Origin of the sequence: Nonomuraea sp. PA05 (genome assembly GCF_008086045.1) — a bacterium.
Lineage (GTDB): Bacteria > Actinomycetota > Actinomycetes > Streptosporangiales > Streptosporangiaceae > Nonomuraea > Nonomuraea monospora.
Map to the genome: position 1 here is coordinate 53633 of NZ_VSEY01000007.1, position 112696 is coordinate 166328.

Here is a 112696-nt window from a genome sequence, read left to right on the forward strand (position 1 = left end):
CGGCTCCTTGGCCGCCGCCGTGATCGTGATGCTGCCGGCCTGCGTCGCCAGCCCCGGCCGGTTCCCGAACCCCTCGAACACGGCGAGTTGCCCACCGCTCAGCGGACGGCGCTCGGTGCCCACGGTGCCGCGCCCGGACAGCGCGTACGCCAGCGCGTTGAAGTCCTGGCGCCACGGCATGACCAGCCGTGCCCCCGGCGACACGGTGGCGTGCAGCAGCGTGATCGGCGTCTGCGTGCTGCCGGGGCCGACGTGCCCGGCCAGGTCGCCGGCGATCAGCCGTACCAGCGCGCCGCCGTCGTGGCTGCTCAGCAGCACGACGCTGGAGCCGCCGATGTCCTGGTACTGGGGCGCGATCATCTTCTTGGCCCCAGGCAGGTTCACCCAGAGCTGGATGCCGTGGAACAGCCCGCCCTGCTGCACCAGCCACTCCGGCGGCGCCTCCTTGTGCAGGATCCCGGCCCCGGCGGTCATCCACTGCGTGTCGCCGTTGGTGATCGTGCCGCCCCCGCCGTTGGAGTCGAGGTGCTCCATCACACCGTCGATCATGTACGTGACGGTCTCGAAGCCCCGATGCGGGTGCCACGGCGTGCCCTTGGGCTCGCCGGCCGCGTAGTCCACCTCGCCCATCTGATCCATCATCACGAACGGGTCCAGGTACTCGGGCTTGATCGCGGCCAGGGCCCGGCGGACGGGGAAGCCCTCTCCCTCGAAGCCGCTGGGCGCGGTCTCGACGGCGAGCACCTTGCGGCCCGGCGTCCCGGCCTGCGCCTCGGGCAGGCGGGGGAGGGTGAGCGGGTTCTCTACGGTCACGGCGGGCATCGGGTGCTCCTTCCAGCGGGTCTGCCGGGCTCAACCAAGTTTAGTTTTCAACTATTCCGGGTCGCGTCGAACACCTTGGGCAGGTTCAGGCCGGGGCCGGCCGTCAGCCGAAGACGGCGGGCGGCGGGACGGGCGCGATGACCGCGTCGCCGTCCTTGATGGGCGCGGCTCCGGCGATGAAGTTGGTCAGCGCCTCGCCGTACACGCAACGCGCCTGCGTGAGGCCGCCCGCCGCCCTTCTGGACAGCAGCTCCACCGGCAGCTCGGCGCGTGAGGCGGCGACGATCAGGTTGCCGAAGCGGCGGCCCCGCATGATGCCGGGCTCGGCCATCAGCGCCACGTGCCTGAACGTGCCGGTGACCGTGGCGAGCAGGCGCTTGGCGAAGGCCAGGCCCTTGCCGTCGGCCATGTTGACCAGGAGGGTGCCGTCGGGGCGGAGGATCCTGGCCAGGTCGCCCATGTACTCGGCGGTCGCCAGCTCCACCGGCATCGTCGCGCCCGTGAACGCGTCGAGGACCACCAGGTCGGCCGTCTCGTCCCAGACCTTGGCCGTGCCCTCCCTGCCGCCGGCGACGATGACCTTCAGCCGGGGCACCGAGCGCAGGTCGAGCTGCTCGCGCACCAGGTTGACCAGCAGGCCGTCGGGCTCGATGACGATGTGCCTGGAGCCCGCGCGGGTGGCGGAGACGTAGCGGGGGATCGAGCAGGCGCCGCCGCCCACGTGGACGCAACTCAACGGCCCTTCTGACAAAAGGTCGATCACATCCGCCATGAGTCGTACATACTCGAATTCCAGAAATGTCGGGTCTTGAAGATCTACATAAGACTGAGGTACGCCATCCTTGGACAGCACCCAGCCGTCCTGCCTGTCCAGATCCCGGAGAAGCTCGACCTCGCCGAACGTCACCGGGTACAGACCGGGCATCGGTTCACGCTGTCCACGGGCCACGTCTGATCCCCTCCCTGGGAGTACCGTATGGCACGGCGAAGGCTGATTGTGCTCGTTATCGCGCTTGTCGCGATAGCCGGGGCGGGCGCCTTCGCCGTCGTGGCGTCGAACCGGGTCAAGGGCAGCGCCGCGCAGACGGCCGCCGCGTACTTCGACGCCTGGCGGCGGGGGAACGTCTCGGCGATGGAGCGGCTGGTGTTCCAGCCTCCGGCCGACTTCTCCGTACGGCACCGCAAGCTCAGCGACGAGCTGGGCGTCGTGTCCCTGCAGCTCACCCCCGGCCAGTTGCGGAGCACGGGGGAGCAGGCGGCCGAGGTGCCGTTCTCGGGGGTGCGCAAGCTGAGCGAGCTGGGGGACTGGCCGTTCGACAGCGTCCTGCGGATGGCCGTGCGGGACCGCGCGTGGAAGGTGTTATGGGCGCCGGAGACGCTGCACCCGCTGCTCAAGGACGGCGGCACGCTGGCGCTGGAGGAGGTGGAGACGTCGGCGGCCGAGCTGGTCACCAGCGAGGGCGACAACATCCCGAACGACAGCTACGCCGACGCCTACCTGGAGCCGCTCAAGCCCGAGTTCGAGCAGGTCAACTACGGCTGGACGCTGGTGTCGAAGCTGCCCGGCCGACCGGCCACGACGCTGCTGCGCCGCGACCCCGAGGCGAAGGTCGAGCGCACCACCCTGTCCCGATCCGTCCAGGCGGCCGCCGCGCGGGCGCTCGACGGCACCGAGGACTCCACGTTGATCGTCATCCGGCCGAGCACCGGGGAGATCCTCGCGCTGGCCGACCGGCTGGGGGAGAACTACAGCGCCGTGCGCGACGTGTTCCCGCCGGGCTCCGTGTTCAAGACGATCACCGCGGCGGCGCTGATCCAGGGCGGGCTCGGCCCGGCGGACCAGGTCGGCTGCCCCGGCACGTACACGATCCCCTTCCACCGGCCCTTCGACAACGACGGTGAGGTGGACCGCGGCGTCGTCACGTTCACCGACGCGTTCGCCTTCTCCTGCAACACCACGTTCGTCGAGCAGGCGACCACCAGGCTCACGGGGCAGGACCTGACCAGGACGGCGAACGAGTGGGGGTTCGGCCGGCCGATCGCGACCGGCATCGGCGGGACCTGCGGCACCGTGCCCGAGACCGACGACCTCGACATGCTGGGCGCCGACGCGATCGGGCAGGGCGAGGTCGTCTCCACCCCGCTCTGCATGGCCGCGCTCGCCGCCGCCGTCCAGAGCGGCACCTGGCGCTCGCCCCGGCTGCTGTCGGAGGAGCAGGTGCGCAGGATCGACGGCACGCCGCATCCGGACGTGCGGATGGACGAGGGCGTCGTGACCGCGCTCAGGGACATGATGACGGCCGCCGTGGACTACGGGACGGCCAGCGAGGCGGGGTTACCCGAAGGGGCCGCGGGCAAGACGGGGACGGCCGAGGTGGAGGGTGAGGAGTCACACGCCTGGTTCATCGGATACCGCGATGACCTGGCGTTCTGTGTTTTCGTCAGGCACGGGGGGTCTGGAAGGTCCGCGGCTGTTCCTATTGCCGCCCGTTTCTTCAATGGGTTGTAACCTACGGTACCGTAGGTTACATGACGACCATCACCGTGAAGCCGCGGCTGCGCGGCTGGTTGCACACTGGAGCGCTGCCCGTCACCCTGATCGCCGGCTTCGTGCTCGTGGCGCTGGGCCCCACCTTGCAGGCCCGGCTGGCCTCGACGATCTACGCCATCACGTCGGCCCTGCTGTTCGGCATCTCCGCCACCTACCACCGCAGCGAGCTGGGCCCGAAGCTGGCGGAGTTCCTGCGCAGGATCGACCACGCCAACATCTACTTGATCATCGCCGGGACCTACACCCCGTTCGCCCTGCTGGCGCTGGACGGCGCGGCCCGGGTGGCGGTGTTGTCGGTGATCTGGGGCGGCGCGCTGGCAGGCGTGCTGTTCCGGGTGTTGTGGATGAACGCGCCGCGCTGGCTCTACACGGTCCTCTACCTCGGCCTCGGCTGGACCGCGATCTTCGTGATGCCGCAACTGCTGGAGGGCGCGGGGGTCGCGGCCGTGGTGCTGGTGGCGGTGGGCGGCGTCTTCTACTCGGCCGGCGCCATCGTGTACGGCCTGCGCCGCCCCGACCCGTCACCCCGCTGGTTCGGCTTCCACGAGGTCTTCCACGCGTTCACGATCGCCGCCTACCTGGTGCAGTACATCGCGGTGTCGATCGTCGTCTACTCGCAGGGCTGAGCCGCCGGGCGGCCCTGGCGGTCAGGGGGTCGAGACCGCCAGGTCGCCCGAGTCGCTGGTCAGCTCGATCGAGCGCGGCGCCGAGGCGTCGCTGTCGGTGGTGATCGCCTTGCCGCCCGAGTCCGTCTTGGCCACCACGTTGTACGGCCCCCGCGGCACGTGAATCTGGGTGCTCCCCGAGTCGGTGGTGGTCGTGACCTTGTCGGGCTGCCCGGTGAAGGTCAGCGTCATGTCGCCCGAGTCCGTCCGCGCGACGAGCCGCTTGCCGGTCAGCCCGCCCGCCACGATGGCGCCCGAGTCGCTCGTGGCCTCGATTTCGCCCGACAGGTCCGTCAGGGTGAGGTCGCCGGAGTCGGTGCCCGCCTTGACGCGCAGCCCCTTGGGCACCTCCACCCGGTAGCTCACGTCGCACGACACCCCGGCGGCCCCGAGCCCCCAGCTCGTGGGGCAGGTGAACGACAGCTCCAGCGTGTCGCCGCGTACCGCGTGGGTGGTCTTGGGCTTCTCCTTGCGCCAGGTGAGCCGCTCGCTGACGTGGATGCCCTCGCGATCGGACTCGATGACCTCGACGGTGCCGGAGTCGGCCTCGACGCGCAGGCCCGCCACCTTGTCCGTGACGTCGTACGTCACGGTGTCCTGGTTGTGCTCACCCAGCCCGCAGCCGGTCAGCACCGCGGCGAGCCCGAGCAGGCCCGCGATCAGCGTCGTTCTCCTCATGGCACAAACCCTAAAGGCGGCCGGTCGGGCCCGGCATTGCCGCCGTCACCCGGAAGCCCGGTAGGGCCAGCCCTACCACCCCCTTCCCCCGCCTTCAAAAAAGTGATATCACTTTGCTAGCAAGATGAAGTCACACTAGCAAGGGGAGGGAAGACGATGACGGACACATCGAGTGAGGGCGTCCTCGACGGCGGCGTGGTGGACATGCCCGAACCTCACACCCACGAGCGCCCGGTCAAGGCCGCCAACGGGTTCGTGATGCTGAGCGTGGCGACGCTGCTGGAGCTGGCCGGCCTGGCGCTGATCGTCCTGGGCATCGTCATGCTGGCCACGGGCTCCCCGGCGGCCGGGCTCGGGGCGCTGATCGCGGGAGTCCTGGTGGCCGTCGTCGCGTTCATCATGTTCTTCGGCCTCACGGCGGTCGCCCCCGGCGAGGCCAGGGTGGTGCAGCTCCTCGGCCGGTACGTCGGCACCCTGCGCACCCCCGGCTTCCAGTGGGTCAACCCGATCACCGGCCGCCGCCGGGTCTCCACCAGGATCCGCAACCACGAGACGGACGTCACCAAGGTCAACGACGCCGACGGCAACCCCATCCAGATCGCGACCGTGGTCGTCTGGCAGGTGCAGGACACCGCGCAGGCCGTGTTCGAGGTGGACGACTTCGTGGAGTTCGTGGCCATCCAGGCCGAGACGGCGGTGCGGCACATCGCGGGCACGTACCCGTACGACTCGCACGGCGAGCCGCGGCTGTCGCTGCGCGACAACGCCGAGGAGATCAACGACCAGCTCTCCACGGAGATCGCCGCCAGGGTCGCCTCCGCCGGGGTCAAGGTCATCGAGTCGCGCATCATCCACCTGGCGTACGCGCCGGAGATCGCGCACGCGATGCTGCGCCGCCAGCAGGCCGGCGCGGTGGTGGCCGCCAGGCAGCGGATCGTCGAGGGCGCCGTCGGCATGGTGGAGATGGCGCTGGAGAAGCTCGCCGAGCACGACGTGGTGGAGCTGGACGAGGAGCGCAAGGCGGCCATGGTCAGCAACCTGCTCGTGGTGCTGGTGGGTGATCGCGACACCCAGCCCGTGGTCAACACGGGCACGCTGTACCAGTGATGATCGAGCGCAAGAAACTCCTGCTGCGGCTCGACCCGGTGGTCCACGACGCGCTGGCCAGATGGGCGTCCGACGAGCTGCGCAGCACGAACTCCCAGATCGAGTTCCTGCTGCGCAGGGCGCTGTCAGAGGCCGGGCGGCTGCCCGAGGGGGTCGGGCGGATGCGACCGCGGGGCCGGCCGCGCAGGGAGTCGGAAGAAGAGGAAGAAGGGGAGCAAGCGGATGGAGACGCCGGTGAAGCAGGATGAGACGCTGACCCGCTCGGCCTTCCTGCTGGCCTTCGACCTGCGCAAGGAGCGGCTGACGAACCGCGGCGAGCTGGGCTACGTGCTGCGCGCCGCGGCCCTGGCCGAGCTGCTGCTGGAGGGCAGCCTCGCCGACGAGTCGGGCAGGGCGCGGGCCGTGACGGAGCCCGCCGACGCGGGGACGGGAACGCTGCGGGCCATCGTCTGGGAGCAGATCTCCGGTTCGCCGCCGCGCTCGTGGCGGCGATGGGTCACCAAGGACTGCGCGAAGGCGGTCCGCGTGGTGCGCGACGAACTGGCCGCCGACCGGCTGATCAGGGTGGAGCGGCATCGGGTGCTGTTCTTCCCGGTGGAGCGGATCGTCCCGCGCAGGGCGTACCTGTCACGCAGGCTCGCCGAGCGCGTCGGGCGGGCCATCCGCGGGGGCCAGCCGGTCGGGCGGGTGGACCAGGACGTCCGCGTCCTGGCGGCGCTGGCCGCCGCGGCCGGCACCAAGGCGGTTCTGGGCCGGGGCGAGGCGCGCCGGTACCGGCACCGGATCGAGCAACTCGCCGCACCTGTCGAGCCCGTCGCCACCGCGCTGCGCAAGAGCTTGGAGTCGCGCAGGCAGTCGGGCGCGGCGGGAGGTTGACGCCGATGCTGGTAGGAAGGTGACGAATGACCACGTCCATTGAGGCGCCGGCCCCGCCGCGCGCCGCCGAAGGGCGAGCCCTCGCCCCCGATCTGGCGCGCGGCGCGATGCTGCTGGCCATCGCGTTCGCGCACGCGCCGCTGTTCGTGACCGACGTCCATCGCGGCCCCGCCGTGCTCAACGCGATCACCGACGTCTTCCACTTCCTCTTCGTCGGCAACCACGCGCGGCCGATGTTCTCCTTCCTGTTCGGGTACGCGCTGGTGCAGCTCCTCAACCGGCAGCTCGACCGCTCGGGCGGCGACTGGGTCGGCGCCCGCAAGCTGCTGCGCCGGCGCGGCTGGTGGCTGATGGCCATCGGGCTCACGCACGTGGTGCTGCTCGTCCCGATCGACATTCTCGCCCCCTACGGCCTGGCCGCCGTCCTGCTGACCGGCCTGCTGCGGCGCGGCGACCGGGCCCTGCTGTGGACGGCCGGGCTCACGCTCGTCCCCGCCACCGCGTTCGTCGCCGCAGGCATGTGGTTCCCGCTGTCGAACGGCATCTCCACCTTCACCAAGGGCAGCGCCGCCGCCGGCGACCAGGGCTTCTGGGCCCTGCTCACCGAACGGCTCACGGTCTGGCCGATCAGCCTGGCGGCAGGCACTCTCATCGTCGTCCCCGGCGTGGTGCTGGGCATGTGGGCGGCGCGCCGCCGCTACCTGGACGAGCCCGCACGGCACCGCCGCCTCCTGGCCCGCGTCGCCGTGATCACCACCGCCGTGTCCGTCGCCGGCTCCCTGCCCGTCGCCCTCGTGCAGGTCGGCGCGTGGGCGGAGCCGTCAGCGGCTGCTCTGTGGGCCGCCGCGGCGGCGCAACCCCTCGCCGGGTACGCCGGCGGCATCGGCATGGCGGCCGTCGTCGCCCTCGTCGCGATCCGCGCGGGGCGACGGCGCGACCGGCTCACCACGATGGTCGAGTCTCTCGGCCGGCGCTCGATGAGCCTGTACCTCTTCCAGTCCATCGCGTTCGTCGTCCTGTTCTACCCGTACGGGCTCGGCTTGCAGGACGACCTCGGCCTGTTCGGCGCCACGCTGCTGGGGGCGGGCACGTGGCTGGTCTCGCTGCTGCTCGCCGACCTCATGCGCCGTGTCGGCTACCGCGGCCCGGCCGAGATCCTGCTCCGCCGGCTCGCCTACCGCTGAGGCGGCTCGGCCGCGACCTGCTGCGGCGGCTCGGGCCCCAGGTAGGCCAGGACCGCCGCCACCCGCCGGTGCACGTCGCCGCTGTTCTCCAGGCCGAGCTTGGTGAAGATGGCGTTCACGTTCTTCTCCACCGACGAGATCGACAGGTGCAGGGCGCGGGCGATGGCGGAGTTCGTCCGGCCGTGTGCCATCTCACGCAGCACGTCCCGCTCGCGGGCGGTCAGCGCCTCCTGCTGGCCCCGCACATCGCGCCTGGCCAGCAGGCCCTCGACCACCTTCGGGTCGATGACCGAGCCGCCCGCGGCCACCGCCCTGATCGCCCCGAGCAGCTCGTCGAGGTCGCCGACCCGGTCCTTGAGCAGGTACGCGTAACCCTCGGTGCCGTGCTTGAACAGCTCGAACGCGAACAGCGCGTCCGAGAACTGCGACAGCACCACCACCCCGACGCCCGGATGCGCGGAGCGGATGCGGTGGGCGGCGTCGATGCCCTCGAAGCCCTGCCGCCACTCGCCGCCCGGCATCCGGATGTCGGTGATCACCACGTCGGGGCCGAGCCTGCGCACGGCGTCGAGCAGCTCGTCGGCGTCGCCCACCGCGCCCACGACCGCCACCTCGCCCGACATCTCGAGCAACTGACGGGTGCCCTCACGCACCAGGTAGTGGTCGTCCGCCACCACCGTACGGATCAGCTCACCCATCGACCGGCACCCATGCCTCCACCCGTGTCCCCTTCCCCGGCTCGCTTTCCACTGCCAGGCTGCCGCCGAGCGCGTCGAGCCGGTCCTCCAGCGTGGCCAGCCCCCGGCGGGCGGGCGTGGCCGGGTCGAAGCCCTTGCCGTCGTCGGTCACGGTGGCGCGCAGCCGGCCGCCGTCCAGCGTCAGGCCCACCTCGATGGTGGCCGCGCTCGCGTGCTTGAGCGCGTTCGCCACGGCCTCGCTCACCGTGAAGTACATCGCGCCCTCGATCTCGTCGGCGAAGCGCCTGGCCCGCAGCGGCGGGGGAGAGGTCACCGTCGTCCGTACGGGCAGGCGCGAGCAGCGCTCCTCCACCGCCTCCACCAGGCCGCCCTGGCTGAGCGCGGACGGGTGGATGCCGGCGGCCAGCTCGCGCAGGTCGGTGAGGGTCTGGCGGGCCTGCTCGCGCAGGTTCGCGAGCATGTCGGGGCCCGCGCCGGTCGCCCTGGCCAGCTCCAGGCCGGCGATGAGCGCGACGAGTTGCTGCTGCACGCCGTCGTGGATGTTGCGCTCGATGCGGCGGCGCTCGGCCTCCTGGGCGTTGACCAGCCTGGTGACCAGGCCGGCGCTCTGGATGGCCAGCCCGGCGGGCACGGCCAGCGCCTCCAGGAGTCTCCTGTCCACCCGGGTCAGCGGGCCCGCCTGCCGGGGGCCGCACTCGATGCGCCCGCCGCGCACCGGCAGCTCCAGCACCGCGGCGCCCTCCTGGTGGCCGGCGACCACGCGGGTGCCGTCCGGCAGGGTGACCGCCGCCCACCGCAGGTCCAGCCCGGTGCGCACCGCCGCCGCCAGCCGGCCGAGCTGCTCCACCGGCTCGGGCGTCTCGCGCAGCGCCGTGCCGAGGTCGGACAGCACCTCGTCCACCGTGGGCCGCAGGTCGAAGACCAGGTGCAGGCGCGAGCCGCGCAGCCCGACGCGGACGTCGAGCAGCCGGTGCCGCACCACCGCCACCGCGATGGCGGCCGGCAGCGACCCCACCACGGCCATGAGCCCGACCAGCCCGGCGACCCCGTAGCCCGGTCCGGCGAAGTGGAACAGCGACAGCAGCACCGCTCCCGCGGCGGTCATGGTCATGCCGCCGACCATCCAGGCGTACTGCCCGCGCTCGGCTCGCCCGCTGCGCCGCCACCGGACGACCAGGCCGCAGAACACGATCACCGACATGACCCAGGTGACGAGCTGACCGGCCGACGACGCCCAGACACCGGCCCACTGCGTGGCCGACAGCGCCCCGCTGGGCGGATGGTACGGGTCGTAGCCGAAGGCCATGTTGCCCACGGTGTGCAGGGCGATCGCGCCGCCCGAGATCCACGCCACGGCCCGCCACCGGCGTGAGGGCAGCCGCCCGTCGGGGAACAGCAGCGGCACGAAGATCCAGGTGAGCCCGTAGAAGACGGCGTTGAGCGAGCCGAGGGCGGTGAGGAGCGCGTGCCCGTCACCACGGGCCGACAGGCCGATGCCGAGCACGCCGAGCCCGAGCGCCAGGGCGGCGGCCAGCAGCAACCAGCCGTAACGCAGCTCAGGACGCCTGGCGGCCAGCAGCCAGCCCAGCGCGGGCAGCGGCAGGGAGAGCACGATGAACGCCCACTGCTGTGGCGGGGCGGGCAGGCCACTCTCCAGGAGCGGGCCGGCCACCACCCCGCCGGCGGCGATCAACGCCAGCGGCGCGGCCACCGACCTGGAACTCATAGGGCCCCATCGTGACGAGCGTTCGGGGGGAACGTCTATGAGGTTATCCGCATATTTCCTGCGGCCATCCGCACCGGCGGGAACGGTGGCCCGCACGGTGGTGACGGGCCCGCCCGCCGCGATGTGCTGGGGCGACGAAGCCGAGCCGTCGAAGGGAATCTTCACTCATGCACACTCCGTCGAAGCCCGTCCGGATCCTCGCGGCGGCCGTGGCGGCGATCGCCATGACGGCCTGCGCCGGCCAGCCCGTCACAGCCGAGGCCACCAGCACGGCCGTGAGCACGGCTGTGCCTGGCACCCCGGCGGGCCGGCAGCTCGCCTGGCTGCTCGACGCGTCCACGCGCGCGCCCATCGCGGAGGACGAGCTGGCCGCCCACTTCGCCGCCGACTTCCTCAAGGCCATTCCCCCCGCCCAGCTCAACCAGGTCCTGGCCACGTTCCGGGACCTCAAGCTGGAGAGCGTGCGGACCTCGCAGGACCGCAGTCTGGTGGCCAGGGTCCTGGTCGGCGCGTCGGCGTTCGACGTCGCCCTCAGCGTGGACGCCGCAGGCCTGATGACCGGCCTGCGCTTCACGGCCCCCACCCCCGGCACCTGGGGCGAGGTGGACGAGCGGCTCGCCGGGCTCTCCCCGCGCACCGGCTTCCTGGCCGCCGAGCTGACCAAGGACGGCACGTGCCGTCCCGTGCACGGCGTCGCCGCCGGCGAGCGAGGACCGCTGGGGTCCATGCTGAAGCTGTACGTGCTGGGCGCGGTGGCCGAGCGCGTCAGGAGCGGCGCGTTCGGCTGGGACACCGAGCTGACGATCACGCCGGAGCTCAAGAGCCTGCCGTCCGGCGAGCTGCAGAACCGGCCCGGCGGCAGCCGGGTCACCGTGCTGGAGGCCGCCAAGCTGATGATCTCCATCAGCGACAACACGGCCACCGACCTGCTGATCCACAAGGTGGGCCGCAAGGCGGTCGAGCGCACGATGTGCGCCTGGGGCGTGCGCGACAAGCGCAACGTGCCGTTCCTGACGACACGCGACCTGTTCGTGCTCAAGGGCGTCGACTACCCGCGCCACGCCAAGCGGTACCTGTCGCTGAACGACGCCGGGCAGCGGGCCTACCTGGAGAAGGTGGTGGCGAAGGTGCCGCTGTCGGAGGTCGCGACGTGGACCGCGCCGCGCGAGCTGGACACGGTGGAGTGGTTCGCCTCGCCGGCCGAGATCTGCCGGGCGTACGCGGGGCTGGTGAAGCTGGGCGACCGGCGGATCGGCGAGGTCATGTCGATCAACGACGGCGGCCTCGGGCTGGACAAGGCGCAGTGGCCGGCCGTGTGGTTCAAGGGCGGGTCGGAGCCGGGGGTCTCCGACACGAGCTTCCTGGCACGTACGGCGCAGGGCAGGACGTACGTCGTGACCACGATGGCGATCGACAGGAAGGCGCCGATCGGCGCGCAGGTGGTGCTGGACCAGGTGGCGGTGACGCGCGGCGTCTTCGCCCTCGCCCTCGTCAAGGCATCCTGATCGCGTTGCCATACTCGGAGATGTGAACCTCGGCGCAGAGCAGTACCTCTCGGTGACGACCTACCGCAAGGACGGCACTCCGGTCGCCACCCCCGTCTGGGTGGTCCAGGACGGTGACGCGGTCGCGATCTGGACCACGGCGGGCTCCGGCAAGGTCAAGCGGATCAGGAACAACCCCGACGTCAGAGTGGCCGGCTGCGACGTGCGCGGCAAGGTCTCGACTGAGCCGGTCAGGGGCAGGGCCGAGATCCTCGATGCTGCGGAGACCGCGCGCGTGCGCGGTCTCCTGCGCCGCAAGTACGGCGTGATGGGCCGCCTCGTGCTGCTGGGCAGCCGGCTCCGCAGGGGCGACGCCGGCACAGTGGCCGTCCGGATCACCGCCGTGTGACCCGCCGCTGAACTGTTCCGGGGCGGATCACCGCCGCGTTGATCCGCTTTCGGGCGGACCGCCGCCGCGTGACCCGCCGCTGATCCGCTTTCGGGCGGATCACCGACATTTGACCCGCTGCTGGTCTGTTCTCGGTGAGATGCCGGAAAGCAGACCAGCATGGGGGAAATCTCTCGTTCATGGTGGCTGCTGCTCGTCAGAGGGCTGGCGGCGATCGTCTTCGGCATTCTGGCGCTCATCTGGCCGGGCATCACCCTGCTCGTCCTGGTGATCTTCTTCGGTGCGTACGCCCTCGTCAGCGGCGTCTTCGCGCTGTTCGCCGGGTTCCGGCACGGCGTCCGGTCGCGGACCTGGCTGATCGTCTCCGGCGTCATCGGCATCCTCGCCGGCATCGTGGCGTTCGTCTGGCCGGGCATCACCTCGCTGGCCCTGCTCTACGTCGTGGCCTTCTGGGCGATCTTCACGGGCGTCTCCGAGATCGCGGCCGGGATCCACCTGCGCAAGCTCATCGACAACGAGTGGATGTTCATCGTCGGCGGCGCGCTGTCGGTGATCTTCGGTGTGCTGCTGCTCATCTGGCCGGGCGCGGGCATGCTCAGCCTCGTCTGGCTGATCGGCGTCTTCGCGATCCTGTACGGAATCGCCATGATTGCGCTGTCTCTGCGCGTTAAGAACTTCACGCCAAGGGCTGACGTGCCGTAAATTTTGTATATATAGCTGTGTTCCTCAAGAGGAATGACAGGCTCCGCCCCATCGTGGAGGTGCCATGGACGTACACACCCGCCTTGCCCGCCACCTGCTCGTCGACGGTTACCGGCTCGTGCTCGACCTGGAGCTCAGCCACGGCTCCTGGCTGGTCGACGCCCGCGACGGCCGCCGCTACCTGGACTTCTACACCTTCTTCGCCTCCGCCCCCCTCGGCGTGAACCCGCCCTTCGACCCCGACCACGTCCGGCTGCTCGGCCAGGTGGCCCGCAACAAGCCGGCCAACCCCGACATCTACACCGAGCACTTGGCCGACTTCGTCGACACCTTCGCCCGCGTGCTCGGCGACCCCGGCCTGCCGCACCTGTTCTTCGTCGAGGGCGGCGCACTCGCCGTCGAGAACGCGCTCAAGACCGCCTTCGACTGGAAGAGCCGCCACAACGAGGCCGCGGGCCGCTCCCGCGACCTGGGCACCAAGGTCCTGCACCTGACCAAGGCCTTCCACGGCCGCAGCGGCTACACGCTCAGCCTCACCAACACCGAGCCGGGCAAGACCGACCGCTTCCCCATGTTCGACTGGCCGCGCATCGACGTGCCCGCCATCCACTTCGGCGACGTCGAGGCCGCCGAGGAGCGGGCGCTGGCGCAGGCGCGGGCGGCGTTCGAGCGGCACCCGTACGACATCGCCTGCTTCATCGCCGAGCCCATCCAGGGCGAGGGCGGCGACAACCACATGCGGCCCGAGTTCCTCCAGGCCATGCAGCACCTGTGCCACCAGAACGACGCGCTGTTCGTCCTCGACGAGGTGCAGACCGGCGGCGGAACGACCGGCACGCCGTGGGCGTACCAGCAGTTGGGGCTGGAGCCCGACGTGGTGGCGTTCGCGAAGAAGGTGCAGGTCGGCGGGATCATGGCGGGGCGCAGGGTGGACCAGGTGCCCGACAACGTGTTCCAGCGGAGCGGCCGGATCAACTCCACGTGGGGCGGCGGCCTGGTGGACATGGTGCGCAGCCGCGGCATCCTGGAGATCATCGAACGCGACGGCCTGATCAACCGCGCCGCCACCGTGGGCAACGTGCTGCTCGAACGACTGTCGAAGCTGGAGGCCGAGCACCCGCGGGCGATGTCGAACGTGCGGGGCCGCGGCATGATGTGCGCCTTCGACCTGCCCGACCAGGCCGCCAGAGACTCCCTGGTGACCCGGCTGCGCGAGGAGCACGGCGTGCTGGTGCTGCCCTGCGGCCCCAGGTCCGTACGCCTGCGCCCCGCGCTGAACATCCCCGAGCCCGACATCGACCACGGCCTGGCCGCGCTGTCGGCGGCCCTGTAGATCACTGGGTGACGCTGGCCCTGCTGCGGTGCGGGCCGGCGTACCGCCAGAAGAAGTTGAGCAGCACGCTGAGCCGGTTGCGCCCGCCCAGCAGGTACGCCACGTGGATGAAGATCCACACCAGCCAGGCGGGCAGCCCGCGCATCGTCAGCCCGTTCTCCAACTGCAGCACCGCCTCCGCCTTCCCGACCGTCGCCATGATCCCGGGATCCCGGTACGAGAACGGCTTCGCCTGCCCGCCCTTGGCCATCGCGGCGATCTGCCTGCCCACGTGCTTGCCCATCTGGATCGCCGGCTGCGCGAGCTGCGGCAGCGGATGCGGCGGCCCGGCCAGGTCGCCGATCACGAAGATCTCGGGGCGCCCCGGGACGTTCAACGCCTCCGTCACCGTGATCCGGCCGCCCTTGCCCTGCTCCAGCCCCCACGCACCGGCCTCGGGCGGCGCCGTGACGCCCAGCGCCCACACGGTCACGTCGCTGTCCAGCCGCGTCCCGTCCTCCAGCAGCACCGCGTCCGGCTCCACCCCGGAGACGGTCGCGCCCAGCCGCAGCCGTACGCCGCGCTTGCGCAGCGCCTTCGCCGCCGAGTCCCGCAACCGCGGCTTGTACGGCGCCAGCACGTACTCGAAGCGCTCCACCAGCGTCACGCTCGTCTGGTCCGGCCGCACCTCGGGATGCGTCAGCGGCAACGTGTTGCGCCGCAACTCGGCCAGCGTGCCCGCCATCTCCACACCCGTCGCCCCGGCCCCGACCACCACGACGTGCGTGCTCTCGCGCCGGCCCGCCGCGGTGTCCTCCAGGTAGTGCTGCAGCCGCCGCCGCAGGATCGCCGCGTCGGCCAGCGAGTAGATCGGCAACGCGTTCTCCCTGGCGCCCGGCACGTTCAGCCAGTTGGTGGTCACGCCGGTGCCGAGCACGAGGTAGTCGTAGTCGAGCGAGCCGCCGTCGTCGAGCTCCACCCGCCGCTCCTCCGGCACGATCTTGCTCAACGCCGCCCGGCGCGCCCGCACATTCGGCCACTTCGCCGCGTACGTCCTGGTGGGGTAGGACACGTCCGCCGTACCCATGCCGGCTGTGGCCACCTGGTAGAGGAGGGGCTGGAAGGTCGCGTACGGGTTGCGGTCGACCAGCGTCACCAGGGCTCCGCTTCCGGCCAGCTCCCGTGTCGCCGCCAATCCGGCGAAACCGGCACCCACGACGACGACACGCGCTCTCTGCACCATGATCTCTCCTTCCCCCTCAACGGGCTCATGGATGTCAATGGCACCGCCAGCTTCTCTTAAACCCGTTGGCGGGCGCGGGATGCCATAAGCGGCCCCCCCACGCCTTGTGGCGTCGGCGTCCACGTCGCGCGTGAGCCGCCGTCTGCGCGGGCCGCCTTGTGCGTGCGGCGCCGTCGTGCGCCGGGTGTCCGTGCGCCGGCCATGCCCCGCGGCCCCGCGCCCCGCGTCGTGGCCGCGCCTGTGCGCCTGCTTCGTGCGAGCGCCAACGTGCCACTGACGTTCCCGACGGCGTGTGCGCAGTCCGGCACCCACCGTCGGGCAGGCGTTGCCCAGCAGGCGTTGTCGGGCGTGCCGCCGCGGCGGGCGTGCGGGCGTGCGGGCGTGCAGGCGTGCAGGCGTGCGGGCATGTGGGCGTGGGGCGTGCGGGGTGGGTGCCGTTGCACGGCGCGATCACCCTGTGCGGCCCTCGACCCGCCTCAAGGCCCGGTGAGAGCCGCCACCGATCGCTACTGCCGCCGCGACCGCCACAGCCCGATGGCCGTGACCCTGGAGTCCACGCCGAGCTTGGCATAGATCCGGTTGACGTGGTTCTTGACGGTCTTCTCGCTGAGAAACAGCCGCTGCGCGATCTGCCCGTTGGACTGACCGGTGGCGATCAGATCCATGACCTCGGCTTCTCGCTTGCTCAAGGACGTGAACACGCTATCGAAAGCTGCGTCGTCGACTCTCATCCGGCCTCCGGGGGCGCGCAGACGGTCAAGATCGCCGATGGCCCCCGTGCTGCCGGCGTTAGCGTTAGACAGCGAGCATAACCCGCATTGTCATGATTTGGGGTCGTTGCCCAGAAGAACCAGAAGAAAACGCGAACGGCCGGTCCTCAAGGACCGGCCGTTCGCCGTGGGGTGAGTGAAGGGACTTGAACCCTCGACATCCAGGACCACAACCTGGCGCTCTGCCAACTGAGCTACACCCACCACGGCCGCCCGCTGTGTGGCGGCACAGGAAAAGTGTAGCGGGATTCGGGAGTCTTTACGCCACTCGATTAACCGCTGACGCGCTCAGCCAGGGCTCTCGCCGTGGATGAGTCGGGCCCGGGCTGGCCGACGAAGATGGCCGCGCGGTAGTACCGCAGCTCCCTGATGCTCTCCGTGATGTCCGCCAGAGCACGGTGTCCGCCCTGCTTCTCGGGTGCGGCGAAGTAGACCCGTGGATACCAGCGGCGTACCAGCTCCTTGATGGACGAGACGTCCACCATCCGATAGTGCAAATACGCATCCACCCCGGGCATGTCGCGCGCGATGAACGTGCGGTCGGTGCCGATCGAGTTGCCGCACAGCGGGGCCTTCTTCGGCTCGGGCACGTGGCGGCGGATGTAGTCGAGCACGAGCGACTCCGCCTCGGACAGCGTCACGCCGCCCGCCAGCTCGGGCAGCAGCCCCGAGGCGGTGTGCATCTCGCGTACGACCTGCGACATCTGCTCCAGCGACTCGGGCGGCGGCTTGATGACCACGTCGACGCCCTCGTCCAGCTGATTGAGCTCGCTGTCGGTGATGACGCACGCCACCTCGACGAGCGCGTCTCGGCTCAGGTCGAGCCCGGTCATCTCGCAGTCGATCCAGACCAGCAAGTCACTCATACGATCTCCTCGCCCAGCGGCTCGGAGCAATCCGCCCGCTTGTTACACCACCAGCCTAGTGCCACCGGTCAGGCGGGCTTGAGCGAGCTGAGAACCTTGCTCACCACGTCGGTGCCGAGATTGTCGGGAACCGACACGTAGATGATCGCCGGGCTCTGGCCCTCGCCGCGGTCCATCAGCACGATGGCCCCGTTCTCCTTCTTCCACTTGTAGCCGTTCTCCTCCGAGATCTTCGTGAAGTCCAGCTCGAACTGCAGCACGTACGCGTCACGGTCGCCGATCTTCATGGCCTTGTCGGCCACGACCTTGCTCTCGTGCGCGAGCTGGTAGTACTGCGTGGAGAAGTGCACGAAGACGGCCTTGGCCGTGTCGCCCATGCCCGAGACGCCGGTGTACGGATAGAGCTCGTTCAGCACGCCCGTGTAGACGTTGCCGATCCAGTCTCCGTCGCCCTCGTAGTTCTCGTGCGAGACGGCCTTCACTCCGGCGCTGAACTGCTGGTCCGTGGGGTTGCCGCTGTTGACGTCGGCGGGGGCGGCGACGTCCCAGTCGTCCGGCACCTGGAAGGAGACGCCGGCGCGCGGGTCGGTGACGACCCCGTCGACCGGCTGCGGGAACTCGGCGCCCTGGCTGGGCAGCGGCTGCTGCTGGGTGGGCGGCTCGTTCGTGGGCGGCTGCTGCGGCTCGAACGTGTCGGTCTGCCTGGGCTGCGCCGTGTTGTCCCTGTCGCCGCTGTTGATGAAGAAGATCCCGGCGACCACGATCAACGCGATCACCAGCAGCGCCGCCAGCCCGCCGAACACCCAGGGTAGCGGGTTGCTCTGCTTGGGCGGGGGCCCGAAGCCGGGGCCTGGCAGCGGCGCGCCGCCCCACTGCGGCTGCTGTTGCTGCTGGGTGGGGGCGGTGGGCGCGCCGTAGGCTCCCTGCCCGTAGGTCGGCTGGCCGAACTGTGCCGTGGGGTTCGCCGGCGTCACGGACCAGCCGGGACCCGGCTGCGACTGCGGCTGCGACGGCGGCTGGGACCCGAACTGGGGCTGAGCCTGCGGCTGGGAGTGCGGCTGGGAGTGCGGCTGCGACGGGGGCTGGGGCTGGGGCCCGGAGGACGGCTGCGGCTGCGCCGGACCCTGCTCCTGCGCATGGGTGGCGTCCGTCCACTGGTTGCCGTCCCACCAGCGGAGCTGGGGCTCTCCGTAGGGGTCCGGGTACCAGCCCGCGGGGGTCTGCGTGGTCATGTTCGCCAGATTAGTAAGAACCGCTTTGAGATGCATGGGCGAGATGCATCGGCGGGCGAGTGATCAACACTTGTACGTGAAGCTCGCCTTGTCCGTGATCACCGGTCCAGGGGTGAGAACCCGCAGTGTCGCGGTGGCCTTGACGCTGCTCTTGCCGCTCAACGTCCACCTCAGCGGCACCGTGTACGACGTCTGGTCGGCCTTGGTGCGCAGGGTTCCCTTGACGACTTCCTTGTCCAGATTCTTACGCCATTCATAGGTGATCTCCCCGGGGGCGCCGTTCGTGACGACGGTGGCGGTGATCATGACGGCGCTGTCGCAGCCCTGCGTCTTCTTCGGCGCCACCACATTGATCGACTTCACCGCCAGGTCCGGGGTGTTGCCCAGCGTGAACCAGGCCAGGGTCGCGCCCGCCATGATCACCGCGAAGACGGCCGTGGCCAGGACCGTCCGGCGGCGTCTCGCTCGCGACGCCTTGGCCGCCCGGCCGCCGGGGCGGTGCACGGTGGCCGCCTCGCCGCGGCCCTCCCGCCAGATCCGCTGGGCGGGCGTCTCGCCTCCCTGCGGCTGCGTGCTCACGCCGGGCCCGAACTGGACCGGACCCGACGGCCCCTGCGGCTGAGTGCCGACACCCGGAACACCCGAAGTGACAGACCCGCCCGCCCCGCCGAAGCCGCCCGCCGCGCCTGCCGGCAGTGGTCCTGCCGACTGTCCAGGCACGCGCAGGAGCGTGACGATGTCCCCCTCGTCCTGCGGCGTCCGGACCGGAGGCCGCGCGTACGACGGAGCCTGCGCGAACGCCGACCGCCCGCGCGCCGCCCTGGCCAGGCCGTCCCGGCTGATCCGGCCCCCCGGCAACCGTCCCCGCTCGTTGACCAGCAGGTCACGCGCGGTGCCCAGGCCCAGCGTCTGTGCGGTGGCCGCGGCGCGTTCGAACAGCTCGGCGGGCTCGGGAGCGCCGCGCCCGACGGCGGCGGCCAGCCCGCGGGCCAGCGAGGCCCAACCGGCCGCGTCGCGCTCGCGCGGCGACACCTGGGCGCGGATGGCGTCGTACAGGCCGCGCTCCGACAGCAGCGAGACGCCTTCCGCCGTGATCACCACCGTGCCGGGGTGCACCGAGCCGTGCGTGGTCCTGGCGGCGTGCAGCGCGAGCAGCGTCTGGGCGGTCTCCACCAGCACGGACGCCGCGCCGTTCGGATCGATGGGCGCGACGGCGAGCAGGTCGGCCAAGGTGGGGGAGACCGCCTGCGCGGTGAGCAGCCAGACCTGGTCGCCCGCCGCGACCACGTCGGCCACCGGGATCAGCCCGGTGAGCCCGGCCAGCACCAGCCGCTGATCGGTCATGACCGCCTGGACGACGCGGTCGCGCACGCCGGGCAGCCCGATGAGCTTGGGATCGAACAGCAGGGCCCCCGCCCTGCGCCCGTCAGGTGAGATGGCGTCGATCCAGTTGCCGAGCTCGGTCATCCACGTGTGCTCGGTGAGCCGGAACCCGGCGATACCGTTTCCAGGGTTGTCCATCGCCGTTGCCCCCCGGCCGCGTCTAGCGCTTCCTTCTGTGGCGTCCCGCCATCCGGCGCCTCACCGCAAGTGTGACCGGTAGTGCGCCCGTAGTCACCAGGGCGAGCGCCAGCAGTGCGGCGGCGGACTCCCTGCGCGGCTCCTCGGGCGTGACCGTGGGCTCCTCACCGCCGCCCCCGGGCTCCCCGTTGTCGTCGCCCGTGGGAGTCTCCCTGGGGGTCTCCGAAGGCGCGGGGCGGGTCGTGGCGGTCGCCGGAGGCTGGGTCGGGGCGGCGGTCGGGCTCGCCGAGGTGGGGGCGGCGGTGGCGGGCACGCTGTCCTCCACCTCGCCGCTCATCTGCGGGTCGGGGGTCGGCGTGGGAGTGGGCGCCGGGGTGGGCTTCTTCGTCTTGGGCGGCGTCTTCACCGGGGTGGGGGTGGCCGTCTTGGTGGGCTTGACGGGCTTGGTCGCGGTCGGCTGGACGACCGGCGGCGCGGCGGTGGCCGAGTCCGTCGGGGTGGGGTCGGGAGTGGTCTCGTCGAGGGTCGGCTCGGCGGTCTCCTCGGGGACGGTCTCCGCCGGCTCCGGTGTGGCCGCCTCCGCGGTGGTGGGCGTGACCGTGCTGGTCCCCGCCTGGAGCACCGGCTCGGCCGACCCGGAGGTGAGGATGACCACCGCCGCGGCGATCAGCACGCCTGCGCCCACCGCGCCGATGGCGATCTTGGCGGGTAGTTTGCTCAGCAGCCGCGTCGGCTCGGCGAAGCGGGTCTCGGCGAGCGAGGTCTGCGTCTCGGCGGGCTCGTCCAGCGCGCTGGGGAAGAGCAGCACGAGCAGGCCCGCCAGGGCGGCCAGGCGGCGTCGCCCGCGCTCCTCCCAGTCGGGTCCGTACGCCTCGGCCGCCACGGCCTCCAGCTCCGTCAGGAACGCCTCCGCCGACGGCGGGCGCTCGGCCGGGTCCTTGGCCAGGCCGCGCTCGACCAGCCCCTGCAGCGGCCCCGGCACCTCCTCCACCGGCGGCGGCGCGCTCTGGTGCTGGCGGGCCAGCGCCGCCATGTTGGGCGCGCGGAAGGGCCGCATGCCGGTCAGGCACTCGAAGAACACGACGGTGGCCGCGTACACGTCGGTCGAGGGACCGGCCGGCGCGCCCGCCCACTGCTCGGGCGCCATGTACGGCGGCGTGCCCGCTGCGCCGGCCTCCTCACCGGCCCGGACGGCGATGCCGAAGTCCACGAGCTTGCTGGTGCCGTCGCCGCGCACCATGACGTTCTCGGGCTTGAAGTCGCGGTGCACGACACCGATCGCGTGCGCGGAGGCCAGGCCGAGCAGCGAGCCCTTGAGCACGGTGAGCGCCGCCTCGGCGCCTGTGGGCCCCTCGGACCTGAGGAGCTCGCGCAGCGACACGCCGTTGACCAGCTCCATGACGATGGCCGCGCCCTGCCCCGCCTCGACGTAGTCGATCAGCCGGGCGTGGTACTGGCTCTGCAGCGTGGCCAATAAGCGGGCCTCGTGCCGGAACCTCGCGACGAACCCGACGTCGGATCTCAGCTCGTCGCTGAGGTACTTGATGGCGACTTCAGCGCCGTCGTAGTCACGCGTGGCCAGGACCACCCGACCGGCCGCGCCTGAGCCGAGCTCACGCACCTCGGTGTAGCCGGGGACCCCCCATGGCCCATCACCGTACATAACGGACTCCTCTGGAGTTCTGTGGGCCCCCACCCTCATCAAACGGTCCGTAGCTTAACCAGAGGGAACCGCTTTCCCGCTACCGATATACGACAACTGGATAAATATCACTCAATGGTGCCGGGGGAGTCGGGGTTCGGCTCCTTGGTCGCTTCCCCCGTGGGCTCCTTCGTGGGTTCGTTCGTGGGCTCCTTGGTCGGTTCCTTGGTCGGTTCCTTCGTGGGCTCTTCCTCGGGGCACTTCGGCGTGCTGCCGCTGCGGGTGGCCGTGCCGTTGGCCGCCGCGGGCGTCGTGGCGGCCGTCACCGACCAGCTCGTGCCGCAGGGCAGCCGCACCTCGTAGGCGAAGGTCCGGCTGTAGGAGGTGTCGCCCGACAGGGTGACCGTCCGGGTGTGCGTGGACTCGCCGGCCCTGAACCTGACCGTGAGCCGTACCGGCTGGGTGCTGCCCGCCGTGACGCTGACCGGCGCGCTCAGCCCGCCCTTGGTGCCGACCTCGCCGATCGAGACCTGCCGCACGCGCGGCGGGCAGGGCACCGAGACGCGCGCCGTGTCGGTCCTGTCGCCCGCGCTGACCTGCACCGACAGTGTCGAGCCGCAGGGACGGGTGCGGAAGACGTGCCTGAACGTCTCGCTGTACGAGGTGCGCCCCGACAGCGTCGCCGACCGGGTGGCGACCGGGTCGCCGTTGACCGCGAACCGGGCGGTGACCGGGATCTCGCCGGTGCCGCTCGCGGTGACCCGCACCCGCGCGGCGGCGGCGCGGGCGGGGGCGGCGGGCAGGTTGAGCGTGACGTTCAGCGCGGTCACCTTGGTCGGGCAGGCCGGGAGGGTCACGGACGCCGAGCGCGGGCCGCCCGTGGGGGCGGGGAGGGTGGTGACGGTCAGAGTGACCGTCTTGCCGCACGTGCGCTCGCCCAGCGACCAGGTCAGGCGCTGGGTGTAGGTGCTGGCGCCGTTGAGGTTCACGCGCTCGGTGCGGCCGTCCTCGCCGGGCGCCGACCAGGTGGCGATGGCGGTGACGGCGCCGGTGCCGCTGGTGCGCAGGCCGATCGTGCTGGTGGCGACGCCGTTCTCGCCGATCGTGATCTCACCCACGGTCACGCCGAGCACCGAGGTGTCCGGGGGCGGCTCCTCGGTGGTGGGAGGCGTCGTGGTCGGGGTCGTGGGAGGAGTAGTGGTCGGCGTGGTCGGAGGCGTTGTGGCCGGGGTGGTGGGCGGAGTCGTGGCCGGGGTGGTGGGAGGGGTGGTGGAAGGGGTGGTGGGCGCGGTGGTGGTGGGCCCGTTCGTCACGACAGGCGGATCCTCCTCGGCGGGGTCCTCCTCGGGCGGATCCTGCTCAGCGGGGTCCTCGTCGGACGGATCCGGCTCGGGCGGGTCCGCCTCCGGCGACGTCTGCGGCACCACCTGCGGCGTGATCCCAGGCGGCGTCTCAGGCCCAGTTTCAGGCCCAGTCTCAGGCGCTGATTCCGGCGTTTCCGGCGAAGTGGACGCCTCCGTGCTCGGCGGCCACGCCACGGGCGCAGTGGCGATCCGGCTCGGCGGCACGGCCAGCGCCGCCCCGACCGGCTGCTCGGGCGGCTGCCGGTTGACCAGCACGGCCACCACCGCCGCGGCCGCGACGGCGCTCACCGCGCCGCCCATCGCCAGCCGCCGCCCGTTCGTCTGCGCGATGCGCCGCGTGCTCCGGCCGACCCTCCCGCGCACGCGGTCGAACACGGTTGTGGCCAGCGACGTCGCAGTCTCGGGCGGCGCGGCCAGGGGCATGGGCCACAGCAGGGCCAGCAGGCCCACGAGCGCGGCCAGCCGCCGCCTGCCCCGCTCCTCCCAGTCCTCCCCGTACGCGGCCGCGGCCACGGTCTCCAGTTCCGTCACGAACGTCAGCGCCCCGTCGGGCCGCCCCGCCGGCTCCTTGGCCAGCCCGCGCCTGATCAGGTCACGGACGGGCTCGGGCGCGTCGTGGAAGGGCACCGGCGCGTGCACGTGCTGGTACCCCAGGACGCTGGGCTCGCTGGACCGGTACGGCCGGTGCCCGGTGAGGCACTCGAAGAAGACGGCGGTGGCCGCGTACACGTCGGTCGCGGGCGAGGCGGGGCGGCCCTCCCACAGCTCCGGCGCCATGTACGCGGGCGTGCCCTCGGGCTGGGCGGCGGTGCCCTGGCGTACCGCGATGCCGAAGTCGACGAGCTTGCTGGCGCCGTCGTCCCGGACGAGCACGTTCTCGGGTTTGTAGTCCTTGTGCACGAGGCCCATGGCGTGCGCCCTGGCCAGGCCCAGGAGCGAGCCCTTCAGCACGACGAGCGCGGCCTCCGGCTCGGTCGTCCCGCTCTCGCGTAACAGTGCGCGCAGGGAGACGCCGTTGACCAGCTCCATCACGATGGCGGCGCCGCCGTCGTCCTGGATGTACTCCCACATCGTGGCGATGTGGGGGTCGCGCAGCGTGGTCAGCAGCCGGGCCTCCGACTGGAACCTGGCCAGGGCGGAGGGATCCCGCAGCAGTTCGCCGGACAGGTACTTGATCGCGACCTGGACGCGGGTCTCGTCGTGCACGGCGAGCACGACGCGTCCGCTGGCGCCCGTCCCGAGCTGCCTTATCTCTGTATAACCGGGAGCGCTCCACTCCATTTTGCCTCTCCCATCAGGAGCCGGCCCACCTGATGAGACGTGCGATCAAGAGCTCAGGTTTTCCAGGTGGCCCGGATTTATGGAACTACTCCCGATGGAGGATGTGAACGGGTGCCTCGATACCTTCTGGGAGTACCGAATCGGGTTCGGGCGCTCCCCATGACGTGACCAGGGGCAGCACGCCGGCCCACACCGGAAGGTCGTAGTCCTCCTCCTCGTCCACCGGCCCGCCGCGCCTGATCTTGACCGACGCCTCCTCCAGCGACAGCGCCAGCACGGCGGTCGCGGCCAGTTCCTTGCGCGAGGGCCGGCGCACGTAGTCCCACTGGCCGGGCGCGAGCTGCTCGGCCAGGGCGCGCAGCCCCTGCTCCCGCTCGTCGTCGTCCGTCACCAGGCGGGCCGTGCCGTAGATCATCGCCGAGCGGTAGTTGACGGAGTGGTGGAAGATCGAGCGGGCCAGCACGAGGCCGTCCAGGTGGGTGACCGTGACGCACACGTCGGTGCCGGTGCCGGTGCCGGTGCGCAGCGAGCGGGCGCCGGTGGAGCCGTGCAGGTAGAGGGTGTCGCCGACGCGGCCGTAACCGGTGGGCACGACCATGGGGTGGCCGTCCACGACCACGCCCAGGTGGCAGATCAGGCCGGTGTCGAGCACCTCGTACAGGTCGTCCCTGTCAGTGCTGCCGCGTTCCTTCGAGCGGCCCAGTGTGGTGCGCGGTGTGGTGGAGAGCATGATTCGACGGTAACGACGAAGTGGACCTATCCTGTAGGGCCACTACCAGCACCTTTCAAGAGACCACTTTCATGCGTTCCCATGTTGACCTGCCGGTCTCCCTCTCCCGTGACTCGGCCGAGCCCCTCACCACGCAGCTCGTCGGCTGGCTGCGCGGCGCCATGCTGGACGGCACGATGGCCTCCGGCGAGCGGCTGCCGTCCACCCGGGCCCTGGCCGCCCAGCTCGGTGTCAGCAGGACGGTGGTGACGGAGGCGTACCAGCAGCTCTACGCCGAGGGCTGGCTGGACGGGCGGCACGGCTCCGGCACGTTCGTGGCCGCCATGGAGCACCCGCCGAGGCCGCCCGAGGAGAGCGCGTACGTGCCCGCGCCGCCGCCCCCGGCCGGCCTGATCAACCTCACCAGCGGCTCCCCCTGGGTGCGCGACTACGACGAGGCGGCGTGGAAGCGCGCCTGGCGCAGGGCCGCCGACCTGCCGCCCGGCGACGAGCCCGACAGCCACGGCCTGCCGCGCCTGCGCGAGCTGCTCGCCGACCACCTCAGGCGCGCCAGAGGCATGGCCGTCGGCCCGGAGAACATCCTGGTCACCCGCGGCACCGGCAACGGCCTCGACCTGTGCGCGATGGCCCTGCTCGGCCCCGGGGCCAGGGCGGGGGTGGAGGATCCGGGCTACCGGGTGGCGCGCACGGTGTTCAAGGCCAGGGGCGCCGAGGTGGTGCCGTGCCCGGTGGACGAGGACGGCGTGATCGTGGACGGCCTGCCCGGCGACCTGCGCGTCCTCTACACCACGCCCGCCCACCAGTTCCCGCTGGGCGGCCGGCTGCCGATCCCGCGCAGGGAGCGGCTGCTGGCCTGGGCGCGCGCCACCGGCGCGACGATCGTGGAGGACGACTACGACGCCGAGTTCCGCTACGACGTCGCCCCGCTGCCCGCGCTCTACGGCCTCGACCCGTCCCGGGTGGTGCTGCTCGGCACGCTGTCCAAGATCCTCGCCCCGGACGTGGGCGTGGGCTGGCTGGTCGGCGAGCCGGAGCTGGTGAGCAGGATCGCCGGCCTGCGCTGGGAGGTGGCCGACCGCACCAGCGGGCCCGTCCAGCAGGCCGTGGCCACCCTGCTGGAGCGCGGAGACCTCGACCGGCACCTGCGCAGGATGCGCCTGGAGTACGCGCGCCGCCGCGCCGCCGTCGTCGAGCTGCTCGGCCCCGCCTGCCGCCTGCGCGGCGACACGGCCGGGCTGCACGTGCTGGCCGAGCTGCCCGGGGTGCTGGTGCCGGGTGTGATCGAGCGGGCCAGGGAGCGCGGGGTGCTGCTCGACTCGACCGAGCGCCACCACCACGGCCCCGCCCAGTTGCACGGCCTGGTGATCGGGTACGGCTCCGCCTCGCTGCCCGACGTCCGCCGGGGCTGCGAGATCGTCGCCGACCTCATCCGCGAGGCCCGGCGGTAGGGCTACCCGGGTGGCCCGGCGGCCGGGGGCTCCAGCCGTCGCAGGACGGGCAGCGAGCGGGCGGTGTACATCGGGTCGACCGGCAGCACGTGCGCGGCCCACCAGCGGGCCGGGGCAGGGTCGGCGGCGTGCTCGGTGAAGCCGGGGGCGTAGTCGTCGTAGGCGGGGTCGTACAGGTACCCCGTGGAGACCCCGTTCCGCTCCAGCTCCTCGATGGCCGCGTCCCTGTCGCGGACCAGCAGCGGCACCCGGAACAGCGGCCGGGTCAGGTCGTCGAGCACGGCGGGCGCCACCGTCGGCAGCTCGGCCAGCCGCTGCACGCCGGACAGCCGGCGCGCCCGGTCGCGCGGCACCCCGGCCACGCGCCGCTCCTGGTACCAGCGGACCAGCCGGCCCCGGCGGGCCCGGTAGTGGTGCAGGTCGGCGCGCACCCAGGCGTCGAAGGGCGGCAGCGCGGGCACCTGCTTGAGCGCCAGCTTCAGCTCCTCGGCGCGCACCGCGATGCGGTGGCCCTCGCGGACCTCCTGCATGCCGAGGCGGCGCTGGAGCTTGAGCGCGGGGCGTACCAGGTCGAGCTTGAGCGCCGCCTGGCGGGCCATGGAGGTGGCCACGCTCCACACGTCGGCGCGCAGGGAGCCGCGGGTCAGCAGCTCGTCGCGGGCGCGGGTCAGGGCGAGCAGGTCGGACTCGTCCTCGACGGCGAGCACGCCGCCGGAGCCCGCGCTCGGGTGCTTGGACAGGCTGAAGACCGACGCGTGCCCGAACGTGCCGAGCGGCCGGCCGCCGAGGTCGCTCTCCATGGCGTGCGCCACGTCCTCGATGAGGATCTTGCCGGCGAAGGCGGGGGCGTCGTCGGGCAGGCCGTACAGGTTGGTGGTGAGGACCGCGTCCACCGTGTCGAGGTCCACGCGGGCGACGTCGATGTTGCCGTCGCGCGGGGACAGCGGCGCGATGACCGGGCGCAGCCCGGCCGCCAGCACGAGGAAGAGGATCTCGTCGGCGGAGACGGGGGACATCAGCAGCCGCTGCCCGGGCAGGCACCAATGGCGTAAGGCCAGATAGAGCCCCAGCCGGTTGGACGGTAGCGACAGACAGTGACGGCCTGTACGCTCTGCGATGTGTTTCACCGTTGTAGGACGGTACGCAGTCTTCCGTAGGTTTTCAAGGTTTTGTCCGCTGTTTTGAGCAGGAGCGGATTGGCCATCACGGTGGCGCGCGTCTTGCGCACCGGCACCCGCATCATCCAGTGGACGCCGGCGGCGGGCCCGATCCTCGCCACGCGGCCCTCGGCCACCTGCAGTTCGCCGTTCTTCAGCTTGTCCTTGTACTCCTTCTGCCCGCGCCCCATGTCGACGACCTCGATGCCGGCCCCGGCGGCGCGCTCGGCCATCGCCAGGTGGTGGATGAGGCCGGGGGAGTACTTGGCGAAGTGGGTGTCGTAGGCGGGGAACCAGCCGGCCAGGGTCGTGCGCGTACGCAGCCCGAAGTGCCCGGCCATCGGCCGGTCGTCCACGTACACCATGTCGAGCACCCCGGCGAAGCTGTCGGACTGGGTGGCCAGCAGCCGCTCGACCAGCTCCACGATCCACGGGTGCGAGAACCGGTCGGCGCGGCCGGTGCGGCGGTACTGGTCGGTCTTCCAGCCCAGCAGCGTGCGCAGGGGCTCCAGGTCGGTGGTGGCGTAGTCGTGCCGCAGCGGGCCCGCGTCGCGCTGCAGCTTGCGCGACTTGGCCAGGGTGCTCTTGTACGTCTTGCCGGAGTTCTTGAGCAGTGACGCGGTGTAGTTGTCCCAGCCGTCGCGAAGGTCGATGATCGGCGACGGGTGACGCTCGTGGCGGGCGAGCAGCAGCGGCTGCCCGGAGACGAGGTGGTCGAACTCGTACACCGCCAGCCCGCACTCCTTCAGCAGCCACAGCGGGTGGATCTGGGCGTCCTTGACGTGCACGAGCCCCTGCGCGTCGGTCAGCCCGGCGGCGACCGGCTTGCCGATGCCGAGGGGATGTCGCTCGAACGGGAAGAACCCCACGATCTCCGGACCGTCGTGGATGACGGCGACACGTACGACATCACGGAGTTCGCCCACCGCGAGGGTGAATTCTGGGGACAAGAAGGGATTGTCGAAGGCGGTGTCCGCCTCCTGCAGGGCGCGCCAGCGGCTCACTTCGGATTCGCCCAGTTCACGGGGGTGGGCAAGGGTGACGTGCATGGGCTCCTACTGTCAGCACACACTCTCTGGGCAAGCTGAGGGCCAGGGTGTACTGCCACATTAAAGGATCTCGCCGGATGCCATAGCCGCAGCTCCGGAACGTTACACAACTCCCAGTATGTCTTCAGGACCGAGTGACGTTCTAATGTGTGACCATGACCGTACCTGGCATCGACCACCCCCAGCTGGTCGCCTGGATGGGCCGGAACGCGCCCGACGCCGGCGAGCCCCTGTCCGTCTCGCTGATCTCCGGCGGACGGTCGAACCTCACCTACCTGGTCGAGGGCAGGGAACGCTCGCTCGTGCTGCGCCGGCCGCCCCTCGGCCACGTGTTGCCCACCGCGCACGACATGCGGCGCGAGTGGCGGGTCATCTCGGCGCTCGCGCCCACGCCCGTGCCGGTGCCCGAGCCGGTCGCGTTCTGCGCCGACGAGGACGTGATCGGCGCGCCGTTCTACCTCATGGGGTACGTCGAGGGGGAGGCCGTACGGAGCCGGGAGCAGCTCGGCGACCGGACGCCCGAGCAGACGCGGCGCCTGTCGGAGCGGCTGGCCGAGGTGCTGGCAGGCATCCACGCCGTCGACTACCGCGAGGTGGGGCTGGGCGACTTCGGGCGGCCGGAGGGGTACATGGCCAGGCAGCTCGACCGGTGGTGCCAGCAGTGGGAGCGGTCGAAGACCGCCGACCTGCCCGACTACGACCGGCTCGTGGCGCGGCTGCGGGAGCGGCTGCCCGCCGAGGCGACCGGCACGCTGGTGCACGGCGACTACCGGCTGGACAACACGCTGCTGCGGACCGGCGACCTGGAGATCGCGGCCGTGGTCGACTGGGAGATGTCCACGCTCGGCGACCCGCTGGCCGACCTCGGGCTGACGCTGACGTACTGGCACGATCGCGGGGACGAGGAACGCGCGCGCATCCCGGTGGCGGGCGACGTGACGGTGGCGCCCGGGTTCATGAACGCCGCGGAGTTCGCCGCCCACTACACCAAGGTGTCCGGACGGGACATCTCGGACCTCGGGTTCTACGTGGCCTTCGGCAACTTCAAGCTGGCCGTCATCGTGGAGGGTATCCACGCCCGCTTCCGTCAGGGTAAGACCGTGGGAGAGGGGTTCGACCGCATCGGCGCGGCCGTGCCCACCCTGATCTCCCGCGCGCACCGGATGCTCGACCAGCACTGAGCAACCTTCCATCCCCCGCAAGGAGCGTCATGAGCACTGTTGCACTGATCACCGGAGCCGCGAGCGGCATCGGCGCCGCCGTGGCCCGGCGGCTGTCGACGGGCGGCGTCAAGTGCGTCCTCCTCGACATGGACGGCGAGGGGGTCGAGCGGCTGGCCAAGGAGCTCGACGGCGCGTGGCTGGCCGCCGACGTCAGCACCGAGGAGGCCTCGCTGGAGGCCGTCGCACTGGCCGAGCAGCGGTACGGGCGGCTCGACCTGGTCCACCTCAACGCCGGCATCACCGGCCGGGTCGACCTGGCCGACTTCGACCTCGCCCGCTACCGCCAGGTCGTCGGCGTCAACATGGACGGCGTCGTCTTCGGCGTGCGCGCCAGCATGCCGCTGCTCCTGCGCTCCGGCGGCGGCGCGATCGTCGTCACCTCGTCGCTGGCCGGGCTCACCGCCTTCGCCGGCGACCCCGTCTACACGATGACCAAGCACGCCGTCGTCGGCCTCGTCAGGGCGCTGGCCGAGCCGCTCGCCGCGCAGAACGTACGCATCGGCGCCGTCTGCCCCGGCTTCACCGACACGCCCCTCGTGGCCGAGGCGCGGGACATGTTCGTCAACGCGGGCTTCCCGCTCCTCACCGCCGAGGACGTGGCCGCCGCCGTCGAGTCCGCGTTCTACTCCGAGACCCCCGGCACGCTCCTCATCGTGCAACCGGGCAGGCAGCCCGTGCCCTACCGTTATGCCGGGGTTCCAGGACCGGTGGGAGGGCAGCGGCCGCCGCGCCAAGATTGACCGCAAGCGGCTTGCAAGCGGGACGATTAGCGTAAACAGGGCTGGACTGCTGTCCAGCCCTTGTACGTTCCCGGACCTTGTAGGTTCGTGGTTCCCCCCGACGTCTCGCGAGGATGAGGAGCCTTCAGTGATTCCGACCGACGGCAAGCACGCGCGCCGACGATCGCCATGGCCGATCGCTCTAGGAGCCGGCGTTCTCGCGATCGTCCTGGTGGCGGGCATCATGGTGTACGCCGCGATGCGGACGAAGGAACGCAGCGTGTTCAAGGGCAGCGAGGTGGCCACCAAGGCGCCCACCGAGCCCGCGCCGCAGCTCTCCGAGCCCCCCGCGCTCGACAACTGGCCGCGCTGGGGCATCACCCACACCCAGTACAGCGCGGACAACGAGCCGCAGGACGTCGTCGACCAGGCCAGAGGCGTGCTCGGCCGGGTCCCCATGCTGCAGAACCAGCACATCATGGGCTGGGGCGTCGGCAACCCCGAGCCCAGCCCCGGGCAGTTCAACTTCGTCGACCTGGACCGGCGGCTGACCTTCATGGCCTCCTCCAGGGCCGTGCCGGTGATCACGCTCTGCTGCGCGCCCGACTGGATGAAGGGCGGGCAGGCCGGGCGTACGGACTGGAGCAAGAACCACACCGTCGCCCCGGAGCGGGAACACTTCGACGACTTCGCCAAGCTGGCGGCGCGGGTGGCCAAGCAGTACCCGACGGTCAAGCACTACATGGTGTGGAACGAGTTCAAGGGCTTCTGGGACCCGGCCACCAACCGGTGGGACGCCGAGGCGTACACCGAGATGTACAACAAGGTCTACACGGCGCTGAAGAAGGTCAACAAGGACATCCAGGTCGGCGGCCCGTACGTGTCGATCAGCAGCAGCACGCGCACCGAAGGCCCGCCCTCCGAGCTGACCGGCCCCTGGGGCACCGTCGACCAGCGGGCGCTGGACGCCGTCAAGTACTGGATCCAGCACAAGAAGGGCGCCGACTTCATCGTCGTGGACGGCGCCTCCATGACCAACGACAAGGGCAACGTGCCCAACGACTTCGCGGCCCAGGGCAAGTTCAGCGCCATCACCACGTGGCTGCGCGAGGAGAGCGACGACCTGCCGGTGTGGTGGGCCGAATGGTACGTCGAGCCCGAGAACGCTCAGTGGAGCGAGGAGAAGCGCACCGCCGTCCAGGCCGCCGCGCTCATGGAGTTCGCCAAGAGCGGGGTCACGACCGCCCTCTACTGGAACCCGCAGCAGAAGGGGGAGGGTGAGTGCCCCGGGTGCCTCTGGTCGCCCAAGATGGGTGGAGAGCTGCCCATGGCGGGGCTGCTCAGCGGGTTCACCAAGTGGTTCCCGAACGGGGTCGAGGTGCGGGAGGTGGAGACCTCCGATCCGAAGGTCAAGGCGATGGGGCAGGCCAGCCAGGTCGTGATGGTGAACACCTCCGATCAGGACGTCAGCGCGACCGTGGACGGGCGGCCGGTCACGTTGAAGCCCTACGAGATCAAGTGGTCGGGGCGCGGGGGCGCGTGAAGCAGCTCGGAAGGGCGGATGGCCAGGATGCCGCCGCCCTTCCCGTAGACGATCAGCAGGCCTCCCAGCCAGGCGCACTTCCGGACGGCGTCGTGGACGGGGACGGTGAGCAGGCAGGTGCCGGCGGCCGGGTCCCAGACGCGCACGGTGGCGTCAGCGCTTCCGCTGGCCAGGAGGACCCGGCCGCCGAGCGTCAGGGCGCAGACCGCGGACACCACATCGGAGTGCCCGGTGAGCACCGAGCCGAAGGCCCGGCTGGTCGCGGGGTCCCACATGCGAACGGTTCGATCCCAGCTCGCGCTGGCCAGAAGGACCTGCCTCTTCAGAACGAAGGCGCACACGTCGCGCGCCCCGGCGCCGTGGCCGAGGAGCGGACGACCGGCCGGACGGCCGGTGGTCGCATCCCACAACCGCACCTCGCCATGATGGTGGGCGGTGGCGATCAGCGGTTTCCCGTTCACGGTGCAGACGCACAACGCCGCCACGTCGCCCAGCGGGCGGGCGAAGCGGGAAGGGCGAAGAAGGCGCCGCTTGCCGGTCTCCCGGTCGACCACTTGCCCGATCTCGTCCGCGACGACGGCGAGCGAGCGTGCGTCTATCGGCTCGACAGCCTGTGGGGTCAGGGGAATCAAGGCAGTGGCCGGTTCGCCGGTCGCCGGATCCCAGACGCGGAAGCCGAGAGGCTCCGTGATGATCAGCAGGGCATGGGCGAAGGTTTGCAGGGACAGCGGATGGCCTGCGGCGAATCTGGCAGTACGGCCACCGGCTGGATCCCGCAGTCGCACCTTTCCCGGGTCGCCGATATCCGCGAGAAGGACACGCTCGTGCAGCAGAAGGGCGCATGAGCCGTGCACGGGGTCGTGGAGGGGAAGCTCCCGCTGGAGGGGATCCCACAGTCTGATGCTGCCGTCGGCACTGGCCGTGGCGAGCAGGGTGCGGTCCTCCAGGGTGAAGACGCAGATGTCGGTGATGAGGTCGGTGTGGCCGGAAAGATGCCCATCCCGGAGATGGAGTCTGCCGGACAGGTCGCCGACGGCGAGCAGGACAGGATCATCCAGGCTGAAGGCGCAGATGGCATTGGCCTGGTGCACACCGTCGAGGGTGTGGAGAAGCCGTTTCGTGCCCGCATCCCAGATGTCGATCCGGCTGTCGTAGGTGGCAGTGACGAGCCAGTCATGGCGAGCCAGGTAAGACAGGCCGCGGATGTCCTCGCGAAGGTGGCTGGAAGAACCGACTGGCTGGCCGGTCACGAGATCCCACACCGTGAGGTCGCCGGAGTGACCGGCCACGGCGACCAGGTCATCGTCGCCCTGGGGCAGCGTGCACAGGTACTCACCGCCCTCCTGCACGCGGGTGAGCGCGCAATCGACGGGCTGGCCCGTCGCGGGGTCCCACAGCCGGAAGTCGTGCCTGAAGTCGATCGCGGCGAGCAGAACACGCCCCTTCAAGGTCACGGCGGACATGGCGAGCATGGAGCCGACGGGCGTCCTGATCGGCGCGTGCACGGGCAGACCGGTTGCCGGGTCCCACAGCCGGATGGTGCCGTCGACCCCGCTGCTGGCCAGCAGCGTGCGCCCGGCCATGACGAAGGAGGTGACGGCGGTCACCCTCCCCCCGTGACCGAGAAGAACGGCTTCGTCGAACCTCGGCCTGACTTCCGCCCATTCCGCCCGGTAGGGCGCGTCCCGGCTCGCCAGCGCCCTCATCCTCGGCAGATCCGCGACCACGGCGGTCAGGTCGAACATGGCCGCACGCTCGGCGGGCCCAGCCGCGGCGGCCATCGGCGTCAGCCGGATCAGCCGCAGGCAGGCACGAACAGCCGGTGAAGAATCCACGGAGGCCGCCACGATCACCCGGGCCAGGTCCGCGTGCAGGACGAACGGCGTCCGGCAGAGCAACTCCTTCAGCACCCCGCCCCGAGCCGCGTGCCCCGCCAGCGACCGCGCCAGATAAGGCGGCACCGGCTCGACGAACCCCATGAACGCCCTGGTCAGAGCCCGATGGTCGGTCCGCAGATCACTCCGCTCACCCAGCAGCGTGTCGTCGAGCGCCTGGTGGAACAGCCTGAAGACCTCGTGCCGATCATCCGACTCCACCAGGAAGTTCGCCGCGGACGAGTGCGCGAAGGCGAGCAGTTCCCCGGCCGTGACCTCGGCCCCGGCCAGCGTCCTGATCGCCAGCGCCCACAACTCCACGTCGAACCCGGGAGCCTCGGCGAAGGCCAGCGCGGTCAGCGCAGCCGCCGCGGGCAGCCCGCCGATGCCCGGCAGCCGCGAGGTGTAGGCGTCCAGCGCGTGCTTGACCTCGGGCGGGAAGGTGAGTGCGGCCGGATCCACCGGCTCCGCGTCGTGCAGCGCGTGCGTACGCGCGATGAGCCCCGCGATCAGGAAGCTGTGCGCCGACCGCCGCGCGATGGCGGCGGCGACCGGCCCGGCCACCGCCCCGTCGGCGTACGGGTTGCCCGGACGCGGATCCCCCAGCAGTTGCAGCGTCGCCTTGGCGTACTCGACCACGTCCCGCTCGGCGTAGAACTCGGGCGAGTCCAGGTTCACGACGTGCGCGGCGCTGCCGAAGAGCGGGATGAGCTCGCCCTCGTCGTCCCCGCGCCGCGTCGCCAGCACCACCTGCGCGCCCAGCCCCGCACACCCGTTCACCAGTGGCAGCACGACCCTGGCGACGATGCCGCGGGCCTCGGCCGGGGACGTGGCCTCGTCCAGGGCGTCGATGACCACGTTGAACCGGGCCCGGGGCGTTCCTGGCCGTTCGGTGAGTGCGGCGCGCAGGTCGGGCTCGAAGTCGGCGAGCGTGTCGGGCAGCGCGGCGGAGGCGGCGCGGGCTATCTCGGTGGCCACGTCCAGCGCGGTCTTGCCCTTGGCGTGCACGGCGCAGGCCACAGACCCCGGCGTGGCCTTCCACGCCTCGTCGTCCGCGGGCAGGGCGGCGCGGATGCCGGGGTCGGCGGAGGTGACGACGCGGCCCAGCACCGCCGACTTGCCCACGCCCGGCGACCCGGTGACCACCAGCACCCGCTGGTCGGGCTCGTCGCGGTCGAGCCAGGCGGTGATCGCCTTGAGCGCCGCCGCGCGGCCCCTGAACCGGTGGCCGCGCTCGGTGTCGACGCTGACGCCGCGCGCCCTGGGCCGCCAGTGCCGCCTGCCCTCGGGGTCGGTGCGGAGCGTCCAGCCCCAGGACGCGAGCGCGAGCTGGCCGGCCTGCTCCGTGGACCAGGAGTCGGCCAGGCGGCGCAGCCGCTGCCCGGGAAAGCATCGGTCCGCCTCGAACAGGGTGATCGCCCGCCCGCCGCCGCTGACGGCACGGGAGTCGCTCACCACGGCGACCACGGCCTCGTAGTCGGGCGACCACAACCCGCCCCCGCTGAAGCCGGACGCCAGGGGCGAGGCCGACTCGGTGGCCAGCCGGATCGAGCCGTAGCCGAGCGTCTCGTCCACCTTGCCGCCCGCGGAGTCGCCCCACTGCTGCCTGTCCGGGAAGCCGAACGCCCACCAGCGGCGGTTCACCAGCCGGGTCGCGGACGGGCAGAGCAGGCGCGCCGGCCACACCCCGGCAGGCACGTCGCCGGCCAGCACCAGCAGGGCCAGGTCCACGTCCTCGACGTGTTCGGCGAGCACCAAGGACTCGACGCGGCACCGCTGGTACACGGGCGGATGCGCCTTCGGGAAGGCCACCCACAGCTCCTCGGCCACCGCGCCCCTGTGCAGCACCACGTGGGCGGCCGTCAGCGCCCTGCGGGTGTCGATGATCACGGCCGCGCCCAGCGGCTCCTTGTCGCCCGCCGTACGGTGTACCGAGGCGACCCAGGAGTCGTTGGCGGGCCCGGCCGTCATGGCTGCCGGCCGTCCGGGGGCCGCCAGGTGAGCGTGACCTCGAAGTTCCCCTCGGTGGCCGCCTTGGCGACCAGCCAGTCCATGGTCCCGGTGACCTTGATGCCGAACTTGACCTGGATCTCGTCAGGCGTCGCCCTGCGTGCCTGGTCGAGGACCAGCGCGGCGGCGTTCAGCGCGGGGCCGATGGCCTTCCTGACCCTGCCGACGATCTCGTCGGCGCCGCCGGCCGGCTGGTAGCCGGGCGTCGGCTCGATCTCGAACCTCACCTCCGTGGCATCGTCGAGCTCGTAGGTGACCACCTGTGAAGGCAACGTGCCCAGCTCCTCCCGGACAAGGCGCGGGCCCCCGCCCCGGCGTGCTCTGGGCGGAGCTTAACATCGCTCGGCCCGGCGTCCGGGTCGCTGCTCGTACCCGCGGAAGGCCGCCCAGCAGGCCACCAGCGCCACGCAGAACGCGGGCGACCAGGCGAGCCTGGCCAGCACCCAGCCGGGTGAGCCGGGGGCGGTGTGCAGGCCGGGCAGGGCGTGGCCGGCGAGCGTACCCAGGGCGGTCACGGCGATCATGGCGGTCTGGTGCCAGAGGAAGATCGTGATCGCGGACAGGTTCACCAGGGCCACGGCGGCCCAGGCCGGCGGGCGCCGCAGGGCGCGGCGCAGGGGCGGGAGCAGGAGCAGGGCCGCTCCGCACTGCGCCAGGCCGAACGTGACGGCGGCGAGGGCAGGCGGGTCCAGATTGGACGTCTCCGCGCCCGGCACGCCCACCATGGCCGCCGGGTAACCCGCCCACACGACCAGCCCCGCGGTGGCGGCACCACCACCGGCCAGCAACGCCCACCCGGCCCACCGCCCCGGCAGCTCATCCTTGCGTGCCCACGACGCGCCGAGGCTGTAGGGCACCAGCCAGCCCGCCACCACGTTCACCCAGCCGAGCCAGGCGGGCCCGTCCAGCCCGTACCGGACGAGATCCACCAGGGCGACGGCGGCGAGCGGCCACGCCGGGTGCAGCCTGGCGGCCAGCGGGGTGGCGGCCGTCAGCACGGCGAACACCAGCAGGAACCACAGCGGCGACCACACCAGCTTGGCCAGCGACAGCACGGTCCCCAGCCGCACCCCGGCGGCGAGCGTCGCGACCGCGATCACCACCCACACCAGCACCACGGCGGCGACGGGCCGGAACAGCCGCGCCATCCGCCGCCCGAGCCACACCCGGTAGGGGAGACGGGAGCCCGCCTGGCTCCGGGCCGCCACCATCCCGCCCACCAGGAAGAACACCGCGAGCGTCTGGAACAGCCAGGACACGGGCGCGAGCTGCGGCATCTCCCGCAGCGGGCTGGCGACCCGCACCGCCCCGCTGTCGACCACCAGCGCCGTCACCAGCCAGTGCCCGGCCACCACCCCGAGGATGGCCGCCGCCCGCAGCCCGTCCACCCCGCGATCACGGTCCGCAGGGGTCGCCGTCTCGACCCGTTCGAGCAGGTCACGCATCCGGGGCCGCCCCCGACACGATGCCGGCCACGTTGCGCAGGAAGAGCGAGCCTGGCCGCAGGTAGTCGCTGTGCCCGCCGTCGCCGGCCGCGAAGACCCGGGCTCCGGACGACGGCGAGACGGGGTCCAGGCCGAGCCCCAGGGTGAGGAAGGGCAGCCGCAGTCGCACGTGCGGCACCTGGGCGATCCAGTCGGCCCGGCCGCGGGCGGCCCAGACGGGGGCGGACGTGCGGAGCGGCACGTCCGTCCCGGTGCCAGGGGCGCCGTACAGGACGATGCCGGCCACCGCGCCCAGCCCGGCCGCCGCCCGGCCGCAGACGACGGCGCCGTAGGAGTGGCACAGGAGGGACACCCGGGCGGCGCCCAGTTCGCGGACGAACGCCTGGAGGTGGGGGACGGCCTCGTCGGCGCGCCCGGTGGTGAGAAGGGCGGCGTCCAGCGTGCCCGGCGTCCGGTACCCCAGCCAGGCGACGACCGCGACCTGCTCACCCAGCTGCCGGTGGAGGGCGAGCGCGTCCGCGTACAGCCGCCCGTACGTGTCGAGACCGGTGTCCGAGCCGGGCACCACCACCGCGACCCGCTCTGCCCCCGCCAGATCGCCGAAGACCTCGGCAGCCCGCCCCCCGTCACGCCCGTCGAAGAAGAGGAACCGCCGCCCGGGGGACGCCATCCCCCGGAGCGCCTCCGCCCGGTGCGCCTGCTCGTGCTCGGCGGCCGTCCGCCCGGCCGCGAGGATGCCCTCACGGACGGCGGCGTACCGCCCCTCAGCCGAACCCCAGGACGCCCGGACAGGAGCCGGAGCCGGGACCTCAGAGCCCGACAGAGGCACCGCCACGGACGCGGCCAGCGCGGCGGCGAACAACGTCCTGCGCATCCAGGGCAGGCGGACAACGGCGGATCGGCGCAAACGGGTGAACATGCGGCGAACCTATGGATCACGCCCCGTCGTCCGCGTCCCGCCTGGGAGTGGATCTGTGACGTACCCCTGAGGTACTACGCGGTCTCCAGGCCGAAGTGCGGCAGGCAGGCCTCCAGCCCGTGCGTCTCCACCGGCACCGGGCAGGTGAAGTCCTCGCGGTCGAGCCGGAGCCGCTGCTGGGTGGCCCGCCGCCCCCGCAACGCCTGGACCTGCAGCCCGTCGTCCCGGTAGCCGAGCTTGCGCGAGACGCCGAGCGAGGCAGGGTTGTCGAGGAAGGCGCTGGAGACGGCCGATCGGGCACCGAGCCCGGCGAAGGCCAGGTGCAGGACGGCGGCGCGCATCTCGGTGCCGACCCCCTTGCCCTGGTAGGCGCGGCCCAGCCACGAGCCGGTGTGCACCTCACGGGTGATCGCGAAGTCCACGCCCTTCACGTCCTGGGTGCCGATCACCCGGCCCTCGTGCACGACGACGAAGTTGCAGGTCCACGACTCCGGCCGCCACCGGGACAGCACCCCGAGGTGGTAGAGCACGACCGCGGCGGGCAGCTCGGCGGGGGGCGCGTCGGTCCACGGCACGCCGAACGGCATCCTGCCGGGGTCGTGCACGCCTTCCACGGCGCGGTCGGCCAGCTCGTCGAGGTCGTCCAGGGTGGGCAGCCGCAGCGTGAGGCGGGGCGTGGTCAGTCTCAGGTCGTGTACGGGCCAGTTACGCATACTCCCTCATTGTTCCCGGCCACGCCGCCCGCCTCAGGTGATTTATCGCGGCGCGGACGGCTTGCGCCAGTACGTCAGGAAGCGCAGCAGCCACTCCACCGGCCCGTACCGGTGCCCCTTGAGGTACCAGCGGCTGTAGATCACCTGGAGCGCGAAGATGCCGACCGCGATCACCACCTCCAGCGGCGGGCTGACCCGATCGACGAGCGCCAGGCCGTACCCGGTGAAGATGAGCGAGCAGATCAGCGACTGCGCCAGGTAGTTGGACAGCGCCATCCTGCCGGGCGCCGCCAGCGCCCGCGCCAGCCGCGGCACGTGCGGCAGCACCCGCAGGAACGTGGCCGCGTACGCCGCCGCCAGCAGCGGCGCCGTCACCAGGTCGACCGCCTCGCCCCAGAACTTGTGCACGGACCCGTTCCAGGCCGCCATCGTGTAGAAGAGCGCGCCGCCCAGCCCGACGGTGAACCCGGCCCACTGCAGCCTGCGCAGCGTCCCGGTGTACGCGGACACGTCGCGCAACACGCCCAGCTTGCCGACGGCCAGCCCGATCAGGCACGCGGCCAGCACCGCGGGGCCCTGGAAGAAGACCCGCGCCACGATGATCAGTGACAGCTTCCTGAGGTGCTCGGAGACGATCTGCCAGAACACCCCGCCGAGGGCGCTGTTGGAGGCGGCGGCCTGCGCAGAGCCGTCGGCGACGCGGCCCGACATGTCCAGGCCCGCCGTGGCCAGCAGCGCCAGCAGCACGAACGCGAGCGCCAGCAGCAGCGTGAGCGCGATGGCCAGGGCCACCGCCGTCTTCGGCCTGACCCGGCGGAAGATCAGCAGGGCCAGCCCCACGGCCGCGTACGTCGTCAGGATGTCGCCGGGGAACAGCAGCACCGCGTGCGCCAGCCCGAGCAGGAACAGCCCGCCCAGCCGGCGCAGGAACATCGGCACGAACGGCCGCCCCCGCCGCCTGGCCGAGTCGACCTGGAGCGTGAAGCTGTACCCGAACAGGAACGAGAACAGGAGATAGAACTTGTTCTCCAGGAACAGCGTCACGAACCAGCGCACGCCCCAGTCGAGGGACGAGTCGAACGCCGGCTCCGCCATCCCGGCCATCCGGTATCCGGAGGCCAGGAAGGCGATGTTCACGACGAGGATGCCGAGCAGCGAGAAACCCCGTAAGGCGTCGACGGAGGCGATCCTCGCTGCGGCGAGGCGTACGTCCGGCTTTGCGGGATGTGTCTCCTGTGTCCTCATCGGAGGACATCATCCCGCACAAGCTGAGTGTTTCCTGTGAATTCAGTTATTTTGTGCGATATAGATGAACCGCTCGATGATCACTGCTAGGGCGACCGCGAACGCCGGAACCGCCAGGAACAGCAGGCGTTTGCGAGCCCTCGGCGCCCGGTTCGGGCCGTTCAACCGGATGATCTCGTACCCGAAGAGTGCGACCCACGTCACAGCCAGCGCGCCGATGCCCACCGGCGTCCACGGCGAGGTGGGGTCGCCGCGCCCCTTGTAGGGGTTCGGCTCGGGGATCTCGGTGCCGCGGACGAACGTCTTCCAGGTGTAGAGCGCCGCGTCGTCGTTGGAGAAGACCCGCTTCAGATCAGCCGACTTGTCCAGCGCCGCGCGGAACCGCTCGCCCCAGTCCTTCGGATAACCCTCGTTGAGCTGCAGGTAGCTGACCTGGCCGCGGCTCACCATCAGGTACGAGTTCCGCGACGCCTCCTTCAGCGCCTGCACGGCGTCGGTGACCTTCGACGGATCCTTGTGCACCAGCGCCTGGAGGTTGAAGCTGACCTTCTCCACGTCCCGCTCGCCCCACGGCAGCGTCGGCGTGACCTCCGGCCCGACCTTGGGCACCAGGTAGAGCACCCGAGCGCTGGGCTCGTCGTGGTCGTAGATGTAGTGCAGGGCCGCGACCTCGCCGGTGGTGACCCGCTCGAACTTCTCGTTGCCGTACCTGGCCAGCAGGAACGCGAACGCGAACATGACCGCGAAGCACGCCGCCAGCACGATCGAGATCTTCTTGGTCAGCTCCGGGTTGAAGCGCACGTTCCGCTTGCGCAGCGGCACGGTCTCCTCGCGCACGTCCGCGCTGTCGGCCGGCATGTTCGGGAAGAACGCGTACGCGGCCAGCAGACAGGCGCCCGGCAGCGCGAACATGTAGATCCGCAGCCCGATCTCGCCGCCGTAGCTCTGCAGGCCCAGCGCCAGCACCGGCACGCACAGCAGGATCAGCGCCGAGCGGTCGAACACCCCGCGCCGGATCCGCCGGAAGATGCCCACCGCCGCGCAGGCCAGGATCACCGCGAGGATGCCCAGGCGGGCCTGCAACACCATCGCGTGCGCGGGATCGGCGCCCTCGATGCGGTCGCCGGTGTTGCTCTGCAGGTTCTGCAGGATGTTGCCCAGGCCGCCGAAGATCGTGTCGATCTGGCTGGCCCAGAAGCCGACCGTCATGTAACTGATCCAGGCCAGCACGATCAGGCCCAGGAAGAACGGCAGCGCCCAGGTGAGCGTCGTCCGCTTGAAGATCAGGAACGCCGTCACCACGCCGAGCATCATGAACGGCGTGATCTGGTGCGAGGCCACCGACGCCACGAACAGCGCCACCAGCATCATCAGCATGAGCAGCTTGTCGGCCCTGAACGTGCCCGTGTTGGCCAGCTCGCCCGGCGTCATCGCGTCCAGCTTGCCGATCAGCTTGCGCAGCCCCTTGGGCGGGATCGGCTTCGTGCGCGGCTCCACCCGTCCGAACCATCTCAGCAGGATCGCCACGAACGCCAGATACAGCGCGAACGTGAAGCCCTGTGGCGAGAAGTAGTCCTGCCCGATCCACTGCACCAGCACGAACAGCAGCGCCGCGAACCAGCGCGCCTTCGTGGTCGCCACCACCTGGCGCAGGATCAGCACGAACGGGAGCAGGTAGAGCAGGTTCGACAGCAGCGGCGTCCACTGCAGGATCGGCGTCAGGTCCGTGATGCCCGCGGCCTTCGTCACGAACGCGAACAACGCGAAGAAGCCCGGCCACCCCATACGGGCGTCGATGTTGATCGCCGTCTCGCCGGTCCTGCCGATGAACTCCACGAAACCGGCATGAATGTACGCCGTCGGGAAGCGCGGCTCCTCCGCCACCAGCGCGCCTGCGCCGTGCAGCGCGAACGTGATCGCGGCGATCTGGAACAGCAGCAGGAACTTGCGGTCGCTGCTCTGGGTGACCGTGATGAAGAACGACACGATCATGATGAGGATCGCGATGAACGCCGTGGTCGGCAGCGCCGAGATCAGGCCCAGGCCGTCGATGTCGGCCGGGTTCACGCCGCGCAGCGGGCCCGGGGGGACCTTGAGGGCGAGGACGTACATGATCAGGCCCTCGATGACCAGCAGCGCGGGCAGCCACTTGGGGGCGCTCGCCACGAGAGCCCCGATCCCGCCTGCCTTACGGGGCTTGGCGGGGGGCTGCTGTTGCTGTTGCGGCCTGGGCGGGGCCTGCTGTGGCGGGGCCTGCTGGAACGCGGCCTGCTGCGGTGGTGGCGTCGGTACGGGCTGCGGTCCCGACGGGCCCTGGGGGGCGACGCCGGGGGCGGGCTGCACCAGGTCGGCCAGGCCCTTCGAACCGGTGGCCGGGCGCGGCCCAGCACCGGTCGCGGGCCTGGAGCCGGGGGCGGTCGCGGGCTTGGGGGTGGGGTGCGCGCTCATAGGCTGCGTTCCCGCACCGGCCCCTCCAGCAGGCTGCGGCCCACTGGCAGGCTGCGGCTTGCCGGGCGCGGCAGGCTGAGGCCCGCTCGTAGGCTGCGGGCCGCGCGCGGGCTGGCCGCCCGCCGTCGGCTTCGCGCCGGCGGCACCGGGCTGCGGCTTGCCAGGCGCGGCGGGCTGAGGCCCGCCGGCAGGTTGCGGCTTGCCGGGTGTGGCGGGCTGAGGCCCGCCGGCAGGCTGCGGCTTCCCCGGCGTGGCGGGCTGCGGCCCACTGGCGGGCTGAGTACTCGGGCCGGGCTTGGCGCCTGCGGCGGGCTTGGCCTCTGCGGTGGGCTTGGCACCCGGAGCGGGCTTGGCCTCGGAAGCGGGCTTGGCGGCCGGAGCGGGCTGAGCGCTGGAGGGAAGCCGCAGGTTGGGCGAGGTGTCGCCCTCCTCGGACTCCTCCTCACCCACAGCCTCCCTACCCTCGGCCTCCTTACCCGCAGGCTGCACAGGCATGGAAACCGTGCCGGCCGTCGAAGGATCGGCGGCCTCCTCGGCGGTGGGCGGATGCCCGATGTGCACGGGCCCGGGCAGCCGGACGGCCGTGGTCGCCTCCGCGTCCGGCACGGCCTTCCCCTCGCCGCCGGAGGACTCAGCGGAGGAGTCCTCGCCCGGCGGCGGGAACGTCAGCTTGGGGATGACTCCCGTAGCTTCCGGATCGAAGGGCACGTCTGACTCCTCCTTGTCCCCACGCACGTCCGAGGAGCCCGTGATCCCCGTTTGCATGCCATCGCCGTCCCGTTGCCTCACGTTGACCATCATGAAGCCCCGGACGACCCCTGGGTGACAGTCGACCTACCGCTTTCATCGATTTTGAGAATTTTACGTAGATTTCCGAAGATCAAAAGTGCGACAAGTACCTCGCTGAAGAGCAATCCGTACCCCACGGCGTTCACCCCGAAGTGAGGGAACAGTGCCACCGTGGACACCAGCACGAGCACCGCCAGCCCGATCTGGACGATCGCCAGCGTCCGCGCCTTGCTCTGCGCCCGCAGCGCGCTCAGGTACACCTCGATCAGCACCCGCGGCAGCACCGCCAGCGCCATCAGCCGCAGCAGCGTCGTGCCCTCCTCGGCGAACTCCGAGCCGAAGATGCGCAGGATCAGCGGCGCCCCGAGGATCGCCACCGCGATGATCGGGGTGACGATCATGAAGGCTCTTCGCAGCGCCCGGCGGCAGTTCAGCGCCAGGGCGGTGCGGTCGAAGGAGCCCTCGACGGTGAGCGACACCGCCATGTTCATGGCGAGCAACTCGATCATGCTGGCCAGGGTGTGCGCCATCGAGAAGCGGCCGAACGTGGCCTCGCCGACCTGCGTGGCGATCACCACGGGCACCAGGTAGACGATCGCCAGGATCGACAGCGTCCCGGGGAAGTCGCCCGCCAGGAAGCGGCCGACCTCGCGCAGCCGGGGCGGGTCCTGGTTGGGGTCGGCCTGCTTGACGTGCCTGGGCACGACGACGCCGAAGATCAGCCAGTTGACCGGGATGAGGGCCAGCGCGGTCGGGATCACCCAGGAGACGAAGATGCCGCCGGACGGCAGCGCCCCCGCCATCGCGACCAGGAGCCCCATCTTGACCACGCCGAAGACCAGGTTGTTCAGCGGCACGAACGTGGCCCGGCGCAAACCGGTCAGCACCACGTCCTGCAGCGTGAACACGGCCCACACCACCACGGACGCCAGGAAGAACAGGCCGGGCCCGAAGCCGCCCAGCACCGAGTACGTCTTGCCCCACATGGGCAGCGTCAGCAGGAACCCGATGGCCGCGACCCCGCCCGTGGCGGCGGCCAGGCCGTACCCGCGCAGGATCAGCTCGGGCGTGCGGCGGCCCGCCACCGGCAGGAAACGCGCCAGCGCGCCCACGAAGCCGAGCGCGGTCAGCGACGCGAACAGCCGCATGGCGGTGATCACGGCCTGCCCGCGGCCGAACTCCTCGGGCGAGTAGAAGTGCGCCGCCAGCAGCCAGTAGCCCATGCCGAGGACGCCGGTGATCACGGTGTTCGCCATCAGCGCGTAACCCTGGAGGAACAGCGGGTTACGGAGGTCGCGAAGGATCTTCCCCCAGAGGCTAGACATTTCCGCGCACCCGCTGCAATCCGTACCTCGTCCTGCGCACCACCGCGTATCCCTTGGTGAGGATGCGCTCGCGCATGTAGATGAGAGGTACGGCATTGCCTTCGACGGCGCGCTTGAACATGTTGATGGTCGTGCTCTTGCCGACCGTCAACCGGGGGATGGCGAGCATGTCATGACGATCGGCGGCGATCGTGTTACTCACGGCGCAAGCGGCGAAGTATCCGGCCTTGCGCACTTCTCGGCGGACTCGGGCGCTGGAGTACCCGTACGGGTAGGCCATGGTGGCGACCGGCATGCCGATCTTCTCCTCCAGCAGCCCCTTGTTCCTGCGCAGCTCCTGCCGCAAATCCTCGGTGCGGAGCTGGTCGAGCTGGGGGTGGCTGTGGCTGTGGCCGCCGATCTCGACGCCGGTCTGGGCGGCCTCGCGGGCCTGCCCCCACGACAGCATGTCGTCGAGGGGACGGCCCGCGGCGTCCTTGCCCGCGTCGGAGACCCAGCCGCTGGTCAGGAAGACCGTGGCGGGGAAGTTGTGTCGTTCCAGCAGCGGCAGCGCGTGACTGTGGAAGTCGGCGTAGCCGTCGTCGAACGTCACCACGATCGGCTTGGCCGGCAGCGACAGCCCGTTGTTCTTGTTGAACCTGGCCACCAGGTCGCCCAGCGTGAGCGGCGTGAAGCCGCTCTCCGCCAGGTAGGCGAGCTGGTCGGCCAGGTCGGACGGCCGCACCGCGTGCGGCTTGGTCTCGTCGTTGGGCGAGTCGGTGACCGAGTGGTACATCAGGATCGGTACGCGGATCATGACCGTGCCACCTTCAGCCGTACGGAACCCACGACGTAACCCCAGGTCGTCCAGGCCAGCCCGACGACGATCGCGGCGGCCCTGCCGAGCCCGCCCACGTCGCCGCGCACGGCCTCGCCGACCCCGCGCAGCGCGCCGAGCGGCAGCGTCTTGATCGCGTGCGCGCGCTCGCTGGACAGCCCGTCCTGGGTGCCGACCTCACGCGTCACCAGGGCCTTCGACAGCCCTTCCGCGTAGCACCTGGACCTGAAGTAGGCGAACCGCTCGCGCTGCTTGGACACCTTGTGCCCGATCACCGCGCGCGGCTCGAACAGCATGACCGAGCCCGGCTTGCGCTGGCTCAGCCTGATGCAGAACTCGGTCTCCTCACACCCGAGCGGGCGCGACTTGCGTCCCTGCACGCTGCGGCCGATGCCGCTGTGGAAGCCGCCCACCTCGGAGACGGCGTCACGCAGGAAGGCGGCGTTGCCGCCCATGACGTTGCGGATCGGCGCCCTGACCGCGGGCATGCCGCGGTAGGTGCAGCCGACCGTCCAGTCGAACTCGTACGGGAACCAGCCGGGCCGCCGCCCCGACGCCCAGATGGGGTCGGTACGGCCGCCCACGCCGACGACACCGGTTTCCTGGAAGCCCTCCTCCAAAGCCTCCAGCCACCCGGGATCGGCGACCGCGTCGTCGTCGAGAAAGGCGACGATCTCACCGTTGGCCGTGGCCACACCGGTGTTCTTGCCGCCGGACAACCCCTGCTCGTGCGTGTTCTCCACCACGATGGCCTGCGGGTACTCGTGCTTCAGCTTGAGGTGCAGGTCGGGGTTGTGGTCGACCACCAGGATCAGCTCGTGTGCCGGGCGTGTCTGGTTCTCGACCGACTCGACTGCCTGCCTGATGTCCTCCCACCGTTCGTCGGTGTAGACGCAGATGACAACAGACGTGTTCACAACGATCCCTTTTTTATGCGACGCCTCGGTCAGCGGCAGGAGTGGCGGCGGGCTCAGGCTGAGGGGGAGTGGGCTGGCGACGCCACTCCTTCAGGATGGTCTTGAGCACGCGGAAGCCATCTCGTACGACGTGCAGGTTGCTTTCGCCGTGGATGCGGTTGCGCTCGTGGCTGGGCACCTCGTGCACCTTCAGCCCGGCCTTGGCCGCGCGCACGTTCATCAGCGTCTCCACCTCGAAGCCGTCGCAGTCGAGGTCGAGCGTGTCAAGGTGGCGGGCCCAGAAGGCGTTGTAGCCGTAGCAGAGGTCGGTGTACTGGGTGCGATACATGACGTTCACGATGCCGGTCAGCACCTTGTTGCCAAGACGCCGGTTGAGCGTCAGGTCGTCACTGCCGCCCCCTGCGGCGTAGCGCGAGCCCTTGACGAAGTCGGCACCGGTCACCAGCGCGCCCACAAAGTTGATGATCTCGCGGCCGTCGGTCGAGCCGTCGGCGTCGATCATCACGATGATGTCGCTGGTGCAAGCGGCGAAACCGGCGGACAGGGCGTCACCCTTGCCCTTGCCCGTCTGGGTCACCACTTTGACGTTCGGCCGCAGCCGCTTGGCCACGGCCACCGTGTCGTCGACGGAGTTGCCGTCGACGAGCACGATCTCATCAACCCACTGCGGGATCGTGGCAAAGACGTGCGGCAGGTTCTCCGCCTCGTTCATCGCCGGCACGACCACGCTGACCGTCGGGGAGATGGCCAGGTGCGGGGTGACCGGCGTGAAGCTCGAAGGCGGCGGCATCGAACGGAGGGGCGAGGAGTGAACCTTGCCGTTGTGCTTGGTTATCTCGGGACTCATGGCGAGGGAAATCCTTCCGGGACCCCGCGTCGCGGACCGGACGGAACCACCCCCGGGTGCTGCGGGAACGGCGAAGCCGGCAAACGGTGCATCGAAGGGTCCTGTGGAGTGTGAGGGTGTTGGTGCTGGTGCCGGGGGGTGTTGCCGGGGTCGCTCAGCGCGCTCCCGTTGGTTCCTGACTTACTGCGTTGGATGGCTCCTGACGTTGCATCGAGGTGCGCACCCGACCGAAGCCCTTCAGGACACGGTCGGCCGCTCTATAGAGAGACGGTCGATCCATGACAATTGTTCGGGCTTTGTTGAAAGGAGTTCGGCCCATCCAGTGAACGGCCGCCGAGGCGGACGGACGCGAGACCCGGCCTTCCGCGACGTACAGGACCCCGCTTTTGAGCCAGTCCTTGTACTCCTTGCCGCCCTTGCCCATGTCCACCATGTGCAGACCCGCGTTCGCGGCGGCCTCGGCCATCTGCAGGTGGTGGACGATGCCCGGCGAGTAGCGGGCGTACTCGGTGTCGTAGGCGGGGAACCACCCTACAAGCGTGGTCGCCGTACGGAGGCCGAAATGGCCCGCCACCGGGACGTCTCCGGCATAGAGCATGGTCAGGACGCCCGCGAAGTCCGATGAGTTCTCGGCATGCATCATGTCCGTCAATTCGACGATCCACGGCTGCGCGAACCTGTCCACCCGGCCAGTCCTCTGGTACTGGTCGGACTTCCAGGCGAGCAGGGTGCGCAGCACCTCCGGGTCGGGCGAGGACCACTCCAGGCGCAGCTCGCCCTGCTCACGGCCCATCTTGCGTTCCTTGTAGCGGACGGTCTTCAGGTTCTTCGGCGAGTTGGCCTTGACCTGCTCGACCCAGGCCTCGAAGCCCGAGGTGAAGTCCATGACCGGCGCGGGCCGGACGTCGGCCTCGTACGGCGCGAACGTCGGCTGCCCCGCCACCAGGTGGTCGAAGTCGAAGACGCTCAGCTTGCAGGCCCGCAGCAGCGCCTTGGCGTCGAGCTGCAGGTCGGGGACGGAGATCAGACCGTGGCAGGTGGTGAGGAAGCCGCCGAGCGGCTTGCCGATGCCGAAGCTGTGCCGCTCGTAGGGGAAGAACCCCTTGATGCCGCTCCCGTCGGAGATGACCGCCACCCTCACGTAGTCGCGCAAGCGGTCCATCGCCACGGCGAACTCGACGGACAGGAACGGGTTGTCCAGACTGCGGTCGGCCTTCTGCAGCTCCCGCCATCGGGCGCGCTCGGAGTCCCCGAGCTCTCCCGGCCGAACTACCTGGATGTTCACCTTGCCCTGGCCCCCTGTTCGGTCTGCATGCTCTTCCCCCGGTACAACACCCGAAGCACGTACATGAACCCTCCGAGCACGGCGACCGTCGCGACTCCCGCTCGGGGCGACCACGCGTTGAAGAGCAGCATGGCCTCGGCGAGGAGCACGTTGAGTACGAGACTCGCCGCGGCTCCTACGGATAGGGCGGCGAGGGGGTCACGATCACGCAACAGTCCCACCACTGCCGCCCCTGGCACGACCAGAAGGAACAAGGAGATCAGGAACGGGCGCAGCGGTGTCTCGATATCGAACAGCGCGATGACCGCTCCCGCGATGCAGGCGAGCGCGACCAGCCAGGCCAGCGCTCTGCGGTGCTGCTTGAGCATCTCCTGTCTCTCTCCTGCCTTGCTGGTTGAAGCACGATTGATCGCAGTTCATGGGACCAATCCACGCTATGACACGTCAATGCCGACGCTTGGTGACACGCTCCGGTTTACAGGCATGCCGAGGTTTCTCGTGTGACCTTCGGCACACGGTCAAGTGATCGGCATGCTTTGGTGCGATCCCCAAGCACACCAGAATGCCCTATGTAGCCTAGGCTTCACGAGTCAGGGTCCGATTTATATACGTTTGTCGTGTTAAATCTATGGAGTTACTGTGAGTCGGCGGTCGACTCCTCCACGGAACCCTGCCCGGACGTGGTAGCGACGCCCGCGCTCGGAGACTCGGTCGGCTCCTCGGTCGCCGGCGGGTCGTCGCTCGGCGGCGCGGGAACGTCGTCGCCCTGCCACGACAGGGAGCACGTCGCGGTGCCGCCGTTGGAGGTGAAGGTCACCCGGCCGCTGCCGGGGGCGTTCGGATCGACGACCGTCACGACGACGGCGGCCGACGTGCCCGCCCTGACCGAGCCGCTCGCCGGGTGCACGTCCAGGCCCTGCGAGGCCGTCGCCACCCAGGAGACGGCGGAGTTGCGGGCGCTCAGCCCGATCGTGGCCACGCCGGTGATCGTCCGCGGGCACGAGGTGCGCAGCCGGGCGGCGGGCACGGGCCTGCGCCGGGAGGCCGTGGGCGCGGCGGCCTGCCTGCTGCTCCTGCGCGGCGCCGCGGCCGGCGGCGTGATCCGGGGCGACGGGGCGGGGCTCGGGGTCGCGCTCGGCGTCGGCGACGGGCTGGGCTCGTCCTCCTCGAACACCGGCGCAGGCGTGGGGCTCTCCTCCAGGGAGGTCTCGGGCGAGGGGATCGGCCGCAGCGTGGTCGTACCGGCCGTGCCGCCCGCGTTCATCACCACCACCGCGCCCGTCGCGGCCAGCAGGCACGCGCCCGCCAGCACCAGCGGCGCCAGCCGGCGGGGCCGGCGCCTGCGCGAGCGGCGGTCGGCCGGCACCGGGAACCCCGACCGGTCGAAGCTGTCGCCCCGGTCGGTGATCAGGACGCGCGTCTCGTCCAGTTCGGGCTTGACGCACGTGTCGATCACCCGTCGGCGCAGCGAGATGGCCGGGTACGCGACCGGCAGCATGTCCAGCAGCTTCGCCGCCGCGATCTGCCGGTGCCTGCCCTCGGTGCACACCTCGCACCCGCCGATGTGCCCCGACAGCCGCCGCCGCAGCAGCGGGGTGAGCGGCCCCTCCCAGGAGTCCAGCATCGCCGACAGGTCGGGGCAGTGCGCCCGGCCGGTCCTGGCCAGCACCACGGCCGCGGCGGCGTTCTCCAGATGGTCGCGGGCCCTGCCCAGCCGGACGGCCGACTGCCGGGAGGTCAGCCCGAGCACCCCGCCGACCTCCGCCGGGGTCAGGCCGTGGCGCACCGACAGCATCAGCACCTCGCGCTGCCCCTTGCTCAGCTCGCCCAGCGCCTCGTGGACCAGGTCGGCCAGCTCCTGGTCGTCGTGCTCCGGCAGGCCGGGCAGCGGCATGCCGCCCGACGGGGTGCCGGAGCGGCGCGCCATCCTGGCCCGCACCTGGAACCTGGTCAGCGCGTACAGCCAGGCGCGCAGCCGGCCGGGCTCCCTGAGCCTGGCCACGCAGCCCTGCGCCGTGACCAGCGCGTCGTGCACCGAGTCGGCGGCCACGTCGCCCTGGCCGGACAGGGTGAAGGCGTAGTCGTGCAGTCGTTCGGCGTAGGAGTCGTAGAGCGTGGCGGGAGCGGCGCTCTCCGCGCGCCGCAGAGCTTCGACCAGCTCCTGATCGCGCGCACGATCGACGGTCGGCCATCCAGGCACGGATTTCCCTCCCCGCAGGTAGGACGCTCACTCAAGCCCCACGCGGAGAGGACGCCGCCTCGATCGGCCAGGTTCGCCCGCCATGCCGAACGAGCATGGCGGGCGCGCTAGCGGCTCAGCCGTCGCAGTTCGGCATGCACAGGCGGCGCTCCATGCCCTGGAGGAAGAACTCGCGCACCTGGAGGATGTTCTCGGCGATGTAAGCTTCGCCGCCCGTCGCCTTGGCCACGGCCTCCATCTGCGCCTTGCCCTTCTTGGCGTCCGGGCCGAACGCGATGAGCAGGATGGTGAGCGGCCGCTTCGGGTTGTAGGTCTTCTTCAGGAACTGCAGGAGCTCGGCGTTCTTGACGCCGCCGTCCGGGTCGTCGTTGCCCGCGCCGTCCGTGAGGATCAGCAGGGTGTTGACCTTGTCCTCCTGGAACGTCTCGGTCAGCTCCGTGTAGGCGGCCTTGATCGTGTCGTTCAGCCCGGTGTCTCCGGTGGACTTGGCCTGGAGCTGGGCGAACGTCCTGACCAGTTGCTCCTTGCGGGTCGCCCCGTCGACCGTCTCGCTGAGCGGGCCGACCGAGACGAGCTCCTTGTAGTCCTTGCCCTGCCCGTCCAGGTGGGTGGAGAACGACCACAGCCCCATCTCGGACCCGGCGGGGAAGAGGCCGAGCCCCTCCGTGGCGATCCGGTTGATGGCCTGCATGCGGGTCATGTTGGTGCCGGGCACCTGCAGCGCCATCGTGCCGGAGACGTCGAGCAGGGTGAGCAGGCGGGTGCCGAGGTTCAGCCGGGTCCAGGTCTGCACCATGCGCGCCACGGTGGCGCCGTCCGGCGGGTCCAGCGCGGCGGGGGTCTCGGCGGTGAAGCCCTTGTCCTCCGTCAGCGCGTCGCCCGCCTTGCCGTCGGTGCCGCGGAAGCCCGCGTCACGCAGGATCTTCTTGGCGGACTCGCCGGTCAGCGCCTGCTTGAAGTCCGCGGCGGCCTTCAGCGTGGCGGGGTCCTTGGTCAGGATCGTGACCGGGTAGTCGAGGCTGAGCGTGCCCTCCTTGGGATAGAGGGCGACCACCGGAGACTCGGGCTTCTTGACGTTGTGGGCGTAGATGGCCTGCTCGGAGGTGACGCCCACCGGCACCCTGCTGCCCGACTTGACGGTGAGGCTGGCCAGCAGCGCGGTCGAGTCGGACGCGAGCTGGCCCGACAGCTCCTTCAGCGCGCCCACCAGCGCCTGGTCCTGCTTGGCCGCCTTGGCCGTGCCCGCCGCGGCGAGCAGGGCCGCCAGGCCGGCGGAGTTCTTCTGCGGGTCGAGGGCGAGCACCCGCACCTTCCTGCCGGGGCCGTCCACGTTGGCCACGTTCGCGGCCGAGATCATCGAGACCCAGCTCGGCTGGAGCGCGCCGGACAGCTTCGCGGCGGCCGACCTGGCCGCCGCCAGCACCACGGGGGAGGTCGCGATCGACCCCTCCACCTGCGGCAGCGCGTCGCCGTTGCCGGTGGCGCGGATGCTCTCCATGAGCAGGCTCGAGTCGGCCACCCAGAAGTCGGCGGTGGCCTTGCCCGCGGCCAGCGCGTTGGCCGTCCTGGCCGCCGCCTCCTTGGCCACCGTCACCTCGACGCATTTGCTGTCGATCGAGTGCAGCGCCTTGTTGTAGTTGCCCGCGATCTTGTTGAGCGCCGGCTGGATGTCGGGGGTGGCGACCACGCGCAGCGGCAGCTTGCCGCCCGAGCAGTCATGGTCGCGATTGAAGATGACGAACGCGGCGACACCGAGGAGCACGGCCAGGGCGACGGCTCCCGCCAGCGGGACGAGCACCCTGCCGCGACCGCGTCTGGCTCTTCTGCGCGGTGGTGGTGGTTCGCTGGCCCTGTATCCGCCGTCGAGATCGTCTGTGCGGTGTCGCCCCACGATGTCCTCTTAGGTGTTCTCGTGACCTTCCGGAGACCCTAGCGGGAGATGCTCCGCAATACTTCGGGAACGATACTCGGTGCGGTCTCTGTGGCAAAACAGCCCTTTTGGTGCGACGATTACCTATTGTGATGGTCATCGATGGAGAGCGTGACCATGAACTCCTGTCAATGGCAACACGTGCGGCCGTGCCATGCGCGCCCACCCTCCCGTACGGCGACGGCCGCCAGCACCACCGCCACCAGCGGATCCACCCACCACCAGCCCACCGTGTTGAGCCACAGCCCGGCCAGCACCCCGGCCGCCATGGCCGCGCAGATGAGATTCTGCGTGCCCTCGCCCGAGGTGGCCGCCGACGCCAGCCGCGACCCGAGCCGCCGCTTGGCCATCCCCAGCACCGGCATGCTGATCAGGCTGACCGTCGTCACCACGATCCCCAGCACGCTCGGCGCCGCCCGATGCCCGGCATCCAGATCGTGCGCCACGTGCAGGACGAGATACGGCGCCAGCAGCCAGAAGCTCAGCGCCACGGCCTTCCTGGCGGTGCTCTCCGCGCTCGGCGACAACGTGCGCGCGCCGGTGAACCGCCACACCACGATCAGGCTCGCCGCCGCCTCCACGAACGCCGACAGCCCCCACCCGATGAGCGCCACCGAATGCGCGGCCAGGCCCGCGGCCAGGCCGAGCGTGCTTTCCACGCCCAGCCAGGCCAGCGTCGCCACGGAGAGCGAACGAGCGGCGCGCGCGGCGCGCAACCATTCGGCTGACGCGGCCGGATGCTCCTGAATCCGCTGATCAGGCACCATGAACCCCCGAACTCCCGGCTATCCGGCCGTCGACAGCGTTACGTACCGTACCCACTACTGTCCGTGACGTTGTAGTACGCCCGTAAAGCAAGGTCAAGTTTCGGCCCGCATAATGATCACCGAGGGGTCATCGACGAGGGGGAGAGCCGCCGTGCCGTTCACGCCGAGCCATGTCGCCGCCGTGCTGCCGATGATCGGCTCGGCGCGGCTGCGCAGGTATCTCGACCCGTGGGCGCTCGCGCTCGGCGCCATGGTGCCCGACCTGCCGGTCTTCCTGCCGTTCATGCCCGACTACACCGACACGCACTCCTGGGTGGGAGTCGTTACGATCGACCCGCTCGCCGTGCTGATCCTCCTGCCGCTCTTCCACGTCGTCCTGCGCGACCCTCTGATCGCCCTGCTCCCGCCCGGCCTGGCCGGTCGCGCCGCGCTCCTCGTCCCCGACCGGCCACGGCTGCTCCCGATGGCGGCCGGCGCCGTCGTCGGCGCCGCCACCCACGTCCTGTGGGACTCCTTCACCCACTCCACCGGCCCCGTCGAGTGGGGCGCGTGGCTGTCGGTCTCCGTCCTCGGCGTGATCAGGCTCTTCCGCCTCCTCCAGTACGTCTCCTCCGCGATCGGCCTGGCCGTGGTCGTGTGGTGGGGGTGGCGCGGCCTGTCCCGCATGCCGGCGGCGCCCGTACCGGACCGGCTGCGCCTGCGGCCCCGCACCCGCTGGATCGTCCTGGGCGCCGCGGCCGCCGGCATCCTGGCGGGCGGCCTCCTCTGGCCCCTGATCGACGAGCCGAACCCGGCCTTCGGCGTCGCCGCCGTGATCACCAAGACGGGCGCAGGCACCGTGATCGGCCTGGCCGCCGTCCTCCTCTGCTACTGCGTGGTCTGGCAGGTCAGGCGGCGCGTGGCAGTATCGGAAGGTGCTTGAGTACGTCACCGACGCCGACGACCCCCGCCTGTCCGACTACACCCGGCTCAGGGACGTCGAACTGCGCAAGAGCCTCGAAGCCGAACGCGGCCTCTTCCTCGCCGAGGGCGAGAAGGTCATCAGGCGGGCCATCGGCGCCGGCTTCCCCGTCCGCTCCGTCCTGACCACCCGCCGCTGGCTCACCTCCCTGGAGGACGTCCTCGGCGAGGCCACCGTGTACGTCGTGAGCGACGAGATCATGTCCGGCATCGCCGGCTTCCAGGTGCACAGGGGAGCGCTGGCCTCGATGCGGCGCCTGCCCCTGCCCGCCGTGGAAACCCTGCTGAAGGACGGCGCCGGCCGCCTGCTCGTCCTGGAGGACCTGGTCGACCACAGCAACGTGGGGGCGATCTTCCGGTCGGCGGCGGCGCTGGGGGTGGACGCGATCGTCCTGTCGCCCCGCTGCGCCGACCCGCTGTACCGGCGGGCGGTGAAGGTGTCCATGGGGGCGGTCTTCTCCATCCCGTACGCGCGGATGGACGACTGGTTCGAAGGGCTGGCCCAGCTGCGCGGGGCGGGCTTCCAGACCCTCGCCCTGACCCCGGCCCAGGACGCCGTTCCCATCGACGAGGTGACGATGGCCGATCGGGTCGCCCTGTTGCTGGGCGCGGAGGGCGACGGGCTCTCGTCCCACTGGCTGGCCGAGGCCGATCAGGCCGTCTGCATCCCCATGAGCGCGGCGGCTATGGCCGCGGGCGTGGACTCGCTGAACGTGGTCGCGGCGGCCGCGATCGCCTGCCACGGACTGATGCGGGCGGGTCAGGGATAGGTCTTGCTGGCAGAACGGTTCCGTTGCCGCGGTCGTAGCGCGGGGAAGCATTAAGCCAAGCGCCCGCGTCGAGAGGCGGCGACCGCATGAGGAATGCCTCCAGGCAGGCCGGCGGATGGGTTCTGGTCGTTCTCGCCGTGGCTCTGGCGGGCTTGGCCGCCGTGTCGCAGGTGCCGGTAGGCGTGGCCGGTGCCGTGGTGGCGGCGGTCGCCGTGGCGAACGGGGTCCTGGCCGCCGTCGGCACGAAGCGGATCGAGCAGCGTGCCGATGGCATGCGAACGAGAAGGGAGTTGCTCCGGGCAGGCAGACGCGGTCGGCTCCCTCTCGTCCGGCACCTGGGGGATCCGGTGACCTTCGGGGTGCACCCGGCAGCCCCCGCGTCCGACGGGAAACGGTCGTTGCCCGGCTATGTCAGGCGCGACGTCGACGAGCGGGTCGAGCACGCGCTCACTCATGATCGGTACGTCCTCCTGGTGGGAGAGTCGACCGCGGGCAAGTCCCGGCTCGCCCTCGAGGTCATCCGCCGCGTGCTGCCCCGGTGCCGCTTGGTCCAGCCGACGGGCCCCGCTGGTGCGCGCGTGGCGGTCGACACGGCGGTAGCGGTCTCCGGCAGCGTGCTCTGGCTCGACGATCTGGAGCGCTTCCTCGGCCAGGGCGGGCTGACCGGGCAGGACGTGCAGCGCATGCTGGAGGCCCCCGGCAGGCCCCGATACATCGTTGCCACGATGCGGTCGGAGGAATACCGCAAGTTCTTCTCGGCGGGCAGCGACGTGGTCGCCGCCGACACGGCCCGCCAGGGCAGGGACGTGCTCCGGCTGGCCACGCGGGTCGACGTGAGCCGGCTGTGGTCGCAGCAGGAGCTGGACAGGGTACGTGAACACGCGGCCGATTCCCGGCTGGCGGCGGCCGTCGCGCAGGGGGAAAGGTTCGGTGTCGCGGAGTTCCTGGCGGCGGGGCCGCAGTTACTGAGTCAGTGGCACGACGCCTGGGCTCCCGGCGCGAACCCGCGCGGGGCGGCGCTGGTCCTGGCAGCCGTGGACGCCCGGCGGGCGGGAGTGCACCGAGGCGTGCCCGCAGCCGTTCTCGTCGCGATGCACGAGGCGTACCTGAACAGGCGCGGCGGGCTCCTGTTGCGACCAGAGAGCCTCGACACGGCCTTCGCCTGGGCGGGCACGCCCCTCCACGCCACCAGCAGCCTGCTTCTTCCGGAAGCCGGCGGTGAGTGTCACCTGGCGTTCGACTACCTGATCGATGCGGTCCCGAAGGATCCGATCCCGGGTGAGGCGTTGCGGGCTCTGCTCTCTGTGGCGAGCCCGCAGGAGGCTGTGGCCTTGGGCGAAGCGGCGCGAAGCTGGCAGAAGCATCCCATAGCGAGAGACGCCTATCTCAAGGCACTCGACGCCGGAGAGATCAGCGCGCTCGGGCCGGCCACTCATCAGCTCGACGGTAAGGCGGCGGCGGAAGAGTTGTCCAGGACAGTGGTGCGACGTGTCGCTCGTGGATCGGCTGATTGGTACGAAGCCCGCAGGATCATCGCATGGCAGAAGGGCGGAAGTGATGCCGCCGGAGCCTGTGCCGCGTTAGATCGACTCGCCGACCAGGCAAGACACTCATTGGGCGCCGACCACAAAACGACGGTGCGCATCATGATCGATGCCGTGTGGTGGATCTTTTACCGTGGCGATGCCGCAGCCGCAGCCAGCCGGGGAGCCGCGTTGGCGAAGGAGCTGGATCTGATCCTGGGGGAGGACGACGAACGAACGATCGATGCTCACGAAGCAGTGGCCACAATCACGTCGCACTATGCCGCAGCCGCCGGCGCGGAGGCGGCCATCGCACTACTCGACCGGGTGTCCGCGCTTCGGGGAGCGGCCGATCCCGTCACCTCGCGACTCAGATGGCAGTGCGCCTGGCTCATGGGAAAGGCCGGACGCCACGGCGAGGCCCTCGCCTTCTGGTCACAGAGCGTCGCGGCATCCACAGCGATGGACGGGCCGCTGCACATCAGAACACTCAACGCCCGGCGTGGTCGTGCGGACGCCCTGGGCCACTTGGGGCGACACGCGGACGCGGTCAAGGAATACCAGGAGGTCGCCGACCACCTGGCCGGTCTCGCCGGACCGGAACTCTTCACCATGGATCAGGTGGTCACAGCCAGAGGGCTCGCCTCATGGACAGGCTGCGCGGGGGATCCCGAGGCTGCGGTCGCCATGCTCGAGGAACTCGCGGCGAAGACCGCATCCAGCCTGGAGGAGCGAGACGTCTACAGGATCGGCATCTTGGCGCGCCTCGCGCACTGGATCGGCGAAGCAGGCGCGCCCGACGAGGCGGTACGGCGGTTGGCCTCGCTCGCTGAGACCCCGTTTCCCGACCCGTTCTTGTCGAGGCGTATCCGCGACGGCCTGACGCACTGGAGAGACCGAGCCGCCGGGTTGGACGCGAGCGTGGAGTCGCCGCTACGAAGTGCGTAGACGGCAATCGCCGGGGCGAGAGGTGTCAAGCGCCCAGCACAGGGCACGGGCAAACACCACGCCACGGTAAGGAGAAAGCCATGCAACCCGTAGAGAAAGCCACGTCACTGGGAATGGGCCTGCTGGGCGGCGTGCTGGCGTCCGCCCTGTTCAAGCGGGCCTGGAAGCTCGCCTCCGGTCAGGACGACGCCCCGGACGCCGACGACCTCGAACGCGGCTGGACGGAGATCCTCGTCGCCGCGGCCCTGCAAGGAGCGATCTTCGGCCTGGTCAAGGCCGCCGTGCACCGCGCCGGCGCGCAGACCTTCCAGAAACGCGGTCACTGAGGCGGGGCGCCCTCACGACTGGCCGTCCGTCAGCCAGTCGGGATAGCTGTCGAAGTCGTGGTTCACCGGCCGGCAGTCGATGGGGGCGCCGCCGCCGGAGCTCATGATGTGCCGCTCCAGAGTGGGGACCTGCTCGTCCGTCGCGATGAGCGTGAGCTGCCAGACGGGCTCATCGCGGTGGATCGGCTGGTCCGGAGCTTCCGCGATGTCGATCGACGTTGCCAGGCCCGCCAGGAGGATGCCGTGCGCGAGCTCGGCCGCCCTCTCGTGACTCTCGATCGCCATGCGGACCTCGAAGTATTCCGCCATGAGGTGTCCTTATTCGGAGAGGTGTGCACCTCACCCTACCTGCGGAAACGAAAGAGAGGCCGGATTTCACGGGGATTTCCCGGTTAGTTCGTGTCGCGGCCGCGGTCGCGCAGGTCAGGGGGCAGGGGGAGGGGCGGTGGAGGTGCGGACGATCAGCTCGTACGGGAACAGCAGCCTCTCGGGCCCGGCCGTGCCGCCGGACAGGAGCAGCCGGCCCGCCGCCGCGCCCATCTCCTGCTTGGCCTGGCGGATCGTGGTGAGACCCGCCTCCTCGGCCGCGCTGTCGGAGAAGCCCACCACCGACAGCTCCTCCGGCACCTTCAGCCCCAGATCGGCGGCGGCGTCGAGGATGCCGAGCGCCAGCACGTCGGTGTTGGTGAGCACCGCGGTCGGCCGCGGGTCGCGGCTGAGCAGGGCGTGGCCCGCCCGCCGCCCCGCCTCGCGCGAGTTGCGCGCCACTTCGTAGAACGGGACTCCTGCCCAGTCGAGGCCCGCCTCCTCGCAGGCCTGCTGGTAGCCCCCGCGTCGCGCCCGCATCGCCGCGAACGGCGCCGCCCGCTGCCGCTCCGGATCGGCCCAGCCGGTGTGGCCGTCCTCGTGCAGCCCGACCATGGCCACCCCCAGGCGGCGGTGGCCCAGCTCCAGCACGTGCCGCGCCGCCGCGGCGCCCGCCGCCGGCTCGTCGATGCCGAGGAACGGATGCCCCGGCACGTACGGCTCGTCCACCACCACGACCGGCAGTTTCCTGGCCAGCACCTCGGTCAGCGCCGGATGCCCGTCGGGCAGGGACATCACGCAGAACGCGTCCACGACCGCGTCCCTGACCGTCTCGCTGCGCCGGTCGCCGTGCGGCAGCGGCAGGATCAGCAGGCCGACGCCCGCGTCCTCGGCCGCGGTGGCCAGGCCCTGGAAGAAGCCGATCGCGTACGGGTCGGCGAACGCGTACGCCAGCGTCTCGCTGAAGATCAGCCCGAGCGCGCCCGCGCGGCCGAGGCGCAGGGAGCGGGCGGTCGGGTTGGGGCCGGCGTAGCCGAGTTCGTCGGCCACCTCCAGGATGCGCCGCCGCAGGCCGTCGCTGAGCTGGTCGGGGCGGGAGAAGGCGTACGACACGGTGGCCCGCGACACGCCGAGGCGGTCGGCGATCGTCTGCAGCGTGACCTTGGCCATGGAGCCACCGTATCGGAGACCTTGCAGGAGCCTTCTTAATTGATTAAGCTCTTAATTGATTAAGGAGGATCTGATGGATGCCATGCAAGTCCTCGCCCACCAGAGCGTGATGGGTCATCGGGGGTCGCTCGGAGCCGCCCTGCCGGGCGCGCCCAGGCAGCCGGAGCGGCCTGGGGCGAAGGTGCGGATGCGGCTGGCGTACTCGCTGCGGTGGACGGCCGACCGGCTGGATCCGGCGTGCCGGGCCGTCTGATGCTGCACAATGTGAGCGATCGGTTACAGAATCGCGTGCGGTAGCGGGGGCTCGATGAGCGTGGTCTGGATCGTCGCGATGGCCGTCGGGGCGGGGCCGTGGGCGGCGGGGGCGAGCGGGGCAGGGGTCGGTGCGGCAGGACCGTGGGCGGCAGGGGCCAGTGCGGCAGGGCCGCGTGCGGTGGCGGACGTCGCGTTGAGCTGTGCCGTCGCCACGCCCGCCGCCCGGCCGCTGGTGTTCGAGCCCAAGGTCGGTCTCGCGCCACGGCGGGTCGAGGCGCGCGGGCACCTGGAGCTCACCGGCTGCACCTCGCCCGACGGGACGGCCACGCTCCTGCGCTCGGGGTGGGGCAGTGTGAAGGCCTCCGCCCAGGCGTCGTGCACCAGCGCCCGTGACGTGCGGGGCAGCGCCGTGATCACCTGGTTCGGGGTGAACGGGCGCCCTGTCGGCACCTCCCGGCTACGCGTCAGGGCCGATCGGCTCGTGGCCCAGCGCCCGGCCGACACGCTGCTGACCGGCACGGTGGCGGCGGGGTGGCTGGCCAAGGAGCGCGTCAGGGGCGGCATCACGCCCGCCACGGCCCTGCTCGGCTGCGCCACCCGGGGCATGGCCGCCCTTCCCGGGAGCGGCCGCATCGTGTTCGGCTGACCGCGCCCGCCGGCCGGGCTCAAGACACACCAGCCCGACACGCCAGTCCGACACGCCAGCCCGACACGCCAGCCCGACATGCCAGGCCGCTCCGCTACGTCGGCCCGATACGGCGAGACGGTGCGCTGGCCGTCAGCAGGTCGGGTGGCGGGCCGGCGCGGCCAGTGATCGAGCCGGTCAGCGGCCAATGAGCGAGCGGGGCAGCTGGCCAGTGAGCGGCCAATGAGCGAGCGGGACAGCTGACCAGTGAGCGGCCAATGAGCGAGCGGGGCAGCTGGCCAGTGAGCGGCCGGTGAGCGGGCGGGGCAGCGGGCCGGTGAGCGAGCGGCCCAACTCGCGGCCAAGCGAGCGGGTCGGCAAGTGGGCCGGTCGGCGAGATAAGGGCAAGCGGGGCGGGTGGCGTCAGCCGAGGGAGATCTGCTCGCCCGCGTAGTCCAGCAGCTTCTCCGCCGTTGAGAAGCGCCGCTCGTTCCCGTCCCCGAGCAGCACGCCCACCACCTGGAGCCCGTTGCGCTCACCGGCGAACAACAAGCAGTACCCGGCCGCGTTCGTGTACCCGGTCTTCACCCCCAGCACCCCATCGGTCCTGGTCAGCAGCTTGTTCAGGTTCCGCCACGTGTGCGCCCTGTGCACCGCCGTCTTGGCCACCTTGTGCGTCCTGGTGCCCACGACGGTCGTGAACGCGGTGCTCCGCAGCGCCGCCTGGGCCAGCCGGGCCTGGTCGACGGCCGTGGAGTAGCCGCCGTTGGCAGGGGTGGGCATGCCGTCGGCGTTGGTGTAGCGGGTGTCGGCGAGGCCGAGCTCGCGGGCCGCCCGGTTCATCTTGGCCACGAAGGCCGTCTTGCCCGGCCCGTAGTGGCGGGCCAGGGCGTTGGCCGCGTCGGCGCCCGAGGGCAGCATGAGCGCGTACAGCAGGTCCCTGGTGGTGAAACGCTCGCCCTTGCGCAGCCCCGCCGTGGCGGCGCCGTTCTTGGCGGCGTACTTGACGTCGGTCGAGGTGATCGTGACGGTGTCGCTCAGACTGCCTTCGCGGAGCACGACGTACGCCGTCATGATCTTGACCAGGCTGGCCACCGGCACCCGCTTCGTCTCCCGCTTGCCGAGGTGGACCGTTCCTGCCGAGTCGATGACGTACGCCGCCTTGGCCCCCACGGTCGGCTCGTCCGCGGCCAGGGCGGGGGAGGAGACCCCCACGACCAAGGCGACCACGACAGAGCCCATCAAACGCCCAATACGCATGCCCATCATGTTGACAGAGACGGACGCGCCGTTTGCCTGACTCGCCCACGTGGCGGCATCAGATGGGGGTAAATCATTGATAGATCCGATATGGCGGGGGGCGGCGGCCATGGCAGGAAGATTCATCATCAGTGAGGACGGTCAGGGTGGCTACCGTTTCGCGTTGGTCGCGAATAATGGGCAGACGCTGGCGGTCGGTGAGGGGTTTCCGAACAAGGTGGCCTGTGTGAACGGCATCGAGACCGTGCGCAGGAACGCCGCCGACGCCCCCATCGACGACCAGAGCGGCGCGGGGGCCATCGTGGAGACGGGCTGAGGGCGCCAGGGTCAGAGGCCGGGCGCGTCCAGTAAAGGGGCTGAGCGCGAACTGGTCGGGGGCTGGGTGTGAACCGGTCAGGAATCGAGAAGCGCTCACTACCGCGCCCCGCCTAACCTGCGGATATGCCGTCAATCCGACGGCGCACACCGGGTCGGACGACCCATGAACCGCAGGAGAAGACCATGGCGGACTCTGCCACCCAGGGCATCAAGACCGTGCTGCACCCCGTGTCCGACATCACGGCGGCCAAGGCGGTGTACACCGCCCTCCTCGGCTTCCCGCCCCAGACCGATGAGTCCTACTATGTCGGATTCGAGGCTGAGGGTCAGCACATCGGGCTGGTCCCGGGCGGCGCGGACCAGGGCATGACGGGGCCGGTGGCGTACTGGCAGGTGGAGGACATCGAGGCGAAGCTGGCCGAGGTCACCGCCGCCGGCGGCACGGTCAAGGACAAGCCGCGGAACGTGGGCGGTGGCCGCCTGGTGGCCACCTTCACCGACCCCGACGGCAACGTCCTCGGCGTGCTCCAGGACAGCTGAGCACCGACGGAGACCGTGAAGGCGGCCCCGCCCCACAGGCGGGCCTGACGGATGGAGAGACGATGAGCACGGATACGACCACGAACACCCAGCCGGCCGAGCCGCACGTTGCCGACAGCCACGGCTTGATCCGCGTGCACGGCGCGCGCGAGAACAACCTCAAGGACGTCAGCATCGAGATCCCGAAGCGCAGGCTGACCGTGTTCACCGGCGTGTCCGGCTCGGGCAAGAGCTCGCTGGTGTTCAACACGATCGCCGCAGAGTCGCAGCGGATGATCAACGAGACCTACAGCGCCTTCGTGCAGGGCTTCATGCCGACGCTGGCCAGGCCCGACGTGGACGTGCTCGACGGGCTGACCACCGCGATCATCGTCGACCAGCAGCGGATGGGCTCCGACCCCCGCTCCACGGTCGGCACCGCCACCGACGCCAACGCGATGCTGCGCATCCTCTTCAGCCGGCTCGGGCAGCCGCACATCGGCTCGCCCAACGCGTTCTCCTTCAACGTCCCCACCGTGCGGGCGAGCGGCGCGATCACCGTCGAGCGCGGCGCCAACAAGAAGGCGGAGCGGGCCACGTTCAGCCGCCTGGGCGGCATGTGCCCGCGCTGCGAGGGCCGCGGCACGGTCTCCGACATCGACCTCACCCAGCTCTACGACGACTCCAAGTCGATCGCGGACGGCGCGTTCACCATCCCCGGCTGGAAGTCGGACAGCTGGTGGACGGTGCGCACGTACGCCGCCTCCGGCTTCCTCGACCCGAACAAGCCCATCCGTGACTTCACCAAGCAGGAGATGCAGGATTTCCTGTACCGGGAGCCCACGAAGGTGAAGGTCGAGGGATCCACGCTCACCTACGAGGGGCTGATCCCGAGGATCCAGAAGTCGTTCCTGTCCAAGGACCGCGAGGCGATGCAGCCGCACATCAGGGAGTTCGTGGACCGGGCGGTCACGTTCACCACCTGCCCCGAGTGCGAGGGCACCCGGCTCAGCGAGGCGGCCAGGTCGTCGCGGATCGCCGGGGTCAACATCGCCGACGCCTGCGCGATGCAGATCACCGACCTGGTCGGGTGGATCCGCGGGCTCGACGAGCCGTCGGTGAAGCCGCTGCTCACCGCGCTGCTGCGGACGCTGGAGTCGTTCGTGGAGATCGGGCTCGGCTACCTGTCGCTCGACCGCCCGGCCGGCACGCTGTCGGGCGGCGAGGCGCAGCGCACCAAGATGATCAGGCACCTGGGCTCCTCGCTCACCGATGTCACCTACGTCTTCGACGAGCCCACCGCGGGCCTGCACCCCCACGACATCGAGCGGATGAACAACCTGCTGCTGCGGCTGCGCGACAAGGGCAACACGGTGCTCGTCGTGGAGCACAAGCCGGAGGTCATCGCGATCGCCGACCACGTCGTGGACCTCGGCCCGGGCGCAGGCACGGGCGGCGGCACCGTCTGCTTCGAGGGCACCGTGGAGGACCTGCGGGCCGCCGGCACCATCACCGGCCGCCACCTCGACGACCGGGCCGCGCTCAAGCAGGCGGTGCGCGAGCCCAAGGGGAAGCTGGAGATCCGCGGCGCGACCACGCACAACCTGCGCGACGTGGACGTGGACATCCCGCTCGGGGTGCTCGCCGTCATCACGGGCGTCGCGGGCTCCGGCAAGAGCTCGCTCGTGCACGGGTCCATCCCGGCCCGCGCGGGCGTGGTGTCGGTGGACCAGAGCCCGATCCGCGGCTCCCGGCGCAGCAACCCGGCGACGTACACGGGGCTGCTCGAGCCGATCCGCAAGGCGTTCGCGAAGGCGAACGGCGTCAAGCCGGCGCTGTTCAGCGCGAACTCCGAGGGCGCCTGCCCGGCCTGCAACGGCGCCGGCGTCGTCTACACCGACCTGGGGATCATGGCCAGCGTGTCGAGCACCTGCGAGGAGTGCGAGGGCAAGCGCTTCCAGGCCTCGGTGCTGGACTACCGGCTCGGCGGGCGGGACATCAGCGAGGTGCTGGCCATGTCGGTGACCGAGGCCGAGGAGTTCTTCGGCGCGGGCGAGGCGCGCACGCCGGCCGCGCACGCCGTCCTCGAACGGCTCGCCGACGTCGGGCTCGGCTACCTCACGATCGGGCAGCCGCTCACCACGCTGTCGGGCGGCGAGCGGCAGCGGCTCAAGCTGGCCACCCACATGGCGGACAAGGGCGGCGTGTACGTCCTGGACGAGCCGACGAACGGGCTGCACCTGGCCGACGTCGAGCAGCTGCTCGGGCTGCTCGACCGGCTCGTGGACGCGGGCAAGTCGGTGATCGTCATCGAGCACCACCAGGCGGTCATGGCGCACGCCGACTGGATCATCGACCTGGGGCCCGGCGCCGGCCACGACGGCGGGCAGGTGGTCTTCGAGGGCACCCCGGCCGATCTCGTCGCCGCCCGCTCCACCCTCACGGGGGAGCACCTGGCGGACTACGTCGGAGCCTGACCGGGTAGAAGGCGCGCCGTCAGGAGGCCAGGGCCTGGTCCTCGGCGGCGCGCCGCCGCTTCTGCCTGCGCCGGTAGATGAACCAGGCGGCGCCGCCGACCACCACCACGGCCACGATCGCCGCCGTGACGGGCGACCGCCTGGCCAGCTCCATCCAGCCGAACACGGCCGCCGTGCCGCCGAACCACCACAGCGGCGCCCACGTCAGGCAGCCGAGCGCGCTGGCGACCACGTACCAGGGGTAGGACACGCGCAGCGCCCCCGCCACCCACGGCAGCGTGTGCCGCAGCATGGGCACCCAGAAGCAGCCGTAGACGGCCAGCGCGCCCCACCGCTCGACGACGTGCTCGATCTTCTGGATGCGCTCGCGGCCGACCTTGACGCCGATGCGGGAGTCGTACAGCTTCTCGCCGAGTTTGCGGCCGACCCAGTAGTAGACCTGGAACGCTCCGAACAGCGCCAGGATCAGGACGGCTCCGACGAGCCAGTACGGCAGCCCCAGCCAGAACGGCTCGCTCGGCGCGGGGACGGCGCTGACCACGTGCCTCATGTCCGGCCCACCACCCCTCCACAGACCTTAGGCCAGGCTTACCTTACCCTTCGAGTGCAGGCGAAAGCCACACCGGAGCGTGCAAGCGAAGCCCGCATCCGGCCTGCAAGCCCGCCGCAAAAGGTGCAACCGGCCGACAACCAGCACTCAACCACCCGCCCTCACTCTAGGGGTGAGCCAAAGGGGTGTTGAAGATGTCGACGAAGAGCGCAGCCGTCCTGACCAGCGGGACCGCGAACGCCGCCAGACTGTTCGTGGCGGCCCTCGCCTTCACCAGCGCGTACGTCGGCTTCTCCGCCTACAGTAACGCCAGCTCGGCGACGGAGCCCGCAGCCCAGGTCATCCTGTCGGCCCGCGAGTTGCCCGTCACCGCCCCCGCCGAGGAGATCGCCACGGCGGGCAAGGTGACCGTGGCCGTGCTGACCGACGGCGGCCCCGGCTGCACCAAGTCCTACGTCGCCCGCAGCCGCGTGGTCAGCCCCGACCCGTCAGGCGCCGCCTTCTACAGCTGGAGACTGCTCCGCTGGAGCCCGTCGGCCAAGGTGTGGCGCACGTACCTGGCCGAGCACGACGGCTTCGCCGCCCCCGAGCGGACGGTCGAGTGGCGCCCCCAGGTCACCGGCAACCCGGGATGGTACCGGGTCGAGCTGGAGGTCGAGGGCGCCGAGACGGTCAGGAGCGACCGTTTCCAAGCGAGCTGCTGACCGACTGGCGCGCCGCCTCCACCCAGCGCGGCACGCCCACCCGCTCGGCCACCTCCAGCGCCTTCTCGTAGTGCTCGCGCGCCGCCTCCGGCTGCCCGAGGCGGATGGCCAGGTCGCCGAGCGTCAGCGCCACCGGCCACAACGCCACCACGCCGGTGCCCGCGCCCGCCACCCGGTCGGAGAACGGCTTGAGCTTGTCGTAGCAGTCGACCATCCGCTCCCGGTCGTCGAGCAGCATCCCGGCCAGCGCCCGCCAGGTCATCGCCAGCTCGTACAGGAAGTCCGGCCGCACCGGCGGCCGGGTCGCGGCCACCGCCTTGGCGTCCTTCTGGTGCCCGGCCGAGGCCAGGGCCAGCGCGTACGCGTCGAGCGTCCACTTGGCGCCCCGCGAGTGCGCGTCGGCCAGCAGGTCGACCATCTCGGCCGCCCGCCCGGCCACCAGGTGCAGGCAGAACCTGGTGATCAGCGGCAGATCCTGGCGGCCCTCCAGCATGCCGACCCGCGCGGTCATCCTGGCCGCGTCGGCGTAGGCCCGCTCCGCGCCCTCGTAGTCGCCGGCGATCATCAGCCGCTGGCCGGAGTACCAGACGACGACCGCGGCGGGCGCCGACAGGTCGTACTGCTTGGCGAGGCGGTCGGCCGCCGCCGCGTGCTCGTCGGCCGCACTGAACTCGCCGCGCGCCGCCGCGCACTCCATCAGCACCAGGTGGGCCAGCGCCTGCGTGGCCATCTGCCCGGAGAGCTGGGCGACCTCCAGCAGCTCCCTGCCGATGCTCTCGCGGGTGTCGACGGCCGGGATGTCGTACGACTGCCGCAGCCGCCCGCTCAGCGCCGTCGCGATCAGCGCGGCGTCACCGCTCTGCCGGGCCAGCTCCAGCGCCTCCAGCGACGCCTGCCTGCCCCGCTCGGGCGAGGAGGAGCCCTCCAGCTCCAGCGCCAGCGTGGTGAGCAGGCTGGCCCGCAGCCGCTGCTCGCCCGCCGGCAGCTCCATGAGCGCCTTCTCGGTGACGTCCACGATCTCCCACGCGGTGCGGGTGAAGTCGCGCGCCATGCCCTTGTGCGGCACGGCCAGCGACGCCGCCACCTTCGCGGTGATCTCCAGGTCGCCCAGCGGCAGCGCGGCGTCCATCGCCTGGCGCCGCAGCAGCCGGGCCGCGTGCATGTCGCCGCACAGGGCCAGCGCCCTGATCTGGCGCAGCATGAGCCGCAGCCGCTCCTTGGCCCGCTCGGGCCGCTGCTCGCCGCTCTGGTCGTCGCCGCGCGAGCGGTCGAACGCGGCGATGGCCTGCTCCCACAGCGTGGCCGCCTCGCGGTGCGCGAAGCGCCGCTCGGCCTGCTCGGCCGCCAGGCCCGCGTAGTGGACGGCCTTCTCGGCGGCGTCGGCCAGGTAGTAGTGGTGGGCCAGCGCCGCCACGTCGGACGGCGCACGCTGCTCGATGACCGAGGCCACGGCGGCGTGCAGCCGGGTGCGGCGCAGCCGGGAGGCGTCGGAGTAGATGGTGTCGCGCACCAGGTCGTGGTCGAAGCGCAGCAGCCCGGGGCCGGGCTCGGTGACCAGGCCCGCCAGCAGCGCCGCCTCGACGGCCTCGATCACCGACTCCTCGTCGACGGCCACCGCGACCAGCACGTCGAGGTCGACGTCGCGGCCGATCACCGCGGCCTGCAGCAGGATCTGCTGCGCGCCCGCGGGCAGCCGCGAGATGCGCCGCCGCAGCACGTCGCGCACCCCTGAGGGCACCTGGGAGAGCACCTCGGTGGCGCTGGCCCGGTCGGCCGCGCCCTCGGCGTCGAGCAGGCGCACGGTCTCGCGGACGAAGAACGGGTTGCCGCCCGTGCGCTCGACGATCGACTCGACCGCGTCGTCGTCGATGTCGCGTACGCAGGTGGCCTTGACCAGCTCGGCCACGGCCTTCGGGTCGAGCCCCGACAGGCCCACCCGCACAGGGCCCAGCCTGGCCAGGGAGGCCAGCACGTCGGACTGGCGGTCGTCGAGCTCGCTCTCCCTGCACGTGACCACGAGCAGCACCCGGCTGGTCGCCAGCAGGCTGGGCAGCGCGCGCAGCAGGGCGAGCGTCTGGTCGTCGGCCCAGTGCAGGTCTTCCAGGGTCAGCAGGACGGGGCCGCGCCGCGCCACGCCCGCCAGGTAGCCGCCGACGGCGCGGTGCAGCCGGAAGCCGCCGGACGCCTCGTCCTCGTCGGGGTCGGGGGCGGCGTCGTCCAGCAGCGGCGCGAGGAGCTGAGCGTACTCGCCCGCGCCCGTCATGCCGATGAGCGTGCGCAGGATCTCCACCCAGGCCCAGCCGGGCGGGGTGGCGCTGGAGTCGGGGCAGGCGCCTGAGGCGGTGGTCCAGCCGTCGGCGCCCAGCCTGCTTTCGAGCTGGCGCAGCAGCGTGGTCTTGCCCGCGCCCGCGACGCCGGTCACGACTGCGACCTGGAACCGGCCGGTGCGCGACGCGGACGTGGTGAGCCTGGTCAGCTCGGCGTCGCGGCCGACGAACGGCTCGGGCTCCAGCGGCGGCGGCTCGATGGGCGCGGCGGGGCGCGGCGGCCAGGTGTCGCTGACCGGCGCGGGGGAGCGCTGCGCCCGCGCGGGCGGGGGCGCCAGCTCCAGCTCGGGCGCCTGGGCCAGGATGTCGGACTCCAGCTTGCGCAGCGCGGGGCCGGGGTCGATGCCGAGCTCGTCGGCCAGGATGTTCCTGGCGCGGCGCAGCGCGGCCAGCGCGTCGCCCTGCCGGCCGCAGCGGTAGAGGCCCAGCGCCAGCAGCCGCCAGCCCTCCTCGCGCAGCGGGTGCTCGGTGGTGAGCGCCTCCAGGTCGGGCACGGTCTCGGCGTGCAGGCCGAGCCGCAGCCCCGTGTCCGCGTGCCGCTCGCGGGACACCAGGCGCAGCTCGGTCAGCCGGTTGACCTCGGCCTCGGCCCACGCCTGGTCGGCGAAGTCGGAGTAGGGGGTGCCGCGCCACAGCCCGAGCGCCTTCTCCAGGCGGTCGCGGGCGGACTGCGGGTCGCCCTCTTCGAGGTGCTCGCCCGCCGCGCGGACGAGCTGCTCGAAGCGCAGCGCGTCGACCTGGTCGGGGGCCACGCGCAGGGCGTAGCCGGACGCGACCGTCACCAGCAGCCTGTTGGGCCCGCCGCGTGGGCGGCCGGGCTCCAGCACCCGGCGCAGCCGCGAGATGTAGACCTGGAGCCCCGACTGCGCGCCCTTGGCCGCGTCGTCGTCCCACAGATCGTAAAGAAGGGTGTCAACCGGAACGACCTGACCTCTGGCCACGAGAAGTCGGGCGAGGACGGCCCGCTGCCGCAACCCGCCGAGGTCGAGTTCGTCGTCGTGTTCGTACGCCTCGACTGGCCCCAGAACTCGGAACGCCACCATGTCAGCCGCCACGCTATGCGGGCCTGCGAATCACGCACAAGGCCCGTGGTCGATTAGCACGCGATGGGTTTGGGATTGTCACTGGGTGGCCTTCGAGATCGCGGACGGGGGCTCCGCGCCGGCGTTCCGGCCGTTGCGCCTGCGCAGCAGCGCCCATGCGCCCAGTGCCAGGCCGCCGAACGGGATCTCGATAGTGTAAGTCCAGAAGCCGAAGAGCAGTGCGGTCGCGGTGGCCGGAGCGACCGGCACGCCGAAGGCGGAGGTCAGCAGGAGCACCACGCCGCCCTCCATGATCCCCGCCCCGCTGGGCGTGATCAGGGCGCTGGTGAGCACCCGCGACAGGGCGAAGACGGCGATCGACTGGGCCAGTCCGGGCCACGCGCCGGTGACCTGCATGCAGACCGCCATGATCGCCCACTGGAAGCCGAGGAAGAAGATCATGCCGAGCGACAGCCCGGGCCAGCGGGTGCGCACCACGTCCGCGGTGTCGGCGCGCAGGCGGTGGAAGGCCTCGGAGGCGTGGAACTTCAGCCGCAGCAGCCGGGTCACCCCGTCGATGCCCTTGCCGAGCCAGAGGGCCGCGCGCTCCCAGTAGAGCGCGACCGCGACGACCACGCAGAGCACGATGATCGAGATCGCGCCCGTCCAGCCCGCCTTGGCGACGGTCGGGTTGGGCGCCTGCCCCGCGACCAGCAGCGCGATGATCCCGATGGCGGGCAGGATGAACCTGAACAACGTGTTCCACACGCCGCTGACCAGCGTCATGACGACGAAGGCCCGGTTGGTGAAGCCCCAGCCCTTGGTCATCGCCCACGACAGCGCCACGCCGACCGCGCCGCCGAACGGGAGCAGGTTGCTGACCGCGCTGCCCGCCGCGTTGAGCGTCAGGCCCTGGAGGTTGTTCAGGCCGGGCAAGGAGTTGGTCAGCACGAACGTGTAGGCCAGCAGGCTGAGCAGCCACAGCGCGGCCATCAGCGCGATCTCGCCCGCGTCGAGCGCGCCGAACACCCGGCCGATCTCGGCCCAGGAGACCGGCTTGCCGGTGAGCGCCTGCACGATCTGGGGGAGGTAGAGCACGAGCAGCACGGCCAGGCCGAGCGACAGCACGGACAGGGCGATCTGTAGCCACTTGTTCTTCATCGGGAACCAGTCTGCCGGTTCGCGGCGGGCGGCCTCGTCGTTCTGGAGTACTAGTTGGGCCACCGGTCGAAGGGATGAGCGAGCCGGGCGCCGGGGGGCAGGTCGCGGCGGACGTACCACTCGGTGCCGAAGACGAAGCGGTAGAGCGGGCGGGGGACCTTGAGCATCACGGCGAGCGTGCGGTCGCTGTCGCCGCCGCTGGCCTGGGAGGCGTGCGCGGCCATGGAGCCCCGCTTCTGTTTCGTATATTTCCGGACGTTGACGCGGTGGGTGATGGCCTCGCCCGGCGAGTACGCGCTCTCGAACGTCCGCACGTCGAACTCCGGCGGGAACTTGTAGAACCGGCCCGCCACCCGCAGCAGCCACAGCAGCGGATCGCGGTTGACCGTCGCCTCCAGGACGATCTCCGTGCCCGCGATCCCGGCCGCCCGCTTGCCGACCCGGTGCACCTGCACGTGGTCGGGGTGCCCGTAGCCACCCGCCGGGTCGTAGATGGCCAGCAGGTCGGCCTGCTCCTCCTGGAGGATCGCGGCCAGCGCCTTGGCCGCCTCCTCGGTGTCGGCGTCGATGAAGGCGTTGTCGGGACGCTCCTCGGCGCTGCCGCCCGCGGGGCTCAGCCCGGAGTCTCCGTAGCCCAGGCACTCGACGCGGGCGCAGCCGAGCAGCGCGGCCGACTCGTACAGCTCCTTGAGCCTGGTCTCGCCCAGCGCCTCGCCCGGCTCCATCTCGGCCAGCCCGCGCTCGCCCGCCGTGGCCACCACGAGCACCACGCGGTGGCCCTCGGCCGCGAGCATCGCCATGGTGCCGGCCGTCAGCAGGGCCTCGTCGTCAGGGTGAGCGTGGAAGAACACAGCGGTACGTGGAGGCACACGCCCAGATTAGTCTGGGAGGGGTGCGGATCTTTCACGTGAGTGACTGTTACCTGCCGCGACTCGGAGGGATCGAGGTTCAGGTCGCCGATCTCGTGCGGACGCAGCGGGAGGCGGGACACGAGGTGTCGGTGGCCACCGCGACCAGGGGCGAGCCGCTGCCCGGGGTGCACAGGATCGTCGCGAAGATGCCGTTCGACCTGCCCGTGCACCCGTTCGGGGTGGGGCATCTCACACGCCGCATCGCCTCGGCGCGTCCCGACGTGGTGCACGTGCACACGGGCGCGGTATCGCCGTTCGCGTGGATGGGGGTGCGGGCCGCGTTCCGCACGGGGGTGCCGTGCGTGGTGACCGTCCACAGCATGTGGGATCCGGTGACGCGGGGGATCTACCGGCTGCTGCGCCTGGCGTACGGGTGGGAGCGCTGGCGGCTGGTGGCCACCACGGTCAGCAACGCCGCGGCGGCTCCGATCAGGGCGGTGGCGGGGCCGCGGGTGCCGGTGCGGGTGGTCTCCAACGGGCTCGACCTGTCGGGCTGGGCGCCGCCCGCGGACCGCGTTCGCAGCCCGCGCGACGAGGTGCACATCGTGGCGGTGGGCCGGCTGGCGCCGCGCAAGCAGCCCGTGCGGCTGCTGAAGCTGCTTCAGGCGGCTCGCGCGCGGGTGCCCGCCTCGATCCCCATGCGGGCCACGATCGTCGGCGACGGGCCCGCTCGGGGCCAGATGGCGCGCTTTCTGGCCAGGCACGGCATGAGCGGATGGGTCTCACTGCCGGGCCGGCACACCCGCGAGCAGATCGCCAAGGTGCTGGAGTCGGCCGACGTGTTCGTGGCGCCCGCGCCGCGCGAGTCGTTCGGCATCGCGGCGCTGGAGGCGCGGGCCGCGGGGCTGCCGGTGGTGGCCAGGGCGCAGAGCGGGGTGGCCGACTTCGTCAAGGACGGCGTCGAGGGGCTGCTCGGCCGCACCCTCGGCGATCTGGCGGCGGCGGTGGCGCGGCTGTGCGCCGACGCGTCGCTGCGGGAGTCGATCGCCGCGTACAACCGCGCGACGCCGCCCGCCGCCGGGGCGTGGCCCACGGTGCTGGAAGGGTTCGAGCGGGCTTACGAGCAGGCGCGCGGCATGAAAGCGGAAGGCCACCGCGGCGACTGACGCGCACGCGGTGGCCGTGGGCCCGTGAGGCCCGAGGCGGGTGAGTGGCGCTCCCCCGAGCGCGGCCCGCCCCCGTGACAGATGAGTGGCGCGCCCCCCGAGCACGACCGTCTCACCCGTCACGTCGCGGCCGCCGCTCCGCGCTGCCCCCCACAGGCGGTGGCGCGACGGCCGCGAGCCGATCAGCCGCAGGCCGCGACGGCCTTGGCCTGGATCTGGGGCAGCTTGCCCATCGCCTCGGTGGCGCCGGCCATGTCGTCGACCTTGATGCTCGCGAAGACGTCCGCCATGTCGTTCACCGCGCCCGCGAGATCTCCGTCGTACTTGCTCGCGAGGGTCTTGAGCTTGTCGGAGGCGTCCTGGCTCGCCTTCTCGATGGCCTTGGGGTCGGTGGCGGCGCTGCTCAGGGAGCTGCTGTACTCGTTGGTGATCTTGGTGATCTCCTGGCTGACCTGAGTGCAGTCAACAGCCTGGCCGATCGCACCACAGGCGGTGGTGAAAGCGGCGATCGACAGCGTCGCGACCGCAACGGCGAGGCGACGACGAGGGGGAGTCATGTTCCGTGCCCTTCGTAGGTTTAGCGAACGAAGGGAACATTATGGGCCCGAACTTGACCGCCGCTTGCACCCCACTAACACCACGGGTATCAAGCGGACGTAAAGCCGTGCAGCAGGACCTGCACGATCTCCTCCGGATCGGGCAGCGGAAGATCCAGGAGCCCCCGGTAGGAGACGAAGCCGGTGAACAGGTCGGTGAGCATCCACAGGTCGGCGTTCGGCGGCAGCTCACCGCGCTCGATCGCGCGTTCGTAGACCACCCATGACCGCTCCATCCGGCTGCGCATGGAGGTGCGGATGAGCTCGGCCACCGCCGGGTCGCGGCCCGCCTCGCCGTACACCTGCTTGGCCATGCGGGCGACGCCCGGCTGGTGCCACAGGCCGAGCGTGTCGGTGATCACCACGCGCAGGTCGCCCTCGAGCGATCCGGTGTCGGGGATGGAGACGTGCGCGTTCATCAGGCCGGTGAGCGTTTCGAGCAGCATGTCGCGCTTGGAGGCGTAGCGGCGGAACACGCTCGCCCTGCCCACGCCTGCCGCCGCGGCCACGTCGTCCATGGTGAAGTCGAGACCGTGGGAGAGCACCAGCCCGGCCGCGGCCTGCCTGATGCGGTGATCGACCGTGGGGTCGGGCTTGCGGCCGCGCACAGACATTGTGATACTCCTAGTATCTGATATCCAGGGTCTCAGTAATGGGAGACGTTATGAGGGTAATCGTCATCGGCGCGGGCGTCGCGGGGCTCGCCCTGGCCCGCGGCCTGCTGAACGCGGGGCACGACGCCGAGGTGTACGAGGAGGCCCCCGAGCCGCGCACGGCCGGCGGCTCCGTCTCGCTCTGGCCCGGCAGCACCGCCATCCTGGAGGAGCTGAAGGCCGACCTCACAGGCGTCGGCCGGCGGCTGGAGACCCTGGAGTCGTGGGCCGCCGACGGGCGGCGGCTGCTCACCGTCGATCTCACCGTGCCCGAGCGCCGCTACGGCCACCCCGTCGTGCACGTGGCCCGCAGCGAGCTGGTCGAGCTGCTCGCCGACGGCGTGCCGGTGACGTACGGGGCGCGCGCCGAGCACGTGGTGCCCGGGCGGGCCGAGGTGCGGCTGTCGGACGGCCGCACCGTGCGCGGCGACGTGCTGGTGGGCGCCGACGGCCGCCGTTCGGTGGTGCGCGAGGCCCTGATCGGGGACGACCGGGCGAAGCTGAGCGGCTGGGTCACCTGGCAGGGGTTCACCACCATGCCGACCGCGCTGACCGAGGGCCACCGGGCGGTGATGATCGCGGGCAGGCAGGGTTTGTGCGGGCTGATCCCGGCCGGACGGGGGCGGCTGCTGTGGTGGTTCGACGTGCGCTCCGCTCCCGGGCGCCCCTTCTGGGCCGGCGACCCGCACGTGGTGGAGCGGCTGCGGGAGCGGTTCCGTGGCTGGACGGACCCGGTGCCCGGCATCCTCGCCACGATGACGGAACCCGACTTCTTCCCGCACCACAAGCAGCCGATCCCCGGCGTGTGGGGCAGGGGCCCTGTCACGCTGGCCGGCGACGCAGCGCACACCATGCCGCCCACCATGGCGCAGGGCGCCAACCAGGCGCTGGAGGACGCCTGGCTGCTCGCCCGCTCGCTGGGGGACCTGCGCGCGTACGAGCGGGCCAGGTCGAAGGTGGTGCGCAGGCCCGCCAGGATGGCGGGCACCGAGCTGACCGACAGGCAGGGGCCGATCGTGCGCCTGATCCCCGACCGGCTCGCGACGAAGGCCTACACCGCGATGCTCCGCCACTACAGCAGCTACCTCTTGACAGCCTTCTGAGGCCGTCTGACGATGTCGCATATAGAGCAACTCGCTGCGTAATACGCAACAAGGGGTGTCGGTTGACCACCACGTCGAGCTTGATCTCCACGCTTCCCGGCCGCGCCTACACCGACCCCGAGATCTTCGCCGACGAGCAGGCCAAGATCTTCGAAAGCCTCTGGTTCTGCGCCGTCCGATCGGGCGACCTGCCTGCGCCGGGCGCGTTCAGGACCGTCCAGGTCGGCCGCGAGAACGTGCTCGTGGTGCGCGGGCGCGACGGCCTGCTGCGCGCGTTCCTCAACGTCTGCAGGCATCGCGGCGCCCGGCTGTGCCCGGAGGAGTCGGGCGAGGTCAGGCGGACGATCAGGTGCGCCTATCACGCCTGGTCCTACGACCTCGACGGCCGGCTGGCCGCCGCGCCGAACCTGGCGAAGATGCCCGACATCGACCGCGTCGAGTACGGGCTGGTGCCCGTGCACCTGCGCGAATGGCTCGGGTACGCCTGGGTGTGCCTGGCCGCCGAGCCGCCGTCCTTCGAGCAGAGCGTGACGTACGCGGCCACCGAGCGGCTCGGCGACCCCGCCGCCATCGAGCACTACCAGGTGGATCGGCTCGCGCTCGGCCGCCGCATCGTCTACGACGTCAAGGCCAACTGGAAGCTCCTGGTCGAGAACTTCATGGAGTGCTACCACTGCGCCACCATCCACCCGGAGCTGACCGCCGTGCTGCCCGAGTTCGCCGGCGGCTACGCGGCGCAGTACTACGTGGGCCACGGCGCGGAGTTCGCCGAGCGGGCCGAGGGGTTCACCGTGGACGGCAGCGCCGGGTTCGGCAGGCTGCCCGAGGTGTCCGAGGAGCAGGACCGCCGCTACTACGCGATCACCGTCAAGCCCCAGGTGTTCGTGAACCTGGTGCCCGACCACGTGATCCTGCACCGGATGTTCCCCATGGCCGCCGACCGCACCGTGGTCGAGTGCGACTGGCTCTACCACCCCGACGTCGTCGCCTCGGGAGCCGACCTGACGCTGTCGGTCGAGCTGTTCCACCGGGTCAACGAGCAGGACTTCGACGCCTGCGAGCGCACGCAGCCCGGCATGTCGTCACGGGCGTACCGGGAGGGCGGGGTGCTCGTGCCGAGCGAGCACCACATCGCCCTGTTCCATCAGTGGGTGAACCAGCGCTTGCGCGGATAGCGCACGGTCAGGCCGCCGTACTTGGCCCTGCCGGTGATCACCACGCAGAGCACGCCGGGGCGGGGCCTGCTCGGCACCTTGGACGACGGATGGCCCCAGTCGGCCTGGAATCCGTCCACGTTCGCCACCGCGCCCTCAGGAAGGATGATCTTGGCGGATCCGTAGGTGAGGTCCAGCTCGACGTCCACGACCTGGTGGGGAATGACGGCCTCGGTGAAGTCCAGCTCCACGCTGCCGTACTTGGAGGACACGCGCAGCCGGCGCGGGACCGCCCAGTCGCCGGAACGCTTGACGTTGCCGTTCTTGGACCCCAGCTCGACCACGCCGTCGGCCTGCGGCTGGGCTGCCGGCAGATCGGTGATCAGTTCGAGCAGGTCACCGTAGGTCTTCGCGGACAGTGCCGCCCCGAGCCGCTCCTCAAGCTCGGACCGGTTCAGCCGGCCCTCCGAGAACGCCTGCTGGAGCTGCTGGGTGGTGCGCTCCCGGTCCTCGTCGGAGACCCGCATCTGCATTTCCGACATGTCCCGAGCATAGGCGCGCGGGGATCAGAACGGGAGGCGTCGCCCGGATGGGGTGCGAAGGTCGAGGGGGGACGGGCGGCGCTCGGGACGGGGGCGGCGGATGAGCTGGACTCTCTTCACAACTCAATAGGTACCCAACGGATTGCCGTGAACTCCTCAACGTTAGGTAGCGTAGTGCTGATGTGGGCGGAACCGTTCGTACATCCGGCGCTCTTCTACCGGGGCGGCGGCGAGTACGTGTCTGCGACGACGGCGTTCATCCGCGAGGGGCTCGCGGCCGGTGAGCCCGTCGCGGTGGCCGTGCCGCCCTGGAACCTGGCCTTGATCGAGGCGGAGCTCGGCGCGCAGGCGAGCGACGTGCTCCTGCTCGACATGACCCAGGCCGGGCGCAACCCCGGGCGGATCATCCCCGGCGTGCTGCGCGCCTTCGCCGACCGGCATCTCGACCGGCACGTCCGGATCATCGGCGAGCCCATCTGGGCCGGTCGCACCGCCACGGAGTACCCGGCCTGCGCCCAGCACGAGGCGCTGATCAATCTGGCGTTCACCGGGCGCAGGGTGACGATCCTGTGCCCGTACGACCTGGCGGGGCTGACCGACGAGGTCATCCGCGAGGCGGCCCGCACCCACCCCGTGCTGCGTGACGCGACGAGCGAGTGGGCCAGCGACGACTACGCGCCCGAGCTGGTCGTCGAGGGGCACAACCGGCCGCTCGACGAGCCGGGGAAGTTCGCCTCGCTGAGCTTCGACCACACGAACCTGTCGGCCGTACGGACGCTGGCCGCCCAGGAGGCCACCGCGCTGGGCTTCCACGGAGACCGGCTGGACGACATCAGGCTCGCGGTGGCCGAGCTGGGCGCCAACAGCCTCGACCACGGCGGCGGCTCCGGCGTGCTGCGGGTGTGGGCCGAGGACGACCGGCTGGTGTGCGAGGTCAGCGACGCGGGGCACATCACCGACCCGCTGGTGGGCCGCAGGCCGGTCGATCCGCGTGACGCGGGCTCTCGCGGCCTGCTCATCGTCAACCTCCTCAGCGACCTGGTGCGCGTGCACACCCGCGCGGGCGCCACCGCGATCCGCGCCTACTTCGTGCTTCCCTAACGCTCGACCTCGTTCATGCTGGGGTAGCGGGTGCCGCGCACGGCGTCCGCGGGCACGGCCGTGGCCAGCGCGTCGAGCTGAGCGGGCGTGAGCGTGAGGTCCGCGGCGGCGGCGTTCTCCTCCAGGTACTTCAGCCGCTTGGTGCCGGGGATCGGCACGACGTCCTCGCCCTGGGCGAGCAGCCAGGCCAGGGAGAGCTGGGCGGCCGTCATCCCGCCCGCGTCGGCGATCTTCTTGACCTCCGCCGCCAGGGCCCGGTTGTGCTCGGCGTTCTCGCCGGTGTTGCGCGGCAGGTGGCGGCGGAAGTCGTCGGCGGGCAGCTCGGCGGCGCTGGGCAGCGCCGCCGACAGCAGGCCGCGGCTGATCGGCGAGTACGCCACCAGCCCGACCCCCAGCTCCCTGGCCGCCGGCAGGATCTCCGCCTCCAGGCCCCTGGTGAACAGCGAGTACTCGCTCTGCAGGGCCGCGATCGGGTGCACGGCGTTCGCCTTGCGCAGCGTGTCGGCGCTCACCTCCGACAGGCCGAGGTGGCGGACCTTGCCCTGGCGCACCAGGTCGGCCATGGCGCCGACCGACTCCTCGATGGGCACGTCGGGGTTGCGGCGGTGCATGTAGTACAGGTCGATGTGGTCGATGCCGAGCCGCTGGAGCGAGGCGTCGCAGGCGGCCCTGATGTACTCGGGGCTGTTCTCGACGGTGCGGGTGGTGCCGTCGCGCTTGATGCCGAACTTGGTGGCCACCACGGCGTCGTCGCGCCGGTCCCGGATGGCCCGGCCGACCAGCTCCTCGTTGGCGCCGCTGCCGTACATGTCGGCGGTGTCCAGAAAATTCATGCCAAGGTCGAGAGCGCGGTGAATGACGGCGATCGACTCCTCCTCGTCGCCCTGGCCGTAGAACTCGGACATGCCCATGCAGCCGAGCCCGAGGGCCGAGACCTGGAGGCCGTCCCTGCCGAGAGTGCGCTTGTTCATGTCTGCCGCCCCCTGCGGTAATTGTCGATCTTGTAGTCCAGGACCTCCAGGTCCTGGCTGAGCTGGGCGATCCTGGAGCTGACGCGGTCACGGTGCAGCTCCAGCATCCGCCTGCGCTCGCCGGCCGTCTCCGGCCCCATGCGGCGCAGCTCCGCGTACCGGCACATGTCGGCGATCGGCATGCCCGTCGTGCGCAGCCTGGTGAGGAACTCCAGCCACCGGAGGTCCTCCTCCGCGTAGTCGCGGTGGCCGCTGCTGTTGCGGCCCACGGAGTGGATCAGCCCGATGCGCTCGTAGTAGCGCAGCGTGTGAGCGCTCAGGCCGGACCGCTGCGCGGCCTCCTGGATCGTCATGCGTCCAGCGTGGACCTTAGAGTGCGCTCCAAGTCAAATCGCCTTCAGGGCAACCCTCATCACCCTGAGGGGGTTTCCCCTACCGGGGGTCAAGGAAGGGCAGGTCAACGGCCTCGCCTAGGGGGCGGTCGAACCAAGGTCTTAAGGGGGACTTCAGGGCCGCTTCGGGACCATCTCCGATGTTCGCAAAGCCCGCATTCCACGAGCTTAAGGGCATGAAGGGATTGCTTTTCACTGGTTTCGCGGCCATCGGCGCGGGGAGCGGCGCGATGCTCACCCTGCACGCCGGATCCGACCTGGATCCGTTCCACAGCGTGATCAGCGAGTACGTGTGGCAGTCGGCCGGATGGCTGCTGCCCGCCTCGCTGACCCTCTTCGCCGCGGGTGCCGCGCTGATCGCCGAGGCGACGCGGCGGGCCGGCATGAGCCGCTGGATCGTCGCGCTGCTGGTGGTGTGGGGGGCGAGCATGTTCCTGATCGGGGCCTTCCCGACCGACCGGCCCGGCGTGGCGCTGTCGCTGTCGGGCGGCATCCACCGCTACGCCGCGTTCGCCGCGTTCCTGGTGATGCCGGCCGCCGGGTTGCTGCTGGTGAAGGCCAAGATCCGGTACGCCGGGGCGACGCGGCTGCTCAGCATGCTGGCCATCGGCGCGCTGGTGCTGGTCGTGATCCCGTACGTGGTGCGCATGTTCGGCATTCCGCTGAGCAACGACGACATCCCGGCCGGGCTGGTGCAGCGGATCGTGGTCGTGACCGAGCTGGGCGTGCTGGCTCTGGCGGGGCTGTCGCTGCTCAGGCCGTCCGCCCGGCGCGCTGTGTCGCCGGTGATGGCGTGAGGCTTGAACCGCGTCGCCTGGGAAAGAGGGGGATCCCGATCCTCGTTTCCAGGAGTGGTTGAGATGACGATTTTGATCGCATATGACGGGTCCGACGACTCCAAGGCCGCCATCGCCTTCGCAGCCCAGCTGTTCCGCGGCCAGCACGCGGTGGTGCTGACGGTGTGGGAGCGGCTGGCGATGACCTCCGCCAGGACGTCCGCCGGGCTCATGGTGGCCGTCGACCAGTCGGGCGTGGAGGACGAGGCCATCGGCCAGGCGATGAGCGAGCTGGCCAAGCAGGGCGCCGAGCTGGCCCAGCAGGCGGGCCTGGACGCGACGCCGCGGTGCGACGTGGACTCCGTGGCCGTGTGGTCGACCATCGTGGACGTGGCCGACGAGCTGGACGCTCAGCTCATCGTGACCGGCACCAGGGGGCTGGGCGGGGTGCGCTCCCTGCTGCTGGGCAGCACGTCGGACCGGGTGCTGCACCACGCGCACCGGCCCGTGCTGGTGGTGCCGGGCCCGAACGGCAAGGGCGGCTGACCCCCGTCTTGCGGCGTTCACCTGGGCGTTGGTGCGGAGAGCCGGTCCGTTGCGGCAGAGTGAGAGCCTCCTGAGGAGGCGGACATTGCCGGACGAACTCGCCAGACGGCTGGGCACCACCGACGCGGTCGTCGTGGGCCTGAGCGCGATGATCGGCGCGGGCGTGTTCGCCGCCTTCGCGCCCGCCGCCGCGGCCGCCGGGCACTGGCTGCTCGCCTCGCTCGCGCTGGCCGCCGTCGTCGCGTACTGCAACGCCACCTCCTCGGCCCGCCTGGCCGCCCTGTATCCCGAGTCCGGCGGCACCTACGTCTACGGCAGGCGTCGCCTCGGGCCCCTGTGGGGCTACCTGGCGGGCTGGGGCTTCACCATCGGCAAGACCGCGTCCTGCGCGGCCATGGCGCTCACGTTCGGCGGCTACGCCCTGCCCGGCCTGGAACGGCCGCTCGCGATCGTCGCGGTGGCCGTGCTGACCGTGCTCAACCTGTTCGGGGTGCAGCGGTCGGCGGGGGTGGCGCGGATCATCGTGGCGTTCGTGCTGGCCGTGCTGATCATGGTGATCGCGGTCGGGCTGCTGGGCGAGGACTCGGCCGCCTTCGGCTGGTTCGCCTACGCGCCCGCGCCGGAGGCGTTCCTGAGCAACGCGGCCGGCGCGTACCCCGCCGACGTGTGGGGGGTCATGCAGGGGGCCGGGCTGCTGTTCTTCGCCTTCGCCGGGTACGCCAGGATCGCCACCCTCGGCGAGGAGGTGCGCGATCCCGCCCGCACCATCCCCAGGGCCGTCGGCATCGCGCTGGGCATCACGCTGGTCGTCTACGCGCTGGTCGCCGTGGCCGCGCTGCGCACGCTCCAGCCCGAGCTGCTGGCCACGTCCGGCGCGCCGCTGGCCGACCTGGTGCGGGAGGCCGGATACGGCGGGCTCGCGCCGGTGGTCAGGGCCGGGGCGGCGGTGGCGGCGCTGGGAGCGCTGCTGGCGCTGCTGCTGGGGGTCTCGCGCACGGTGCTGGCCATGGCGCGCGAGCGCGACCTGCCCGGCGTGCTGAGCGCCGTGGATCCGGCCCGGCAGGTGCCGCGGCGGGCCGAGCTGGCCGTCGGGGGCGCGGTGATCGTGCTGCTGCTGGTGGCCGATCTGCGGGGGGCGATCGGGTTCTCCTCGTTCGGCGTGCTGGTCTACTACGCGGTCGCCAACGCCTGCGCGCTCACGCTCGGGCGGGACGAGGGGGCGCCGCCGCGCGTCGTTCCCGTGGCCGGGCTGGTGCTGTGCCTGGCGCTGGCGGCCACGCTGCCGGTCGCGTCGGTGGTGGCGGGGGCGGCGGTGTTCGCGGCCGGGCTGGTGATCTACGCGGTACGGCGGACACGCGGTGGGCCTGTTGACGGAGGTCGTCCGAAAGCCTAGGTTGGCGGCCACACCGACCAGCCGGTATGGAGGCGTGCATGCCCACCGTCGAAACCCTGCGCGGCCCCGTGGACGTCGACGAGCTTGGGCAGACCCTGATGCACGAACACGTCTTCGTGGTCGCCACCGAACACGTGGACAACTACGGCAAGGGCGCCTGGTGGGATGAGGAGTTCCGGGTGGCGGACGCCGTCACCAAGCTCAACGCGGCGGCGGCCAAGGGCGTGCGCACCATCGTGGACCCGACGGTCTGGGGCCTGGGCCGCTACATCCCGCGCGTCCAGCGGATCGCCGAGCAGGTCCCCGGCCTGCACATCGTCGCCGCCACCGGCATCTACTCCTTCGAGGAGCTGCCCCACCAGTACGAGCACCGCGGCCCAGGCCTGTTCATCGACTGCCCGGACCCGATGATCGACGACTTCGTCCGCGACCTCACCGTGGGCATCGCCGACACCGGCGTCAAGGCGGCCTTCCTCAAGTGCGTGGTCGAGGCCAAGGGCCTCACGCCCGGCGTCGAGCGCATCGGCCGGGCCGTCGCGCAGGCGCACGTGCGAACGGGCGCGCCGATCACCGTCCACACGAACGCGTTCACGCAGAGCGGCCTGATCGCGCTCGACCTGTTCGCCAAGGAGGGCGTGAACCTGGAGAAGGTCGTCGTCGGGCACGCCGGCGACAGCAACGACCTCGATTACCTCATGCGGCTGGCCGACACGGGCGCAATCCTCGGGATGGACCGATTCGGTCTGGACGCCTTCAATCCCACGTCCCAGCGCGTGGCCACGATCGCGGCCCTCTGCCAGCGCGGATACGCCGATCGCATGGTTCTCAGCCACGACACCGCCTGCTTCATGGACTACTTCGGCGGGTCCTGGGACGAGGCCCGTCGTACGCTGGCGCCGAACTGGCGCTACGATCACATTCACGACGACGTCTTGGCCGCACTGCTGGACTCGGGTGTGACCGATGACCAGATTGAGCAGATGCTGGTGTTCAACCCGAAGCGCTACTTCTCGTAAAGTGGGTGGATCGGGAGAGCGACGCGGGTAGGTGGAGCTGGGTGACTTCGGAGCAGGCCTTGTCGATCAGCCTCGGGCTCCAGGGACCCTGCGTCATCGCGCGGTTGACGGGGGATTTCGACTTCGGGTCCGCGGCTGAGGTGCGCGACCGCGTCACCAAGGCGCTCGATCTCACGCAGCCCCCGATGCTGGTCATCGACATGCAGGCGGTCAGCGTCTGTGACTCCTCGGGGCTGTCGGTGCTGGTCTACCTGCACAAGGCGGTCACGGCCTCCGGCGGGCGGCTGCTGCTGTCGGGGCTGAACGGCCGGTGCAAGCATCTGTTCGCGATCACCGCGCTGGACAAGTTCTTCGATATCCGCAGTACGGCGGAGCTGGCCATCGCCGAACTGAACGAAGAGGGGCATTCGCCGCCGTTTACCGGGTAGTCCCCGAACATGTCGGCCGAAGAGCCCGATCTGCTCGGTACGTACCTCGAGCAGATCGGAAAGACCCCCTTGCTCTCCGCCGCGGACGAAGTGGAGCTCGCCCGGCGGATCGAGGCAGGCCTGTACGCGGGCCATCTGATCGAGCGTGGCAAGGGCACGCCAGAAATCGAACTCGTCGCGCTCGATGGCAAGCGCGCCAAGGACCTGCTCATCAGGTCCAACCTCCGGCTCGTGGTGTCCGCCGCCAGGCGGTACTCCTTCCGGGGGCTCCCGTTGCTTGACATCATCCAGGAGGGCAATCTCGGGCTGATCAGAGCGGTGGAGAAGTTCGACTACACGCGGGGATACAAATTCTCCACGTATGGGATGTGGTGGATCCGCCAGGCCATCGAGCGCGGGATCCACGACAAGAGCCGTACCGTGCGGCTGCCGATCCACGTCGCGGAGGAGCTGTCGCGGCTGATCAGGGTGGAGCGGCAGCTCGCCGCCGAGCTGGGCAGGGAGCCTACGGACGCGGAGCTGGCGCGGGTGGCCGAGCGGTCGTCCGCCCAGGTCGCGGCGTTACGCAGGCTCGGCCAGGACATGGTCAGCCTGGACGTCCCGGTGGGCGAGCACGGCGAGGGCCGGATCGGCGACATGATCGCCGACGAGGACGGGCTGCAGGTGCAGGAGCTGACCGAGCGCCGCGCGCTCAGCGCCGAGCTGCGCCAGGTGGTCACGACGCTGCCGCCGAGGGAGGCGTTCGTGATCAGGCTCCGGTACGGGCTGACCGGGGAGGAGGTCCGCACCTACACGGAGATCGCCCAGCATCTGGGGCTCACCAGGGAACGCATCAGGCAGCTGGAGAAGCAGGCGTTGAGACGGCTCAGGCAAGGGGGGCCGTTGCTGGCGTGGGCGTCCTGACCCCGTCAGGTTGCGGGCGGATAAGCCCGAGATAAAGGGATAACCGTTTCGTATCGGATCATCCCCGGCGAACCCGAGAAAGTGGGCTGCCTGGTAGTAGTCGGACATGTACGTGTCGCTGCCACAGGGGGGAGCGACTGTCTCGACTATGGGGGCGAAATGTTCAAACGCCTTGCCGCCACGGCGTTAGTGGCCGCTGCCGCGACCACGCTGATGGCCGTGCCCGCCGAAGCCACCACCACGAGCGCCCAGCTCATCCGCACGAAGTCCTCCTGGGGCAAGTGCGAGGACACCTGCCGCATCAAGGTGCGGATCACGAACATCTCGCGCAAGAACCTCTTCAACGTCAAGCTCAACGTGACCCTCAAGGTCAACGGGCGCAAGGTCGGCTCCTGCTACGACAACGTCGGTCGCATCGCGGCGCGCAAGGTGCGCTACGCGGGCTGCACCGTCCGCACCGCGCGGCTGTCGGAGGCGTGGAACGACTACATCGACGGATACGGGAACTTCCGCACCTACGCCAAGACGTCCGTGGCGTACCGGTACTACCGCTGACGTGGCTGAAAGGGGCCGGTCCGACCGGCCCCTCGGGGCTCACGCGGTGACGAGGAGCGCGACTCCGATCAGCACCACGACCGGCACGAGCCACATCACGACCTCGCCCGCGAACTCCTTGTACATCGCGTAAGTCTCCTTAGGTCAGGGGTGGGGGCAAACGCCAGAACGCAGCATAGCCGCCCCCACCCGCTGCTCGATCCTCAGGTGGTGACGGCTCCGTCCGACGCGGACCCGACCGTCGCGACGTACTTGGTCAGCACACCCCGCTCGACCTCCCGCTCAGGCCGCACCCACGCGGCCCGCCGCTCGGCCAGCTCCGCCTCGGGCACCAGCAGGTCGAGCGTCCCGGCGGCGCTGTCGATTACCACCGTGTCGCCGTCGCGCACCAGCGCGATCGGCCCGCCGCGGTAGGCCTCGGGCGCCACGTGCCCGATCACCAGCCCGTGCGAGACCCCGCTGAACCGGCCGTCGGTGACCAGCGCCACCGACGAGCCCAGGCCGCGGCCGACCAGCGGGCCGGTGATGGAGAGCATCTCGCGCATGCCGGGCCCGCCCGCCGGGCCCTCGTAGCGGACCACGATGACGTCCCCGGCCACGATCCGCCCCTCCTGGATGGCGGTGTAGCAGTCGCTCTCCGAGTCGAACACCCTGGCCGGGCCCTCGTGGCGGAAGTCGTCCTTGCCGCCGAGCTTGAGCACGCAGCCGTCGGGAGCCAGCGAGCCGCGCAGGATGGCCAGCGCGCCGCGCCGCTTGAACGGCTGCTCCGCGCTCGCCACCACCTCCTGTCCCGGCGTCTCCCGCGCCTGCGCGGCCACGTCGGCCAGCGTGCGGCCGTCCACCAGCGTGACGTTCTCGCGCAGCAGGCCCGCCTCCAGCAGGCGGCGCACCACCAGCGAGGTGCCGCCGGCCCGCCACAGGTCCAGCGCGGTGGCGTCGCCGCCGCTCGGCTTGAGCCCGGTGATGATCGGCACCTGGCGGCAGACCTCGCCGATCCGGTCGATCTCCAGCGGCAGCCCGGCCTCGCGGGCGATGGCCAGCAGGTGCAGCACGGCGTTCGTGGAGCCGCCCATGGCCGCCACCGACACGATCGCGTTGTGCAGGGCGTCCTCGGTGAGGACGCGCGAGGGGCGGGCGTCGCGCGCCAGCGCGTCCATGGCGAGCTCGCCGATCCGGCGGGCCGCGGCGCCCTTCTCCTCGGCCACCGCCGGGATGTCGCCGATGCCGAACGGGGCCAGGCCCAGGAACTCGGCGACCGTGCCCATGGTGTTGGCGGTGTACTGGGCGGCGCAGGTGCCCGCCCCCGGGCAGGCGTGCCGGGCCAGGTCGTCGAGGTCGTCCTGACTCATCCGGCCGACCTCGCGCTCGCCGAGCGCCTCCCACATGTCCTGGATGGTGACGTCGCGCCCGCGCCAGCGGCCGGGCACCATGCTGCCGCTGTAGAGGATCACCGACGGCACGTCCAGCCTGGCCAGCGCCATGATGCCCGCAGGGACGGTCTTGTCGCAGCCGACGATCGCCACCAGCGCGTCGAACTGGTGGGCCAGGCCCATCAGCTCGATCGAGTCGGCGATGACCTCCCGGCTGACGAGCGACGTGCGCATGCCGGGGGTGTGCATGGTGAGGTTGTCGGAGACCGCGATGGTGTTGAACTCCATCGGCAGCCCGCCCGCCGCCCGCACGCCCTCGGCCACCTCGGCGGCCAGCTCGCGGTGGTTCAGGTTGCACGGCATGGTGCCGGTCCAGGTGGAGGCGATGCCGACCACGGGGCGGCGCATCTCCTCCTCCGACAGGCCCATGGCGTACAGGTGGGAGCGGGCCGGTGCGCGGTCGGGATCGTCGGCGATGCTCACGAGGGTTCCTCCGATGTACGGGTTGCGGCACCACAATGATCCAATGTCCGGATCCGGCGGCGGCCCCCGGCCCCCTCACTGCTCGCGCATGCCCCAGGGGGAGCCGTACTCGACCAGCAGGTCCAGGAACGGCCGGGGCTCGAACGCCTCCGGCCCCAGCACGCCCGCGCCCCGCCAGACGCCGGTGGCCAGCAGCTCCAGGGCGATCACCGGGTTGACCGCGGTCTGCCAGACGACGGCCTGCGAGCCGTACTCGCGCATCGACCACTGGTTGTCCACCACGTGGTACAGATACACCTCGCGGGCCCGGCCGTCCTTGACGCCCTTCACCCAGGTGCCGGCGCACGTCTTGCCGTGCATGCGCGCGCCCAGCTCGGCCGGGTCGGGCAGCACGGCGGCGACCACGTCGCGCGGCGACACCCTGGCGGTGCCCTGGTCGGTCCTGACCGCGACCGGCTCGGTGCGGTCCACGCCCAGCGCGTGCAGGGTCTTGAGGGTGCCGATGAACTCCTCGCCCAGGCCGTACTTGAACGTCACCCGCTGGGCCGGGATCCACCTGGGCACCAGCACGACCTCCTCGTGCTCGACGTTCACGCACTCCACGGGGCCGATGCCGTCGGGGAAGTCGAAGATCTCCGGCTCGCTGAACGGCTCGGTGGTGTACCAGCCGCGGCTCTTCTCGTAGATCAGCGGCGGGTTGAGGCACTCCTCGATGGTGGTCCAGATGGAGAAGGAGGGGGCGAAGTCGTAGCCGTCCACGGTGAGGTTCGCGCCGTCCCTGATGCCGATCTCCTCGATCTCGTCGAAGAGCTCGTCAGCGGCGTGGCGGGCGAAGACGTCGGCCAGACCGGGCTCGACACCCATGCCGACCAGCGCCAATCTGCCCCGCTCGGCCCACTCGGGCGCGCGGGCGAACTGCTCGTCGCCCAGCTTGACGCCCACCTCCTGGTACGGGCGGACGGGGTGCGGCTTGGACATCGACATGGCCATGTCCAGGTAGTCGACGCCCGCGGCGAGGGCGACGTCGAACAGCGGCAGCACGAATCGGGGGTCGGTGGCGTTGAGCAGGACGTCGCAGCGGTGCTCGGCCAGCAGCGCGGCGACCGCGCCCGCGTCGGCGGCGTCGATCCTGGCGGGGGTGAACCTGGCGGCCTCGTCGCCGAGCGCGGCGACGGCCGCCTTGGCGCGGGGCAGGTCGTAGTCGGCGACCACCATGTGGTCGAAGAACGGGCGGCGGGCGGCGATCCGGGTGATGGCGGTTCCCACGCCGCCGGCTCCCACAAGAAGGATACGCATGACGATAGATCCCCTTTTATGGCTTTTTTGGGGGGTGTGTCCTACATCAAACGCTCGTAGGGTTATCAACGTCAATGGCGTTGGCATAAGGGAGGCGTTCCATGGCCAAGCGGGTGGTGCCGGAAGCGGCACGCCGGCGGCGGCGGCCCACCAAACAGGGGCAGGTGCTCAGCCACGCGCTCATCGTCGAGACCGCGCTGCGCATGCTGCGCGAGCACGGGCCCGCCGGGCTCACCGCCCGCCGCCTCGGCCTCGCCCTCGGCGCCGACGCCAGCACCGTCTACCGGTACTTCCGCGGCATGGACGACCTGATCCTGGCCATCGCCGACGAGCTGTTCGGCCGCGCCATGACGTCCTTCAGCCCCAGCGGCGACTGGCGGGCCGACCTGCGCGAGCTCGGCAACCGCATCCACAACGCCTACCTCGCGCACCCGCAGGCCGCCGTACTGACCGCCAGCCGCGTCACCGGGCGGCCCAACGAGGTGGCCGGCGACGAGACCATCCTCGGGATCCTGCGGGGGGCCGGGTTCGCGGACGCGGACGCCGTACGGATCTATCACGCCTTCATCGACCAGAGCCTGGCCTTCGCCATCCTCGACGCCGCCACCCTCGCCCTGCCCAAGGCGGCGCGGGAGGCCGATGAGGAGGTGTGGCGCGACACGTACGCGCGACTGCCCGCCGCCACCCACCCCAACATCGCGGCCACCGCGCCGCTGCTGGTCGCCCGGATGAACAACAGCGCCTACCCGACGGCCCTCGACCTGCTGCTCACCAGCGCGGCGGCCCAGCTCGCGGGGTAGGCCTCGTGGATGCCCTCCGCGCTGGCGGGGTAAGCCCCGGGCATGCCCGAAGGACACCTCATCCACCGTCACGCCCGCGAACAGCACGCGGACCTGGCCGGCCACGTCGTGCACGCCTCCAGCCCCCAGGGCCGCTTCGAGGCGCAGCCCTACGACGGACGGCGGCTGCGCTCGGTGGAGGCAGTGGGCAAGCACCTCCTCTACCACTTCGACGACGCCCCCGCCGTCCACGTGCACCTCGGCATGCGCGGGCTCTTCCTCCGCTACGACGACCCGGCGGTCGAGCCTCGCGGCGGCACCCGGCTCCGACTGGCCACCGGCGAGGTCGCCTACGACCTCATCGCCCCCTCCCGCTGCGAACCCCTCGACGCGACCGGCGTCGGCGCGCTGTTCGCCTCCCTCGGACCCGACCCGCTGCGCGACGACGCCTGCGCGCAGGAGGCGGTACGGCGGCTGACCGCGTTCCGGGGGCCGGTGGGGGCCGCCGTGCTCGACCAGAAGGTGTGGGCGGGCGTCGGCAACGCCTGGCGGGCGGAGCTGCTCTTCCTGACCGGCCTGCACCCGGACACCCGCGCCCTCGACGAACCCGCCGCCGGGCGGCTGTGGGAGGCCGCGTCCTCGTACATGGCGCTGGGGCGTGACGTTGGGCAGGTGGTCAGCGATCCGGCGGCGCCCGACGAGCGGTGGGTCTACAAACGCGAGCACTGCCGTCGCTGCGGCACACCCGTCACGACCTGGCAGCTCGCCTCCAGGACCGCCTACGCCTGCCCACTCGACCAGCGCGCGTAGCCGCATCCCCATACGCCCGCCCCACCCGCCTGCCCCATTTGCCCGCCTCCTCCGCGCTCGCCTCCTCCGCGCTCGCCTCCTCCGCGCTCGCCTCCTCCGCGCTCGCCTCCTCCGCGCGCCCGCCTGCCCCGTCCGCCCGCCTATCTCCGCCCGTCTAGCCCGTCCGCTCGCCCATCTCCGCCCGCCTGCCCCCGCTCGACCCCCGGCGCGGGCAGCCCCGCACCCCCGTACACCACCCCACTTGACCTGCACGGGTAGCCTGGAAGTGACATGACCACCACGATCCGTAACCCGCTGCTGGACATCCGGCGCATCTACCTCGAACCCGCCGCCGCCGAGCTGCCACGAGGCCGGGAGATCCTGGCCCGCTTCCCGGACGCCGAACGCGTCGAGGTCGAGAGCCACCACCGCATCCCGGAGCTCTACGGCGACGAGGCGAACGTGGCCCGCTGGGTCCGCATCAAGACCGAGGCCCTCGTCCTGGGCGTCAAGAAGTCACTCACCGCCCGCCCCAACGGCCGCTCCGCCGACTTCATCGCCCCGTCCACCGCGAACGGCTGCGCGATGGCGTGCGCCTACTGCTACGTGCCGCGCCGCAAGGGCTACAGCAACCCGATCACGGTCTTCGCCAACATCGAGAAGATCCTCGGCTACATCGAACGCCACGCGGGCCGTCAGGGCACCAAGCCGGAGCCCAACCAGGTGGACCCGCACGCCTGGGTCTACGACATCGGCGAGAACTCCGACTGCTCCCTCGACGCCACGGTGTCAGACAACGTGCGCGACCTGGTCGACCTGTTCGCCCGCCTCCCCAACGCCAAGGCCAGCTTCGCCACCAAGTACGTCAACCGCGACCTGCTCGACTGGGACCCGCGCGGCGGCACCCGGGTGCGCTTCAGCCTCATGCCGGCGGCCGACTCCAAGCTCCTCGACATCCGCACCTCACCCATCGCGGCCCGCATCGAAGCGATCAACGACTTCGTGGCGGCCGGCTACGAGGTGCACGTCAACTTCAGCCCGGTCGTGGTACGTGACGGCTGGCTGGAGGACTGGGCCGAACTCCTCGACCACCTCGACTCCGCCCTGAACGAGGAATCCCGCCGCCAACTCGCCGCCGAAGTCATCTTCCTGACCCACAACGACCGGCTGCACCAGGTCAACCTCGGCTGGCACCCCAAGGCGGAGGAAGTACTGTGGCGCCCGGAACTCCAGCAGGCCAAACGCTCGGAGACGGGCGGCTGGAACGTCCGCTACCGCAACGGCCACAAGGGCCGCTACGTCACGGCCCTGACCGACCTGATCGAAACCCGCCTCCCGTACTGCCGCATCCGGTACGCCTTCTAGCCCACCCGTTGCCCGATGGGGTGGTTGCCCATCTGATGCCCGCCCCGAAAGGGCTTCGCGAGTGGGCGCTGCGCGCCTCGAAGCTCAGGCGCATCTAATCGGGCGCCTCGCGGCGCACCCCCGCGCCTGCGGCGCTCTCGCACCCCCGCGCCTGCGGCGCTCTCGCACCCCCGCGCCTGCGGCGCTCTCGCACCCCCGCGCCTGCGGCGCTCTCGCACCCCCGCGCCTGCGGCGCTCTCGCACCCCCGCGCCTACGGCGCATTCGCCCGCCTGTACCCCGGTTACCAACGGCCCGAAAACCAGCCCAGCAAACCATCAAACCCTCAGCGGCCATAAGCGCTGAGCTCAATCGGATTGCCATCCGGATCGATCACATAACCACTGAGCATCACCCCATCGCCCCGCCACGCTCCACCGTCCCCTCCACGATCTTCACGTCATCACCGCACAAGGACCCTCAGTCCTCCTGCGGAGGCATGGCAGCAGCCTGGGCCAGGCGTTTGTTCAGAGAAGCCAGCGAGTCGTCAGCCATGAGGGCGGCCAGCCAGGGCGCTTCCTCATCGATCCGGCGCAGCACCGCAGGCTGATCACCGTTGTGCCGGGCCCAGGCCCGCACCACCTCGGGCATCGCCGCGATCGCCTCGTCGCTGAGAATCGCCTCCCTGGGCAGCCACTGCGTCAGAAACTGCGACACCCTCGCCGGGCTCCACCACAACGGCCGGTCACCCACGAACTCGGCCAGTTTCCCGAAGGCCTCCCCGGCACCAGGCAGATCGGGCAACGCGTCGAACCCGGTCACCGAGGTGTCGGCGCGGCCGAGAGCCTCATCCTGGCGGGGCACGGAGCGGGCACGGGCGATCGCGAACGACCTCACACCGGGCAGCGTGTCGGCCACCTGCGCACCCATCACGCGGTCGGTCAGCTCGAAGGCGTCCAGGATCATGCCCGCGACCACCTGCGGCTCCGCTTCCCGCAGCTCCAACTCGTCGAGGAACTTCGCCTCCTCGACCAGCGCGTCCACGGCCAGCCCGCCGCTGGGCTGGTCGATGCCGACAACGAGGACGTGCGGCTCCTTCCCGTTCTCGTAACGGAAGCTCAGCACCGCCAGCACCTGCTCCCCATAGACGTCGGCCTTGCCGTACCAGGCGTTCTCGCAGCTCACTTGACCCATCCGCCGCGCCCACCCGGGCAGGCTCTCCGCCACACCGGACCCGGCCGCGGTGTACGGCTGATTCGGCGCATCTACCTCGGCCAAGTCGTTCACCACGCCCAGAAGCGCGTCTGTCTCGGCCGGGTCGTTCACCGCGCCCGGAGGTGCGTCTGTCTCGGCCGGGTCGTTCACCGCGCCCGGAGGTGCGTCTGTCTCGGCCGGGTCGTTGACGGCGATCAAGGGCGTGCTCGTTTCGACGGGACCGTTGACAGCGGCCAAGGCGGCGAGGCCGAGACGAGCCTCCTGACCGCCGTCCTTGGCTGACCGCCGCAGGAACTCCTCCACCTGCCCGGACGCCTCCAACTCGGCCGTGAGCCGTGCCGCCCACAGCTCCGTCCGCAGCGGGGAACGCCATCGGAGCAGGTCGCGGGCCTGCCTGATCGCCGTGTCGAACGTCGTCGTGCTCACCTCTGCACCGTATCGCCGCGCCAGCGGCCCCGGGCTCCGCTACGCGCTCAGCCGAAGACTGTCTTTTCAGTCACCCTCGGGCGCGAGCCCGCTGCGTCTGGCCAGCACCTTCGTCCCCGGCCCGTAGGCGGCGCCGGGGCCGGGCAGCGCCGTCACGCCGGCGGCGGTCACCGGGTTCCCGCACGCCGAGCAGCAGACCTGCGGCGTGAAGTGCGTGCCGCATTCGTTGTGCACCAGGCGCACCGGCGGGCCACCCGCCGGTGTCACCCACTTGTCACCCCACGCCATGAGCGCCATCAGCACCGGGACGAGTTCGCGCCCAGCCTCGGTGAGGTGGTACTCGTGCCGCAGCGGCCGCTCCTGGTACGCCCGGCGCTCCACGATGCCGTCGTTCACCAGCGTCTCCAGTCGGCGGGTGAGCAGGTTGCGGGCGATGCCGAGGTCTTCGGCGATGTCGTCGAAACGGTGCAGGCCGAGGTAGAGGTCCCGCACGATCAGCGGCGTCCACCATTCGCCCACGCGTTCCAGGGACTGTCCGATCGAGCAGTGCATCTCAGCGAAGCTGGTCCGTTGCATGACCCTCAGTTTAGAGGGTTGATTCATTAAACCCACAGTCGTACAGTACGGCCAAGAGGGTTTAATGAAAGGACTGACTGATGCCGTTCGTGGAACTGTTCGTCCCTAAGGGCTCGCTCGACCCGGAGCACCGCGAGAAGATCGGCGGGCGACTGGTGTCGGAGGTGATGATCGCCGAGGGCGCCCCCGACAACGAGGCGGCCAGGTCCATCTCGTGGCTGCTGGTCAACGAGATCGACGCCTGGTTCGTCGGCGGCCGGCAACTGCCCGCCGGGGAGAAGCCCAAATACGTGGTGCGAGTAGGGGTTCCCGCCGGTTCGATGACCGACGACAAACGCCAGGACATCGTGCGGCGCGTCACGCGGGTTCTCGCGGACGCCGACAGCGACCCCGCCCGCTTCAACCAGCCCACCAGCGCATGGGTGCACATCAACGAGATACCGGAAGGCAACTGGGGCGCGGGTGGGGAGATCGTACGCATAGAAGACATCGCTGCCTTCGTGATCAGCGGTTGAGCGGCGCGCGTGCGCCGGACCCGCGCAGCCGCCTGACCGGCCCCAGCTCGGGAACACGAGGGAAGGCACGGGGCCCGAACGGGTGGCGCGTTCCCTCGCAGGGGCCCTTGGGATCAGAGCACGTTTTCGGGTGAGCCCAGCCAGATGCGGGTGCCGTCCTTCTCGACGGTGACGCCGAAGTCGCTCCAGTGCGGTTCCCCCAACTGCACCCAACGGGTGTACGCATGCAGCACCTCGTCCCACACCGGCCGATCGCCGGCCTGATGGACAGCGTGCCTGGTCTGGCCCGGACGCCACACGGCGGTGGCCCACTGGCCCGCGTCGCCGGGGTCCGACACCCACATGCGCAGCCGTTCCCCGTCGCCTTCCGGGTAGGACTGGGTGTGCGAGTGCAGCCCGGTCAGCGCGGAGATGGCCAGGTCCGCGCCTGCGGACAGGGCGTCCAGCGCGCGTGGGTCGAGCGCGCTCCAGTAGTGGCGCCGGTCCTCCTCCCGCTCGGGCTCGCGATCCGGGCGCAGCCGCTGTGAACGCATCATCATGTACGCGGCGCCGCCGACGACCCGCCCCTGCGCGGTACCGTCCGCCTGCACCTCCAGCCGAAGCGCGTGGCTGGCACCGAACCCGGGATGCCACGGCAGGACGATGACCGCCCCCGGCCGGCACTGCTCGACCCATGCGTACGGGATGTCTCGGATGCCGCAGGTGACGTGAACGCGGTCGTACGGCCCGAGGGCGGGGTAGCCGGCCGCGCCGTCACCGACGACCAGGTGGGGGCGAAGGCCCGCGGCGGCAAGGTTCTTGGCAGCCTGGTCGGACACGGCCTGGTCCACCTCGATCGAGACGACGTTCTCCTGCCCTGCCAGGTGGGACAGCAGCCCGGCCGTCCACCCGGTGCCAGTGCCGACGTCCAGCACCCGCATGCCCGGCTCCGGAGCGAGGTGGTTAAGCAGGTCGGCAACGGTGGCCGGTGAGGATGACGACGACGAGCTGTTGTAGCTCGGCAGGACGGTCAGGGGGGTCCTGCCGTCATCGAGTTGGGTGACGATGGGCTCGACGGAGCCGACGGCATCCCACCAGGCGCTCGGATCGGCACTGCGGTCGATCAGGTACGGCTCGCGTCCGTACGGATCGATCAGGCCCACGTCCGGCACGAAGAGGTGGCGGGGCACCGCGCGGACGGCGTCCTTGACGAACCCGCTGATGTCCCTCGCGTTCTCCGGATCCAGGGCCGCGAGAAGCCGGTCCAGGTAGTCAGGGGGAGTCCCCACTACTTCTTCTCACCCTTGCCGTCGCTGTGTGCGCCGCTGGGGCTCTGGCCCTCGTGATCATTGGTGCTGGCCGACTTGCCGTTGTGGGGCCGATCGGTCGGGTCCTTGCCGCCGTGCTTACCACCCACAAGATCCTCCACACCTTGCGATTGCTCAGCGTAACCGTACGGGCACTGATCGGTCGCTGCAAGGGACGTGGGAAGCCGACGACCGTGACTCCTGGGTGCGGGGATCGCGCCGCCTCGCGCGGTTGAATTCGTGGTCGAGCCTGGCGAAGGAGTCAGGCAAGGCCCGGGTGGTCTCCGCAGTCCGGTGTTGCGAAACCTTGGGGAGGAAGGGGCGACACCGCGCTGAGCAGGTGTGTACCGTCATGGTGGCGCACAGCGGGGAGGCCGGTGAACCTCATCGCATCGACAACGCGTACGGCGAAGGCTTCGGTCGCCAGCGATCGCACTTCATCGGCGGTGACCCATCGGGCGGCTCGGGTCTCATCGGTCGCCGTCAGGCGTCCGGCGACGATGTGGCAGCGGAAGACGAGCGCGACGATGGCCCGGGTCATGTTCTTGTATACGCCGGTAAGGGCAACGGGCTCGACTTCGAGGCCGGTCTCCTCGCGTATCTCGCGGGTCAAGCCGGTCAGAATGTCCTCGTCCCGTTCAAGGACACCTCCAGGAGCCTCCCAGTGGTGGTTGTCTCGTCGCTGGGTGAGTAGCGCTCTGCCATGGCCGTCGAGAATCACGCCCGCGACGCTGACCGAGTGGCGGTTGTTGTGATCCACGAACTCCTCCGCCTGAGCCGACCTGGTTAGACTCCACGCTACATGTATGTACGAGTTGAGGAGTTGATGGTGGGAGATCTGGCGCTGCCCTCGATCGACCCAGCCAGCGACCGGGCCGTGTTCAAGCAAATCTCTGACCACCTCAGGCACGCCATCGAGACCGGGAGCCTGGCGCCGGGCGACAAGGTGCCTTCAGAGAGCCGGCTCATCGCTCACTACGGGGTTGCTCGTATGACGATTCGTCAGGCGCTTCGTGAGCTCCAGAGCGAAGGATTGACTGTTGCCGAGCATGGAAGAGGTGTCTTTGTTCGGTCAAGACCGCCCGTACGCCGGCTGGCGTCCGATCGCTTCGCCAGGCGGCATCGTGATCAGGGTAAGGCTGCCTTTATCGCTGAGGTCGAGGGGACGGGAGGGAAGCCTTCCGTCGACTCGATCAAGGTCGAGGAGGCTGAAGCCCCTGAGTTCGTTCGGACACGGCTTGGCCTGGCGGCGGGTGAACGCGTCATCGTGCGTTCACGGCGATACTTGATCGACGGGCATCCGGTTGAGACGGCTGTTTCCTTCGTCCCCGCGGAGATCGCGCGGGAGTCTCCCATCGTCATGGTCGACAGCGGTCCTGGCGGCATCTATGCCCGGCTTGAGGAGATGGGCTATCGGCTGGACCACTTTGATGAGGAGATCCGGTCACGCATGCCTGTACGGGATGAAGTGCGAGCGCTGAAGCTGCCACCAGGCGTGCCGGTCTTTCATCTTGTGCGTACAGCTTTTGCCGCAGGAGGCCGGGCGGTCGAGGTGTGTGACACGGTGTTGTCCAGCGACGCTTATGTTCTGTCCTACCAACTCCCAGCCCGATAGGCAGATCATCACCCCGCCCCATCTATCCAGGGTCCCCTTGACTCGTCTAGAGGAGTGTGTCATACCTAGGAAGATACTCCTCTAGTCGAGTAGATCAGTCGAGCGGGGTTCAGCGGTCGGACGCCGCGAGTCAACTCCGCAAAAAAAGGTGGTGTTTGAGTGGCCGGCATCATTCAACGCTCGAACGTACAGTTGCTCAATTCAGACCAACGCGGCTCACGGGCGGTCTCCGGCATGCTCGTGGACGCGATGATCAACCTGCACCCCGGTGGCCTGACTTGGCGGCGCGTCTACCCCGGCACATTGGACCAGGTACCCCACGCCCGACACCTCGCTGGCCTGCTACTGGCCGACAGCCCCTGCCGGGAGGACGCTGAATTGATCATCACTGAGCTCGCGGCGAATGCGGTGCTGCACGCGTCCAGCAGTCGCCGCGCCGGAACCTTCATCGTCGAGATCACGCGAACCAGCCAGGAGATCGGACTGGCCGTCTACGACTGCGGCTGGGGTCATCGCCCTCCACTCCGGAAGCCCTGTGCGGCCGACGCCGAGCATGGACGGGGCTTGATCGTCGTCGAGACCCTCGCCGACACCATGGGCTACGAGGGCGACGACGAAATCGGGCACAAGGTCTGGGCGACACTCCGTACGTCCCGCACCTAGCTCTGCTCGCCGCACCTTCGCGTTGCTGCGAATCCAATCGTTGAGCACATCTCAGGTGAAGGGGAACGACATGGGTCGACACAAGGGCGAGCCCACGGACCGGCCGTATGACAAGAAGAAGGACGGAGGGAAGGCAGGCAGCACCGGGGACGGGCTGCCGCAGTCGCCTGGCGGCGCACACGGCAAGAGCAAGGACCAGGACCAGGACAAGAAGTAGTGGACATCGCCACGCACCTGGACCGGCTGATCGCCACGCTCGACCTGGACGGTCAAGACGCGATCAGCCAAGCCATCAGTGCCGCTGTACGCGCTGTACCCCGCCATCTCTTCATCCCGGACGTCGGTCTCATCGAGCCCAGAGCCGGCAGCCGGCGCCTGATCGACCGCCAGGCCGACCCCGACGCCTGGTTCGAGGTGGTCTACGGCAACCACTACGTGGTCACGCAATTGGACGATGGCCGCACGCCGTTGACCGCCCTGGAAGGCGACTACACGTCGTCGGCATCGCAGCCGGGCACCGTCGCCACGTTGCTCAAGCACCTGGCGGCCGAGCCGGGATGCCGCGTGCTGGAGATCGGCACCGGCACGGGATACACCGCCGCGCTCCTGTCCCACATGGTCGGGCAGGACAACGTCGTCTCGATCGAGGTGGATGCGGGCATCGCCGAGCAGGCCGCCAAGAAACTCGCAGCCGCGGGACTGCGCCCATGGCTGGTGGTCGGCGACGGCGCGGCCGGTCACCCAGGACACGGGCCGTACGACCGGGTGCACGTCACGTGCGGCATCCGCGACATTCCGCCCGCATGGGTCGCGCAATGCAGGCCGGGCGCGCTCATTGTCCTGCCGTGGCATCCCGGTTTCGGCGCCGGTCACTGCCTGCGGCTGGTGGTGCAGGCGGACGGCACCGCGCGGGGCCGGGTCGTGGACGGGGCGGCGTACATGATGATGCGGTCCCAGCGGCTGCGGCCTGATGAGAACCCTGAGCGTGACGACGAGCGGCGGCGTTATTGGACCGCGCTGGACCCTCGTGCGCTGGACCACCTGTCCGCCGGTGCGGACCTGGCCATCTCAGCCCTGACCGGACTGCACGCTCACTCTGAGACGGGCGTTGATGACGACGGTGAATGGCTGTGCATGTGGGTGTCGGACCCGGTGGACGCGGGCCGGTGGGCGACGGTCACATGGCGTCCGGGCCGCAGCAGGCATGTCGTGCAGCAGGCCGGTGACCGGCCGGTCTGGGACGAGGTGCTGCAGGCGTATGCCCGATGGGTGGCCTGGGGAGAGCCGCACTGGAGCGACTTCGGCGTCACCGTCGCGGAGGACGGGACTCACGTTTGGCTGAGCTCCCCCGAGAACGTGCTCTGATCCCGCGGGCTTCGCGAGGGAGGGCCCCACCCGCCGGGTAGGGCCCGTCCCGCGTCGTCTGATTACGTCAGCGGTTGTTGTCGCCGGTCAGGCCCGCCTTGCGGAGGGCTTCCGCCATGGCGCCGCTCGGAGCGGGACGATCCTGGCGGCGCTGGCCGCCGCGCCCCTCACCACCCCGCCCGCGCTGACCGCCGTCACCGCCGCGCTGACCGTCGCCCCGGCCGCGACCACCGTCACCACGCCCGCGACCGCCATCACCCCGACTGCCATCACCGCGGCCGCCATCACCGCGGCCACCGTCCCCGCGCCCGCCGCCGTTACCGCGACCACCGTCGGCACCGCGACCACCGTCACGAGCCCCTTCGCCGCGCCCGCCACCCTGGCGACCGGCGCCGGCGCCTCGGCGGGGCCCCTCGCCGCCCTGCTGGGCGGCCGTCTCGTCCTCAAGGCGCAACGTCAGCGAGATGCGCTTACGCGGAATGTCCACGTCAAGCACCTTCACCCGCACGATGTCACCAGGCTTGACCACGTCACGCGGATCCTTGACGTAGTTCCGCGACATGGCCGACACGTGCACCAGCCCATCCTGGTGCACCCCGACGTCAACGAACGCCCCGAACGCCGCCACGTTGGTGACCACGCCCTCCAGGATCATCCCGGACGAGAGGTCGGAGATCTTCTCCACACCTTCCTTGAAGGTGGCGGTCTTGAAGGCGGGGCGCGGGTCGCGCCCGGGCTTCTCCAGCTCGCGCAGGATGTCGGTGACCGTCGGCAGGCCGAAGGTCTCGTCGGTGAAGTCTTCAGGCCGCAGCGTGCGCAGCGCGCCCGTGTTGCCGATGAGCGTCTTGAGGTCGGCCTTGGCGGAGGTCAGGATGCGGCGCACCACCGGGTACGACTCGGGGTGCACGCTCGACATGTCGAGCGGGTCGTCGCCGCCGCGGATGCGCAGGAAGCCCGCGCACTGCTCGAACGCCTTGGGGCCGAGGCGGGGGACGCTCTTGAGGGCGCCGCGCGTGCGGAAGGGGCCGTTGGCGTCGCGGTGGCGCACGATGCTCTCGGCGAGCGTGGAGCCGATGCCGGACACGCGGGTGAGCAGGGGCGCGGAGGCGGTGTTGACGTCGACGCCGACGGCGTTGACGGCGTCCTCGACGACCGCGTCGAGCGAGCGGGAGAGCTTGGACTCGGCCAGGTCGTGCTGGTACTGGCCGACGCCGATCGACTTGGGGTCGATCTTGACCAGCTCGGCCAGCGGGTCCTGCAGGCGGCGGGCGATGGAGACCGCGCCGCGCAGCGACACGTCGAGGTCGGGCAGCTCCTGCGAGGCGTAGGGGGAGGCCGAGTAGACCGAGGCGCCCGCCTCCGAGACGACGATCTTGGTGATGCCCGGCATGTGCTGGACCAGCTCGCCGGCCAGCTTGTCGGTCTCGCGGGAGGCGGTGCCGTTGCCGATGGCGATCAGCTCGACGCCGTGCCGCTGCGCGAGCGCGCCGAGCACCGCCAGCGACTGGTCCCACTGCCGCTTGGGCTCGTGCGGGTAGATGGTGGCGGTCTCGACGACCTTGCCGGTGGTGTCGACGACGGCGACCTTGACGCCCGTACGCAGGCCGGGGTCGAGCCCCATCGTCGGCCGCGCGCCGGCCGGGGCGGCGAGCAGCAGGTCGCGCAGGTTGGTCGCGAAGACCCGGACCGCTTCGTCCTCGGCCGCCTGCCACAGGCGCATCCGCAGGTCGATGCCCAGGTGCACGAGGATGCGGGTGCGCCAGGCCCAGCGCACGGTCTCGCTCAGCCACTTGTCGGCCGGCCGGCCCTGGTCGGAGACGCCGAACCGGGAGGCGATGCGCAGCTCGTAGTCAGGGCTGTCGTCGGGCTCCAGGGTGACGGAGAGGATCTCCTCCTTCTCGCCTCTGAACATGGCCAGGATGCGGTGCGAGGGCAGCTTCGTGAACGGCTCGCCGAACTCGAAGTAGTCGGAGAACTTGGCCCCCGCCTCCTCCTTGCCCTCGCGCACCTTGGACACCAGCCGGCCATGGCTCCAGAACTGCTCGCGCAGCCCGCCGATGAGGTCGGCGTCTTCCGCGAAGCGCTCGATCAGGATGGCCCTGGCGCCTTCGAGCGCCGCGCTCGCGTCGGCGACGCCCTCGGTGACGAAGCCCTCGGCGGTGGCCGCCGGGTCGAGGGTGGGGTCGGCCAGGAGCTGCTCGGCGAGCGGCTCCAGCCCCAGCTCGCGGGCGATCTGCGCCTTGGTGCGCCGCTTGGGCTTGTACGGGAGGTAGATGTCCTCGAGCCTGGCCTTGGTCTCGGCGGCCATGATCTGCTCACGCAGCTCGTCGTCGAGCTTGCCCTGAGACTCGATGGACTCCAGGATCGCCGCCCTGCGCTCCTCGAGCTCGCGCAGGTAACGCAGCCGCTCCTCCAGCGTGCGCAGTTGCGCGTCGTCGAGGGTGCCGGTGGCCTCTTTGCGGTATCGCGCGATGAACGGCACGGTCGCGCCGCCGTCGAGCAGGTCGACGGCCGCCTGCACCTGCCCGTCGCGTACGCCGAGCTCTGCGGCGATCCGCTGGTGAATAGAGAGCACTTGCCTGCCTTTCGATGGTCCCGCCGGTCAATTGTGCAGGACGACGCCGTCCTTCATGACCAGAGTGCGCGCAGGGTGAACGACCACGGCCTCCGCCGGGCTCCCGGCGGGCACCACGACGAGGTCGGCCCGGTCGCCCGGAGCGAGCCCGTAGTCGTCGAGCCCGAGCGCCCGCGCGCCGCCGACGGTGGCCGCCTCCAGCGCCAGCTCGATGTCGTCGTCTCTGCGGAACGTGCTGCGGTAGGCGACGTGCATCGCGCGCTCCAGCATGTCGCCACTGCCGTACGGGCCCCACAGGTCGCGGATGCCGTCGTGCCCGCACGCGACCGTGACCCCGGCAGCCCTCAGCTTCTTGACGGGCGGCACGGGGAAGTCGTAGACGGCCGCCGTCACCACCGCGACGCCGGCCTCGGCCAGGCCTTCGACGAGGTGGTCCTGGGCGGCTTCGTCGAGCTGGCCCAGCGCGTACGCGTGACTGACCGCCACCCTGCCGCGCAGCTCGAGCGCCTTCGTACGCTCGATGATCAGCCCCAGCTCCCACCCGCCCAGCGTGCCCCCGTCGTGCAGGTGGATGTCGAGATGGGTGCCGTAGCGCCCGGCGAGGCCGAAGATCAGATCGAGGTGGCGCACCGGGTCGCGGTCGATGCCCGCGGGGTCGAGGCCGCCCACGGCCTCCACGCCGCTCTTGAGCGCCTCCTCCAGTAACGCGGCCGTGCCCGGGTTGGTGAGCACGCCGTGCTGGGGAAAGGCGACCTGGCGCACGTCGAGGGGGGAGGCGGCGGCGGCTTCACGCACGGCCTCCACCCCGCGCAGGCCCGCCACGGGGTCGATGTCGGTGTGGGTGCGGACGTGCGTGGTGCCCGCCCGGCTCATCCGCTCCAGCAGCGCGGTGATCCGCGCGACGCTCGGCACGCCCAGCTCGGCGCGGCGGCCGAGGTCGTTGGAGATGCGGCCGGAGAGCGTGTCGCCGGCGGAGTGCGGCACCCACGGGCCGCCGTAGAGGGTCTTGTCGAGATGGCAGTGGGCCTCGACGAGGCCGGGCAGGACGAGCTGCCCCGACACGTCGTGGACCTGCGCGCCGGGCGCCTCGACCGGGCTCAGCGAGACCCGGGCGACGCGGCCGGCGCGGACCAGGATGTCGGCAGGCGCTCCGAGCCCCCAGGGGAGCCCGCCACGGAGCAGCACGTCGGTCATGCCCAGCACCCTAGAGGGCGGGACCGACGATTTCCCTGCCTCTTGTGTGACGTTTCTGAAGACCTGTGGCGACAGACCTACTCGACGACGAGCTTGACCGGGATGTTGCCGCGGGTGGCGTTGGAGTAGGGGCACACCTGGTGGGTGGCCTCGACGAGCTCCTGCGCGACGTCCGGCGCGATGTCGTCGGGCAGCTCGATCCGGAGCGTGGCGTCGAGCTGGAAGCCGCCCTTGCCGTTGGGGGACAGGCCGACCTCGGCGGTGACGGCGGCGTCCGCCACGTCGATCTGCTTGCTGCCCGCCACGAGCCGCAGCGCGGAGGCGAAGCAGGCCGCGTAGCCGGCGGCGAAGAGCTGCTCGGGGTTGGTGCCCTCGCCGTCGCCGCCCAGCTCCTTCTGCATGGCGAGCTTGACGTCGAGCCGCCCGTCGGAGGAGACGGCGCGGGCGTCGCGGCCGGAGGAGGTGGCGATGGCGGTGTAGATGCTCATGATCCCTCACTTAGTAGACAGACCTGTCTGTGCACTCAAGACTAGACAGATCTGTCTGGTACCGTCAACAGGTGAGCGCGAGAACGGTGAGCCCGGCACGGACCCGGGTGCTGGAGACCGCCGCCCGGCTGTTCTACGGCGAGGGCGTCCACACGGTGGGCATCGACCGCATCATCGCGGAGGCGGGCGTCGCGAAGGCGACCTTCTACCACCACTTCCCGAGCAAGGACGAGCTGGTCAGGGCCTACATCGTCGAGCAGTCGACGATGCAGCGCGGCCTGGCGGAGAACGTGCGCGGGGGATCGCCGACGCGGCGCCTGCACGCCATCTTCGCGTTCATGTGCGAGTTCGGCGCCGGCCTCACGTTCCGGGGCTGCCCCTTCGTCAACACGGCGGCGGAGTATCCCGACCCCGGGCATCCGGTGCGCCAGGCCATCGCCGCGCACCGGCGCTGGAACCGCGACCTCTACCGCGACCTGCTGGCCGCCGACGGCCACCCGGACCCCGAGCGCACCGCCGACGTGCTCATGCTGCTCAGGGACGGCCTCGTGGTCGGCTTCGACCTCGACGACCCCGCCACCGTCAAGGCCGCCGTCGAAGAGACGCTCTCCCGCGTGCTGAGGGCCTGACCAGAGGAGGGCCCCTGATTCAGATGGCGTCGAGGTGGGCGACGTTCGCCACGTCGGCCGGGTCGGTGCTCGGGCGCCCCGCCAGCCAGGCGTCCAGGATCTCGTCCAGGACCACCTCCGAGGTGAGCCGCAGGCTGAGCGCCAGCACGTTGGCGTCGTTCCACTTGCGGGCGCCGTCGGCGGTGTAGGCGTCCACGCACAGGGCGGCCCGCACGCCGGGCACCTTGTTGGCGGCGATCGACGCGCCCGTGCCGGTCCAGCAGCAGACGACCGCCTGCTCGGCGCGGCCCTCGCTGACGTCTCTGGCGGCCAGCTCGCAGGCCCACGCCCAGTCGTCGCGCTCGTCGTCGCCGAGCGCGCCGTGCGTCACGACCTCGTGCCCCCGCCTGCGCAGCTCGGACACGACCCGCTCGGCCACGCCGTCCTTGCTGTCGGCGGCCACCGAAATCCGCATGGCTCTCCCCTCCGCGTTCCAGACTAAGGGGCTGTGAGACTGGCGTCGTGCGGCGGTATGTGCTTGGTTGTGGCGACATATGCGACTTGAAATGAACGATATTCCGGCCCTCGCCCGCGGCTGCGCCGTGCTGGGCACCGGCGGCGGGGGAGACGTGCGGACGGGATCGCTCGCCGCGATCAGAGCCATCCGCGAGTACGGCCCCGTCCCCCTGCTGAAACTGGACGACCTGCCCGGCGACGCGCTGATCCTGCCGCTGTCCGGCATCGGCGCGCCGACCGTCAGCCACGAGATGATCCACGGCGAGGACGAGCCGAAGCGCATCGCCGAGGAGGCCGAGCGCATCTTCGGCCGGCCACCGAGCGCGATCATGTCCTCCGAGATCGGCGGCGCCAACGGCGTCGCGCCCGTCGCCTGGGCAGCCCAGCTCGGCGTGCCGCTGCTCGACGCCGACGGCATGGGCCGCGCCTTCCCCGAGGTGCAGATGGTCTCGATGTACGTGGCGGGCATCCCGGCGGACCTGGTGATCATGTCCGACGTCGCGGGCAACGTGGTGACCATCCGCCCCATCGACGGGCTCTGGTCCGAGCGCATCGCGCGGGCCGTCTGCGTGGCGGCCGGCTCGCACGCGCTGATGGCCGACTACGTGCTGACCGCCGACCGGGCCAGGGGCGCGGTCATCGAGGGTACGGTCACCCGCGCCCTGGAGGTGGGCCGGGCCACCGAGGGCGCCGCCGACCCGCTCGGCGCGCTGCGCGACCGCCTGGGCGCCACCAGGCTGATCACCGGCAAGCTGACGGACGTGGAGCGGCGCACCACGGGCGGGTTCGTCCGCGGCACCGCCACGATCGAGGGCACCGGCGACGACCGCGGCCGCCGGCTGACCGTGGAGCTGCAGAACGAGAACCTCGTCGCGGTCGAGGACGGCCGGACCCGCGCCATGGTGCCCGACCTCATCACGGTCGTGGACACCGAGACCGCCGCCGCCGTCCAGACCGAGGGCCTGCGGTACGGCCAGCGCGTCACGGTCCTCGCCTGGCCGTGCGACCCGCTCTGGCGCACGCCCAAGGGCCTGGAGACCGCGGGGCCGCGGGCCTTCGGCTACGACCTGGACTACGTGCCCGTCGAGGAGCTGACGCATGGCTGACCTGAAGATCGGGATCGACGTCGGCGGGACGAACACCGACGCGGTCGTGCTCGACCCCGACGGCAGGGTGATCGCCAAGGCCAAACGGCCGACCAGCCCGGACGTGACCGACGGCCTGCGCGCCGCCCTGGACGCCGTGCTCGCCGAGATCGGCGACGACCTGCACCAGGACGTCACGCGCGTCATGCTGGGCACCACCCACGCCACGAACGCCATCCTGGAGCGCCGCGGCCTCGGCCGGGTCGCCGTGATCCGGCTGGGCGCCCCCGCCACCACCGCCGTCCCCCCGCTCTCCGACTGGCCGGACGACCTGCGCAAGACGGTCTCGGCGGGCGAGGCGATCGTGCGGGGCGGCCACTACGTGGACGGCCGCGAGATCAGCCCGCTCGACCTGGACGCCGTCCGCCGCTTCCTGGACGGCGTGCGCGCCGACGCCGTGGCCGTCACCAGCGTGTTCAGCCCCGCCGACGACGGCCACGAGCGCCGCGTCGAGGAGCTGGTCAGGGCCGAGTACGGCCTGCCCGTCTCGGTGAGCAGCGAGATCGGCTCCCTGGGCCTGCTGGAGCGCGAGAACGCCACCGTGCTGAACGCCGCCCTCTACGGCGTCGCCGCCCACGTCACCGACGCCCTGGTCACGGCGCTGCAGGAGCGGGGCCTGGGGGCGCGGCCGTACCTGGCGCAGAACGACGGCACGCTCATGACGCTGGAGCACGCCGCCCGCCTGCCGGTCTCCACGATCGGCTCGGGCCCGGCGAACTCGTTGCGCGGCGCCGCGTACCTGTCGGGTGTGGCGGACGCGGTCGTGGTGGACGTGGGCGGCACGTCCACAGACCTCGGGGTGCTGGCCGGCGGGTTCCCCAGGGAGTCGGCGGCGGCGGTAGAGATCGGCGGGGTGCTGACCAACTTCCGCATGCCCGACATCCTGGCCATCGCGCTCGGCGGCGGCACCGTCGTGCGCCCGCACGGCATCGGCCCCGACTCGGTCGGGTACCGGATCGTGCGCGAGGCGCTGGTGTTCGGCGGTACGACGGCGACGATGACGGACGCGGCCGTCGTGGCGGGCAGGGTTCCCCCGGGAGCCGAAAGCTGGCACGAGCGGCTCCAGGGTGACATGTCGGAAGAAAAGGCAGACATTCTGGAAAGCGCGGTTACCCGAGCCGACGAGATGGTGATCGACGCCGTGGACCGCATGACGCTCGGCAGGAGCGACCGGCCCCTGGTGGCGGTGGGGGGTGGGGCGTTCCTGCTGCCCGATCACATCCCCGGCGTGAGCCGTGTGATCAGGCCCGAGCACGCGGAGGTGGCGAATGCCGTGGGTGCGGCCATAGCGCTCGCGAGCGGCAGAATCGATACGATCTTGCCAGCGGGAGACAGCCGGTCGGCAGCGATCGAGAGCGCCAAGGAGGAGGCGCGGGCGCGAGCCGTGGCAGCGGGGGCGGACCCCGCCCACGTCGAGATCGTGGACCTCCTTGAGGTGCCGCTGAGCTATCTCTCCGAGCCCGCCGTGCGGGTGCACGTCAAAGCAGCCGGACCCCTCGCCCGGTGACCTCTCGAAAGGATCCCCCCACCATGCGCTGGCACAAGCGGCTGCTCGTCGCCGGGGTAGCCGGTGTCCTCGCCCTGACCGCGTCCGCGTGCGCGGGCGGCCAGGTGCGCGGCGCCGGCGGGACGCCCCAGCCCCAGCCGAGCAGCGGAAGTCCGGCAGGTCAGACCAGCGGGCCGGCCAACGACGCCACGTTCGTCTACGCGCCGAACCAGGACGTGGTCACCGACTGGGACCCGGCGACCTCCTACTCCAACGAGATCGTCGCCCTGTCGAACATCTACGAGGGCCTGACCAGGTACAACTCCCAGACCAAGCAGGCCGAGCCGCGCCTGGCGACCGAGTGGACGTCGTCGGCCGAGGGCAAGGAGTGGACGTTCAAGCTGCGGCAGGGCGTGAAGTTCCACACCGGCGACCCGATGGACGCCGAGGCCGCCAAGAAGGCGATCGAGCGGACGATCGAGAAGAAGGGCGGCGCCGCCTACATCTGGGACCCGGTGGACAAGATCGAGGCGGTGGACGCGAGCACGCTCAAGTTCACCCTCAAGTACGCCGCCCCGCTCGACCTCGTCAGCTCCTCCGGATACGCGGCCTGGATCTACGACGCGGACGCCGTGGACGCCGACGGCAAGACGACCGCCGGCACCGGCCCGTACACGATCGACTCGTGGAAGAAGGGCGAGGAGAACGAGCTGACGCTGAAGGCGTACGAGGACTACTGGGGCGGCTGGAAGCCGGAGCAGTACAAGAAGGTGACCTTCCGCGTCACGCCGGAGATCACCACCGCCTGGCAGCTCCTGCAGAACGGCGAGGTGAACTTCGTCAGGCGCCTGAACCCGCAGCTCTTCGCCCAGGCCGGCACCACGCAGGGCGTGCAGACCGCGCAGGCGCAGTCGTTCCAGAACCTGCTGGTGCTCTTCAACACCGCCGGCGGCGCCACCAAGGACGTCAAGGTGCGGCAGGCGCTGCAGCTCGCCATCGACTACGACGGCCTGGCGGCGGCGCTGGAGGGCTCGGGCGTCAAGGCCAGCGGCCTGGTGCCGGAGGGCCTGATCGGCCACGTGAACGGCATGGAGCCCAAGCAGGACCTGCCCAGGGCGCAGCAGCTCCTCGCCGACGCCGGGTACGGCCCCGACCTGGAGGAGCTCAAGCTCAGCCTCACCTACGCCATCGGCGACGAGGACCAGAAGCTGCTGGTGACGCTGCTCAGCTCGACGCTGAAGCAGCTCAACGTGACGCTCCAGGCCAAGCCGATGAACTGGAGCGCGCAGTGGGACCTGGGCAAGAAGGGCGGCCAGGACATCTTCGTCATGTACTGGTACCCGGACTATCCGGACGCCTACTCGTGGTTCCTCAACGTGTTCAAGAGCGCCGAGAAGCCGCAGTTCAACCTGTCGTACCTGAAGAACGCGCAGATCGACGCCGCCATCGACAAGCTGCCCGAGCTGACGGCCACCGACAAGCTGGCGGCCGAGATGGAGTACCAGAAACTCCAGCAGCAGATCATCGAGCAGGAGGCGGCGGTGGCGGTGCCGTACGTGCAGCGCTACCAGCGCGCGCTGTCGGCCGACGTGCAGGGGTACCAGGACAACCCGGCCTACCCCAACGTGGTCTTCTTCTACGACCTCAAGCGCGCCGGCTGAGCCGTGCTGCGCCATCTGGCCCGCCGGCTCGGCCAGGCCCTCCTGGTCGTGGCCGGCGTGGTCGTGCTCACGTTCGCGGTGATGCGGCTGGTGCCGGGTGACCCGGCGGTCGCGTTCGCCGGGCCGAAGGCCACGCCCGAGCAGCTCGCCGAGGCCCGCGCGCGGTTCGGCCTGGACGACCCGCTGCCCGTGCAACTCCTGAACTACGCCCGCGACCTGGTCACCGGCGACTGGGGGACCAGCCTGCGCACCAGGCAGCCGGTGCGCGACGACCTCTACCTGGCCTTCCCCGCCTCGCTGGAGCTAGTCGGGGCGGCGCTGCTGGTGGCGATCGCGCTGGGCATCCCGCTCGGGGTGCTCGCCGCCCGCCACAAGAGGCGGCTGCCCGACCTCGGGGTGCGGTTCGGCAGCATGCTGGCCGTCTCCGTGCCGGTCTTCTTCCTGGCCCTGGCGCTGCAGACGGTGTTCGCCAGCAACCTCGGCTGGTTCCCGATCGCCGGCGAGTACGACACCTCGCTCGACACCACCAGCCCGCTCACCCTCTGGACGAACATCACCATCGTCGACGCCCTCATCACCGGCAACTGGCCCATCTTCACCAGCACCCTCGAACACCTGGTGCTGCCCGCGCTCGTCGTGGCCGCGTACCCGATGGGCGTGATCGCCCAGATGACCAGGGCCGCGCTCATCGAGGAGTCGGGGCAGGACCACGCCAGGCTGGAGCGGGCGCTCGGGTTCGGCGAGACGTCGATCCTGACCAGGTTCGCGCTGCGGCCGGCGCTCAGCCCGGTGCTGTCGCTGATCGCGCTGGTCTTCGCGTACGCGATCGTCAACGGCTTCCTCGTCGAGGCCGTCTTCAACTGGCCGGGCCTGGGCCGGTACGCCGCCGAGTCGATCCGCTCGCTGGACACTCCCGGCATCGCGGGCGTCACCCTCCTGGTCGCCCTGGTGTACGTGCTGGCCAACCTGGTCGTGGACGTGCTGCAGGGCTTCGTCGATCCGCGGACGAGGACGCGATGACGGACGTACAACCGCTGCGCCGACGCCTGCCCCGCATCCCTGACCGGTTCGCCGCGTTCGGGGCGATCCTGCTGGCCGTGATCGTGCTGGCCGCCCTTCTCGCGCCGTGGCTGGCGCCGTACCCGCTGGACGAGCCGCGCCCGCTGGAGCGGCTGCTGCCGCCGAGCGGCGCCCACTGGTTCGGCACCGACCAGGTCGGCCGGGACGTGCTGACGAGGATCCTGTACGGCGGGCGCACCTCGCTGACCATCGCCGTGGCCGTGCTGGCCGTCTCGGCGGCGGTCGGGGTGACGCTGGGCGTGGTCGCCGGGTACACGGGCGGCTGGCTCAGGGACGTGATCATGCGGGTCACGGACGTGTTCCTGGCCTTTCCCGCGCTGCTGCTCTCCCTGGCGCTGGCCGTCGTGCTGCAGCCCAGCGTGAACACGGTGATCCTGGCCATCGCGGTGACCTGGTGGCCGTGGTACGCCCGGCTGGCGGCCTCCGTGGCCGCCTCGATCGCGACCCGCCCTTACGTGGACGCGGCCCGCTGCCTCGGCGTGCCCGCCCCGATGATCATTCTGCGGCACGTGCTGCCGAACTCGCTCACGCCCGTCCTGGTGCAGCTCTCGCTGGACGCGGGCGGGGTGATCCTGACCTCGGCGGCGCTGTCGTACCTGGGGCTGGGCGCGCAGGAGCCGACGGCGGAGTGGGGGCTGATGGTGCAGCAGGGGCAGACGCTGTTCACCACGAACTGGTGGGTGGTGACCTTTCCCGGGCTGGCGATCCTGCTGACGGCGTTCGCGTTCAACGTGCTGGGTGAAGGGCTGCGCAACGCGCTGGACCCGCGAAGGGTGGTCAAGTGATCGAGGTGCGCGATCTCCAGGTCCGGTACGGCGGGCGGGTCGTCGCCGACGTGCCCGAGCTGGACGTGGGCGCGGGGGAGTGCGTGGCGATCGTGGGAGAGAGTGGGTCGGGCAAGTCGACGACGCTGCTCTCGCTCCTCGGCCTCACCGAGAATGCCGAAATTTCCGGACACGTGCGCGTCTGCGGCGTGGACGTGCTCACCGCCCCGCAGAAGGCGCTGCGCGAGATCCGCGGCGCCCGCGCGGCCCTGGTCATGCAGTCGCCGCAGGCCGCGCTCAGCCCCGCCACCCGCCTCGGCACGCTCCTGCGCCGCGCGCTCAAGCTGCACGGCAGGCAGGGCAACGACGTGGACGCGGCGCTGGAGGCGGTCATGCTCGACCGCGAGATCCTGCGCCGCTACCCCCACGAGGTCTCCGGCGGCCAGGCCCAGCGCTTCGCCATCGCGCTGGCCATCGCCCTGGGCGCCGAGGTCATCCTGGCCGACGAGCCCACCAGCGCGCTGGACGTGACCGTGCAGGCTGAGGTGGTCGGCGTGCTGCGCAGGCTCAGGACCGAGCGGGACCTGGCGCTCCTGCTCGTCTCCCACGACCTGGCCCTGGTCTCGACGATCGCGGACCGGGTGCTGGTCATGAAGGACGGCGCGGTGGTGGAGTCGGGGCCGGCCGCCGAGGTGCTGGCCCGGCCGTCCCACCCCTACACCCGAGAGTTGCTGGAGGCGCTGCCGTGACCACGCTGAGGGCCGAGCGGGTGACGCTCGGGTACGGCCGCCGCCCCGTCGTGCACGACGTGAGCCTGGACATCACCGAGGGCGGCGTGGGGCTGATCGGGGAGAGCGGCTCGGGCAAGACGACGCTGGCGCGCGCGTTCCTGGGCCTCCTGAGCCCCATGTCCGGAAATATCTGGTACGGCGACCGGACGCTCGCCAAGACGGACCTGAAGGCGTTCAGGAAGGACGTGCAGCCCGTCTTCCAGGCCGAGGCCCTCGACCCCAGGATGCGCGTCGGCCGCTCCATCGCCGAGGCGCTGCCGCGCGCCGCCCGCGCCCGCGTCGGCGAGCTGCTCGAACAGGTCGGCCTCGACCCCGAGCTGGCCGGACGCCGCCCCCACCAGCTCTCGGGCGGTCAGCGCCAGCGCGTGGTGATCGCCAGGGCCCTGGCCGTCGGCCCGCGCCTGCTCATCCTGGACGAGCCCACCAGCGCGCTCGACGTCACCGTCCAGGCCAGGATCCTCGACCTGCTGGCCTCGCTGGACACCGAGCGGCTGCTGATCACCCACAACCTGGCCGTGGTGGAACGGCTCTGCCGCAACTCCCACGTGCTCTTCGCCGGTCGCGTGGTCGAGTCGGGCCCCACCTCGCAGCTCCTGGCGAACCCGGCGCACCCGTACACGAAGGCGCTGCGCGACGCGGTGCCCACGCTCGGCGGCGAGCCACCGCAGGCCAGGGGCAGGACCGAGGCCGTGCCCGCCGCGACCGGCTGCCCGTACCGGCTGCGCTGCCCGCTGGCGGTGGCGGCCTGCGAGCAGGCCCCCGCCCTGCGGGACGTGGAAGACCGCCAGGTGGCCTGTCACCGTGCGGAGGACGTCCTGTCGAGCTGAGGCTTCAGATGCTGGAACATGTCCTCGGCGAGCTTGTCCATCAGCCGGGCCAGCTCCGCCTGGTCCGCCGGTGACCAGTCGGTCAGCGCGCCCTCGAACCACTCGGTGGTGACCCGGCGGCACGCGACCGCCGCCTCGGCCCCGTCCTCGGTGAGCGCGATGCGCCAGGCCCGCCCGTCGTCGGGGTCGCGGACGCGCTCGACGAGCCCGCGCCGCTCCAGCGACGCCACGTGCCGCGTCACGTGCGGGCTCTCCACCTGAAGCGCCTCGGCGATCATCCCGATCCTGCGCGGCTCGCCCGCGTCCAGCAGCGTGACCAGGATCTGGACGTCCGGCCGGTCGAGCCGGACCCCTGCCGCCTCGGTCAGCCGCTCGTGGGTCTTGGCGCGGTTGAACATGGTCGCGAGGCGGCGATAGGCGTTCACCGTGCGCTGCAGATCTTCGGCCATCCGCTTGATTACCTAACTTACGTATGTATTATCGGTTCTCGACTACTTACCCAAGTTATCTAAGGAGCCGACATGGCGACAGTCGTCATGCCCGCGTCACGCGAGGCATCACGCCTGAACCCCTGGCCCGCGGTGGTCTCACTGGCCTTCGCCGCCTCCATCGCCGCCCTGCAGAACACCGCGGTGGTGCCCCTGCTTCCCGTGCTGCAACGCGAGCTGAACACGTCCTTGAGCGCCGTGAGCTGGACACTCACCTTGAGCCTGCTGGTCGGCGCGGTGTCCACCCCGCTGTTGTCGCGCTTCGGCGACATGTACGGCAGGCGCCGCATGATCCTCGGCGCCCTGGCGCTCCTGGTGGCAGGCTCGGTGCTGGCCGCGCTGGCGACCTCGCTGACCTGGCTGATCGTGGCCAGGGTGCTGCAGGGCTTCGTGGCCGCGCTGGTGCCGTTGTCGATCGGGGTGGTCCGCGACTCCCTGCCCAGGCAGCAGCTC

General features: G+C 71.0%; 107 protein-coding genes and 1 tRNA gene (2 of these 108 cut by a window edge). 52 read left to right on the forward strand and 56 right to left on the reverse strand.

What is annotated here, in order from left to right; all coding sequences use genetic code 11:
* Both FXF51_RS12875 and FXF51_RS12880 read right to left on the reverse strand, forming a co-directional pair.
* Positions 1 to 822, reverse strand: partial view of a pirin family protein gene (locus FXF51_RS12875; RefSeq protein ID WP_148434550.1) — the 5' portion only. The gene continues 150 nt to the left of window position 1, outside the view; the window shows 822 of its 972 coding nt (coding positions 1-822); it begins with the start codon at positions 820 to 822; the stop codon falls past the left edge of the window.
* Positions 823 to 925: 103 nt separating this feature from the next.
* Complete coding sequence (locus FXF51_RS12880; RefSeq protein WP_187414339.1) at positions 926 to 1747, reverse strand: spermidine synthase; 822 nt, start codon at positions 1745 to 1747, stop codon at positions 926 to 928.
* A 72-nt stretch (positions 1748 to 1819) separates the two neighbouring features.
* On the opposite strand from FXF51_RS12880, the gene FXF51_RS12885 reads away from it, so the two are divergent.
* Together FXF51_RS12885 and trhA are read left to right on the forward strand one after the other, a co-directional pair.
* Positions 1820 to 3331, forward strand: a complete 1512-nt coding sequence (locus FXF51_RS12885; RefSeq protein ID WP_187414340.1) for a penicillin-binding transpeptidase domain-containing protein — start codon at positions 1820 to 1822, stop codon at positions 3329 to 3331.
* A 20-nt stretch (positions 3332 to 3351) separates the two neighbouring features.
* A complete protein-coding gene (trhA, locus tag FXF51_RS12890; RefSeq protein ID WP_148434552.1) occupies positions 3352 to 3999 on the forward strand; it encodes a PAQR family membrane homeostasis protein TrhA in 648 nt (215 codons plus the stop codon).
* A 21-nt stretch (positions 4000 to 4020) separates the two neighbouring features.
* Here trhA and FXF51_RS12895 read toward each other — a convergent pair whose 3' ends face one another.
* On the reverse strand, positions 4021 to 4716 hold the full coding sequence (locus FXF51_RS12895) for a DUF4097 family beta strand repeat-containing protein (RefSeq protein ID WP_148434553.1): 696 nt from the start codon (positions 4714 to 4716) through the stop codon (positions 4021 to 4023).
* Between the two features lie 156 nt (positions 4717 to 4872).
* Between FXF51_RS12895 and FXF51_RS12900 the strand changes: the two genes are divergently transcribed.
* The 4 genes from FXF51_RS12900 to FXF51_RS12915 are packed head-to-tail and all read left to right on the forward strand — an operon-like array spanning position 4873 to position 7883.
* Positions 4873 to 5823, forward strand: coding sequence for an SPFH domain-containing protein (locus tag FXF51_RS12900; protein ID WP_148434554.1), 951 nt, complete (start codon positions 4873 to 4875; stop codon positions 5821 to 5823).
* Positions 5823 to 6071, forward strand: a complete 249-nt coding sequence (locus FXF51_RS12905) for a hypothetical protein (RefSeq protein WP_148434907.1) — start codon at positions 5823 to 5825, stop codon at positions 6069 to 6071. The genes FXF51_RS12900 and FXF51_RS12905 overlap by 1 nt, the downstream gene beginning before the upstream one ends.
* Positions 6058 to 6699, forward strand: a complete 642-nt coding sequence (locus FXF51_RS12910; RefSeq protein ID WP_222871262.1) for a GPP34 family phosphoprotein — start codon at positions 6058 to 6060, stop codon at positions 6697 to 6699. The genes FXF51_RS12905 and FXF51_RS12910 overlap by 14 nt, the downstream gene beginning before the upstream one ends.
* A 26-nt stretch (positions 6700 to 6725) precedes the next feature.
* Positions 6726 to 7883 (forward strand): DUF418 domain-containing protein, encoded by a 1158-nt coding sequence (locus tag FXF51_RS12915; RefSeq protein ID WP_148434556.1) that lies wholly within the window; start codon positions 6726 to 6728, stop codon positions 7881 to 7883.
* Here the strand turns inward: FXF51_RS12915 and FXF51_RS12920 are convergent.
* Together FXF51_RS12920 and FXF51_RS12925 are read right to left on the reverse strand one after the other, a co-directional pair.
* Positions 7874 to 8581 (reverse strand): response regulator transcription factor, encoded by a 708-nt coding sequence (locus FXF51_RS12920; RefSeq protein WP_148434557.1) that lies wholly within the window; start codon positions 8579 to 8581, stop codon positions 7874 to 7876. The genes FXF51_RS12915 and FXF51_RS12920 overlap by 10 nt on opposite strands.
* Positions 8574 to 10307 (reverse strand): sensor histidine kinase, encoded by a 1734-nt coding sequence (locus FXF51_RS12925; protein ID WP_148434558.1) that lies wholly within the window; start codon positions 10305 to 10307, stop codon positions 8574 to 8576. Before FXF51_RS12925 ends, FXF51_RS12920 begins: the two co-directional genes overlap by 8 nt.
* A 167-nt stretch (positions 10308 to 10474) precedes the next feature.
* Here FXF51_RS12925 and FXF51_RS12930 point away from each other — a divergent pair, with 167 nt between their 5' ends.
* From FXF51_RS12930 to lat, 4 genes are all read left to right on the forward strand, one after another.
* The gene (locus tag FXF51_RS12930; RefSeq protein ID WP_148434559.1) at positions 10475 to 11812 is read left to right on the forward strand and encodes a serine hydrolase; all 1338 of its coding nucleotides are present in this window, start codon (positions 10475 to 10477) and stop codon (positions 11810 to 11812) included.
* 22 nt (positions 11813 to 11834) lie between these two features.
* Entirely contained in the window at positions 11835 to 12200 is a 366-nt protein-coding gene (locus FXF51_RS12935) for a PPOX class F420-dependent oxidoreductase (RefSeq protein ID WP_262379481.1), read from the forward strand.
* A gap of 159 nt (positions 12201 to 12359) precedes the next feature.
* Positions 12360 to 12902, forward strand: a complete 543-nt coding sequence (locus FXF51_RS12940) for an HdeD family acid-resistance protein (protein WP_148434561.1) — start codon at positions 12360 to 12362, stop codon at positions 12900 to 12902.
* 64 nt (positions 12903 to 12966) lie between these two features.
* The gene (gene lat / locus FXF51_RS12945) at positions 12967 to 14235 is read left to right on the forward strand and encodes an L-lysine 6-transaminase (protein ID WP_148434562.1); all 1269 of its coding nucleotides are present in this window, start codon (positions 12967 to 12969) and stop codon (positions 14233 to 14235) included.
* A gap of 1 nt (position 14236) precedes the next feature.
* On the opposite strand, the gene FXF51_RS12950 is transcribed toward lat, so the two are convergent.
* The 9 genes from FXF51_RS12950 to FXF51_RS12990 all read right to left on the reverse strand — a co-directional run bounded on the left by FXF51_RS12950 (position 14237) and on the right by FXF51_RS12990 (position 24863).
* On the reverse strand, positions 14237 to 15457 hold the full coding sequence (locus FXF51_RS12950) for an NAD(P)/FAD-dependent oxidoreductase (protein ID WP_148434563.1): 1221 nt from the start codon (positions 15455 to 15457) through the stop codon (positions 14237 to 14239).
* A gap of 506 nt (positions 15458 to 15963) precedes the next feature.
* Positions 15964 to 16146, reverse strand: a complete 183-nt coding sequence (locus FXF51_RS12955; RefSeq protein WP_240972793.1) for a LuxR C-terminal-related transcriptional regulator — start codon at positions 16144 to 16146, stop codon at positions 15964 to 15966.
* A gap of 209 nt (positions 16147 to 16355) precedes the next feature.
* Positions 16356 to 16431 (reverse strand) — tRNA-His (locus FXF51_RS12960).
* Between the two features lie 68 nt (positions 16432 to 16499).
* Complete coding sequence (gene orn, locus FXF51_RS12965) at positions 16500 to 17093, reverse strand: oligoribonuclease (protein WP_148434564.1); 594 nt, start codon at positions 17091 to 17093, stop codon at positions 16500 to 16502.
* Between the two features lie 68 nt (positions 17094 to 17161).
* Complete coding sequence (locus FXF51_RS60750) at positions 17162 to 18325, reverse strand: DUF2510 domain-containing protein (protein WP_187414341.1); 1164 nt, start codon at positions 18323 to 18325, stop codon at positions 17162 to 17164.
* 63 nt (positions 18326 to 18388) lie between these two features.
* Positions 18389 to 19846: a hypothetical protein gene (locus FXF51_RS12975; protein ID WP_148434565.1), complete on the reverse strand. Its 1458-nt coding sequence runs from the start codon at positions 19844 to 19846 to the stop codon at positions 18389 to 18391.
* Positions 19847 to 19868: 22 nt separating this feature from the next.
* Positions 19869 to 21509, reverse strand: coding sequence for a serine/threonine-protein kinase (locus tag FXF51_RS12980; protein WP_148434566.1), 1641 nt, complete (start codon positions 21507 to 21509; stop codon positions 19869 to 19871).
* Positions 21510 to 21616: 107 nt separating this feature from the next.
* Complete coding sequence (locus FXF51_RS61855) at positions 21617 to 24133, reverse strand: protein kinase domain-containing protein (protein ID WP_222871263.1); 2517 nt, start codon at positions 24131 to 24133, stop codon at positions 21617 to 21619.
* Positions 24134 to 24218: 85 nt separating this feature from the next.
* Positions 24219 to 24863, reverse strand: a complete 645-nt coding sequence (locus FXF51_RS12990) for a pyridoxamine 5'-phosphate oxidase family protein (RefSeq protein ID WP_148434567.1) — start codon at positions 24861 to 24863, stop codon at positions 24219 to 24221.
* Positions 24864 to 24934: 71 nt separating this feature from the next.
* Between FXF51_RS12990 and FXF51_RS12995 the strand changes: the two genes are divergently transcribed.
* Positions 24935 to 26311, forward strand: coding sequence for a PLP-dependent aminotransferase family protein (locus FXF51_RS12995; RefSeq protein WP_148434568.1), 1377 nt, complete (start codon positions 24935 to 24937; stop codon positions 26309 to 26311).
* Positions 26312 to 26313: 2 nt separating this feature from the next.
* Here FXF51_RS12995 and FXF51_RS13000 read toward each other — a convergent pair whose 3' ends face one another.
* Positions 26314 to 27438: a DegT/DnrJ/EryC1/StrS family aminotransferase gene (locus FXF51_RS13000; protein WP_187414342.1), complete on the reverse strand. Its 1125-nt coding sequence runs from the start codon at positions 27436 to 27438 to the stop codon at positions 26314 to 26316.
* Positions 27435 to 28418: a GNAT family N-acetyltransferase gene (locus tag FXF51_RS13005; RefSeq protein WP_262379485.1), complete on the reverse strand. Its 984-nt coding sequence runs from the start codon at positions 28416 to 28418 to the stop codon at positions 27435 to 27437. The genes FXF51_RS13000 and FXF51_RS13005 overlap by 4 nt, the downstream gene beginning before the upstream one ends.
* A 254-nt stretch (positions 28419 to 28672) precedes the next feature.
* Here FXF51_RS13005 and FXF51_RS13010 point away from each other — a divergent pair, with 254 nt between their 5' ends.
* From FXF51_RS13010 to FXF51_RS13020, 3 genes are all read left to right on the forward strand, one after another.
* Positions 28673 to 29698, forward strand: coding sequence for a phosphotransferase family protein (locus tag FXF51_RS13010; RefSeq protein ID WP_148434570.1), 1026 nt, complete (start codon positions 28673 to 28675; stop codon positions 29696 to 29698).
* A 29-nt stretch (positions 29699 to 29727) separates the two neighbouring features.
* Positions 29728 to 30480 carry an SDR family oxidoreductase gene (locus tag FXF51_RS13015; protein WP_148434571.1) on the forward strand — a complete coding sequence of 251 codons (753 nt, stop codon included), beginning with the start codon at positions 29728 to 29730 and terminating at the stop codon, positions 30478 to 30480.
* A gap of 127 nt (positions 30481 to 30607) precedes the next feature.
* Complete coding sequence (locus FXF51_RS13020; RefSeq protein ID WP_262379486.1) at positions 30608 to 32002, forward strand: GH39 family glycosyl hydrolase; 1395 nt, start codon at positions 30608 to 30610, stop codon at positions 32000 to 32002.
* On the opposite strand, the gene FXF51_RS13025 is transcribed toward FXF51_RS13020, so the two are convergent.
* From FXF51_RS13025 to FXF51_RS13100, 16 genes are all read right to left on the reverse strand, one after another.
* Positions 31966 to 35847 carry an AAA family ATPase gene (locus FXF51_RS13025; protein ID WP_148434573.1) on the reverse strand — a complete coding sequence of 1294 codons (3882 nt, stop codon included), beginning with the start codon at positions 35845 to 35847 and terminating at the stop codon, positions 31966 to 31968. The genes FXF51_RS13020 and FXF51_RS13025 overlap by 37 nt on opposite strands.
* The gene (locus FXF51_RS13030; protein ID WP_187414344.1) at positions 35844 to 36158 is read right to left on the reverse strand and encodes a CU044_2847 family protein; all 315 of its coding nucleotides are present in this window, start codon (positions 36156 to 36158) and stop codon (positions 35844 to 35846) included. The genes FXF51_RS13025 and FXF51_RS13030 overlap by 4 nt, the downstream gene beginning before the upstream one ends.
* A 60-nt stretch (positions 36159 to 36218) precedes the next feature.
* Positions 36219 to 37331 carry an acyltransferase family protein gene (locus FXF51_RS13035; protein WP_148434574.1) on the reverse strand — a complete coding sequence of 371 codons (1113 nt, stop codon included), beginning with the start codon at positions 37329 to 37331 and terminating at the stop codon, positions 36219 to 36221.
* Positions 37324 to 38250, reverse strand: a complete 927-nt coding sequence (locus tag FXF51_RS13040; RefSeq protein ID WP_222871264.1) for an alpha/beta hydrolase — start codon at positions 38248 to 38250, stop codon at positions 37324 to 37326. Before FXF51_RS13040 ends, FXF51_RS13035 begins: the two co-directional genes overlap by 8 nt.
* Positions 38251 to 38324: 74 nt before the next feature.
* The gene (locus FXF51_RS13045) at positions 38325 to 38963 is read right to left on the reverse strand and encodes a GNAT family N-acetyltransferase (protein WP_148434575.1); all 639 of its coding nucleotides are present in this window, start codon (positions 38961 to 38963) and stop codon (positions 38325 to 38327) included.
* A gap of 42 nt (positions 38964 to 39005) precedes the next feature.
* The gene (locus FXF51_RS13050; protein WP_148434576.1) at positions 39006 to 40208 is read right to left on the reverse strand and encodes a DUF418 domain-containing protein; all 1203 of its coding nucleotides are present in this window, start codon (positions 40206 to 40208) and stop codon (positions 39006 to 39008) included.
* Between the two features lie 42 nt (positions 40209 to 40250).
* Complete coding sequence (locus tag FXF51_RS13055) at positions 40251 to 43364, reverse strand: hypothetical protein (RefSeq protein WP_148434577.1); 3114 nt, start codon at positions 43362 to 43364, stop codon at positions 40251 to 40253.
* An 89-nt stretch (positions 43365 to 43453) separates the two neighbouring features.
* A complete protein-coding gene (locus tag FXF51_RS13060) occupies positions 43454 to 44770 on the reverse strand; it encodes a lipopolysaccharide biosynthesis protein (protein WP_187414345.1) in 1317 nt (438 codons plus the stop codon).
* Positions 44763 to 45566: a polysaccharide deacetylase family protein gene (locus FXF51_RS13065; RefSeq protein WP_148434579.1), complete on the reverse strand. Its 804-nt coding sequence runs from the start codon at positions 45564 to 45566 to the stop codon at positions 44763 to 44765. Before FXF51_RS13065 ends, FXF51_RS13060 begins: the two co-directional genes overlap by 8 nt.
* Positions 45563 to 46504 carry a glycosyltransferase family 2 protein gene (locus FXF51_RS13070; RefSeq protein ID WP_148434580.1) on the reverse strand — a complete coding sequence of 314 codons (942 nt, stop codon included), beginning with the start codon at positions 46502 to 46504 and terminating at the stop codon, positions 45563 to 45565. Before FXF51_RS13070 ends, FXF51_RS13065 begins: the two co-directional genes overlap by 4 nt.
* 13 nt (positions 46505 to 46517) lie before the next feature.
* On the reverse strand, positions 46518 to 47351 hold the full coding sequence (locus tag FXF51_RS13075; RefSeq protein WP_148434581.1) for a glycosyltransferase family 2 protein: 834 nt from the start codon (positions 47349 to 47351) through the stop codon (positions 46518 to 46520).
* Positions 47352 to 47505: 154 nt separating this feature from the next.
* Positions 47506 to 48636, reverse strand: coding sequence for a GNAT family N-acetyltransferase (locus FXF51_RS13080; protein ID WP_148434582.1), 1131 nt, complete (start codon positions 48634 to 48636; stop codon positions 47506 to 47508).
* A complete protein-coding gene (locus tag FXF51_RS13085; protein WP_080045753.1) occupies positions 48633 to 49004 on the reverse strand; it encodes a hypothetical protein in 372 nt (123 codons plus the stop codon). Before FXF51_RS13085 ends, FXF51_RS13080 begins: the two co-directional genes overlap by 4 nt.
* 266 nt (positions 49005 to 49270) lie before the next feature.
* A complete protein-coding gene (locus tag FXF51_RS13090; protein ID WP_148434583.1) occupies positions 49271 to 50836 on the reverse strand; it encodes an RNA polymerase sigma factor in 1566 nt (521 codons plus the stop codon).
* 115 nt (positions 50837 to 50951) lie between these two features.
* Positions 50952 to 52634, reverse strand: a complete 1683-nt coding sequence (locus FXF51_RS13095) for a substrate-binding domain-containing protein (RefSeq protein WP_148434911.1) — start codon at positions 52632 to 52634, stop codon at positions 50952 to 50954.
* A 260-nt stretch (positions 52635 to 52894) separates the two neighbouring features.
* Entirely contained in the window at positions 52895 to 53533 is a 639-nt protein-coding gene (locus FXF51_RS13100; RefSeq protein WP_148434584.1) for a hypothetical protein, read from the reverse strand.
* A gap of 151 nt (positions 53534 to 53684) precedes the next feature.
* On the opposite strand from FXF51_RS13100, the gene FXF51_RS13105 reads away from it, so the two are divergent.
* The 4 genes from FXF51_RS13105 to FXF51_RS13120 all read left to right on the forward strand — a co-directional run bounded on the left by FXF51_RS13105 (position 53685) and on the right by FXF51_RS13120 (position 58060).
* Entirely contained in the window at positions 53685 to 54455 is a 771-nt protein-coding gene (locus tag FXF51_RS13105) for a DUF4184 family protein (protein WP_148434585.1), read from the forward strand.
* A complete protein-coding gene (locus FXF51_RS13110) occupies positions 54448 to 55263 on the forward strand; it encodes a TrmH family RNA methyltransferase (protein WP_148434586.1) in 816 nt (271 codons plus the stop codon). Before FXF51_RS13105 ends, FXF51_RS13110 begins: the two co-directional genes overlap by 8 nt.
* An 86-nt stretch (positions 55264 to 55349) precedes the next feature.
* A complete protein-coding gene (locus FXF51_RS13115; RefSeq protein ID WP_148434587.1) occupies positions 55350 to 57734 on the forward strand; it encodes a tetratricopeptide repeat protein in 2385 nt (794 codons plus the stop codon).
* An 80-nt stretch (positions 57735 to 57814) separates the two neighbouring features.
* Positions 57815 to 58060, forward strand: a complete 246-nt coding sequence (locus tag FXF51_RS13120; RefSeq protein WP_148434588.1) for a DUF4235 domain-containing protein — start codon at positions 57815 to 57817, stop codon at positions 58058 to 58060.
* Positions 58061 to 58072: 12 nt separating this feature from the next.
* Here the strand turns inward: FXF51_RS13120 and FXF51_RS13125 are convergent, their stop codons facing one another.
* Together FXF51_RS13125 and FXF51_RS13130 are read right to left on the reverse strand one after the other, a co-directional pair.
* On the reverse strand, positions 58073 to 58369 hold the full coding sequence (locus FXF51_RS13125; protein ID WP_148434589.1) for a hypothetical protein: 297 nt from the start codon (positions 58367 to 58369) through the stop codon (positions 58073 to 58075).
* A 114-nt stretch (positions 58370 to 58483) separates the two neighbouring features.
* On the reverse strand, positions 58484 to 59536 hold the full coding sequence (locus FXF51_RS13130) for a LacI family DNA-binding transcriptional regulator (RefSeq protein ID WP_148434590.1): 1053 nt from the start codon (positions 59534 to 59536) through the stop codon (positions 58484 to 58486).
* 73 nt (positions 59537 to 59609) lie between these two features.
* On the opposite strand from FXF51_RS13130, the gene FXF51_RS13135 reads away from it, so the two are divergent.
* Positions 59610 to 59789 (forward strand): hypothetical protein, encoded by a 180-nt coding sequence (locus FXF51_RS13135; protein ID WP_148434591.1) that lies wholly within the window; start codon positions 59610 to 59612, stop codon positions 59787 to 59789.
* A gap of 54 nt (positions 59790 to 59843) precedes the next feature.
* Positions 59844 to 60437, forward strand: a complete 594-nt coding sequence (locus tag FXF51_RS13140) for a hypothetical protein (RefSeq protein WP_148434592.1) — start codon at positions 59844 to 59846, stop codon at positions 60435 to 60437.
* Between the two features lie 402 nt (positions 60438 to 60839).
* Here FXF51_RS13140 and FXF51_RS13145 read toward each other — a convergent pair whose 3' ends face one another.
* The gene (locus FXF51_RS13145) at positions 60840 to 61676 is read right to left on the reverse strand and encodes a D-alanyl-D-alanine carboxypeptidase family protein (RefSeq protein ID WP_262379488.1); all 837 of its coding nucleotides are present in this window, start codon (positions 61674 to 61676) and stop codon (positions 60840 to 60842) included.
* A 109-nt stretch (positions 61677 to 61785) separates the two neighbouring features.
* Here FXF51_RS13145 and FXF51_RS13150 point away from each other — a divergent pair, with 109 nt between their 5' ends.
* The 3 genes from FXF51_RS13150 to FXF51_RS13160 all read left to right on the forward strand — a co-directional run bounded on the left by FXF51_RS13150 (position 61786) and on the right by FXF51_RS13160 (position 64990).
* The gene (locus FXF51_RS13150; RefSeq protein WP_148434593.1) at positions 61786 to 61992 is read left to right on the forward strand and encodes a YegP family protein; all 207 of its coding nucleotides are present in this window, start codon (positions 61786 to 61788) and stop codon (positions 61990 to 61992) included.
* A gap of 185 nt (positions 61993 to 62177) precedes the next feature.
* Positions 62178 to 62534 carry a VOC family protein gene (locus FXF51_RS13155; RefSeq protein WP_148434594.1) on the forward strand — a complete coding sequence of 119 codons (357 nt, stop codon included), beginning with the start codon at positions 62178 to 62180 and terminating at the stop codon, positions 62532 to 62534.
* A 62-nt stretch (positions 62535 to 62596) separates the two neighbouring features.
* The gene (locus tag FXF51_RS13160; protein ID WP_148434595.1) at positions 62597 to 64990 is read left to right on the forward strand and encodes an ATP-binding cassette domain-containing protein; all 2394 of its coding nucleotides are present in this window, start codon (positions 62597 to 62599) and stop codon (positions 64988 to 64990) included.
* Positions 64991 to 65009: 19 nt separating this feature from the next.
* Here FXF51_RS13160 and FXF51_RS13165 read toward each other — a convergent pair whose 3' ends face one another.
* On the reverse strand, positions 65010 to 65540 hold the full coding sequence (locus FXF51_RS13165; protein ID WP_148434596.1) for a DedA family protein: 531 nt from the start codon (positions 65538 to 65540) through the stop codon (positions 65010 to 65012).
* Positions 65541 to 65734: 194 nt separating this feature from the next.
* Between FXF51_RS13165 and FXF51_RS13170 the strand changes: the two genes are divergently transcribed.
* Positions 65735 to 66244 carry a hypothetical protein gene (locus tag FXF51_RS13170; RefSeq protein ID WP_148434597.1) on the forward strand — a complete coding sequence of 170 codons (510 nt, stop codon included), beginning with the start codon at positions 65735 to 65737 and terminating at the stop codon, positions 66242 to 66244.
* Here the strand turns inward: FXF51_RS13170 and FXF51_RS13175 are convergent.
* The 3 genes from FXF51_RS13175 to FXF51_RS13185 all read right to left on the reverse strand — a co-directional run bounded on the left by FXF51_RS13175 (position 66213) and on the right by FXF51_RS13185 (position 71623).
* Positions 66213 to 69614 carry a BTAD domain-containing putative transcriptional regulator gene (locus FXF51_RS13175; protein WP_148434598.1) on the reverse strand — a complete coding sequence of 1134 codons (3402 nt, stop codon included), beginning with the start codon at positions 69612 to 69614 and terminating at the stop codon, positions 66213 to 66215. The genes FXF51_RS13170 and FXF51_RS13175 overlap by 32 nt on opposite strands.
* 78 nt (positions 69615 to 69692) lie before the next feature.
* Positions 69693 to 70817: a flippase-like domain-containing protein gene (locus FXF51_RS13180; RefSeq protein WP_262379489.1), complete on the reverse strand. Its 1125-nt coding sequence runs from the start codon at positions 70815 to 70817 to the stop codon at positions 69693 to 69695.
* Positions 70805 to 71623, reverse strand: coding sequence for a PIG-L deacetylase family protein (locus FXF51_RS13185; protein WP_262379490.1), 819 nt, complete (start codon positions 71621 to 71623; stop codon positions 70805 to 70807). Before FXF51_RS13185 ends, FXF51_RS13180 begins: the two co-directional genes overlap by 13 nt.
* A 38-nt stretch (positions 71624 to 71661) precedes the next feature.
* Here FXF51_RS13185 and FXF51_RS13190 point away from each other — a divergent pair, with 38 nt between their 5' ends.
* Complete coding sequence (locus FXF51_RS13190; protein WP_148434599.1) at positions 71662 to 72771, forward strand: glycosyltransferase; 1110 nt, start codon at positions 71662 to 71664, stop codon at positions 72769 to 72771.
* A 182-nt stretch (positions 72772 to 72953) separates the two neighbouring features.
* Here the strand turns inward: FXF51_RS13190 and FXF51_RS13195 are convergent, their stop codons facing one another.
* Both FXF51_RS13195 and FXF51_RS13200 read right to left on the reverse strand, forming a co-directional pair.
* On the reverse strand, positions 72954 to 73328 hold the full coding sequence (locus FXF51_RS13195; protein WP_148434601.1) for a hypothetical protein: 375 nt from the start codon (positions 73326 to 73328) through the stop codon (positions 72954 to 72956).
* 89 nt (positions 73329 to 73417) lie between these two features.
* Positions 73418 to 73981, reverse strand: coding sequence for a TetR-like C-terminal domain-containing protein (locus FXF51_RS13200; RefSeq protein WP_148434603.1), 564 nt, complete (start codon positions 73979 to 73981; stop codon positions 73418 to 73420).
* A gap of 50 nt (positions 73982 to 74031) precedes the next feature.
* On the opposite strand from FXF51_RS13200, the gene FXF51_RS13205 reads away from it, so the two are divergent.
* Both FXF51_RS13205 and FXF51_RS13210 read left to right on the forward strand, forming a co-directional pair.
* Entirely contained in the window at positions 74032 to 75123 is a 1092-nt protein-coding gene (locus tag FXF51_RS13205) for an FAD-dependent oxidoreductase (protein ID WP_187414347.1), read from the forward strand.
* 62 nt (positions 75124 to 75185) lie between these two features.
* A complete protein-coding gene (locus FXF51_RS13210) occupies positions 75186 to 76298 on the forward strand; it encodes an aromatic ring-hydroxylating oxygenase subunit alpha (protein ID WP_148434607.1) in 1113 nt (370 codons plus the stop codon).
* On the opposite strand, the gene FXF51_RS13215 is transcribed toward FXF51_RS13210, so the two are convergent.
* Complete coding sequence (locus tag FXF51_RS13215; protein WP_262379491.1) at positions 76268 to 76819, reverse strand: DUF1707 domain-containing protein; 552 nt, start codon at positions 76817 to 76819, stop codon at positions 76268 to 76270. The two genes, FXF51_RS13210 and FXF51_RS13215, sit on opposite strands and share 31 nt — an antisense overlap.
* 180 nt (positions 76820 to 76999) lie before the next feature.
* Between FXF51_RS13215 and FXF51_RS13220 the strand changes: the two genes are divergently transcribed.
* The gene (locus tag FXF51_RS13220) at positions 77000 to 77920 is read left to right on the forward strand and encodes a sensor histidine kinase (protein WP_148434609.1); all 921 of its coding nucleotides are present in this window, start codon (positions 77000 to 77002) and stop codon (positions 77918 to 77920) included.
* Here the strand turns inward: FXF51_RS13220 and FXF51_RS13225 are convergent.
* Together FXF51_RS13225 and FXF51_RS13230 are read right to left on the reverse strand one after the other, a co-directional pair.
* Positions 77917 to 78891 (reverse strand): aldo/keto reductase, encoded by a 975-nt coding sequence (locus tag FXF51_RS13225; protein WP_148434611.1) that lies wholly within the window; start codon positions 78889 to 78891, stop codon positions 77917 to 77919. The genes FXF51_RS13220 and FXF51_RS13225 overlap by 4 nt on opposite strands.
* A complete protein-coding gene (locus FXF51_RS13230) occupies positions 78888 to 79244 on the reverse strand; it encodes a MerR family transcriptional regulator (RefSeq protein WP_148434613.1) in 357 nt (118 codons plus the stop codon). The genes FXF51_RS13225 and FXF51_RS13230 overlap by 4 nt, the downstream gene beginning before the upstream one ends.
* Positions 79245 to 79459: 215 nt before the next feature.
* Here FXF51_RS13230 and FXF51_RS13235 point away from each other — a divergent pair, with 215 nt between their 5' ends.
* The 7 genes from FXF51_RS13235 to FXF51_RS13265 all read left to right on the forward strand — a co-directional run bounded on the left by FXF51_RS13235 (position 79460) and on the right by FXF51_RS13265 (position 84900).
* Positions 79460 to 80080: a DUF998 domain-containing protein gene (locus tag FXF51_RS13235; protein WP_187414348.1), complete on the forward strand. Its 621-nt coding sequence runs from the start codon at positions 79460 to 79462 to the stop codon at positions 80078 to 80080.
* Between the two features lie 63 nt (positions 80081 to 80143).
* Positions 80144 to 80605, forward strand: a complete 462-nt coding sequence (locus FXF51_RS13240) for a universal stress protein (protein WP_148434617.1) — start codon at positions 80144 to 80146, stop codon at positions 80603 to 80605.
* Positions 80606 to 80690: 85 nt separating this feature from the next.
* Positions 80691 to 81998, forward strand: a complete 1308-nt coding sequence (locus FXF51_RS13245) for an APC family permease (protein ID WP_262379492.1) — start codon at positions 80691 to 80693, stop codon at positions 81996 to 81998.
* A 38-nt stretch (positions 81999 to 82036) separates the two neighbouring features.
* Positions 82037 to 83014: a phosphotriesterase gene (locus FXF51_RS13250; RefSeq protein ID WP_148434619.1), complete on the forward strand. Its 978-nt coding sequence runs from the start codon at positions 82037 to 82039 to the stop codon at positions 83012 to 83014.
* 41 nt (positions 83015 to 83055) lie between these two features.
* Positions 83056 to 83442 (forward strand): STAS domain-containing protein, encoded by a 387-nt coding sequence (locus tag FXF51_RS13255; protein WP_187414349.1) that lies wholly within the window; start codon positions 83056 to 83058, stop codon positions 83440 to 83442.
* 9 nt (positions 83443 to 83451) lie between these two features.
* The gene (locus FXF51_RS13260; protein ID WP_148434622.1) at positions 83452 to 84345 is read left to right on the forward strand and encodes an RNA polymerase sigma factor RpoD/SigA; all 894 of its coding nucleotides are present in this window, start codon (positions 83452 to 83454) and stop codon (positions 84343 to 84345) included.
* Positions 84346 to 84504: 159 nt separating this feature from the next.
* Positions 84505 to 84900, forward strand: coding sequence for a hypothetical protein (locus tag FXF51_RS13265; RefSeq protein WP_148434624.1), 396 nt, complete (start codon positions 84505 to 84507; stop codon positions 84898 to 84900).
* Positions 84901 to 85103: 203 nt separating this feature from the next.
* Here the strand turns inward: FXF51_RS13265 and ilvD are convergent, their stop codons facing one another.
* A complete protein-coding gene (ilvD, locus tag FXF51_RS13270) occupies positions 85104 to 86753 on the reverse strand; it encodes a dihydroxy-acid dehydratase (RefSeq protein ID WP_148434625.1) in 1650 nt (549 codons plus the stop codon).
* 75 nt (positions 86754 to 86828) lie between these two features.
* Positions 86829 to 88049 (reverse strand): saccharopine dehydrogenase family protein, encoded by a 1221-nt coding sequence (locus FXF51_RS13275; RefSeq protein ID WP_148434627.1) that lies wholly within the window; start codon positions 88047 to 88049, stop codon positions 86829 to 86831.
* Positions 88050 to 88150: 101 nt separating this feature from the next.
* Here FXF51_RS13275 and FXF51_RS13280 point away from each other — a divergent pair, with 101 nt between their 5' ends.
* From FXF51_RS13280 to FXF51_RS13295, 3 genes are all read left to right on the forward strand, one after another.
* A complete protein-coding gene (locus FXF51_RS13280; protein ID WP_148434628.1) occupies positions 88151 to 88849 on the forward strand; it encodes a TetR/AcrR family transcriptional regulator in 699 nt (232 codons plus the stop codon).
* A 42-nt stretch (positions 88850 to 88891) separates the two neighbouring features.
* Complete coding sequence (locus FXF51_RS13285) at positions 88892 to 89638, forward strand: Fpg/Nei family DNA glycosylase (protein WP_148434630.1); 747 nt, start codon at positions 88892 to 88894, stop codon at positions 89636 to 89638.
* Positions 89639 to 89908: 270 nt separating this feature from the next.
* The gene (locus FXF51_RS13295; RefSeq protein ID WP_148434632.1) at positions 89909 to 90982 is read left to right on the forward strand and encodes a spore photoproduct lyase family protein; all 1074 of its coding nucleotides are present in this window, start codon (positions 89909 to 89911) and stop codon (positions 90980 to 90982) included.
* A 457-nt stretch (positions 90983 to 91439) separates the two neighbouring features.
* Here the strand turns inward: FXF51_RS13295 and FXF51_RS13300 are convergent, their stop codons facing one another.
* Together FXF51_RS13300 and FXF51_RS13305 are read right to left on the reverse strand one after the other, a co-directional pair.
* Positions 91440 to 92600, reverse strand: coding sequence for a hypothetical protein (locus FXF51_RS13300; RefSeq protein ID WP_148434634.1), 1161 nt, complete (start codon positions 92598 to 92600; stop codon positions 91440 to 91442).
* Between the two features lie 66 nt (positions 92601 to 92666).
* Entirely contained in the window at positions 92667 to 93176 is a 510-nt protein-coding gene (locus tag FXF51_RS13305) for a winged helix-turn-helix transcriptional regulator (protein WP_187414350.1), read from the reverse strand.
* Between the two features lie 80 nt (positions 93177 to 93256).
* On the opposite strand from FXF51_RS13305, the gene FXF51_RS13310 reads away from it, so the two are divergent.
* Entirely contained in the window at positions 93257 to 93691 is a 435-nt protein-coding gene (locus FXF51_RS13310) for a tautomerase family protein (protein WP_148434636.1), read from the forward strand.
* Positions 93692 to 93804: 113 nt separating this feature from the next.
* On the opposite strand, the gene FXF51_RS13315 is transcribed toward FXF51_RS13310, so the two are convergent.
* The 3 genes from FXF51_RS13315 to FXF51_RS13320 form a co-directional block, all read right to left on the reverse strand.
* Entirely contained in the window at positions 93805 to 94959 is a 1155-nt protein-coding gene (locus FXF51_RS13315; protein WP_148434637.1) for a methyltransferase domain-containing protein, read from the reverse strand.
* The gene (locus FXF51_RS62570) at positions 94959 to 95087 is read right to left on the reverse strand and encodes a hypothetical protein (RefSeq protein ID WP_262379493.1); all 129 of its coding nucleotides are present in this window, start codon (positions 95085 to 95087) and stop codon (positions 94959 to 94961) included. Before FXF51_RS62570 ends, FXF51_RS13315 begins: the two co-directional genes overlap by 1 nt.
* A 152-nt stretch (positions 95088 to 95239) precedes the next feature.
* A complete protein-coding gene (locus FXF51_RS13320) occupies positions 95240 to 95737 on the reverse strand; it encodes an NUDIX hydrolase (RefSeq protein ID WP_148434639.1) in 498 nt (165 codons plus the stop codon).
* A 66-nt stretch (positions 95738 to 95803) separates the two neighbouring features.
* Between FXF51_RS13320 and FXF51_RS13325 the strand changes: the two genes are divergently transcribed.
* The 4 genes from FXF51_RS13325 to FXF51_RS13335 all read left to right on the forward strand — a co-directional run bounded on the left by FXF51_RS13325 (position 95804) and on the right by FXF51_RS13335 (position 98620).
* Positions 95804 to 96592: a GntR family transcriptional regulator gene (locus FXF51_RS13325; protein ID WP_148434641.1), complete on the forward strand. Its 789-nt coding sequence runs from the start codon at positions 95804 to 95806 to the stop codon at positions 96590 to 96592.
* Between the two features lie 159 nt (positions 96593 to 96751).
* Entirely contained in the window at positions 96752 to 97255 is a 504-nt protein-coding gene (locus FXF51_RS13330) for an ATP-binding protein (RefSeq protein ID WP_148434643.1), read from the forward strand.
* Between the two features lie 70 nt (positions 97256 to 97325).
* Complete coding sequence (locus FXF51_RS60755; protein WP_187414351.1) at positions 97326 to 97472, forward strand: hypothetical protein; 147 nt, start codon at positions 97326 to 97328, stop codon at positions 97470 to 97472.
* Complete coding sequence (locus FXF51_RS13335) at positions 97472 to 98620, forward strand: methyltransferase domain-containing protein (protein WP_148434645.1); 1149 nt, start codon at positions 97472 to 97474, stop codon at positions 98618 to 98620. The genes FXF51_RS60755 and FXF51_RS13335 overlap by 1 nt, the downstream gene beginning before the upstream one ends.
* 67 nt (positions 98621 to 98687) lie before the next feature.
* Here FXF51_RS13335 and FXF51_RS13340 read toward each other — a convergent pair whose 3' ends face one another.
* The 3 genes from FXF51_RS13340 to FXF51_RS13350 form a co-directional block, all read right to left on the reverse strand.
* On the reverse strand, positions 98688 to 101195 hold the full coding sequence (locus tag FXF51_RS13340; protein WP_148434646.1) for a Tex family protein: 2508 nt from the start codon (positions 101193 to 101195) through the stop codon (positions 98688 to 98690).
* A gap of 27 nt (positions 101196 to 101222) precedes the next feature.
* The gene (locus tag FXF51_RS13345) at positions 101223 to 102389 is read right to left on the reverse strand and encodes an amidohydrolase (RefSeq protein WP_148434648.1); all 1167 of its coding nucleotides are present in this window, start codon (positions 102387 to 102389) and stop codon (positions 101223 to 101225) included.
* Positions 102390 to 102466: 77 nt separating this feature from the next.
* A complete protein-coding gene (locus tag FXF51_RS13350; protein WP_187414352.1) occupies positions 102467 to 102877 on the reverse strand; it encodes an organic hydroperoxide resistance protein in 411 nt (136 codons plus the stop codon).
* A gap of 71 nt (positions 102878 to 102948) precedes the next feature.
* Between FXF51_RS13350 and FXF51_RS13355 the strand changes: the two genes are divergently transcribed.
* Positions 102949 to 103506 (forward strand): TetR/AcrR family transcriptional regulator, encoded by a 558-nt coding sequence (locus FXF51_RS13355; RefSeq protein ID WP_148434651.1) that lies wholly within the window; start codon positions 102949 to 102951, stop codon positions 103504 to 103506.
* A gap of 19 nt (positions 103507 to 103525) precedes the next feature.
* Here FXF51_RS13355 and FXF51_RS13360 read toward each other — a convergent pair whose 3' ends face one another.
* A complete protein-coding gene (locus FXF51_RS13360; RefSeq protein WP_148434653.1) occupies positions 103526 to 103960 on the reverse strand; it encodes an RpiB/LacA/LacB family sugar-phosphate isomerase in 435 nt (144 codons plus the stop codon).
* A gap of 91 nt (positions 103961 to 104051) precedes the next feature.
* Here FXF51_RS13360 and FXF51_RS13365 point away from each other — a divergent pair, with 91 nt between their 5' ends.
* The 7 genes from FXF51_RS13365 to FXF51_RS13395 are packed head-to-tail and all read left to right on the forward strand — an operon-like array spanning position 104052 to position 111755.
* A complete protein-coding gene (locus FXF51_RS13365) occupies positions 104052 to 105107 on the forward strand; it encodes a DUF917 domain-containing protein (RefSeq protein ID WP_148434655.1) in 1056 nt (351 codons plus the stop codon).
* On the forward strand, positions 105100 to 106653 hold the full coding sequence (locus FXF51_RS13370) for a hydantoinase/oxoprolinase N-terminal domain-containing protein (protein WP_148434657.1): 1554 nt from the start codon (positions 105100 to 105102) through the stop codon (positions 106651 to 106653). Before FXF51_RS13365 ends, FXF51_RS13370 begins: the two co-directional genes overlap by 8 nt.
* A 23-nt stretch (positions 106654 to 106676) precedes the next feature.
* Positions 106677 to 108293 (forward strand): ABC transporter substrate-binding protein, encoded by a 1617-nt coding sequence (locus FXF51_RS13375; RefSeq protein ID WP_148434659.1) that lies wholly within the window; start codon positions 106677 to 106679, stop codon positions 108291 to 108293.
* A 3-nt stretch (positions 108294 to 108296) separates the two neighbouring features.
* On the forward strand, positions 108297 to 109313 hold the full coding sequence (locus FXF51_RS13380; RefSeq protein WP_148434661.1) for an ABC transporter permease: 1017 nt from the start codon (positions 108297 to 108299) through the stop codon (positions 109311 to 109313).
* Entirely contained in the window at positions 109310 to 110158 is an 849-nt protein-coding gene (locus FXF51_RS13385; RefSeq protein WP_148434663.1) for an ABC transporter permease, read from the forward strand. The genes FXF51_RS13380 and FXF51_RS13385 overlap by 4 nt, the downstream gene beginning before the upstream one ends.
* Positions 110155 to 110886 (forward strand): ATP-binding cassette domain-containing protein, encoded by a 732-nt coding sequence (locus tag FXF51_RS13390; RefSeq protein ID WP_148434664.1) that lies wholly within the window; start codon positions 110155 to 110157, stop codon positions 110884 to 110886. Before FXF51_RS13385 ends, FXF51_RS13390 begins: the two co-directional genes overlap by 4 nt.
* Positions 110883 to 111755: an ABC transporter ATP-binding protein gene (locus tag FXF51_RS13395; protein WP_148434666.1), complete on the forward strand. Its 873-nt coding sequence runs from the start codon at positions 110883 to 110885 to the stop codon at positions 111753 to 111755. The genes FXF51_RS13390 and FXF51_RS13395 overlap by 4 nt, the downstream gene beginning before the upstream one ends.
* On the opposite strand, the gene FXF51_RS13400 is transcribed toward FXF51_RS13395, so the two are convergent.
* Positions 111725 to 112204, reverse strand: coding sequence for a MarR family winged helix-turn-helix transcriptional regulator (locus FXF51_RS13400; RefSeq protein ID WP_148434668.1), 480 nt, complete (start codon positions 112202 to 112204; stop codon positions 111725 to 111727). The two genes, FXF51_RS13395 and FXF51_RS13400, sit on opposite strands and share 31 nt — an antisense overlap.
* A gap of 72 nt (positions 112205 to 112276) precedes the next feature.
* Here FXF51_RS13400 and FXF51_RS13405 point away from each other — a divergent pair, with 72 nt between their 5' ends.
* Positions 112277 to 112696, forward strand: partial view of an MFS transporter gene (locus tag FXF51_RS13405; RefSeq protein ID WP_262379494.1) — the start only. 975 nt of this gene lie beyond the right edge of the window; only the first 420 of its 1395 coding nucleotides appear in the window; its start codon is at positions 112277 to 112279; its stop codon lies beyond the right edge, outside the window.

Coding starts and splice junctions, on each gene's coding strand:
- FXF51_RS12880 (WP_187414339.1), bottom strand. CDS start 1,747: ATGCCCGGTCTGTACCCGGTGACGTTCGGCGAGGTCGAGCTTCTCCGG.
- trhA (WP_148434552.1), top strand. CDS start 3,352: ATGACGACCATCACCGTGAAGCCGCGGCTGCGCGGCTGGTTGCACACT.
- FXF51_RS12895 (WP_148434553.1), bottom strand. CDS start 4,716: ATGAGGAGAACGACGCTGATCGCGGGCCTGCTCGGGCTCGCCGCGGTG.
- FXF51_RS12900 (WP_148434554.1), top strand. CDS start 4,873: ATGACGGACACATCGAGTGAGGGCGTCCTCGACGGCGGCGTGGTGGAC.
- FXF51_RS12905 (WP_148434907.1), top strand. CDS start 5,823: ATGATCGAGCGCAAGAAACTCCTGCTGCGGCTCGACCCGGTGGTCCAC.
- FXF51_RS12915 (WP_148434556.1), top strand. CDS start 6,726: ATGACCACGTCCATTGAGGCGCCGGCCCCGCCGCGCGCCGCCGAAGGG.
- FXF51_RS12920 (WP_148434557.1), bottom strand. CDS start 8,581: ATGGGTGAGCTGATCCGTACGGTGGTGGCGGACGACCACTACCTGGTG.
- FXF51_RS12925 (WP_148434558.1), bottom strand. CDS start 10,307: ATGAGTTCCAGGTCGGTGGCCGCGCCGCTGGCGTTGATCGCCGCCGGC.
- FXF51_RS12930 (WP_148434559.1), top strand. CDS start 10,475: ATGCACACTCCGTCGAAGCCCGTCCGGATCCTCGCGGCGGCCGTGGCG.
- FXF51_RS12940 (WP_148434561.1), top strand. CDS start 12,360: ATGGGGGAAATCTCTCGTTCATGGTGGCTGCTGCTCGTCAGAGGGCTG.
- lat (WP_148434562.1), top strand. CDS start 12,967: ATGGACGTACACACCCGCCTTGCCCGCCACCTGCTCGTCGACGGTTAC.
- FXF51_RS12950 (WP_148434563.1), bottom strand. CDS start 15,457: ATGGTGCAGAGAGCGCGTGTCGTCGTCGTGGGTGCCGGTTTCGCCGGA.
- orn (WP_148434564.1), bottom strand. CDS start 17,093: ATGAGTGACTTGCTGGTCTGGATCGACTGCGAGATGACCGGGCTCGAC.
- FXF51_RS60750 (WP_187414341.1), bottom strand. CDS start 18,325: ATGACCACGCAGACCCCCGCGGGCTGGTACCCGGACCCCTACGGAGAG.
- FXF51_RS12975 (WP_148434565.1), bottom strand. CDS start 19,846: ATGGACAACCCTGGAAACGGTATCGCCGGGTTCCGGCTCACCGAGCAC.
- FXF51_RS12980 (WP_148434566.1), bottom strand. CDS start 21,509: ATGTACGGTGATGGGCCATGGGGGGTCCCCGGCTACACCGAGGTGCGT.
- FXF51_RS61855 (WP_222871263.1), bottom strand. CDS start 24,133: ATGGAGTGGAGCGCTCCCGGTTATACAGAGATAAGGCAGCTCGGGACG.
- FXF51_RS12990 (WP_148434567.1), bottom strand. CDS start 24,863: ATGCTCTCCACCACACCGCGCACCACACTGGGCCGCTCGAAGGAACGC.
- FXF51_RS12995 (WP_148434568.1), top strand. CDS start 24,935: ATGCGTTCCCATGTTGACCTGCCGGTCTCCCTCTCCCGTGACTCGGCC.
- FXF51_RS13010 (WP_148434570.1), top strand. CDS start 28,673: ATGACCGTACCTGGCATCGACCACCCCCAGCTGGTCGCCTGGATGGGC.
- FXF51_RS13015 (WP_148434571.1), top strand. CDS start 29,728: ATGAGCACTGTTGCACTGATCACCGGAGCCGCGAGCGGCATCGGCGCC.
- FXF51_RS13025 (WP_148434573.1), bottom strand. CDS start 35,847: ATGACGGCCGGGCCCGCCAACGACTCCTGGGTCGCCTCGGTACACCGT.
- FXF51_RS13035 (WP_148434574.1), bottom strand. CDS start 37,331: ATGCGTGACCTGCTCGAACGGGTCGAGACGGCGACCCCTGCGGACCGT.
- FXF51_RS13040 (WP_222871264.1), bottom strand. CDS start 38,250: ATGTTCACCCGTTTGCGCCGATCCGCCGTTGTCCGCCTGCCCTGGATG.
- FXF51_RS13045 (WP_148434575.1), bottom strand. CDS start 38,963: ATGCGTAACTGGCCCGTACACGACCTGAGACTGACCACGCCCCGCCTC.
- FXF51_RS13050 (WP_148434576.1), bottom strand. CDS start 40,208: ATGAGGACACAGGAGACACATCCCGCAAAGCCGGACGTACGCCTCGCC.
- FXF51_RS13060 (WP_187414345.1), bottom strand. CDS start 44,770: ATGTCTAGCCTCTGGGGGAAGATCCTTCGCGACCTCCGTAACCCGCTG.
- FXF51_RS13065 (WP_148434579.1), bottom strand. CDS start 45,566: ATGATCCGCGTACCGATCCTGATGTACCACTCGGTCACCGACTCGCCC.
- FXF51_RS13075 (WP_148434581.1), bottom strand. CDS start 47,351: ATGAGTCCCGAGATAACCAAGCACAACGGCAAGGTTCACTCCTCGCCC.
- FXF51_RS13085 (WP_080045753.1), bottom strand. CDS start 49,004: ATGCTCAAGCAGCACCGCAGAGCGCTGGCCTGGCTGGTCGCGCTCGCC.
- FXF51_RS13100 (WP_148434584.1), bottom strand. CDS start 53,533: ATGGTGCCTGATCAGCGGATTCAGGAGCATCCGGCCGCGTCAGCCGAA.
- FXF51_RS13115 (WP_148434587.1), top strand. CDS start 55,350: ATGAGGAATGCCTCCAGGCAGGCCGGCGGATGGGTTCTGGTCGTTCTC.
- FXF51_RS13120 (WP_148434588.1), top strand. CDS start 57,815: ATGCAACCCGTAGAGAAAGCCACGTCACTGGGAATGGGCCTGCTGGGC.
- FXF51_RS13125 (WP_148434589.1), bottom strand. CDS start 58,369: ATGGCGGAATACTTCGAGGTCCGCATGGCGATCGAGAGTCACGAGAGG.
- FXF51_RS13130 (WP_148434590.1), bottom strand. CDS start 59,536: ATGGCCAAGGTCACGCTGCAGACGATCGCCGACCGCCTCGGCGTGTCG.
- FXF51_RS13135 (WP_148434591.1), top strand. CDS start 59,610: ATGGATGCCATGCAAGTCCTCGCCCACCAGAGCGTGATGGGTCATCGG.
- FXF51_RS13140 (WP_148434592.1), top strand. CDS start 59,844: ATGAGCGTGGTCTGGATCGTCGCGATGGCCGTCGGGGCGGGGCCGTGG.
- FXF51_RS13145 (WP_262379488.1), bottom strand. CDS start 61,676: ATGCGTATTGGGCGTTTGATGGGCTCTGTCGTGGTCGCCTTGGTCGTG.
- FXF51_RS13150 (WP_148434593.1), top strand. CDS start 61,786: ATGGCAGGAAGATTCATCATCAGTGAGGACGGTCAGGGTGGCTACCGT.
- FXF51_RS13155 (WP_148434594.1), top strand. CDS start 62,178: ATGGCGGACTCTGCCACCCAGGGCATCAAGACCGTGCTGCACCCCGTG.
- FXF51_RS13160 (WP_148434595.1), top strand. CDS start 62,597: ATGAGCACGGATACGACCACGAACACCCAGCCGGCCGAGCCGCACGTT.
- FXF51_RS13165 (WP_148434596.1), bottom strand. CDS start 65,540: ATGAGGCACGTGGTCAGCGCCGTCCCCGCGCCGAGCGAGCCGTTCTGG.
- FXF51_RS13170 (WP_148434597.1), top strand. CDS start 65,735: ATGTCGACGAAGAGCGCAGCCGTCCTGACCAGCGGGACCGCGAACGCC.
- FXF51_RS13175 (WP_148434598.1), bottom strand. CDS start 69,614: ATGGTGGCGTTCCGAGTTCTGGGGCCAGTCGAGGCGTACGAACACGAC.
- FXF51_RS13195 (WP_148434601.1), bottom strand. CDS start 73,328: ATGACTCCCCCTCGTCGTCGCCTCGCCGTTGCGGTCGCGACGCTGTCG.
- FXF51_RS13200 (WP_148434603.1), bottom strand. CDS start 73,981: ATGTCTGTGCGCGGCCGCAAGCCCGACCCCACGGTCGATCACCGCATC.
- FXF51_RS13205 (WP_187414347.1), top strand. CDS start 74,032: ATGAGGGTAATCGTCATCGGCGCGGGCGTCGCGGGGCTCGCCCTGGCC.
- FXF51_RS13215 (WP_262379491.1), bottom strand. CDS start 76,819: ATGTCGGAAATGCAGATGCGGGTCTCCGACGAGGACCGGGAGCGCACC.
- FXF51_RS13220 (WP_148434609.1), top strand. CDS start 77,000: ATGTGGGCGGAACCGTTCGTACATCCGGCGCTCTTCTACCGGGGCGGC.
- FXF51_RS13225 (WP_148434611.1), bottom strand. CDS start 78,891: ATGAACAAGCGCACTCTCGGCAGGGACGGCCTCCAGGTCTCGGCCCTC.
- FXF51_RS13230 (WP_148434613.1), bottom strand. CDS start 79,244: ATGACGATCCAGGAGGCCGCGCAGCGGTCCGGCCTGAGCGCTCACACG.
- FXF51_RS13235 (WP_187414348.1), top strand. CDS start 79,460: ATGAAGGGATTGCTTTTCACTGGTTTCGCGGCCATCGGCGCGGGGAGC.
- FXF51_RS13240 (WP_148434617.1), top strand. CDS start 80,144: ATGACGATTTTGATCGCATATGACGGGTCCGACGACTCCAAGGCCGCC.
- FXF51_RS13250 (WP_148434619.1), top strand. CDS start 82,037: ATGCCCACCGTCGAAACCCTGCGCGGCCCCGTGGACGTCGACGAGCTT.
- FXF51_RS13260 (WP_148434622.1), top strand. CDS start 83,452: ATGTCGGCCGAAGAGCCCGATCTGCTCGGTACGTACCTCGAGCAGATC.
- FXF51_RS13265 (WP_148434624.1), top strand. CDS start 84,505: ATGTTCAAACGCCTTGCCGCCACGGCGTTAGTGGCCGCTGCCGCGACC.
- FXF51_RS13275 (WP_148434627.1), bottom strand. CDS start 88,049: ATGCGTATCCTTCTTGTGGGAGCCGGCGGCGTGGGAACCGCCATCACC.
- FXF51_RS13280 (WP_148434628.1), top strand. CDS start 88,151: ATGGCCAAGCGGGTGGTGCCGGAAGCGGCACGCCGGCGGCGGCGGCCC.
- FXF51_RS13285 (WP_148434630.1), top strand. CDS start 88,892: ATGCCCGAAGGACACCTCATCCACCGTCACGCCCGCGAACAGCACGCG.
- FXF51_RS13295 (WP_148434632.1), top strand. CDS start 89,909: ATGACCACCACGATCCGTAACCCGCTGCTGGACATCCGGCGCATCTAC.
- FXF51_RS13305 (WP_187414350.1), bottom strand. CDS start 93,176: ATGCAACGGACCAGCTTCGCTGAGATGCACTGCTCGATCGGACAGTCC.
- FXF51_RS13310 (WP_148434636.1), top strand. CDS start 93,257: ATGCCGTTCGTGGAACTGTTCGTCCCTAAGGGCTCGCTCGACCCGGAG.
- FXF51_RS13325 (WP_148434641.1), top strand. CDS start 95,804: ATGGTGGGAGATCTGGCGCTGCCCTCGATCGACCCAGCCAGCGACCGG.
- FXF51_RS60755 (WP_187414351.1), top strand. CDS start 97,326: ATGGGTCGACACAAGGGCGAGCCCACGGACCGGCCGTATGACAAGAAG.
- FXF51_RS13345 (WP_148434648.1), bottom strand. CDS start 102,389: ATGACCGACGTGCTGCTCCGTGGCGGGCTCCCCTGGGGGCTCGGAGCG.
- FXF51_RS13350 (WP_187414352.1), bottom strand. CDS start 102,877: ATGAGCATCTACACCGCCATCGCCACCTCCTCCGGCCGCGACGCCCGC.
- FXF51_RS13360 (WP_148434653.1), bottom strand. CDS start 103,960: ATGCGGATTTCGGTGGCCGCCGACAGCAAGGACGGCGTGGCCGAGCGG.
- FXF51_RS13365 (WP_148434655.1), top strand. CDS start 104,052: ATGAACGATATTCCGGCCCTCGCCCGCGGCTGCGCCGTGCTGGGCACC.
- FXF51_RS13370 (WP_148434657.1), top strand. CDS start 105,100: ATGGCTGACCTGAAGATCGGGATCGACGTCGGCGGGACGAACACCGAC.
- FXF51_RS13375 (WP_148434659.1), top strand. CDS start 106,677: ATGCGCTGGCACAAGCGGCTGCTCGTCGCCGGGGTAGCCGGTGTCCTC.
- FXF51_RS13385 (WP_148434663.1), top strand. CDS start 109,310: ATGACGGACGTACAACCGCTGCGCCGACGCCTGCCCCGCATCCCTGAC.
- FXF51_RS13400 (WP_148434668.1), bottom strand. CDS start 112,204: ATGGCCGAAGATCTGCAGCGCACGGTGAACGCCTATCGCCGCCTCGCG.